This is a genomic window from Lysobacter sp. (genome assembly GCF_035655815.1).
In the GTDB taxonomy this organism is placed as follows: Bacteria; Pseudomonadota; Gammaproteobacteria; order Xanthomonadales; family Xanthomonadaceae; genus Lysobacter_J.
In genome coordinates this window covers 1-109150 of sequence record NZ_DASRTS010000029.1, presented here as the reverse complement: position 1 = coordinate 109150, position 109150 = coordinate 1, and the positions used below count along the sequence as shown (strand labels likewise).

Genomic DNA, 109150 nt, shown 5'->3' with positions numbered 1-109150 from the left:
CTGCTTGAGCCGGGCGACCAGTTGTCCCGCCGTGCGCGCGGATTCGTGGCCGGCGCTCTGCAGCAGCACGCGATCGCCGTCCACCAGCTTGAAGTAGAAACGCCCGTCGCTCTCGCGGTACTGCTTGAACGCCGGAAGCACGCCCTTGGTGGCCTTCTTCGAGGTAGCCGCCGGCACCTTCGACAGATCGCGCAGGCCCACGGCTTCGCGCAGCTTCGCCAGCGTCGGCCGCGCATAACGCTCGCGCAGGCGCCGCGCCCCATCACGCAGCACCGCCTCGATGTGCGAGGGCTGCGCGATCAGGGATTCGTAGCGTTCGCGCAGCGGCGACACTTCGCGGTCGATCCGTTCGAACAGCGCCTGCTTCGCCTCGCCCCACGCGATGCCATCGGCGAAGGCCTTCCGCATCCCAGCTGTTTCCTCGTTGGTGGCGAAGGCCTGGTACAGCTGGAACACGTTGGACGTGTCGGCGTCCTTGGCTTCGCCCGGCGCGCGCGAGTCGGTGACGATGGAATAGATCAGCTTCTTCAGCGCTTCCCGCGGCACGAACAGCGGAATGGTGTTGTCGTAGCTCTTGCTCATCTTGCGGCCGTCGAGGCCGGGCAGCGTGGCCACGTTCTCGTCGATCACCGCCTCTGGCAGCGCGAAGTGCTCGCCATAGAGATGGTTGAAGCGCTGGCCGAAGTCGCGCGCCATCTCGATGTGCTGGATCTGATCGCGACCCACCGGCACCTTGTTCGCGTTGAACAGCAGGATGTCGGCCGCCATCAGCACGGGATACATGAAGAGGCCCGCGCTCACGCCGGCGTCGTCGTCCTCGCCCGCCTCGCGGTTCTTGTCCACCGCGGCCTTGTAGGCATGCGCGCGGTTGAGCAGGCCCTTGCCAGCCACGCAGGTCAGGAACCACGTCAGCTCCTGCACCTCGGGCACGTCGCTCTGGCGGTAGAACCACACCTTGTCCGGCTCCAGGCCACAGGCCAGCCAGGTCGCCGCGATCTCCAGCGTCGAGCGCTGCACGCGCGCCGGATCCTGCACCTTGATCAGCGAGTGGTAGTCGGCCAGGAAATAGAAGCTCTCCACGCCCGGGTCGCGGCTGGCGGCGACGGCGGGGCGGATCGCGCCGACGTAGTTGCCCAGGTGCGGAGTGCCCGAGGTGGTGATGCCGGTGAGTACGCGGGTGAGGCTCATGGAGCGATGACGCCGGGAAAACGGCTCCACAGTGTACCCGCGCGCCCTCAACCCCGCGGCCCTACCCCGTGCGTTCAACCGGACGAGCCCTCCGGAGTTCCGCGCATGTCGCCCGTCCTGCCCCGAATTCTCGCCGTTTCGGCCCTTCTGGCTGCGCTCGGCGCGTCGTCCCCACTGGTGGCCGGAGGACGTCATCACGCCACGCCCCTGGTCGATATCGCCGCAGTCGATCGCGACACCGGCGCCTGGCTGCCGCCCACCCGGCACCGCGGCGACGACTGGATCGAAGGGCGACCGGGCCATCGCTACGGCCTGCGCCTGACCAACGTCACCGGCGGGCGCGTACTGGCGGTCGTGTCGGTGGATGGCATCAACGTGGTCACCGGCCAGACCGCCGCCACGTCGCAGACCGGCTACGTGCTGGAGCCGTGGCAGACGCTGCAGATCGATGGCTGGCGCAAGTCGCTGTCGCAGGTGGCGCAGTTCGTGTTCACCGACATCGGCGACAGCTATGCGGCACGCACGGGTCGCGCGCAGAATGTCGGCGTGATCGGCGTCGCCGTGTTCGAGGAGGCGCGTCCGTGGCGCGAACCTCCCGCGGCGATCGCCGAATCGCAGGCCGGCAAGGAGGCAGCCGTCGACGCAGCGGCACCGTCGCGCAGGGCGGTTGCCCAGGCGCAATCGATGCAATCCTCGGGAACGGGGCATGGTGCGCGCGAACATTCGTTCGCTACGCGCACGACATTCCAGCGCGCCACGACGTTGCCGGCGCAGGTGCTGCGCCTGCGTTACGACGATCGGGATGGGCTGGTGGCGCGAGGTGTGGTGAGGTCGTCGTGCTGCATGCAGGACTTCCCACATGCGTTTCCCGGCGGTTTCGCCCCCGATCCGCCGGGTGATTTCCGAAATTGAACGCTGTCCCTTGGTTGCGCGCGCCGGTAGCGGCCAGGCCGCTCCCTGCCGGCGCGCGCTCCGCTGTTGCTACGTCAGTTCAAGGTCTTCTCGAACTCACGCACTTCCTGCTGGGCGCGCTCGCGTTCCCAGCCATAACGCTCCTGCAGTTTGCCTGCGAGGTATTCGGCATTGCCTTCGGCGACGTCGAAGTCGTCATCAGTCAGGTCACCCCAGCGCGCCTGCGCGCGGCCCTTCAACTGAGTCCACTTGCCGGAAATGATGTCTTTGTTCATCCGTTGATTCCTCGTGTCGGGGAGTCGCGGCACCCGAATCGTTACCGCCGAGCCAGCTTCGCAACTCCGGCATTCGCGCGAAGTGGTCGTTGCGTTAGGCCCGGCTTGATATCGGTGAATGCAGCATTCAGCGTGCTGGCGTGAACTCGAAAAAAAAAGAAGGCCGGATTGCTCCGGCCTTCTTCCCACCACCACCCTCGCAACGCGTATCAGCACTTGCCGTCCTTGCAGTCGGTCGCGGCATCTTCGACCTTCTCGCCCGCGCCCTGCACGTCCTTGCCGGCCCCGGCAATGGTGTTGCAGGCGCTCAGGGTGCCCATCGAAAACAGTGCCAGCAAAAGCAGAGCCATCAGACGCTTCATGGAATTCTCCTCAGCTCGTTGAACCACTCGTGCCACGCTTTGTGCGTGTCGCGAATGCATCTGACGCGAGAGGCCGTGAAAGCGGGGTGGATGCTCCGGTGCGGGTTCAGCGGTGCGTCACGGTCGACGCACGGGCATTCATCGGGCGGTCAATCCAGCTGCAGCGTCGCGTCGCCGGAGAAGCTCTGGATGGTCACGTCGCCGTCACCGCGGCCGTACGTGTGGTCGAAGCTGGAACCGGGGCCGTGCTTGGGACGGATGATCTCCGCGCCGGGTGCGCGCAGGTCGCCGCTGAAACTCTCGCCGCGCACCTTGGCGGAAAGATCGCGCGGCAATGCCAGAACGAGATCGCCGCTGACGGTTTCCAGCGAGATGTTGCCGTTGTTGGCCAGTGCGGTCTGCACCCGGATGTCGCCGGAGACGGAAGATCCGGTCAGCCGGTGCAGGCGACTCTGCAGCACGCCCACGTCGATGCGTCCCGACACGGTTTCCACGTCGACCTCGCCGTCCATGCGACCACGCAGCGTGAGGTCGCCGCTGACGGTTTCCGCGCTCACGCGATTGCTGTTGATGGTGAGATGCAGGTCGCCGCTGACGCTGTCGAAGTCGGCCTCGCGCGGCGCCGCCGCGACGACGACGTCGCCGCTGACGCTCTCCACCGAAAGTTCACCCGATGCGACGCCCTCGACGTTGACGTCGGCGGACACCACGTCGATGTCGAGGTCCGCACGGATCGGCACCATCAGGCGCAGGTCGGTCGGCTCGCTCTTGTCGCTGCTGCCGAACAGGCCGATGCCGTTGCGGTTGGGATACTTCACGCGGACGTTGAGGTGTTCGCGATCGCCTTCGACTTCCAGGCGCTCCACGCCCTGGCCGAGGGTGCCTTCGATGCGGACCTCGGGACGGTCCCAGGCTTTGACCTCGACGCTGCCCTTGACGTTCTCGATCTCGATGCGCCCCCGCGGATCCAGCGGGCGCGTCTCGTTGATCGGCGTGGCGGCCAGGGCGGCGTGCATCGCCATGGTCAGGGCCAGGCCGAGTGCGAGGCGTTGGATGTGGACGCGGGTCATGGAAGTTCTCCGGAAAGCAGTCATGTCGATCGTGCGGGGCAAGCGGTTACGGATGGCAGTGGCTTCAGGCATAGGCCAGACGTTGGGCCAGGGCCAGCCGGCGAGCGTAGGTGCGGCGCAGCTGCTCCAGCAGCAGGCGCGAATTCGGGTCGTGGGCAAGCGCATCGAGGATCAGCGCGGCATTGCGGTCCAACTCATCGAACGCGGGCTGCAGTTCCGCCGGCGGCTGTGTCGCGCCGACTTCGAGCATCGCGGCCTGGTATTCGCGGGTCATGCCCTGCACTTCCAGCTGCACCAGGGTGGCGCGCGGTGTCGCGGTCGAGGAGCCGTTCACCGGCAGGTCCGCACCGCGCCAGAAACCGACCGCGCCGACCGCCAGTACCAGCGTCGCGGCCAGCGCCACCGGAGTGACCCAGCGCGCGCGTGGCGCGGTGTTGCGCGGCTGCTCCTGCAGGCGCTGCGCGATGGCCGGCCACAGGTCCTGCTGCGGCGGAACGTCGCGTCGCAACGCGCGCAACTGCCAGCGCAGGGCGTCGGGCATCTCGTCCCGGGAAATGTCGTCGTGATCGTGCGTTTTCATGCGTGTGCTCCCAACCGTTCGCGCAGCAGGTTGCGCGCGCGGTGCAATTGCGCTTTCGAACTGCCGACCGCCATGCCGAGTTCGGTGGCGATCTCCTCGTGCTTCCAGCCTTCCACGTCGTACAGCACCAGCACGGCGCGTGCGCGCGGCGGCAGGCTGGCGACGGCCCGTTCCAGGTCCATCGACAGGGCGGTGGTGTGCCCGGCGGAATCGGCACTGCCGAGCAGGTCGAACACCTCCTCGTCGCTGTCGCCGTCGTCCTGCGGCCGGCTGCGGCGGCTGCGCAGGTCCATCAGTGCGGTGTTGACCGCCAGGCGGTGCAGCCAGGTCGAGAAGGCCGATTCGAAGCGGAACGCCGGCAACGCCTGCCACGCCCGGACGAATGCCTCCTGGGTCAGGTCCTCCGCCCGTGCGCCCTGCCCGCCCACCAGCCGCGCGATGACGCCGTGGACCCGGCCGGCATGCCGGCGATACAGGGTCTCGAAGGCCCTCGTCTCGCCGCGTGCGGCCGCGGTGACCAGCGCGCGGTCGTCGCCACCGGCTTCGTCCGCGGCAGGGGCATCGGTCAGAAATTCGGTCACGGCGGTCAGCATAGTCGTTGAGATGCAGCCGGACCGTCCGCGGTTTAACGGGGCGGCGGCTGCACGCTCTCAGGCCAAAAAACAGAAAAGCCGGCGAATGCCGGCCTTTCGTGTGGTCGATGGGCGGGGCGCCTCAGTCCGCGGCCTTGTCCTCGACCTTCTGGCCGAGCTTCTGCACGTCCTTGCCCAGACCTTCCATCGTGTTGCAGGCGGTCAGGGTGGCGATCGAGAAGGCGGCAAGCAGCAGCAGTGCGATGAAGCGCTTCATGGTCTCTCCGGAGACGGTAGTCAACGATGGCGCGAAGCATCGCACGGCCGGGCGCGGGTCGCATCTGGCCAAGTTCGCGGTTCGGAGGGGTGTCAGGCGGAATTCAGCCGTCGCGGCCTGGACCCGGCTCAGTCGCGCATCAGGGTGGACTTGCCGAACAGGCTTTCGACCAGGTCCACCGCCAGGCGCGCGGTCCGATTGCGCTTGTCGATGATCGGATTGAGCTCGACGATGTCCAGCGATGCCATGCGCCCGGTGTCGGCAATCATCTCCATTACCAGCTGCGCCTCGCGGTAGCTCGGCCCGCCCGGCACGGTGGTGCCGACGCCCGGCGCGATGCTCGGGTCGAGGAAGTCCACGTCGAAGCTGACATGCAGGTGCGTGTTCTCGTCCACGCCTTCCAGCGCTTCCTCCATCACGCGCTTCATGCCGATCTCGTCGATGTAGCGCATGTCGTACACGTCCAGCCCGTACTCCTTGACCAGGCGCTTCTCGCCCTCGTCGACGGAACGGATGCCGATCTGGCGGATCTCGTCCGGCTGCAGGGCCGGCGCCTCGCCGCCCAGCCGCGTCAGCGCATCGGGGCCCAGCCCGCACAGGCAGGCCACCGGCATGCCGTGGATGTTGCCCGACGGCGTCACCTGGCTGGTGTTGAAGTCCGCGTGCGCGTCCAGCCACAGCACGCGCAACTGCCGGCCGGTCTTGCGGCAGTGGCGCGCGACAGCGGTGATCGAACCCAGGCCCAGGCAGTGGTCGCCGCCGAGCAGGATGGGCACGCGCCCCTCATCCAGTTCCGCGCCGACCGCGTCCATCACCGCGCGGTTCCATGCCACCACTTCGGCCAGATGGCGATAGCCTTCGACGGGCTTCTGCCACGGATTGCGCGGACCGTCGAGGTTGCCGCGATCGATCACGTCCACGCCACGCTTGGCCAGCGCCTCGCCGAGGCCGGCGATGCGCAGGGCCTCGGGCCCAAGCCGGGCGCCACGGTGCCCCGCACCGACGTCGGTCGGTGCGCCGATCAGCGACACCGCGGGATAACTGCGACTCATCGAATGACGTTCCTCGCCCTGGTGCGGCAGTCGGCACCGCAAAGCCGAGCCAACACTATGAATTTATTGGTATTAAAATACGCAACACGGATGTTATACCCCCAGAAATACCCCCGCATTGCGGTCGCTAGTGGCACCTGGGAACAGCAGCTCTAGTGTAGCTTCGCGCAGGTCACGCTTCGTCGCAGCGAGCCACGCGGCGCAGCCACGGAATGCTAATGACCCTCTCTAAGAACACATCGAAGCCGAAGGCGCCTCGCAGCGGCAGCGCGAAGCGCGAGCCCGCGGCGCTGCGGTCGACGAGCGGCGCCGGGTTCGAGTTCGAGGACCTAATCAGCGCCTGGCAGTTGGTGAAGGCCCTCTCGGGTGAGCAGGCTCCGGGTATCGGCCGCGTCGCCACCCAACTCCAAGCCCAAGTCTCGACCTTGGGCTGGCGAATCGACGATCTGCTGTTGACGGCGCAAGCGGCCGGCGCGCCGGAGCGGTTAGCCATCTCTGCGAAAGGGAACTTCCAGGTAAGCGCGGCCGGGCTCCCCGCTGATTTCGTCACGCGCGCCTGGGAGCAGTGGCGTGACCCACACGGGCCGTTTAACCGCGCGACAGACAGACTGGCCTTGGTGACGATCGGGACCGACAAGGCGTTCGACCCGTCGTGGCGCGAGGTGAAAAACGCATGCAGCGGTACGGACACGGCGCTCGCGTTGAGCCGCATCCGCAGCAATAGGAGGCAGTCGCGCGTCTTCGACAGCGTCCAGAAACCCGGTAGCGCGTCCGACGAAGAGACCATCGAGCTCATTCGCCGCCTGCATGTGCTGCCCACCGACTTTCAGTTCGCGCACTCCGACACCGAGTCCCAGGCTATCGCGCAATGCCGCCGCTTGCTCGCGTTTAGCCGTGAGGACGAAGCGCAGTCGCTCTGGAAGGAGCTCATCAACGTCGCGAAGGAGGTGCGCCTTCGCAGTGGGACCATCACCGTCCCGGACCTGTTGTCCTTGCTCCGGCGCCAGTTCGGCCTTCGCCATCACCCGGACTTTGAGGGTGATTGGGAGACGCTCTCCAAGATCACTACGGACCACAAGGCGCGGATAGAAACCGAGCTGCCTTCAGGCTATGCCGTGCCCCGTACGGCGGAGAAGGCGTCGCTCCAGACGGCGGTCGCCGACAACCCGGTCACGGTGGTCTTCGGGGAGTCGGGCTCGGGCAAGTCGGCACTGGTCAAGTCGGTGTTGAACGACACGTACCCATCTTGGAGCCAGGTGTGGTTCGGTCCGGAAGAGCTGAAGAGTGCGCTCAGCGCGGCGCGGCGCAGCGCCCTTCCCCTGACGCACGAACTTTCGCTTGTGCTGAACGCCACGGTGAAACCGCAGAACGTGCTGGTCATCGACTCTGCGGAACGCATCGAGGCCGGCGAGTTCGTCGTCATCCGCCAGCTGCTTCAAGCCATCCTGCCGAATGACGGCGAAGAGACCGAGGGTGCGTGGCGGGTCGTCATCGTCACGCAGACGCAGGGTTGGGTCGAAGGCGAAGAAACGATACTCGGCGGGCGGAAAGCGCATCTGGTCGAGGTCGAGGCACTCAAGAGCGATGCTGTGAAGTTGGCGCTTCTGCCGTCGCCCACCTTGGGCTGGTTGGGCGCCCATGACGACACCATCGCCGCGCTAACGAACCTGCGGACACTGGCGTGGGTCATTAAGGCTGGCGCGGCGCTGGGGTCGAACGCCGGTGGACTGGCGTCTCACACCGCTATCGCCGACCGCCTGTGGAAGTACTGGACGAAGGACCGCGCTGACGTGCAGGCGCTGATGATGCGCCTCGCCCAGCGAGAAGCATCGTTCGAGCGCAGCTTCGCGCTGACCGACATGGAGGCGGCGGACACAGCGACGTTCACGCGACGGCCCGAGGAGCTTCCGTTGCGCGTGAACGAGAGGACCAACCGCATCGAGTTCGAGCACGATCTCGCGGCGGATTGGGCGCGCTTCCAGTTCCTAAAACAGATTTGGACGGACACACCGCGGTGGGCCGCTCTGGCGGGCAATCCGCTCTGGACGAACGCGCTCCGGATGCTGGGCCAGTTTCTGCTACGACAGCCGGCCGAGACCGGCACGGCCTGGGACGTCGCCTTCAGGGCCGCGGAGGCCGCGAAGAACGAGCTGGCGGGCGATATCCTCCTTGATGCGCTTTGCTTGGACCCCGACGCCGAACGCTTCCTGACCGAGCGCGTCGACCTCCTGCTCGACAACGGCGCGAAACACTTCACGCGGCTGCTGCTGCGCTTCCACCACATCGCGACGGTGCCGACCGGCGGCGGAATGGGACTGAGCGCGGCGGTCGGCTTGTACGTGGAGGCGCAGTACCGCTCGATTGTCTTTGGCCGGTGGCCGCCCGTTCTCCGCTTCCTTATCGCACAGCGGGAGCGACTAGCTGGGCTGGTTTCGTCCGCTCTAGCGAAGGTCATCGAGACTTGGCTGGCGAAGACACCGCGCGCGCTGAGCAGCGGCAATCTGATGCCTTTCCGCCTTGAGATGGCGGAGATGGCACTCGCCATGGCTCGGACCGTGCAGGTCGAGAAGGGCCACGGCGTGATGTACCTGACGCGCGAGCCGTTGCTGTACACCGCACCACTGGCTGGCGCGGCCGACCTGCCGACCGAGGTCGGGAACTGGGCACTCGAACTCGCGGGACGCCGAGAGATTGACGCTGACGTCAAACGGCGCATCGCCGAGGTTCAACTACAGAAGGCGAACGCGCACACCGAGCTTCTGAAGACCAATGCCGAATACAAGGCACGGCACGAACGGAAGCAGATGGCTCGCTCCCTCGGGTCGTTCCGCGAGCGCTTGCCGCCTTGGCCGCTGGGGGCAAGCGACAAGGTCGACATGGATTTTCGGATCGCCTGCATCAAAGAAAACGGCATCCATTCTCTGATGGGTGCGCAGCCTGAGCTGGCCGCCGAAGTCTTGCTCGCGCTCATCATCGAAGACCAGCCAGAACGGGAGTATGGGTCCGACCGGTTCGAAATGGACCTCGGCCTTGAATACCCCGAGGATGCGTACCCGACGGCCTTCTGGAAGAGCCCGTTCTTCCTCTTCTTCCAGCTGGCCCCGGAAACGGCGCTCACCTCGCTCATCGCGCTGGTGAACTTCTGCACGGAGCGCTGGGTCGCCGAGGTCATGAAACGTGGCACCGGTGAGGCTCCCGCGGTGACACTCCAATTCGCGGACGGGTCGCATAAGACCTTCCCCGGTTGGTGGCAGGTTTTTGGCTGGCCGCAGTGCAATGACTTGCGCAACGGAAACCTGTTCTGCGCGCTCGATGCGCTGGAGCGCTGGCTAACGCTGCGACTCGACGCGGATGAGGACATAGCCGCTGATATCGCGAGGATACTCCGGGACGGGAACTCCGCGGCGCTCGTCAGCGTGCTCCTGAACGTCGCCAAGTACCGACCGTCGTTGTTGACGGGGCCCCTCGCTTCTCTGCTGACGTTCCCGAACCTGTTCTATTGGGACAGCGTGCGCGTGAAGCAGGTTGGCAATAACTTCATCGGTTGGAGCTGGCTGCAGGGTGGCCAGGCGATGTTTGACTTCGCCCGTGATTGGACCCTAGCGCCCCATCGCCAGCAGAAGTTCCTCGATGTCGTTGTCGAACTCCTGTTGGCCGACGACGACGTTGCGCGGCGTCTTCAAGCGCTGCTGCCGACATGGGCGCTGCCTGAAGATCCGAAGGAGGCGCTGGAGTTCAAGCTGCTCTTCGCCGCGCTCGACGAAGCCAACTATCCAACCGTCACCGACCCGGCGACGGGCGCGGAAACCAGGGGTTTCGTCTGTCCTGACGAGCTGAGCCTCGAGGTGCAGTCGTGGCAAGCCAATAGCGCGCCCACCCTCACATACCTTCTCGTGCCGGACCGATGCGAGCAGCGGCTTCAGGGTGGTCAACCGCTTGCCGACGATGAGGCCGCGTATCTCTTCAATCTACTCCAGGAGTGTGAGGCCGGAGCGGAAGGCGAAGATGAGGACACGAAATCGAAATGCCGTTTCGCTGCGGCGGGCACGCTCGTCGCATTGGGAGGCGCTTGGCTCGCTCAGAACCCCGAAGCGCAGAAGCACGCGCTCGAAGTGGTGCGCGCCGGTGTGGCAGCGGTCACGTCGACAGGAGAAGAAATTCGCGGACGGCACATGGGGAGCCTCCGCGACGAGCTGAAGTTCGTCGCCTACGCGGTCATGCACCTGTGGCTCGCCGATGGAGATGGCGTTCAGGAATGGGAGACCGCCGTCCTGCGTCTTCTGACGAGCGGCGACACGCGAGCAACCGCCGTTGTGGTCGGCGTCGCCTACGCCAATCGAGAGGAGCTTGGCACCGCGTGGTGGCGGCTGCTCCGGGCCGGGCTGTTCTGGTCGGGCCTCATCCTGCTCGCTCCGCACCACGGCGATGGCGACGACGCAGAGCGCGCCTGGAAGGCGTGGCTCGCACGGCTGCGGCGCTTCCCGCTCCGTGGACCGAATGCGACGCCGGATGACCTCGACTTCAAGCGTGTCGTCGCGGGCCGAAAACGATTGGACTTCCAGCGCCGGATGCGGCTCTACAATGCAGGCGACCAGCTTTGGCGCGGAAAGCCAGAGCGCGAACGGGCCGGTTCGCTAGACGGTCACTTCCTCGAAGTCCTGTTCAACTGGCTCATCCATGGCGATGGCACCGGCGACCGCGACCTCGACACGCGCTTGGCGCTGCGCATCTGGGACTACGACGCCACGCGCGCCAAGGCGCGCGAGAAGAATGACTACGGCGAGTACGGCTTGCCGAGCCAGAGCCTCGGCTACGACATCCTCCTGAAGCTCGGAGCCTTGGTGATCACGGCGCGCAAAGGGGAAGAGCGAGCGGTTTGGGAACCTGTTCTCTCCCACGGACCGGCCGCGCACTACGCGCTGCAACACTTCATTCGCGGATTGTTCCTGCGTCTCGGGAAAGGTGACGACCCGGTTGCATTCGAGCGCGTCTGGCGGGCAGTGGCGGAGTACGGCCTCGCCGCCGATTGGTCTCAACCCGGCCTCTGGTTCTACGGCGAGCGCTTGATTTGCGACTTGCTTGGCTTCGGCAACGAGGATGCATTGACCCGGCTGAACGAGGGTGCGGCTCTGCGGATGAAAGATGTCTACGAACGCTGGGCCTCCACGCACTTGGGTCACGACGAAGAATGCATCACACGCTTCTGTCATTTCCTGGCGACGAACTTCGGAGCCCCGCTTCGCCTTGACGGCCTTCGCTGGCTCGCCGCCATGTTGAGGGGAAGTGAGACGCCCAACCGCTGGTACCGCGAGAGTACGGGCGATGCATTGGTGGAGCTGGTGGCCACGGTGTTGAGTTTCGACACGCAAGCCCTGTCGCACGATGCTCAGGCGCGGCAGGCGCTTATCGAGATAGCCGCTGCCCTCGCAGCCAAGAACCTCCCGACCGCCCTGGCTCTCCAAGAGCGCATTAAGCGGCTGCGATGAGGGGTCGAGAGCAGACGTCAATCGGTCGGCGTAGCGAAATTTCGTTTGCCACCCCAATCCCGATTGCTGCGATTGGCCGGTAGTGGTCGTGACCACAACGATGGAGTGGCGCCAAAGTCTGCTCCTCTGTGGACGTCGCACGCCCATGCCTTAGGTGACGCCTACTGCCTTGATGGTCACGCGCCAGGGGGTAATTCGAGAATTAGCGCACTTTGCTGCGCCGAGGTCACGTCGATCGCCGCCGCTTCCTCGAAGGTAAACAAGGAAAGATGGAGCGGCAACGAGAGCGAGTCAGGATCAATCGCTTGTCGAATTATGTCGGCCTGAAAATCAGTCTCGCAGAAGATCATCAGATCGATGTCCGACGCATTAGGCTCGTCCCGGTTGACTGAGCCGAACAGATGCCATTCCGTGCCACTGACAATCGGGCCAAGCGATACGGCAAGTTCCGTCAGACTTGCAATGACACGAGAACGAATCACTTCCCGAGACGCTGCATCAGCTCGCCAAACGTCAGCGCCTCAGCGCCCATCGATTCCGCAGCTGCCGCCGCCTGATGGGTTATCGCCCCATGACTGGAGGACTTTACCACCACATCAAAGTGGCCGACGCGAGCTCGGGCATTGCGCACATCTTCAGCGCTCAGGTTGTACGCGCCGACCACAGCGACGGTGACACTGGGTCCAATCCGACGGTCCGCTCGAAAGACGGAGTCGTAGACGTACGAAACGGCTGATACGTTCTTGTGTTGCTCCATGGCGTTTATGAAAAAACCCATGTTCTTGTCGCGGAAGGACTCAGCAGCCTTCGTGTATGCCGCGCGGTCTATGTCACCCATGGTGCCAAACGCTGCAGGCACGGAATGGAGAAAGTCAATTGCAGCCCCACTCCACAACGTCTTCGAAGGAACGTTAATCACTAGTTGAGGCTTGTTGGCGCCGCCAAATAGAGGCTGCACTTGCGAAACTTGAACAATGTCTTGGACGCCCAATACTGCGACCGAGAAGGTGTAATCGTCCGTCCCGACAACCAATAGGCCCTCTGGAGTGCGCCCTACAACCTTCACTCCATGCCGGTCTGCTGCAAGCCTGTCAGCCACCCAAGTAGTCACATTGCCCATGTATCAAACGTCCAAAATGTTAGATAGCTCGCCGGGGAAGCGGGAAGCATCCTGCCTACTCCCCTCGATGTGGAATGCCTCAAGGTCGTCAATGTGTTGGCGGAATCGCTCAACAGTTGCCCATTCGCCATCGCGAAGTAGATGACGGTTGGCGTCGAGAACTGCAAGTACTCGACGATTGGCGGGCAAGATGCGCGTGAGCATCTTCCGCTTCCACTGTTCTGCAGCACCGCTCTCAGGATTGAGAGCGGCTTCTATGTGAGGCCCATACTGTTGGAAAATTGCGAAGTTCTGCGCGAGGAGGGGCTCAATAACCTGGCGGGCAGCCGCGCGGTCGTCGAACCGAACCGCACCGAAGAGCCCCCGGAGCTTATTCGCGTGCTCGCGCTTCCATCCGAGCATCATCGAGTCGGGGAAGGCATCTGGTGCCTTGTCCACCTTGGTGTGACAGTTTGCACAGAGAACGACCAAGTTCTCGAACGCACCGCGCTCGGCTTTGCTCAGCTGAGGATTGGATCTCGGGCCGCCGTCGTTCGCGGCAAAAACATGTGCCATCTCGGCGATGTGAAATGACTCGCCTCCCGCGTCGACGAAGAGCTCATTTGCACAGCCAGGATTCTGACAATACCCGGCAGAAGCGGCGAACAGTCGGCGCTGGGTGTGTGCATCAGGCGACGCGGCGCCCCTGGAGCAGGCCATCGTGCATCCTATTTGGTCATGTCCTTGGCATTCTAGCGTCCCAAGGCTCCGACCTCCTCCCCCTCGGATTGCTCACCGCACGCAGCGGGCCGTCGCGCTCCGCTTGGTAGATTCTTAGAAGGAGCCCGATGGTCGGGGCGCAAGAACAGATGAAAGTGCCAGTTTAGGACCGATGGCCGGGGTACTCCGCCCCGATAGGCGGGGCGATATCATGTTTCCTTGACCCGATGGTCGGGGCAGTGCGGCCCGATGGTTGGGGTGGGCCTCGCGTTTTCCGCCGGCATGCGGAAGCCTCGGCCCGACCCCAACCTAGTGAGATAGCCTTGGGCTGCTTCCGGCTTGAAGGTCGCAGTCCGGAGCGGCTGCCGGGTTGTCATGTCCGGTTCCGATCAAAGCAGACGCTCGCGAAGTTCAGCACGGGCTTTACTGGGTGGTGACAGCGCGCGACCCTAGCGCCCGAAGAGCCCGCGCAACCAGTTCTTAAACGAACGGCCCCGCTGCCAGCGCATAAGAGCGCGGAAGTGCACTTCGCGGGACGAACTTGCCGGCGGTACGTAGCCGGCCGCCTGCAATCGCCGCGCGTCCTTCTTGATCCGCTGCCACTCGCCTTTCGATTTCAGGCCACCCACTCCGTTCATCCGTTCTGCCACTCCCGCGTAGGTACTCGCGAGGACCGTGTCGAGATCGCCACAGTCAAGGTGAGCACTACTGTTAATGGGAGCGAGATCGTCAGACTCATTCATCCAAGAGCCATGATCCTCATGCCTTCTGCGGAGATGCCAAGCGAGCATGTCGGCAGCCTGAAGTGGAGCAAATGTTTTGTCGTCCTCATATCTTGGCTTGCGCGCGATGAGTGCGCGTGCTTCTTCGGGGACGCTTTCCGCCATGGTCCCCAAGAACAGATCAACCTCATCCTCGATTTCTGCCTGAGTGTCGAAGATGAACTCAATCTTGTTTGGATACTTCTGGCTGGCGACGAATCGACTAACGGAGGAAACTATGCCGAACGTGCAGGAAAGATGTGCATTCCCCAGACCCCGTGGAGCGATCGCCCTGAACCCCTCCCAATCAGCGGAGCGGCTCATGGAGTTATGAAACGACATTGGCTCGAAGTAATCGATGACCGCCTTCAGACGAGCTAGCTTTTCCCTGACCTCCGCTTGTGTCCAGCCATCGAATTCCCCATCCCGGCTGTTTGCCTCGCGCATTTTGAGGTAGCTGATGGGTTTTTCGGCCCTCAACTCAGCCGCCCAAGCGTCGGAGAACAACGCCCAGTTATCGGCGGTAGATATAAAGCCGGCCATGAACAACCTTCGGTCGCCCTTGTCGCTACCCGAGTCATCGGTAACTGCCTGGAGGAATGTAGACGGCTTCTGTTCTCGCATCCCTAAAGGGTAGCCGTTGACCGGGTGAAATGGGGCGTAGCGACGATTTCGCGGCGAGGCAACAGGTGAAGGTCCGCTTCTGGCCCCGGGTGATGACACCTTTCCGCGAGCCGGAACGACCACTCGCGTGCGACTGAGGGCAGAAAAGTAACCTGCAGGCGTCTTGATTGCAGGGTTGTTGATGGGAAACTCGGTTCCGCACGCTGACCAATGGGAGAGGCAGATGAGTGTCGACGAAGCACCGACCATCTCTGCCCTTAGCTACGAAGGGTTGACCGCCGTCACCGCCGATGGAAGGCCAGCAACATTTGCGCTTCTGGACGAGCACGGACACGTCATTGCCGCAGGCATGCATGTTGCCGAAGCCGCGTGGACGACCTCGATCCAAGCTTACCGCGAGTTCTTGATGGGTCGCGGTCACCTGCGAGTCTTCACGAAGGCCGAAGTGCTTCGAGGGATGGGTGACCTCGAATCGGATTAGGATCGTGTTTTCCCGGCGGCGAGGCGAATCACCATCCTCGCCTTTGAGCTGGCAGTGTCCATCCTCGTGTCAGCGCCGGGTGCGCTTCAACCGGCTTCGCAGGGGTGTGGCTCGCCACGCGCAGCACACAGCCGCGCTCCGCTTGGTAGATTCTTAGAAGGAGCCCGATGGTCGGGGCACAAGATCAGCCGAAAGTGCTGTTCTAGGGCCGATAGTCGGGGCACTTCACCCCGATGGACGGGGCGACATTCCGATTCCTTGACCCGCTGGTTGGGGCAGTGCGCCCCGATGATCGGGGTGGCTTCGTGTTTTAGGCCGCCGTTTGCAGCGCGGCACGACGCCAAAGGTTCGACGGCACCGGGTTAGCCCGCACCTCGAGTTTCCCGCCGCACTCATCGATGCCCAGCCACGTGAACGCGTACAGCGTCGCGCAGTGCAAGCCGCCTTGGCGTGTCTGCTCGATGAGTCCTGCTTCCAGCAACTCACGCAACGCGCGCTGCAGTGTGTCCTTCGATTTCCACCCACGCCCTTTCATCCACGACCAGGGCGCCGCGAGGTCGCCATTGTTGTTGCCCCGGTACTGCGCGCCCAGGTCGAACAGCAAGGCCCGCGACTTGAAGGACAGCCCGCAGTAAGCGGGGCTGTCCAGGACGGCGACGTCGATACGGAAGAACCACCCGGTATTGCGCCGGGATTTGAAGCGCTCCCGCGAGCGGCGGCTGGGGGCAGACATTAGCCACCCCCTTCCACTGCGACAGAGAACGCCATCAGCCGCTGCTCCGCGGCATCCAGAAGGTCCGCGGCTTCGACGATGCTATGCAGAGGGGCATCCGTTGCCAAGGCGTAAACGCCCAACTGCGATTGCGCCGCGTTGATTGCCACGCGGGCCAGGAACAGCGCCGACAGCTGCATGTGGCGATGCTCTGCGCCGCTGTCGCCCACGGTGTCAACACACTCATAAGCCCAGCGCCCGCCAGCGTTGGTGCTCTCTTCGGCGCCGTTCATGCCGCGGCCTTTGCGTCGCGTGCCGCGATGCGCGAGGTAATCCAGCGGTCAATCTCCCGGCTGTCCCAGGCGCTCGCCCGCTCGCCGAGCTTCACCGGCTGAGGGAAGTCACCAGCGGCGATACGCCGGTAGATTTCGGAACGGGAGAAGCCGGTGCGAGCGCGGACGCGCGGCAGGCGTTCGAGGATCAATGCGCCCGTTTCGGGCGCGGTGGTGTCGCAGGTCATTCATTGAAGGTCCGTCCCGGCTCAGGATGTCCAGGCGGACGCCATTACGTGGCAGAAGCCATTTTCTAGTAATGGCACCTAAGTCTGCTGCTGGGGAGTTTCACTCCACTGAAGATTCTCGCCCCATTCCCCATTTTGATTCAGCTTCGCGGTGGGCGCGCAACCGATCCAAGTACGTGGGGTCGCCCTTCTGTTCGTAATACTGAACCATAAAGTCGATCTCCTCCTGCGACATCGGGATCGGCTCCGGCTTGTAGAAGGGGGCTAACTTACTCAGCGCAGCCTCATCTAGATCGCTTACGTCGAAGTACTCCGATGTGAGCGCCAGCACAGCGGCACGACAGGGAGATCGGAACTCAACGCAGAATTTCCGGTTCAATGATCGAATGAAGTACAAACGATCTGCGTTCTTGTCATTGGGCTTCTTCAGCAATGTATCGGACTCAGCAAACCGCTCCGCCCCAGAAATCAGGGCTTCAAAGACCATGTCTAGCTTATGCATTAGCAGGTGATACACCGCGAAACGACACCGATGAGCCGTGTCCTCGTCCATGGGAACTCCAGCTTCAGACAAGTTTTCTTCTTCGCTGAGCTGCACCTCTAACGCCAAGCGATCAAGAAAGGGCTGGAATGGCCATCGCATTCCGCCTTTGTGCTGAAAGACCCCCAGTGAGGCTGAAAGCTTGCTCGCGCTGTCAACGATATCCTTTGCGATGCGTCGCCTCTCGCTGTTCGTCATTGTTTCTGCGATATCGGGCTCAGCCAAAGACGAGGCAACTGCGCCGATGATCCAGCTATCTAGCGGCAGTCGCTCTATCTCAAACGGCTTAACCCTTCTCTTGTCTTGCAGCATTGCAACCACAGCGGCGAGCGCGCCCGATGCAGCTAGCTTCGCAAGTTGTGGGTCACCCAAGCGCATCTCCAGATCCCGCTCGTACCGTTGCTCGTCCGATTCCATGTCCGTTGCTCGCTGAAGAATTTTCGCTGGCCGGGTTTTTCACTAAAACCCACCCTGTCCGGATCCACGCAGGTTGTCCGGTAAGTGACAGTAGTGTCTCGTGCTAACCATTCCCGCTAACGGGAAGGTTTCTGGGTTCCCGCCGCCGCTCGATTGATCGGAATCACTTTCGCACCGACCCGCAGCAGGTCCAAGTAGTCGGCCCACGCCTGCATCATCTTCACGCGCTCGGCCATGTATTGGGCTCGGTTGTAGGCGGCGCGGACCTTGTTTCGCTCTGCATGGGCTAACTGGCGCTCGATCACGTCCGGCAGCCAGCCAAGCTCGTTTAAGCGCGTGCTAGCCATCGCGCGGAAACCGTGGCCAGTCATGGTGACTTTGTCATACCCCAGGGACCGCAGCGCGGCATTGACCGTGTTTTCGCTCATTGGAGCCGCCGCGGTGCGCAGACTGGGGAACACGTAGCGCCCCCGTCCGGTCAAGGGTTTCAGCTCCTGCAGGATTGCCAGGGCCTGCGATGAAAGCGGGACCACGTGCTCCTCCCTCATCTTCATCCGTTGCGCAGGGATTCGCCATTGCGCGGCGTCCAGGTCCAACTCGGCCCACTCCATCGCCCGCAGCTCGCCAGGGCGCACGAATAGTAGAGGCGCAATCCGTAGTGCACAGCGAGTGACAAGCTGGCCGCCGTAGCCGTCCAACGCCCGCAGGAGGGCGCCGACTTTGCTCGGGTCCGTAATCGCAGCGCGCGATGTGCGCACAATGGGGGCCAGCGCCCCGCGTAGATCGGCGGAGGGGTCACGCTTAGCCAACCCATGGGCGATGGCGTAACGGAACACCTGCCCGCATTTCTCCTTAGTCCGATGCGCGGTTTCGTGCGCGCCTCGGGCTTCGATGCGCTTGAGCGCGGTCAACAGCTCGGGGGGCTCAATCTCAGCAACGGGCCGCGATCCCAGCCACGGCAGCACTTGATCGAGTAGCCATTGCGACTTGGCGAACGTGGCGGGAGCAAGTTTCCTCTTCTGAGTCGCCATCCATGCGTCCGCGACTGCCAGAAAGCTGTTGGCGGCGGCGACGCGAGCCGCAACCTTGTTCGCCCGCTTCAGGGCACCCGGATCTTTGCCGTCACGGATCGCCTCGCGCGCTGCATCGCGCTTCCGCCGCGCCTCGGCCAGCGATACCTCAGGGTAAACACCGAATGACAGCAGCCTCTCCTTGCCGCCGTAGCGGTATTTCATTTGCCAGTAGCGCGCGCCGCTTTCCTTGGTCAGCAGGAACAAGCCGCCGCCGTCAAACAACTTCCCAGGTTTGCTTGCCTTGATCGCCGCAGCGGTCAGCGTTCCCGTGTTCGCCGCCACGTCCGTTATCCCGCCCCTTTTTACCCCCAGAGGGGCCTGTTACCCCCAACGTTACCCCCGCGCCTCACAGGCTGCAACGGGACCACACGGGACGTTAGGCAACAAAAAACCCCGCAAATTGCGGGGCTTTGTGATGATTCCGAGCTGTCTTGAGATCGCCTGAAACCATCCTTTGGTGCCGGCAGTCAGAATCGAACTGACGACCTACCGCTTACAAGGCGGTTGCTCTACCAACTGAGCTATGCCGGCGGGAGGGACATTCTAGCCTGCGCGGCGGATCGCGCCATGTCAGCGGATGCGGGCGCAGTCCAGCGGCCGGGCCGGCGCGAGCACCGCGGCCTGCGCGCGTGCCGGATCGAAGTTGTCGTTGGCGACCAGATCCAGCCAGACCGTGGTGCGGCCGTCGCCCAGTGGTTCGGCACGCGCGGCGAAGCCGGCGGCGGTGAGGGTCTGCGCGCGACGCCGTGCCGAGTCCTCGTTACGGTAGCGGCCCAGCGCGATGGAGTTGGCTTCGCCACCCTGGCGCACCACGAAGAAATCGTTGAAGCCGGCCGCGGCGATGCGCTGCGCCGTGGCCTGCGCTTCCTCGAGCGTGGCGGCCGCGGGCAGGTATACGCGCCAGCCGCGCGCCGAGCCGGTGGACTGCTCGCGCGGCACCACCTTGGTGGACACGGCCAGCAGCAGGTCGCGCGCGTTCGCGGCTGCCGACGCATCGTTGAACGGCCCCACGCTGAAGCACCGGGCCGCGACGGTAGGCGGCGCGGCCCGTTGTGTCGGTGCGGGTGCAGCCGGAGCGGTGGGAGTGCTGGTGCTGGCCACCGCCGGCTTGGGTGGTGGCACAGAGGCTGGCGCGGTGGTGGATGCAGCGGGCTTCGCCACTGGACGCGCCTCGCTCACCAGCTGCAGCTTCGCGACGCCGAGTGGCGGCTCGTAGCCCGCGTTGGGCGCAGCGGGCGTGCGCAGCGCCCACCACGTGGCGACGCCGACATTGAGCACCAGCAGCAGGACGACCAGGGCGCGTACGAGCATGGGGCGATTCTAAGCGGCCGTTTCCACGCGGGCCCACTGCGCCAGTCCTTCCAGCACCAGCGTTGGGACCTGCGTCGCGTTGCGCAGGCCGCGCGCCAGGTCTTCCGATCCTCCGCCATGCAGGAACAGCGCAGGCTCGACGCCCAGCTTCTCGCGGGCGGCATGCAGGCTCTGTTCGATCAGCGCCACGCCCGCGCCCTCACAGCCGGAAGCGAGCGCATCCTCGGTGTCGGCGGCGAAGTCTGCATAGGCGCCGCCCTGCTCCGGCAGCTGCGGCGCACGCGCGTGCAGAGCCTCGCGCATCAACGTGGGCGACGGCGCGATGCGGCCACCCAGATGGCGACCGTCGCCGTCGATCAGGTCGACTGTCAGCGCGGTGCCCACGCCGCAGACCAGGCTCGGCCCGCGATGGCGCGCGTGTATGCCGAGAAGTGCGAGGAAGCGATCGACGCCCAGCTTGCGCGGATCGGCATAGGCAATACGCACCTCGCCGAAGCGTGGCTGCGTACGCGCCACCGACACGCGGCCGCAACGCGCGGACAGCGCGTCGAGCACGGCGACGCGCAGCTCCGGGTTGGCGACGCTCGCCAGATAGGCGACCTCGATCCGCGGCGGCAGGTGTTGCGCCATCGCGGCGGCGATATCCTCCTGCCGGTGCGGCAGCGCGATCGCCTCGCCGATGCCACCATCGGCGAGCAGCGGCGCACACTTCAGGCGCGTGTTGCCGAGATCGAACAACCAGGCACTCATGCCGCCGCTTCCCGTCGCACGCTCACTTCTCCGGAATGGAATACGCGTTCGTCGCCGCTATCGAGCAACACGCGCAATGCACCGTCGTCGGCCAATCCCTGCGCGACGCCGCGAAGAGGACCATCGGCCACGGCGACCGCGACGCTCTGCCCACTCAAGGCGTCCAGCGCGGCGTAGCGTTCGAGGAACGGCGCCAGACCGGTGGCGTCGAACTCCTCCAGTGCAGGCAGCATCCGCGCCAGCACGGCCGCGGCGAGGCGGTTCCGCCGCGGAGCCGCACCGGGCTTCGACAGGTCTGCCAGGTCGCACCATGGCTGGTCGATGTTGGCCGCCACCGACGCAGGCATGCGCACGTTGATTCCCAGCCCGATCACCGCCCGCGCTGGGCCGGCGTGCTCGCCGCCGCCTTCGACCAGGATGCCGCCGAGCTTGCGCAGACCGGCTGCACCCGGCACGACCAGGTCGTTGGGCCACTTGAGCGCCACGTCCGCGTACCCGAGCTCGCGCAGCGCTTCGGCCGCGGCCACTCCCGCCACCAGGCTCAGGCCGCCCAGCCGGGCCAGGCCGGCGCCGAACTGGCGCGATACGGACACGTAGAGATGCGCCGCCAGCGGCGAGGACCATTCGCGCCCCCGTCGGCCCCGCCCGCTGGTCTGGCGTTCGGCCAGCAGCACCAGGGCGCCACGCTCAGGCGCCGGCCGGCACAGCAGCTGGGTGTTGGTGGAATCGACCGACCAGGCGACTTCCAAGCCGTCCAGCAGCCCGGCAATCTCGGCGGGCAATGCGTCGTGGATGATCGCGGCGTCGAGGAGCTCCACCGGAGCCGCCAGCACGTAGCCGCGGCCGGCCTGGGCCTCGATCGGCACGCCGGCCTCGCGCAGCGCGCCGATCCGTTTCCAGATGGCAGCGCGGGTCTGGCCGCCGGCACGCGCCAGGACATCGCCCGACACCGGCCCCTCGGTCAGCCGGCGCAGCAGTTCGCGCTCGTCCATCAGCCGGCCCGCGGACGCGGATGGGAAGGGCGCTGGACGCCCCCGATGGGCCGGAATGCGGAATTCATGGCGCGGATTATGCGGGAGCGGCGTCCCCCGTCGAACGGCACCGCCGTTCATGAGGCCGCGGCGATAGCCTTTGGCGGAGGTCCTGAGGAGGATTTCGGCGGGACGACGGCCGCGCGCGCCGAAGCGTTGCAACGATCCGCCCCGGCGGTGCATCGATAGAGGATGATGCGTCTGCAAGGCGCCGTCCGGAGGGCAGACGACCGCCGGCCGGCCCGGCCGATGGCCCGCCCTACACGGAGAGTTGCTGCAATGCACGAGCCCGCCACCGCCCGGTCGACGCCTTGTTTTCGCGGTATAGTCCAGTCTTGCCCGGGGTCCGTCCCCGGTCCGTCCGAGGATTCCGCCATGTTCCGGATCTGCCTGTGCGTGCTGATCGTGGTCGCCAGTTCGACCGTGGCCGCGCGCGAGATCAAGCTCAGCTCCGCCAATAGCGGCAGCTGCCCGGAAGCGACCTCTCTGGCACGCCAGGCGCCGCGCGCCACGCCGCGCGCGATCGCACCCGCCCGCGAAGCCAGGGCCAAGCCGACCGTCCACAGCGACGCCAGCAGCGGCCGCATGCAGTCGCCGCGCTGGCATAGCTTCCTGCCGGGCATGTTCCGCTAAGCGTCACAGGGCGGTACCGGTTTGCTAGGACTGTTCCGGCGCCTGCGCCGTCCACCCGCTTCGATTCCCGACTCTGTCTGGCAGGCCACGCGCACGTTCGTGCCCTGGCTTGCGGCACTGGATGCAGAGCGCGACGCGCGACTGCGCGATCTCAGTACGCGGTTCCTGCACGAAAAGACCATCACCCCGCTTGGCGACCTTACGCTCGACGACGTGCAACGTTGCACGCTGGCGTCGCTGTGCTGCCTGCCGTTGCTGGAATTCGGCGCCGAGGGCCTTCGTGGCTGGTCGCAGCTCATCGTCTATCCGGATGCATTCCGCGTGAATCGCACGCATGTCGACGCGGCCGGCGTGCTGCACGAATGGCAGGACGAACTGATCGGCGAAGCCTGGGACCAGGGGCCGCTGATCCTGTCCTGGGCCGACGTCGTCGCCGACTGCGAGGATCCGCACGCCGGCTTCTGTGTGGCCGTGCACGAGATGGCGCACAAGATCGATGTGCTCGACGGCGTGCTCGACGGCACTCCACCTCTGCCGCGTCCCTGGCAGCGCGAGTGGGCACGCGATTTCCAGGCCGCTTACGACGCGCTGGCCGAACAGGTCGATGCCGGCAGTGAAACCATCATCGACGGTTACGCCGCGGAAGCCCCCGAGGAGTTCTTCGCCGTCGTCAGCGAATACCACTTCAGCGATCCGCAGCTGCTGCGCGAGACGATGCCGGCGATCGCCGCACACCTGCAACGGATGTACGGCCCGTCTCCTTTCGATTCCGTCGGGTGACCATCGCTGACGCAGCGACGCGTCACAGGCCCGGCGGCAACACCACCTCGAAGCGCGCGCCGCCCAGTTCCTTCGAACGGCTGACGTCCAGCGTGCCGCGATAGCTGCGCACCACGTCCTGCACGGTGGCTAGCCCGATGCCGTGGCCCTGCACGCGCTCGTCGCCGCGCACGCCACGCTGCAGGACCAGATCGATCTTGTCCTCGGGCACGCCCGGGCCGTCGTCATCGACCGCAAGCAGCAGGCCCGGACGCCGGTTCGGCGCGATCTCTCCCTCCTTCACCGTCAGCAGCACGCGCGAGCGCGCCCACTTGAAGGCGTTCTCAAGCAGGTTGCCCAGTACTTCCTGCAGGTCGCCCGGCTCGCCGTAGAACTTCACGCCATCGTCGATATCGAACTCGCACAGCACGCCCTTGGCGGCGTAGATCTTCTCCAGACTGCGTACGATCTGGTCGGCGTACGGCTCGATCTCCAGCGGCGCGGCGAACAGCACGTGGCCCGAGCGCGCTGCGCGTGCCAGCTGGTACGACACCAGGTCGCTCATGCGCCGCACCTGTGCCTCGACCTCCTCGCGCAACTCCTGGGCCGGCACGTCCTCGCCGATGCGCGCACGCAGCACGGCCAAAGGCGTCTTCAGGCTGTGCGCGAGATCGGCGAGCGTGTTGCGCTGCCGATCCAGGTTTTCGCGCTCGCTCTCGATGAAGGCGTTGATGCTCTCGGTAAGCGGCTCGAGTTCGCGCGGATGGCGGCCACTCATGCGCGAGGCAAGGCCGCGCTGCACGCGTTTGAGTTCGTCGATCACGCGCCGCAACGGGCGCAGGCTCCAGCGCAGGATCACCGCCTGCAGCAGCATCAGGATCAGGCCCGCGCCGCCGAGGTAGCGCCACAGTGCCTGCCGGAACACGCTGACCTGCCGGCTCAGCGCGGTCGTGTCTTCGAGGATGTAGATGGTGTACGGAAACTCCGAGCGCGCATCGTCGCCACCGGCGCTCCAGATCAACCCGCGGCCATAGCGATAGGCCTGACCCGGCTGGCCGCTGATCTCGGTGATCGGCAACGGGCCTTCGAAACTTTCCTGGTTCGCGTCGAGCATCTCGCCGGCCGGCAGCGTCGGCCCTTGCGCGGACATCGAATCCCAGTGCCCGTTGGGCAACACCACTTCGGCGTACAGGCCGCTGCCCGGGCGCTCCAGGCGCGGGTCGACTGTCTCGTAGGGCGGAATGAACTCGCCGTTGCGCGCGAACTCGCCACCGGCGACATAGGCCAGCGCGAGGCTGCGCAGGCGCTGGCGCATGTTGCTTTCGGCCGTTTCCAGAAACGCACGGTCCAGCGCATAGCCGGCCAGTGCGAGGAAGGCCACCAGGCCCAGGCTCGCGGCCAGCAACTGGCGGGCCTGCAGCGAACGCGGCTGGCCCCAGCTCATGTGCGGTCTACGGTGCAAGGTAACGGAGCCTGCGACGACATCGTCCGCGAAGGGTAACCAGCGCGCCGCGCGTTGACGATTGCCCGTCGACGGCGACGACGCGTCGGCCGTCGGTTTCGTGCGCGGAGTCCTACTCTCCGGTGCGCGCGATGGCGAAACGATAGCCGCGGCCGCGGACCGTCTCGATCGGCTTCAACGAGCCGTCGGGATCGAGCTTCTTGCGCAGGCGGCCGATGAAGACCTCCAGCACGTTGGAGTCGCGATCGAAATCCTGCTGGTAGATGTGCTCGGTGAGGTCGGCCTTAGACACCAGTTCGCCGGCATGCATCATCAGGTACTCGAGCACCTTGTACTCGTAGCTGGTCAGGTCGACGTTGCTGCCGTTGACGCTGACGGTCTGCGCCGCCAGGTCCAGCACGACCGGTCCGCATTCCAGCGTCGGCTTGCTCCAGCCGGCGGCGCGGCGCACCAGCGCGTTGAGGCGGGCCAGCAGCTCCTCGATGTGGAACGGCTTGACCAGGTAGTCGTCGGCGCCCTGCTTGAGGCCTTCGACCTTGTCCTGCCAGCTCGAGCGCGCCGTCAGGATCAGCACCGGGAACTTCTTGCCTTCGTCGCGCAGGGCCTTGATCAGCTCCATGCCCGACATCTTGGGCAGGCCCAGGTCGATGATGCCCAGATCGAACGGAACTTCCCGGCCCATGTAGAGGCCTTCCTCGCCGTCCTGCGCGGCGTCGACCGCGAAGCCTTCGCGCTTCAGTCGGGCAGCCAGGGTTTCGCGGAGGGGAGCTTCGTCTTCGACCAGCAGAATTCGCATGTGGACTCCAATGTCTGTCGTTCCGTCTGGCCTGTTCAGAGGCCGGGGCGGACCCGGGAAGCGTGGCGGGTCAGTCGTCGTTACGGCGTGTACGGTCTTCTTCCTGTTCGCGTCCACGCGACTGCGGGTCGTCCATGTAGATACGGACCCGACCGCTGGAATCGACCACCTTCACGCGGTTGACGTCGCGGCCATCGTAGGGGACGCGTTCGGCGCTCAGCACCTGTCCGCCGGTCCGGCGCTCGACACGGCGAACCGAATCGGACAGCGCCTGTCGGTCCGGCCCACGGTTGTGGCCCCGGTCGTCCCGGTTCGGGTTGCCGCCATTACCCCGCCCCTGTGCCCACGCAGTGCTTCCCGTCGCGACCAGGGCGGCGAGAAGCAGCAGGAACAGGGGGCGAACTGGCAGCATCTTCATGGTCTGAGTAGCGAACCGTAGCAATATCGCACGATCGTGCGACAGGTGTGCATTCTCGGAACGATGCAGTGAATCCGGTCTGAACTTTTCCGTCTGCCGGGGGCCGGGGTTCAGCCCCGCTGCCGTGGCGGGAGGCTTCAGAAAATCTCGGCGACGCAGCAGCGCAATGAGCCGCCGCCGGCCTCGATGCCGTCGAGTTCCACCGCCCGGACCTGGAAGCCGGCCGCGGCGATGGCTTCGCGGGTGCCGGGCGCCAGCGCACCGGCCGCCCGCGCGCTCATCCAGACCACGTCGTCCGACAGCGCGATCGCGTTGCCGGCGAACGCGGCGTGCTCGCCCGGCGACAACATGATCCCGTGCGGGGCATACAGGTCGGCGATCGCCTGCGGCACCCGGGGATCGGCGAAGCCGCCGGGCGACACCAGCGCCGCCCGTCCGGCGAGCACGGCCAGCACCACGTTGGTGTGGTACTCGCCCGGGGCCAGGTCGAACAGCAACGTCGCACGCAGGCCGAAGGCCTCGTGCATCAGCCGCGCACCTTCCTCGTCGCAGCGCTCCGACAGTCCGCAGAAGCCAAGGCCCCGCGCCCGATCTATGACCAGCGACCCGGTCAGCTCGCAGGCATGCTGCTGCGTTGACAGGTCGATCTCGGCGTAATCCAGCACGCCGCCCAGGAAGCCTCGGATGTCCACACGCTCCGCTTCGCGCTGGCGAACGGGATGGCGCATGCGGCCCACCACGTAACGGCCGGCCGCGGTGGCGAAGACGTTGTTCGGGAACACGGCGTCGGGAGTCTCCGCATCGCCGGCGAAGCAGACTGTCGGCAACACCTGCGACAGTGCACGCTGGAGTTCGTGATGCTGGCGGGCCGCATGCACGGCATCGAAATCGACTGCCGTCGCCATGTAGCGGTTGTCCGCGGCGGATTGCTCTGCCAGGCGGAAGCCGTCCGGCGCGACGAGGAAGGCCGCGCGCGCCGTGGCCGGCCCGAAATCCGGCGCCACGTTGCGCGCGAATTCGACGAACGCCGCGAGCTCGCGCGTGATCATGCCGCGTCGGCGCGCTCGGCGAAGGATTCGGTGAGCGAGAGCGCCTGTTCGATCAGCGACCAGTCGGCACCCGCCTTGTGAGCGCCCTCGCTGAGCACCTGGCGATACGCGCGGCCGCCGCGCTCGCCGGCGAACAGCCCCAGCAGATGCCGCGTGATGTGCTTGAGGTACACACCGCGCGCGAGCTGCGATTCCACGTACGGCCGCAGCGCGCGCAGCAGTTCGCCGCGGCTGCGCAGCTCACCACCGAACCACGCCACATCGAGCCGGTGCAGCAGGTAGGGATCGTGATACGCCGCGCGTCCAAGCATCGCGCCGTCGACGTGATCCAGGTGCGCGGTCGCTTCGCCCTGCGTCGCGATGCCGCCGTTGACGATGACCTGCAGCGCGGGGCGTTCCTGCTTGAGGCGGTAGGCCCAGTCGTAGCGCAGCGGCGGAACCTCGCGGTTCTCCTTCGGCGACAGGCCCTGCAGCCAGGCATTGCGTGCGTGCACGACGAACATGCGGCAACCGGCCGCGGCCACGGTGTCGATGAAGGCGCGGAAGCGATTCCAGTCGTGATCGTCGTCCACGCCCAGGCGGCACTTCACCGTCACAGGCACCGAGGCTGGCACGGCCCCGATCATCGCCGCGACGCTGTCGGCCACCAGGTTCGGCTCGCGCATCAGGCAGGCGCCGAAACGGCCGGCCTGCACGCGATCGGACGGGCAGCCGCAGTTGAGGTTGATCTCGTCGAAGCCCTGCTCCGCACCGATGCGTGCGGCCTGCGCCAGCAGGTCCGGCTCACTGCCGCCCAGCTGCAAGGCAACCGGATGTTCGACCGGATCCATCGCCAGCAGTCGCGCGCGATCGCCGTGGATCACCGCGTTGGCATGCACCATCTCGGTGTAAAGCCGCGCATGCGGAGCGAGCAGCCGGTGGAAAACCCGACAGTGGGTGTCGGTCCAGTCCATCATGGGGGCGACGGACAGGCGCAGTTGCGACGCGGGAATGGCGGAAGCCTGGATCATCGGTGTGGATTGTACGGCGCGCGCACCATAGGACCGGTCACGCCTGCGGTTCCCACACCATGTAGATGTCGGCGCGAGCGTAGTGCGAGCCGGGACGAGGCGCCGGGTAATGGCGGAAGCCCACGCTTTCGTACAGCGCCAGCGCGGGGCCGAGCTTGCTGCTGGATTCGAGGAAGAGTTCCCGGCCGGAACGCCGGCGGAACACATCGATCGCGCCTTCCATCAGCAGGCGTCCGACGCCCGACCCGCGCGTCTCCGGCGCAACGGCCATCTTGGTGAGTTCGAAAACGCCCGCGGATTCCTGCTTGAGGGCCACCGTGCCGACGGCACGATCCTGCTCGTCGATCGCAAACAGGATGTGGCCGCCCGACGAAAGAATGTGGCGTTCGGGATCGCCCAGCACTTCACGGTCGATGGGCTCCACCGTGAACCAGCGCTCCAGCCACTCGAGGTTGAGACGGGCGAAATCCTCGCGCCAGCGGGGCGCGTAATCGACGATGCGGACGCGGGTACTCATCCCGCAATGATAAGGGCGCGCAAACAGGACGGCGGCCGAAGCCGCCGTTCCTAAACATCACTTGCCGTTACCGTTGCCCTTGTCCTTACCCTTGCCACCTTGGCCTTGACCCTGGCTTTGTCCCTTGCCCTGGCCCTGCCCCTTCGACGAGGCGCCCTGCGCCTTGCCCTGGGCCGACGCGGCCTTCGGTTTCACATTGCCGGCGCCCTGCGCCTTGTCGGGGCCGCCGCCTTTCGATGTGGCCTTGCCCTGCGGACCCTTGCCACGTCCCGGGAAGTCGCGCTGCAGATCCGCGTCGAGTGTGATGTTGCGCCCCCAGCGGTCGTAGCTGGGCACCAAGCCCTTCTTCAGGCGGTGGAACTCCGGCGAACCCGGCTTGATGCCCAGGTTCTTGGCGACTGCGCCCCAGCCCTGCGCATGGTCGCGTTCCCACACGTCCACCACGTAGCGGCAGGGGCGACCCAGAACCGAGGCCAGCGCGCAGGCAAAGTACACATCGCCCGGCGCCCAGCGGCGGTTGACCAGCAGATCGGTGACCAGGTCGCGCGGAGCCCCGTGATAGCGAACCATCTCGTCCACGAACGGGTCGCGGTAGCGTGAGCCGTAACGGTTCATGTCGCCCAGCCAGGTGTCCACCCAGACGTCGCCCGACCGCGGGTTCCATCCGAAGGTATAGTCCTGCGCAACCGCGCTTCCGAATCCGAACAGGCCCACCACCGACACCAGCAGGGCCGCAACCTTCGATTGCCACGTATTACGCATGAGGCTCTCCTTGATGGGTGCGCGGCGGCGCGGGCGGGCCGAATGCTGCTGGCCCTCCGGTGAAGCCGCTATGAAGGCCGTCCGGCGCATCAGTCGCGGTCGCGCCAGCGGCGATCGTAGTAGCGGTCGTCCCGATCGTAACGATCGCGGTGATGCCGGTCGTAGTAGTAGCGGCGATCGTAACGATGGTCGTATCGCGCGTCGTAGTAATGCGTGGTGCATCGGCCGTGCTTGTTGCACTTGCCGCGCGAGGGGCCGTTCCAGTAGCCGTAGGCATTCCCGTACGGCGGACCCGCGCGATACACGCGGCGGTAGTAGCTGGGACGGCCGCGGTAGTCATGCACGACGATCAGGCGATCGCGGTAGCCGCGGTCATGCCGGTAATACGGATAACCGCCGTGGTAGATCACGTCGGCGACGTCCACGATTACCTGCGCCCAGTCGTCGTCCGCGCGCGCCGGAGTTGGCGCCATCGCGGCGATGCCGAGGCCTGCAGCCAGTACCGCCGGGGCGAACCATCGGCTAAGGACGGTGGCCATGTTTCCTGCTCCCTGTATGCCCGCACCTTGCGGACCTGGAAGCACGATGCGGTGGCAGGCGTGAACCATTTTTTAATCCAGCCGGGCCACGCCGGTGTCGCTCAGGCGCCGTTGAGCATCGCCCCGACCATCAACCCGCAGCGGCGGCCAGTTCGCGCACGGCCGCCGGCAGCTCATGCGCTGTGCCAACCCGCCGCAGGCGCGGCGCATCGTCGGCCACGTCCGCCTCGTTCTCGTGCACCCAGTTGGTGTGATAAGGCACGTGGATGCCCCACCCGCCCAGTTCCAGCACCGGTGCGATGTCGGAACGCAGTGAATTGCCGACCATCACGAAGCGGTCGGCCGACAGGTCGAATTCCTCCAGCAACCGGGCGTAGGTCGCCGCGTCCTTCTCGCTGACGATCTCGATGCGGCGGAACAGGTCGGCGAATCCGCATTGCCGGACCTTGGCTTCCTGGTGGAACAGGTCACCCTTGGTGATCAGCACCACGTCGAATTCGGCGGCGATGCTCTCGACCGCATCGCGGATGCCCGGAAGCAGTTCCACCGGATGCTGCAGCAGCGATTTGCCCAGGTGGACGATGCGGTGCAGGTCATGCGCGCTGATCCGTTCGCCGGTGATGTCCACCGCCGCTTCGATCATAGACAGCACCATGCCTTTCACGCCGTAGCCGAACAGCGCGATGTTGCGCTTCTCGACTTCGTACAGGCGCTCGTGCACGCGGGCATCGTGCAGGTCGACGTAGGCGCCCACGATGCGTTCGAACTCGAGCTGCGCTTCGTCGAAATAGTCCTGGCTACGCCAGAGGGTGTCGTCGGCGTCGAAGCCGATCAGTCGGATCTTGCTCATCGGCATAGTGTATCGGCGCCGTGCCTGGACGACGCCAGGAAAGAACAAGGGCGGCCTGAGCCGCCCCGTTCCATGCGCATTGGAGATGACCGGCTGGGCGCTATCAGCGCTTGCCGCCGCCGTTCGAACCGGCCGCGCCACCCTGGGCCTTGGCCACATAGGCCTTGTACTCGTCGGCGGTCAGGGCGCCGTCGGCATCCGAGTCGGCCTGGTCGAAGACCTGGCCCAACGCCGGCACGGCGAGCGCTTCGGACTTGCTCAGCGAGCCGTTCTTGTCGGTGTCCACGTCGGACCAGCTCTTCTTCTGCGGCGCGGCAGCAGCGCCGGCCGGAGCAGCCGCGGCATCCTGCGTCGCAGCAGCATCGCTCGACTGCGTGGACGTCGGCGACGTGGTCTGAGCGAAAGCGACTGGCGCGGCCAGGACGGCGGCGAGGGCAGCGGCGATCAGCGTGCGGTTCTGGATGCTCATGCGGTGTCTCCTGGAGTCGATCAAGGAATGGCAAATGGTTCTGCGCTGAACCCGTCCGTCAATGCTGACGGGCCGCACGCCTGCACCATGCCGCGCCCCGCATGAACGCTCCGCGCGCGCAAAGCGTTAAGGCAACGTTGCGTTAACCAATGGCCTTGCGAATGCCGCTAGCAAACACGGGCGAAAGTGACGGCGATCGTCTGCTCGCGTGACTGCGCGCAAGAATTTGGTGGTCTGACTGGTCGCGCGCCGACTGAACGGAACACAACCTTCACCGCTAAGGCGTCAACCCGGGTGTCCATGGTGCGTTAGCCGCCCTCACGCTCGACCTGCACCGAAGCACTTCCGTCCTCATCGACCTCCACGGCCACCACCATCGGCTGGCAGCAGACCTGGCAATCCTCGATGTAGCGCTGCGACCCCGCGGACTCGTCCACCACGAGCGATATCCACTCGCCGCAATACGGACACCGCACATCCACGTTCGAAAGCATGGCTACCGCTTCGCAGGCGCTTTTGGCAACGGTTCGGAAGGCGCGTGGACGAGCGACAGGTCGACCGGTTCTCCCGGATTGTGGCTGCGCAAGCGCATCGCGCTCCCGTCAAGCGCGAGGATGTCGACGGGATACGGAACGCCTTCCTCGATCATCGTCAGCGCGCCGTTCTCGAAGCTCCAACGGCCATGGGCTGGCGTGCCGTTCGGCGCATCGATGACCAGCGTTCCGTCGGACAGGAAGGCATACAAGGTGCCCGGCTCGGCGGCGCTGGAAGATTCGACCTTCCACACACGATCCACGAATGCATCCGGCGACACGGTTTTGGCCGGGACGGGCTCATCCGGTGCCGGTACGTCCGTGGAGCGCGCGGGCTGCTCGGAGGTGTCGGCGGTGACCGGCGGGGGTGCGACCGCTTCAGGCATCGGGGCTGGATCAGGTGCGCGGCATCCGGCGATCGAAGCAACAAGTACTGCATGCAGAACGAACACGACACTGAGTTTCATCGTTCACCTCTACATTGGCCTGTGGAGCGGACGTTAGCACCCTGCGTGGCGCAAGCCCCCCCGTCACGTCGCGGTCACCGCTGCGAGGCAAAGCTGGGACCATCGTCGCCGGCGATGCAGCCCGGCGCAGCGTCCAACGAACACGGAGGAGCCATGAAGATCCGTCATGTGTTCAGCACCCCGGACCTGGATACGGCGCAGGCGGTCATGAACGTCGCGCGCAACGCCGGCGTGCACGACAACGACATCCTGCTGGTTGCGCGTTCCGACATCGAACTGGAAGACATTCCGAACGACCGCAAGGAAGCCGACACCGACCTGCTGCCGGCCGCCGTGCGCGGAGCCGGCTATGGCGGCGCCGCAGGCCTGCTGGCCGGTCTTGCCGCGGTGGTGGTCACGCCGATCGGCCTGACGCTGGCCGGCGCAGCCGCCGCAGCGGTCGCAGGTGCGCTGGTGGGCAGCTGGGCGTCGGCGCTGGTCGGCTCGTCGCTGCCGGATCCGATCCGGCGCAAGTTCGACGCCGAGATCCAGGCCGGTCGCATCCTGGTGGTACTCGATGGCGACAAGCCGTCGCTCGACCGCATCGAGCCGCTGCTCGTCAACGCCGGTGCGACACCGTTGCCGTACGAGTCGACCAAGGCGATGGCCTGATCCCTACGGGGAACTCGCCCGCGCACGCGACGCCGTCGTGCCGGAAGCATCCAGCGCATCGCGGTATCGCGCGTACAGCACTTGCACCTTCGCGACATAGGCCTGCGTCTCCGCATACGGAGGAACGCCTCCGTAACGCGAGACTGCGCCTGTTCCCGCGTTGTAGGCCGCTGCGACCAGTACCCGATCGTTGCCGTAGCGCCGCATCAACGCGCGCAGATGGCGGGCGCCGGCCATGATCGATTCGCGATCCGAGAAGGGATCGACGACGCCGTACTCGCGGCTGGTCTGCGGCATCAGTTGCATCACGCCCTGCGCTCCCTTGGGCGATACCGCCAACGCGTCATAGCCGCTCTCCGCATGCGCGATCGCGCGCAGCCAGGCTTCATCGACGCCGGTGGCACGAGCGGCCGTGCGGAACTGTTTCGGATAGCGGTCCAGGCGCGGTGCGCCGACCGTGCCGAGTCCGATGTGCGCAGGCTCCCCCGGTGGAGCGGGGATAGTGAACGAAAGTACCTTCACCGCGCCCGGCAGCTTGCGCGTGCCGTACACGACCTTGCCGTCCTGCACGCGCTCGTAAAGCACGCCGCTGACTGCTTCGCCGGTGCCGAGCAGGTTCGGTACCGAGGCGGCGTTGTCGTCGATCTCGCGGGCCTTGCAACGCGAGCCCGGCTCCGGCGCGGTCGATACGCTGACGGTCCCGTCGCGTACGCACCGGTAGACGGTGCGTGCCTCCGCCGGCGCCAGGCATGAGAGCGCCAGCGCCAGGAGCCCCCACCCGATGAAACGGGACCGGTTCATCCGCAGGATTCTAGCCGCGCCTCCGGAACGGCCGTGCAACGACGCGGCGTGTTGCGGTTGATCGCCTCAATGCCAAGTTGCCGCCCGTCGCTAGCCTGCCCGACATGCCTTCCGTCCCGCCCCTTCCCACCGAACTGCTGCGCCGCCACGACCGGCGGGACCGCGTCACAGCTCCTATCCGGCCACTCCCCCCAGTTCAGCCAGGACTTCGGGCCGGCGAACTGGCGGATGTCATTCGGCTGGGCAAGGGCGATCCGATTCCCAGCCGGCTGTCGCTGTACGTGCATGTGCCGTTCCGCAATGGCGGCCGCAACCACGCCATCGCGCGCAACCACCCACTGCCGAGCCTTACAGGCATCGGCTGGGCCGCGAGACAGGCATGGTGTCCGGCCTGTTCGATCCGGATCGCGAAGTGGTGCAACTGCACTTGCGCTCGGACGTGATCGAACGACTCATGTGCCAGAGCGAGATCCCCATCGGCGCCGTCCAGCGCGCGCATGGCATCGAGTTCACCCAGTACTTCGCCGATGTCCTGCGCCGGCTGGAATCGCTGCAGGACGACGACCTGGTGTGGATCGAACCAGAGCGGATCGTCGTCACTCCGCATGGGCGGCGGCTGTTGCGTGTCATTGCCATGTGCTTCGACGCCTACCTGCAGCCACACGCTGCGCCGAACGGTCTGAGCCTCGCCGGCCAGCGCCTTGTGCGCCGGCGGGCCCAGTACCTGCAATGCGTGTTCGATGCGCTGGTCGATAGCGGCCAGCAGTCGAACCTCGGGCTCGGCAAGACCGGAAGTCAGGTCGCCCAAGGTGCTGCGGGATCCAGCGCCGCCGAACCGATCCAGCGGAACAGGTTCGGACTCGCCGCCGCCGGGCAGGTCGCCTCGATTCTGGTTACCGGCGCCGGCGCCGGCGGAGGCGGCACATCCAGCCCCACCGCATCGGCGCCTGAGCGTGTCCGGGCACGCCCTTCGCGCGCGCCGCCCGCCTCCACGCGCCGGATCGACTTGATCCAGATCAAGCGCATCGGAAAGCCCGATTTCTAGTATTCGCCGACCCGGCCGTGGCGCAGGGGGTGCCCACTTATGCAAACCAACGTAGAAACCTATAACGACAAGATCGTGCGCCAGTTCACCGCGATGACGGTGGTCTGGGGCATCGTCGGCATGGCGGTCGGCGTACTCATCGCCGCCCAGCTGTACTGGCCGGCGCTCAACTTCGACATCCCGTGGCTCAGCTACGGCCGACTCCGGCCACTGCACACCAACGCGGTGATCTTCGCCTTCGGCGGCTGCGCACTGTTCGGCACCAGCTATTACGTCGTACAGCGCACCTGCCACGTGCGGCTGGCCTTCAGCAGGCTGGCCGCTTTCACGTTCTGGGGCTGGCAGGCGGTGATCGTGGCCGCGGCCGTAACCCTGCCGCTGGGCATGACCCAGGGCAAGGAGTACGCCGAACTCGAATGGCCGATCGACCTGCTGATCACCGCCGTCTGGGTCGCCTACGCCGTGGTGTTCTTCGGCACCATCGCCAAGCGGCGCGTGAAGCACATCTACGTGGCCAACTGGTTCTACGGTGCGTTCATCCTCACCGTGGCGCTGCTGCACATCGTCAACAACCTGTCGATGCCGGTGGGCTTCACCAAGTCCTACTCGCTCTACACCGGCGCCGTCGATGCGATGGCGCAGTGGTGGTACGGCCACAACGCGGTGGGCTTCTTCCTGACCGCCGGCTTCCTCGGAATGATGTACTACTTCGTTCCGAAGCAGGCCGGCCGGCCGGTGTACTCCTACCGGCTGTCGATCGTGCACTTCTGGGCCCTGATCGCCATCTACATGTGGGCGGGTCCGCACCACCTGCAATACACGGCGCTGCCCGACTGGGCGCAGTCGCTGGGCATGGTGTTCTCGCTGGTGCTGCTGGCACCGAGCTGGGGCGGCGCGATCAACGGCATCATGACCCTCTCGGGTGCCTGGGACAAACTGCGTACCGACCCGATCCTCAAGTTCCTGATCGTCGCCGTCTCGTTCTACATGATCGCCACCTTCGAGGGGCCGATGATGTCGATCAAGACCGTCAACTCCCTTTCCCACTACACCGACTGGACAGTCGGCCACGTGCACGCTGGTGCGCTCGGCTGGGTGGCGATGATCACCATCGGCGCCGTGTACGCCCTGCTGCCGCGCCTGCTGGGTCAGAAGCAGATGTTCTCGGTGAAGGCCATCGACCTGCACTTCTGGCTGCACACGGTTGGCGTGGTGTTCTACATCGCCTCGATGTGGATCGCCGGTGTCATGCAGGGCCTGATGTGGCGCGCTACGAACTCCGACGGAACGCTGACCTACAGCTTCGTCGAAGCGCTCAACGCCACGTATCCGTACTACCTCGGCCGCCTGGCCGGCGGCGGCATCGTGCTGGCCGGCATGCTGGTGATGGCGTGGAACGTGATCCGCACGTGGCAGCAGGCGCGCGAGATCGTCCCGACCCCGGTGCTGCCGCCGCAAGCCGCGACCGCTCACGCCTGAGGTCATAGCCATGAGTCACTCACACGAGAAAGTCGAAACCAATGTCGGCCTGATGGCCGTACTCATCGCGGTGGCCGTCTCCTTCGGCGGCCTGGCCGAGATCGTTCCGCTGATGCGTCAGGCGGAAGCCATCGAGCCGTTGCCGGGCGTGAAGCCCTACCCCGCGCTCGAACTGGCCGGACGCGACGTCTACGTCCGCGAGGGCTGCTACAACTGCCACTCGCAGATGGTCCGCACGCTGCGCTTCGAAACCGAACGCTACGGCCACTATTCGCTCGCCGGCGAATCGGTCTACGACCGACCCTTCCAGTGGGGCAGCAAGCGGACCGGTCCGGATCTCGCGCGCGTCGGCGGCCGCTATTCCGACGACTGGCATCGCGTGCACCTGATCAATCCGCGCGACGTGGTGCCCGAATCCAACATGCCCGGCTTCCCCTGGCTGGCGCAGAACAAGGTCGACGGACAGCAGGTACAGGACCGCATGCGCGCACTCAAACGCATCGGCGATCCCTACACCGCTGCCGATGTCGATGGCGCGCAGGAAGCCGTCCAGGACAAGACCGAACTCGATGCCGTCGTCGCCTACCTGCAGGGACTCGGCCGCCATGCCCCGAGGGGAGGCTGACATGTTGTCCGGAATCGTGACGACGCTGCTGCTGGTGCTGTTCGTCGGCGGCTGGGTCTGGGCGTGGAGCCCGAAGCGCAAGAAAGAGTTCGACTCGGCGGCCCGGCTGCCGCTCGATGAGGAATACAAGGAGACGCAGCGATGAGCCCGGGTTGGTCGTGGTACGTGATCGCACTGGTGGCGATCAACATCTTGGGTTGCGTCTGGCTGATCTGGTGGACGGGCAAGCGTCGCCCCGGCGATCCGGCTCCTACCGACACTAGTCATGTCTGGGACGAGGATCTGACGGAATACAACAAGCCGATGCCGCGGTGGTGGATCAACCTGTTCTACATCACCATCATCTTCGCTATCGGCTACCTGGTGTACTACCCCGGCCTCGGCGCCATTGCGGGCGTCGGCAAGTGGACGTCCGCCAACGAACATGCCGTCGAGAAAGCGCGCGAGGACAAGAAGCTCGAGCAGACTTTCGCGCCCTACGCGGGCAAGTCGATCGACGTGATCGCGCAGGATCCCAAGGCCCTTGCCCTGGGACGCTCCATCTTCAACAACACCTGCGCGACCTGCCACGGTTCGTCCGCCCAGGGCGCCATCGGCTATCCCAATCTCACCGACGACATCTGGCATTGGGGCGGCTCGCCCGAGCGCGTGCTGCAGACGGTGCTCGACGGTCGCGAGGGTGTGATGCCGGAGTGGGGCAAGGTCCTGACCGGCATGGGTGGCGACAACGCCGTCGACTATGTCGTCGCCTACGTCCGCACGCTCTCCGATCCCGCCTCGATGCAGAACAACTACATGGCCGCCCAGGGCAAGCCGCTCTATGAGGGCGTGTGCGTGGCCTGCCATGGCATCGACGGCAAGGGCACCCAAGACCTGGGCGCGCCTGACCTGACCGACAACTACTGGCTGTACGGCAACAGCAGCGACAGCCTGCACCAGACCATCACCAGCGGCCGCCACGGTTCCATGCCGGCACACCGCGAGATCCTCGGTGAAACGCGTGCCCGCCTTGCGGCCGCCTACGTCTGGTCGCTCTCGCACCCCGGCAAGAACAAGCCTCCCACCTCCGCCTCGCGATGAACCAGCCACTCTCCTCGCGTTTCGACCACCCGCCCCGACCGCTCTCGCAGCGGCTCGGGGCGATCCTTTGGCCGAGCTTCTTCTCGGCGTGCGTCTCGACGATGGTCTTCTTCGCCTTCGTCGATCCCCTGATGCTTCGGGACACGACGTTCCCGCACCTACCGATTACCCGCACAGTCGGCTACAGCCTGGGGTTCTTCATGTTCTGGCTAGCCACCGCGGCCTCCAGTCTGTTCACCTGGGTGCTGCTGCGTCCCGCCAGCCGATTCAACCGGCCACTGGGCCGGGGCAAGTCCGAGTAGTCCGCAATGAGCAAGAAGATCGGTATCGAGCTGCTCGACGAAGGTGGCAGCGCGCTGTACGTCAGCGAGCGCAAGGTCTATCCCCGCGGTGTGCAGGGGACCTTCCAGACGCTGCGCAAGCTTTCCGTGTTCGTACTGCTTGGCATGTTTTACCTGTTCCCCTGGCTGCGCTGGGACGGACGCCAGGCGGTGCTCTTCGACCTGCCGGCGCGCAAGTTCTACGTCTTCGGGCTCAACTTCTGGCCGCAGGACTTCGTGTTCCTGGCGATGCTGCTGATCATCGCGGGCCTGAGCCTGTTCTTCTTCACGGCGCTGGCCGGGCGCCTGTGGTGCGGCTACGCCTGTCCACAGACCGTCTGGACCGAGGTGTTCCTTTGGATGGAACGCTGGACAGAAGGCGATCGCAACGCACGCATGAAACTCGACGCGGCGCCTTGGACGCGCGAGAAGATCCTGCGCAAGGGCGCCAAGCACACGCTCTGGCTGGTCTTCGCGCTGTGGACCGGACTCACGTTCGTCGGCTTTTTCACGCCGGTGACGGACCTGGTCGCGCGGGTCCCGTTCTTCGGCCGCGAGCCCGGCTGGGGCGGCTGGGAGACCTTTTGGGTGTTCTTCTACGCCCTGGCGACCTGGGGCAATGCCGGCTTCCTGCGCGAGCAGGTGTGTAAGTACATGTGTCCGTATGCGCGCTTCCAGAGCGCGATGTTCGACCGCAATACACTCATCATCGCGTACGAACCTATGCGAGGCGAGCCGCGCGGGCCGCGCAAGCGAGGCCTGCAGAGTGTGCTGGAGCGCGCTCGCGGCCTGCTCGACGTCGAGACCGCGTACAACTACGTTTTCCGTGCGGCGCATCATGCCAACGCCACCGCCGCGCAGGCGGCCGGCACCACGGCGGTCACCGATGCGGGCCTCAAGGCCGAGCCGCTACCCAAGTTCGCGCCGGAAGAACTGGGCGACTGCATCGACTGCACGATCTGCGTGCAGGTCTGCCCGACGGGCATCGACATCCGCAATGGCCTGCAGTACGAGTGCATCGCCTGTGGCGCCTGCATCGACGCCTGCGATCAGGTGATGGACAAGATGGGCTACCCGCGCGGTCTCGTACGCTACTCCACGCAGAACGCGATCGACGGCCGCGATACCCGCGTCCTGCGTCCGCGCGTGTTCGTATACGGCGCCCTGCTGCTGGCACTGTGCATTGCCTGGGCCTGGGGCGTGGGCCATCGCAGCCCTCTGATCGCGGAGATCCTGCGCGACCGCAACGCGCTGTACCGCGAAACCGGGGATGGGCGCGTGGAGAACAGCTATACGCTCAAGCTGGTAAACAAGGACGTGGAGCCGCAGCGCTTCCGGGTAAGCGTCGACGGAGGTTCCGATGTTTCGCTGGTCGGCGGTGCGCAGGTCGTGAACGCCTCGGCCGAGCAAGTGATCAACCTGCCGCTGGTGCTGTCGTCTCCGGACGGCGTGAAGGGCAAGCGCGAGGTGACCTTCCGCGTCGAGCGCCTGGACGGCAAGGCGCAAACCGACGTCCCTTCCACCTTCTTCGGACCGATGTGATGCACGGCTTCAGACGAAATCCCGCAGCCTGGCTGGTCATCGCGCTGCCGATCGCGTCCGTGGTCGCCGGCGTGGCGCTGGTGGTGATCGCCGTGCGCAGTGGCGGCAACGACGCCGTGATCGACACGGTGCAGCGCACCGCGCAGATCCAGGTCAGCGAGCTCGGATCGGACGAACGCGCAGCGGCAATGAAGCTCTCTGCCGTGCTGCGCGTGGAGTCGAACATGGTCGAGCTACTGCCGGTCGGTCGCGGATTTGCCGATGGCCAGGTGCGTCGCGACGAACCGCTCACGTTGCGCCTTTCGCATCCGTCAGAGGCCACGCTCGACCGCTCGCTTGAGCTCAAGCCCACTGAGCTGGGCTGGCGCGCGCCCGTCGAACTGCCGCTCGACCACGACTGGCTGCTGCAGCTAGGCCCGGCCGAGAAGGCGTGGCGGTTGAAGGGACGCCTGCATGGCGGCCAGCGCGCCGCGCACCTTGGGCCATCGCTCGAACGGCCCTAGCCATGGATCTTGCCGCGTCCCAGCCCGTCGCTCATGCCGCTTCGCGCGAGAACTGCCATCACTGCGGCGAGGCGATCGCGTCGGACGGATTGCGGGCCAACGGGGAGCTGTACTGCTGCAGCGGTTGCGCCGCGGCCGCCAACTGGATCCACGAGGCGGCGCTGGACGATTACTACCAACTGCGCACCGTCGCTGCCGGCCGCGTCCATCGCGACGCGGCCGACTTCGCCGCATGGGATCGCGACGTCGTCCTGTCCGAGCATGCCCGCATGGTTCCAGGCGGCCGCGAGATCACCGTCCTTACCGATGCGATGCGTTGTGCCGCCTGCGCGTGGCTGATCGATCGCGCGCTGCGCAGCCACGCCGGCGTGCTCGACGCAGGCGCCAACGCGGTCACCGGCCGCATCGTGATTTCGTGGGATCCGCAGCGGGTCCGACTGTCCACGCTGATGGCACGCCTGGCTTCACTCGGCTATCGCCCATGGCTCGCCACCGGTGAGGCTCGCGAGCAGGCGCAGCGACGCGAGCGCCAACGCTGGTTGCTGCGCCTGGGCGTAGCCGGGCTCGGTGCCATCCAGGCCATGATGTTCGCCGAAGCGCTGTATCTGGACACCGCGCAGCAGATGCCTGTGGCCACGCGCGATTTCTTCCGGTGGATCACCTTCCTGGTGTCGACTCCAGTGGTGTTCTACTCCGGCTGGCCATTCCTGGAGGGCATGACACGCGAACTGCGTGGGCGCCGGCTGGGCATGGATACGCTGATCGCCAGTTCCACCCTGCTCGCCTACTTCGCCAGCGTGGCCGAAATGCTGCGCGGTGGCATGCACGTCTGGTACGACGCGGCGGTGATGTTCGTGCTGCTGTTGCTGGTGGCGCGCATGCTCGAGCAGCGCGCGCGCGGCATCGCGAGCGCACAGGTGGACGCGCTGGCGCGTGCAAGGCCCGCGCTTGCGACCCGCGAACACGCGGATGGCACGCCTGAACAGGTGCCGGTGGCCGAACTGGAGGTCGGCGACATGGTGCGCGTGGCCGCGGGCGAGGCAGTGCCGGCCGATGGCGTGCTCGTCGGGCACGGTTCGGCGTTCGATGAGGCTCTGATCACCGGCGAGTCCAGCCCGGTGCGTCGCGAAGCCGGCGACACCGCACTGGCTGGCAGCCTCTGTCGCGAGCAGCCCGCACGAGTGCGCATCACGCGTACCGGCGCGGATACGCGCCTGTCGCAGCTGACGCGGCTGGTCGAGCAGGCACAGTCCGCGCGTCCTGCTCTCGCGCGCATCGCCGACCGGATCTCCGGCGCCTTCGTTGCAGGGCTGGTGATATGCGCAGCGGTGACGTTCGGGTGGTGGCACCTGCATGCGCCCGAACGCGCCATCGAGGTCACCCTTGCGCTGCTGGTGGTGAGCTGTCCCTGTGCGCTGTCGCTGGCGATTCCGACCGCGCTGACCACGGCCCACGGCGCTCTCGCCCGGATGGGCGTGCTGGGGTTGCGCGGAGACGCGCTGGCGTTCCTGGCACGCGTCGACCGGATCGTCCTGGACAAGACCGGGACGCTCAGCAATGGCACGCCGCAGCTCGATGCGGTGGAAACATTCGGCGGTTTCGATCGGGACTCCGCGCTGGCCATCGCCGCCGCACTGGAGCGTGAAAGCAACCATCCGCTGGCGCAGGCCTTTGCCCATGTTGATACACCTCATGTCGCGCATAACGTCTCCAGCGTTCCCGGCCAAGGCATCGAAGGCGCGATCGGTGGTCAGGCCTGGCGCCTCGGTCGCGCCGGCTTCGCGTCGAGCCGCCAGGAAGACGACGGGGCGCTGTGGCTTGCGCACCAGGGAGCGCTGGCGGCGCGTTTCGCGGTCCGCGAATCCGTGCGCGACGGCGCCCGCGAGGCCGTGGCCGAACTGCGCGCGCAGGGGCTGGAGGTCGAACTGTGTAGCGGCGATGCACCGATCGCCGTGGAGCATTTCGCCAGACAGGTCGGCATCAGCCGCACGCATGCGCGGCAGACGCCCGAGCAGAAGCTCGCGCTGGTTCGCCGCCATCAGCAGGATGGTGAAGTCGTTGCGATGGTCGGCGATGGCTTGAACGACGCGCCCGTCCTCGCCGGCGCGGACGTGTCGCTAGCGATGGCGGAAGGTGCGGCGCTGGCGCAGCGCGCGGCCGACTTCGTGATCACCAGCCCGTCCCTGATGCGCGTGCCGCAGGCGATCGCGCTGGCCCGGCGCACGCAGCGCATCGTGCGCCAGAACCTGGCGTGGGCGCTGGGCTACAACCTGCTGGCGATTCCACTGGCGGCAACCGGACACGTGACCCCGTGGATCGCCGCGGTGGGCATGGCCGCGTCGTCGCTGCTGGTCACGCTCAATGCGCTGCGCCTGAGCCGGCGAGCGCCTCCGGGGACACCATGAACATCCTTTTGCTGCTCGTCCCGATCAGCCTGGCGCTGCTCGGAATCGCCATCTGGGCCTTCGTTTGGGCCGTGCGTCGCGGCCAGTTCGACGACCTGGACACTCCGGCCATCGATATCCTGCGCGACGATCCGCTTCCAGTAGTCTTGCCGTCAGCAGACTCGCCGAACTCCGGACGCCATGCCGATTGACTGGCTGACGCTGGGCGCGGCCGCGATGGCCGGGCTGCTCGGCGGGGTGCACTGCGCCGCGATGTGCGGCGGCATCGCGACCGGATTCTCGGTGAGCGCGCGTGGCTCCGTTGCGCCCGCGATCGAGGCAAACCTCGGTCGCATCGGCGGCTACGTGATCGCCGGCGCCATTGCCGGTGGAATCGGACACGGCATCGTCGGCGCGGCGCGCGTCGAGGGCCTGGCCACCGCACTGCGCATGCTGGTGGGCCTGGTGCTCGTAGTCGTGGCGCTGCGCCTGCTGGACCGGCAAGGTCGGCTTGGATTCCTTGGAAAGCCGGGCAATCGGATGTGGCAGTTCCTGCGGCCGCTGCAGCAGCGCCTGCTGCCCGCCGACACACGCGCCAAGCGATTGGGCCTGGCGGTGCTGTGGGGATGGCTGCCATGCGGCCTGAGCACCACCCTGCTGGCCGCCGCCTGGCTGCAGGCGAGCGCGCTCAACGGCGCACTGACGATGGCCGCATTCGGACTGGGCACGTTGCCGGTCATGCTGCCGCTGACCTGGAGCGGCGCGCGACTGGGTCGTTGGTTGCAGACACGCTGGCGCAATGCCGGTGCTGCGCTGGTGATGGCAGCCGGCGTGGTTACGCTGGCCGCCCCTTGGCTGCTGCAGGTTCCTGCGCTGCATGGAGTGCTGAGCGCACTGGGTTGCGTCACGCCGGCGGCGTGAGCCAGCAGCGCGCGCTTAGCGACGACGCTGGCGGGGCGCGACGACTTCGGTGTCGTTGCCGTGCGCCAGGCGATTGAGTTCTTCCAGATCAAGGACTTCGACGCGACGCCCATGCACGTCGATCACGCCGTCCTCCTGCAGGCGGGTGAAGCCGCGGCTGACGGTCTCGAGCGCCAGCCCCAGATAGCGCGCGATGTCCTCGCGGCTCATCGGCAGTTTGAACGACACGGGCGACTGCCCGATCTGGCGGAAACGCTCGCCCAGACCGTGCAGGAACAGCGCGATGCGCTCGTTGGCCTGCTTGCGCACCAGCATTTCCATATGGTCGTGATCGCGGTTGACGCTGTGACCAATCACGCGAAGCAGCTGGTGTTGCAGGCTGGGCAATTGCGCGGCCACCACGGTGAGCTGGTCGAACGGCACGTCGCACACGTTGGCATCGGACAGGGCGATCGCCTCGCAGCGGTGCGACCCTTCGCCCAGCGCATCCAGGCCGATCAGCTCGCCGGGCAGGTGGAAGCCGACCACTTGTTCCTCGCCGTCCTCGCTGATGCTGACGGTCTTGAACGCGCCGTCGCGCGCCACATACACCGCCGACAGCAGATCGCCGATGCGGAACAGGCGCTCTCCGCGACCGATGGGACGGCGACGGCGGACGATCTCGTCAAGGCGTTCCAGCTCCGGTGCGGTAATGCCAGCGGGCAGGCAGAGTTGCTGGAGGGAACATTGCGCACAGCTGCGCCGCAGCCGGGCGAGATCGATGGGGGCGGTGGCGTTCATCTGTGGATATTGTCGCACGCGACCCTGCCGCTCGCGACGATGCAGGGCCTTCCCGCCGCGACGAAAAAAGCGAAGGGCGGCCGGAGCCGCCCTTCGCGCCACACACCCGAAACAACCCTCTCGCGGGGCCTGAACGACGCGACCGTGCGGTCAACGTCGCGCACCCACTGTGCGGGGGAAGTTCTGAACCTCAACTACGCCGCGGACCGCGTCTCCACGCGGGCTTAACCTGCGTTGAGAATCTTTCTGCTTGACGTGTCGAACTACTGACCGCGGCTGCGCTGCATCGGATCGTTCGCCATGTTGCCCTCGCGCACGGCGGCGTCCTGCTCCTGTCGCCATTGACTGGCGGTCTTGCAGATGCGCTCGGCGCGGTTGCTGCCGATCGGCCTGATGCGACGGCAGACCAGACGATCTTCGGCGCTCTTCGCCGGTGCGGTGGCGGCAACGGCTGAATCGGCCGGTTGCGCGTCCTGCACAGGCTGTTGTGCCATCGCGGCGCTGGTGAAGAACAAGGCCGCCAACGCGGCGGCATGAAAGCGCTTTTGCATGATTCCCTTCTCTCGTGATGGTCAATTCGCGACCTGCCGCGGGGATGCGAAGGTCGCCCGTGCGCCCCTGTCGATGTGCCCATGGACGCATGGATTGCGATGCTAGGTGGGCGGATGCCCTTCAACGGATGACGGATACGCTCCCACCAGATTCGGAAAAGTAGACGGATTAGACACCCTGCCCGTTCCACACACGGGATAGAGCATCCCCGACTTCCGGGCTTTGTTCCGCCGATGGCGCGCCCACTTCTCCCGTGCAGCGATGGCTGTCCAGGCAGTCCGCCAGGGCCCGTCGCACGGACGTCCGCCCCTCCCCCGATGACCGCGGCGTCCGATGCAGGAGTCAAAGCACAATGAGCAAGAACAAGATGCTGTCCACCGCCCTTCTCGCCGTGCTGGCCGGCGCCTCCGCGTTTGGAGCACAGGCCGCGGACAAGGGCTTCTACGCCGGTGCGGGCGTGGGCCAGTCCTACGTCGACGAGCGTGACTACGATGACGAAGACACCGCGTTCTCCGTGTTCGGTGGCTATCAGTTCAACCGCTACTTCGGCCTGGAAGCGGGCTATGCCGACTTCGGCAAGCTGGAACCGCGCGGCAACGGCGACGAACTCGAAGCCAGCTCGGTATACCTGACGGCCGTCGGCACCGTGCCTTTCACCGACAACTTCTCCGCGTACGCGAAGGCCGGCTTCCAGCGCTGGGATCTGGATACCGCGATTCCGTCCATCGTCGGCAACGACGACGACAGCGGCACGGATCCCACCTACGGCGTCGGCCTGCAGTATCGCTTCACCGATCACCTCGCGCTGCGTGGCGAGTACAGCCGCTTCGAAGTCGAGGACACCGATCTGGACCTGGCGCAACTGCAGGTCCGCTACGACTTCTGATCGCAGCACCGTCTCGCCGCACCCTGGAAAGCCGCCGGCCAATGTCCGGCGGCTTTTCCTTTTGCGGCTGACGGAGGCTGTGGCCTAGCGACCCGGAACCGGAACTGCGTCGTGGTGTTGCGACGCCGGTTCGGGCAATCTCGGCCGAAGCCCGCGTGCGGAGCATCGTCTGGATACTCGCCCGTTGCAGTCCCCGTCACCGACCACGCTGCGCGCCGTGAGCCGCTGGCAGATCGTCGGCCTCTCCATCAACGACGTCATTGGCAGTGGCGTATACCTGCTGCCCGCGGCCGCCGCGGCGCTGCTCGGACCGGCGAGCCTATGGGCCGTGCTGCTGGCCGGACTGGCCGTGAGTCTGCTGGTGCTGTGCTATGCGCAGGCCGCCAGTTATTTCGACACGCCGGGCGCCGGCTATCTGTATGCACGCGAGGCGTTCGGCTCGCTGGCGGGGTTCGAGGTCGGCTGGATGCTGCTGCTCACGCGCGTTGCGACGGCCGCTGCACTGGCGAACGGCCTGGCCGAGGCGGTCACGCACTTCTGGCCGGCAGCCGATGCAGGCTGGCCGCGCATCGCGATCGTCGCCGGATCGCTCGGGCTGCTCTGTGCGATCAACATCGTCGGCGTACGCGCCGCCGCGCATACCGGCGTATTGCTTGCAGTAGGCAAGCTGCTGCCGCTGGCGCTGTTCGTTGCGATCGGCGCGTTCCACGTCGACGCCTCACTGGCCTCGCCGGCCGGTGCGCCGATGTCGATGCGTACGCTGGGCGAAGCGGCATTGCTGCTGCTGTTTGCGTATGCAGGGTTCGAGAATCTCCCCGCCGCCGCGGGCGAGTACCGCAACCCGCGCCGCGACGTGCCCTTCGCGCTGCTGACGATGATCGCGACCGTCACGCTGATCTACGTGAGCGTGCAATGGGTGGCACTGGGCACGTTGCCCGGACTGGCGCAGTCCGCCACGCCGCTGGCCGAAGCGGCCGCACGCTTCAGCGGCGAGACGCTCGCGCTTCTGATGACCGTCGGCGCGGCCATCTCCATCCTCGGTACCAGCAGCAACACGGTGATGATGGCGCCGCGTTATCTGCTCGCGCTGGCGGAAGACGGCTTCGGGCCGCGCGCGCTGGCGAGGATCCATCCGCGGCTGCGCACGCCGGTGGTCGCCATCGTCGTCATCGGCGCGATCTCGCTGGCGCTGGCATTGTCCGGCACGTTCGTGCAGCTGGCGCTGCTGTCGGTGGTGTCGCGGCTTTGCACCTACGTCGGCACCGCCGCGTCGGTGCTGGTGCTTCGCCATCGGCATGGCGATCGGGAGGATGCGCTGCGGCTGCCCGGTGGGCCCGCGATTCCGATTGCCGCGATCGTGCTGAGCCTGGGATTGCTGGCCAGCGCAAGCGCGGCGAACCTGGCGGCGGCGGGCGTTGCGCTGGTACTCGGCGCCCTGATCCATCGCTTCAGGCGCAAGTAAAGGATGCGTCGATGCCGGTCACGAGCCTGCCGGCGCGCCCATCTCCATCAGTTGCTGCTGCAAGTCGTACAGAATCTCCGCATCACCGGGCTGCCAACCGTCGAGTTCGTGCCCGCGGTAGTGACGATGGAACGCGCGCAGCGCGGCCTCGCGGTCGCGCAGGTCGTAGCCGACCAGGCGCATCGCCGCCCAGGGATCGAAGCCGGCGGGCGGTGGCGTGAGCGTCGTACGCGGCCACAGGCCATAGCCGGCCTCGGCCAGGCGTTGCCAGGGAAACAGCGCACTCGGATCGCTCTTGCGGGTCGGTGCGATGTCGCCGTGGCCGATGACCAGGTGGCGCGGAATGTCGAGGCGCGCGGTGATGTCGTCGAGCAGCTTCAGCAGCGTCGCGATCTGCGCCGCGCTGAATGGCTCGGTGCCGTCGTTGTCCAGCTCGATGCCGATGGACGCGGAGTTGAGGTCGGCGATTCCGCTCCAGCGCGAGGCGCCGGCGTGCCAGGCACGCTCGCGCTCGTCGACCAGCTGGTACAGCCGGCCATCGTCTCCGATCAGGTAATGCGCACTGACGCGTCCGGTGGAATTGCGCGTCTGCAGCGTCAGCAACGCGGCCTGCGCGCTTTCCATCTCGGTCTGGTGCAGCACGATGATCTGCGCGCTGCGCGGATTGTGATTAAGCGATGGATGCCACTCCGCCAGCGGGTTGCGCTCCGGCCGTGTCGTGGCGCAACCGGCGAGCAACGTGAGGCAGGCGATGGCAGCGAGGCGATACGGCAGTCGGCGATCCATGCGGTCATGGTATTCACGGTCGGAATGGCCGATTCTTCCACAACCGCAGGGTCGCCTGCGTTCACGTCATTGCGCGAACAGGAAATCCTTCTTGCCCAGCGGCACGCCTTCCTTGCGCAGGATCGCGTAGCAGGTGGTGCAGTGGAAGAAGAAGTTGGGAAGCATGAAGTCGCTGAGGTAATCCGGACCGTCGAACCGGAGGTCGCCCCAGGAGCGCGTGGCCAGCGTGACCGTGCGCGTTTCGCTTCCCTGCAGCTGCTCCTGCGTGAAGCTGCCGATGTACTCGATGGCGCGATCGATGCGCGCGTACAGCTGCGCGAACGTGGTCTCGTCGTCCTCGAACTTCAACGCCTCCACCGCCGCCAGCCGCGCCAGTCCGTTTTTCGCCGTATCGGTGGCGATCTGCACGTTGCGCACCAGCGGCAGCATGTCCTCGATCAACCGCGCCTGCAGCAGGTTCTCCGGCGACGTGCCGGCCTCGCGCGCGTGGTGTTCGCCCACCTGCAGCACATGACGCAGGTTGCGCAGCGCGCGCTGCACGGTGGGGACGATGATGCGGTGAGTCGAGAGTGTCATGGTGCTGTCCGGCCGAAAGGTGCGACCAGCGTAACGGCGACGCGGCGATCCGATTAGCCGGGGCGCGAGGGAATCGGCGTCCCATCCGCGGGCCAATGCAGCGGGCCGCGCTCTTGCGAAGCCACGCGCGCGTTCGTGCGTGGGCGTGGCTGTGCTTCTGCCGTGTTGGTCAGTGGAGGCGAGCGGTGCGAGCCGACTCCGCTTCGAGCGCAGTGAGGAAAGGCGTGCCAACCTTCCGCCGGCACGCCATGTCAAACGCGAATCGCAATCCGGCTTCGCGCAGCGGGTCCGTCAACCCAGCCAGCCGCGCGCGGCCGCGCGTCGCGAGTACGACAGCAGGAACAGCGCGATCACCAGCAGCAGCGCCGGCATCGCGAGGCCGGCCGGCCCAAGCACCTGCCAAGCGGGTGTCACGGCGAAAGTCCCGGCGATCTGCACGATCAGGCCCAGCAGCGACAGCAGGAAGAACGTGATCGCCCAGCGCCGCTTCATCAACAGACCGATGGCACCGAGCACGCCACCGAACACGGCGACGGCATAGGCGATCTGCAGCCACGGCGGCGTGGCCTGAAGGATCTGCCGCTGCTCCGGCGGCATGGCGGCGATCTGCTCGGGCGTAACGGCGATCTGCATGCAGAACATCGCCACGCCCAGCAGGTTCCACAGCAGTGCCAGCACGGCGACGATCCAGTAGCTGGCGGGACGCGACGATACGACGGCGGTAGTCATCTCGCTCTCTCCGTCCGGGCGGGAGTGCCCGCGCCAGCCTACGCCGATGCCGCGCTGCGGCACGCGCTCCGCCGACCGGCGGCATGCGCTCAGGCCTTGCGGATCGCGTGGCCGCCGAACTCGCCGCGCATGGCCGCCAACAGCTTGTCGGCGAAGGAATCGTCCTCGCGCGAGCGCAGCCGCTCCAGCAGCGACAGCGTGATCACCGGCGCGGACACGTCCAGCTCGATGGCTTCCGCCACGGTCCAGCGTCCTTCACCCGAATCGGCAACGTACGGCGCGATGCCCTCCAGCGTGGGATTGCGCTGCAGCGCGTTGGCGCTGAGGTCGAGCAGCCACGAACGCACCACGCTGCCGTGCCGCCAGATCTGCGCGATCTGCGCGACGTCCAAGGCGAACTCGTCCTTGCGCTGCATGATCGCGAAGCCTTCGGCATAGGCCTGCATCATTCCGTACTCGATGCCGTTGTGGACCATCTTGGTGAAGTGGCCCGCGCCGACCGGACCGACGTGGCCCCAGCCGCGGTCCGGCGCGGGCGCCAATGTTGCGAAGATCGGGCGCAGGCGTTCCACCACCGTCGGCTCGCCGCCGACCATCAGGCTGTAGCCTTCGGCCAGGCCCCACACACCGCCGCTGGTGCCGCTGTCGACATAGCCGATGCCGTGCCCGTACAGCATCGCGCCGCGACGCACAGTGTCCTTGTAGAACGAGTTGCCGCCGTCGATCAGCGCATCGCCCGCATGCAGGTGCGGCAGCAGTTCGGAGATGGTGCGATCCACTACTTCGCCGGCCGGCACCATCATCCACAGCACGCGCGGCGTAGGCAGGCGCTCGATCAGCTCCTGCAACGACGCGACCGCTTCGATGCCGCCCTGCGCCGCCTGTTCGCGTGCCTGCACGCCCGGGTCGAAGCCCACCACGCGGTGGCCGCCCTGCACCAGCCGCTGCGCCATGTTCGCGCCCATGCGGCCCAACCCGATCATGCCCAGCTCCATGTCGACTCCGTGATGTGGCGACGCGCGGTCGCGAAGCCGACAGCATGGCGCATGCGCGCGTGCACTTCACGCATGTACGTGCGAAGAACGCGTTAAACCGCGACGAGGGCTCAGGTGATTGCGACGGAACCGGACGACTCCGGCAGGGCAGTGTCGTCAGTGCGTGACCGGAGGCGCTTCCGCGGCCTGCGGTTCGCGCTCGCGACGTTCGCGCTCGAGTTCGGCGAGGTACTCCTCGAGCGTGTGGCCCAGCGCGGCGGCCTCGCGACCGGCGGCGTGCAGCAACGCAGGCGAGGCTTCCAGCCGCAGCGTGCGGTCGGCCTGCGACTGCACGGCCATCACGTGGCGCAGCATCGCCAGCGCCATCGCCGCACTTTCGCTGCGCGCCACGACGCGACCGCCCAGCACCAGCAGCCACTCGTTGTCGCGCCAGCCGACGCCACCGACGGAGGCATCGTCCTGGTCGAGCAGTTGCGCATGCGGCTGCAGGGAGGCACCCAGGCGGCGGATCGGCCCGGTCGGCTGCTTCTTCTTGCGCAGGTCACGCCGGGCCTTGGAATTGCGGGACATGGCGGCTTCACCTGCGTTCGTCGGGGCGGGCATTCTAGGCGCTGACGGCGGGCTGCGCGATCACGGCCGCAGCGGCGCCATCACTTTGAGGTCGCGCAGCGTGTAGCCCTTCGCCGCCGCGTTGGCCTTCAGCCGCTGGAACAACGCCCGGTTCATCTCCGGCGTGCGCGAGAGGATCCACAAATGGTCGCGGTCCGGGCCACCGACCACGGCCCAGCGGTATTCGGGGTCCACCTCGATCACCCAGTAGTCCGCCCACACCCACGGCAGCCAGGAGAGCCACTCGGGTGCGAAGCGCACCTGCAGCGCGCCGGGTTCGTCCGGCACGCGGCGCGCCACACCTTCGGACACGTCGGTCTTGCCGTCTTCCGTGCGGCACGCGTTGCGCACGCCGATCGTGCCGTCCGGGCGCGGCGTATACGTCGCGGTGATGTCGCCCACGCACTGGCGCTGCCAGAACATCGGCAGGTGCGCGATCTCGTGCCACCGGCCGCTGTAGCGCTGAAGATCCAGCACCGGCACGGGCGCATTGCGCGAACCCTGCGCCATGCGGGCAGCGCGCAGGCCAGCAGCACCAATCCCGTTGCCAAGCGCCGCATCGCCGCCTCCGTTCGTTGCCTGCGCTGAGCGTGGCGATCACGGCGTCGTGGTCGCGTGAGCGCTCAGGGTGCGTGGCGCAGGGCGCCCGCATAGCGCAACGCCATGCCCAGCCATGGCAGGCTCACTTCCACGCTGAAGGCGTACGCACCGTTGGCATCGATGCGCTTGCCCGCGTCGACCCGCGGCATGCACGCCAGCGGCACGCGCACACGGTGCAACCATGCTGCGCGCGGGCGCCATCGCCAGCTACCGTCTTCCACCGCGACGTCGAGTGCGAGCCGCACCGGTCCGGTGTCTTCCACCCAGTAGCCGTGCGGCCATGCACCGACGGGCTCGAAGCGCGAGTGCATCGCGTGCGCGTCGCCGAAGGTGCGCGACCAGTGCAGTGCGCGCTGGTCGCTGTGGATGTCCACGCGCAGCGACGTGGTGCCTGCCGACGTCGGCAGGCCCATGCGCCGCGCCAGGCGCCGTCCAACGCGACCGGCCAGACCGTTGCCGAACTCCACCGTCACCGGCCCTTCGAGCACGCCACCGTGGCGATGCAGCTCACGCAAGCGCGGATGCAGGTACTGGAAACCTTCGCCGAACCAGCGCTCGGTGGCATGCATGCGGGCGTTCCCCTGGGACCGTCCACAGTGTGGCAGAAGCGATCAGCGGAACGGCGACAGCGCCGTCGTGCAGCAGACGTACGACACCGCGTGGCTGCGGAACCATGCGCGGCGCCGCGCTTGGCGGGGGGCTGGCTCGGGGCCGCGTTCGGGTTCGTTCGAACGAACGGGTTCGGGCGACTCCTGCGCCAGCGATACCGCAAGCTGCGGATCCTGTATGTAGCCTTGCTGGAACAGCAGTCCGGTGTAGAGGTTCATGGCGTACTCCCTGTGCCTTCAGCGAACGGGAGTCACACCATATTGCGCAATCTGGCGGCAAAGAAGCGAGGGTTTGGCAAGACACGCTTGAACCAGGTTCAAGGCTCGTGCGGTGCCTTCAACGGGCCAGCGCACGCAGCGTTTCCAGGCGGTCGGCCTCGCTCGCGGGCTTGTCGTGCCGCCAGCGCAGGATGCGCGGAAAGCGCACCGCGATCCCCGACTTGTGCCGCGTACTGCGGTTGACCGCCTCGAAGCCGAGTTCGAACACGTGTTGCGCCGGCAGCACGCGCACCGGGCCGAAACGCTCGCGCGTGTTGGCGCGGATCCAGCGGTCCAGCGCGAGGATTTCCTGGTCGTCCAGCCCCGAGTACGCCTTCGCCACGGGCACCAGCGTGTCGCCGTCCCACAGGCCGAAGGTGTAGTCGGTGTGCAGCGTGCTGCGCCGTCCCGAGCCCGGCTGCGCGTAGAGCAGCACGGCGTCGATGGTGAGCGGATCGATCTTCCACTTCCACCAGTCGCCGCGACGCCGACCGGTGCGATACGGCGAATCGCGGCGCTTGAGCATCAGGCCCTCCACGCCACGCTCCCGCGCCTGGCTGCGCAGCACCGCAGCGGCGTCCCAGCTTTCGGCCACGACCAGCGGCGAGGCGATGATCGCCGTCTGCGCGGACGACGCCAGCAACTGTTCGAGCCGTGCGCGGCGTTCGTGCAGGGGGAGTTCTCGCAGGTCTTCGCCGTGCAGCTCCAGCAGGTCGTAGGCGAGCACGCGCGCGGGCGTGGCGGCGAGGACCTTCGCACCCGGCTTGCGGCGCTGGATGCGCGTCTGCAGCGCGGTGAAGGGCAACGGCAGGTCGCCTTCGCGCCAGCCCAGCAGTTCACCGTCGATCACCGCATCGTGCGGAAGATGCGCGGCAGCGGCTTCGATCTCGGGAAAGCGTCCATCCAGCCGTTCCTCGCCGCGCGACCACAGCGCGATCTCGCCATCGCGGCGGATCAGCTGCAGGCGGATGCCGTCCCACTTCCACTCCAGCATCCAGTCGTCCACCTGACCCAGCGAAGCGGGTTCGGCTTCCAGCGGCGAGGCCAGGAAGAACGGATATGGCTGCTGCCGGTCGCTGGCGAGCGGCAGTGGCGACAGCAGATCGCGCAGGAACTGCGGCGACGGCGTCCACGCACCCAGCATGCGCTGCGCGATCAATGCGATGCCCAGCCCCGACAGATCGGCCAGCGCCTGCTGCACCAGCCGCTGCGAAACGCCCACGCGCAAGGCGCCGGTCAGCAGCTTGTTGAACAGCAGGCGCTGCTCGCCCGGCAGCGTGCGCCAGCCCTCGACGACGGCTGCGTGGCGTTCTTCCGGCGTGCGGTTGGCGACGGGCAGCAGGTGGCGCTCGATCCACTCGCTCAATGCGCGTTCGGGCGCATCGTCGGGCGGATCGTCCAGCAGCAGCGCGAGCGTTTCCGCGAGGTCGCCGACATGGGCCTGGCTCTCGTCCACCAGCCATTCCGGCAGTCCGCTCTCGACGGCGATCCAGTCGCGCAGTTCGCGCGTGTTGGCGATGCGCGACAGCTTTCCACCCGACAGCAGCCACAGCCCCCACGCGGCATCCGCCGCCGGCGCATCGCGGAAGTACGCGGCCAGCGCCGCGCGCTTGTCCAGCGTGGCCGTGCTGCGGTCCAGCTCGCGGAACAGCTCGGCGAAACGCTTCATGGCGTGGCGCCAGCGACGGTCGGGAACGCCTCCGCCTCGAAGCCGCGCTCGCGCAGCACACCCACCAGCGCGTCGCTGTTGCCGTGCGTGGCGATGATGCGGCGCGCGCCGGTTTCTTCGATGGTCCTCAACAGGCCGGGCCAGTCCGCGTGATCGGAGAGCACGAACCCGCGGTCGAAATTGCGTCTTCGGCGATTGCCGCGGATGCGCATCCATCCCGATGCGAAACCACGCTGCGCGCGCCGGAACCGCCGCAGCCACGGACTGCCCGCGGCCGAGGGCGGCGCCAGCACCAGTTGCCCGGCGAAGTCGAAGCGCGGCGGCGCATCGGACACCAGCTGCGTGTCGAGCATCGCCACGCCCGCGTTGCGGTAGACCTCCACCGGTCCGGCCATCGCGCCGTGGAGCCACGCCGGAGGTTCGCCGAGGCGATTCAGTTCGGCCAGCACGCGTTGCGCCTTGCCCAGCGCATAGCAGAACAACACCGCCGCTTCGCCGCGCTCGCCGCAGTGCTGGCGCCACTGCGCGATCTCGCGTGCCACGTCGGCCGGTTCCGGCCAGCGGTACACCGGCAGCGCGAACGTGGTTTCGGTAATGAACACGTCGCAGGCCAGCGGCTCGAACGCCTCGCAGGTGGGATCGTGCTGGCGCTTGTAGTCGCCGGACACCACCCACACGCGGCCATCGGCTTCGATGCGCACCTGTGCGGAGCCGAGCACGTGCCCGGCCGGATGCAGCGATACGCGCGCATCGCCCAGGCCGAACGGTGCGCCGTACCCGTGCGCGATGTGGCGTTGCGGGCCCAGGCGCCATTCCAGGATCGGCAGCGAAGACGATGCGCAGTGGTATTCGCCCATGCCCTCGCGCGCGTGGTCGCCGTGCCCGTGGGTGATGACGGCGCGCGGCACCGGCAGCCACGGATCGATGTGGAAGTCCCCCGCCGGGCAGTACAGGCCTTCGGGTCGCAGCACCACCAGGTCGCCGGGCGAACTCATGTGCGCCGCCGGATCACCCGCCCCACAGGTGCCCGTGTTCGGGCAGGCCGGGTCGTTGCTGGCGCAGCACGCAGAAGCGGTGCCCGCTGGGCGCTTCCATCACCCACCAGGTGCGCACCTGCGCGATGCGCCGCGCGCCGAGTGCTTCCAGGCGACGCACTTCCGCTTCCACGTCGGTGGCTTCCAGGTCCAGGTGCACGCGACTGGGGTGATCGACCGACTGCAGCAGGATGCACGGCTGCCCTTCCTCGGTCTGCAGTTGGCGATAGTGCGCGTCGGCCGGATCCTTCAACCGCCGGCTGGAATGCCCCAGCGCCGCGGCCCAGAACGCGGCCGCATCGTCGAGATCGACGCCACCGCAGTCGATGACGATCTGGGCAAGACGGCTGCGATGCATGGCCGCTCCATCCGCTTCGGTGTTGCGTGGAGCCTAGCCACGACGCAATCACAGAGCGGTGAACGCTCACGTGATGCTGATGTTGTCCGGCGTGACGCGGTCCGGATCCCAGCGCAGGCGGCGCTGTGCCCAGGTTTCCGCCGTCTGCGGCTTGACGAACAGCGCAGTGACATCGGGATGCTTGCGCTGCACCGCGCGCTCGATGCGCATCACGCAGGCCTCGATCTGGGGCGTGGTCAGCACATCATGGAAGTCGGCGCTGAGCGCGGCGATGATGCTCTCCGGCCCCATCTGCTGCGTCAGCACGCCGTTGGCGCAGCGCACGTCCGGGTCGTCGCCGGCGATGCGCAGGATGTCGTCCACCACCTGGCGCTGCGCGGCCTCGCCCATCAGCAGTCCCTTGGTCTCGCGCGCCAGCAGCGCGGCCGTGATGGCCAGTACCGCACCGATGCCGAGCGATGCGTAGCCGTCGTAGCGCGGATCGCCGGTGACCTGCGCGGCGATGATGCCCGCCAGCGCGATCAGCAGGCCCAGCATGGCGGCGGTGTCCTCGAACAGCACGGTGAACGTGCTCGCGTCCTTGCTGTCGCGGAAGGCCTGGAACCAGCCGCGCTCGCCCTTGGCCGCGCGGAACGCCTTGAACGCCACCCACCACGTGATGCCCTCGAACACCAGCGAGGCCCCCAGCACGATGTAGTTGACCAGCGGGTTCTCGATGTGCCGCGGATGGCGCAGGTGTGCGATGCCTTCGTAGAACGAGATGCCGGCGCCCACCGCGAACACCATCAGCGCGACGATGAACGCCCAGAAGTACAGCTCGCGGCCATAGCCGAACGGATGCGCCGCATCCGGCGGACGGGATGCCCGGCGGATGCCGTGCAGCATCAGCACCTGGTTGCTGGTGTCGACCAGCGAATGCACGCCCTCGCTGAGCATCGCCGAGCTGCCGGTGATGGCGGCGGCGGCGAACTTGGTGACGGCCACCGCCCCGTTGCCCAGCAGCGCTGCGACCACGACCTTGCGGCCGGATGCGGCCATCCCTCACTCCCGGTGTTGCGTCGATCCGGCGATGGTCCTTGGCGACGGGTAAATCCTTCGTGCAGATGGCGTGGTCAACGCATCCAAAGCCATTGCGCCAGCCAGGCCACCGTCAGCGCGATCAGCGTGGTCAACGGGATGCCGACGCGAAGGAAGTCGGCGAATCGGTATTGCCCGGGGTTGAGGATCAGCAGGTTGCCGTGATGGCCGATGGGCGTGAGGAACGAAGCCACCGCACCCATCGCGATGCAGATCACCAGCGGCAGGGGCGGCAATCCCAGGCTGTCGGCCAGCGACAGCGCGATGGGCACCAGCAGCACGGTGGTCGCCGCGTCCGACAGGATCTGCGTGAGCAACGCGGCCGCGGCGAACAGCAGCAGCAACAACGTCAGTTGCGGAAGCCCCTGTGCGTGGTCGGCCAGCAGTCCGGCCAGCAGGTCCGCGGTGCCGGTGCGGTCCATCGCCATGCCCAGCGGAATCACGCCGGCGATCATCACGTAGATGCGCACGTCGATCTCGCGATACGCGCGCGCCAGCGTGGTGCAGCCGGCCAGCACCATCAGCGCCGCGCCGGTGAGGAACGCGACCTGCGGCGCAACGATCTCGCTGGCGGCCGCGGCGATGGTCGCCAACAGGATCGCCAGCGCCACCGGCGCGCGTCGCGGCGTACGCGCCTCGGCCTGGAACGGGATCAGCAGCAGGAAGTTGCGATTGCCGCCGAGCGTGGCGAAGGCGTCGGGATGACCCGAGAGCACCATCAGGTCGCCTTCGCGCAGCACCAGTTCCGACAGCTCGCCGTGCAGCCAGCCGTCGCGCCGCCACAGGCCCACCACCACCACGTCGAAACTGCGCACGAAGTCGATGGCAGCCACGGTGCGGCCGATGAACTCCGAACGCGGCGCCACCACGGCCTGCACCAGCGTCTCGTGCCCCGGTGTCTTCTCGCCGTCGCCGTCGCCGTACTTGGCCACGGCGTGCAGCGACAGGCCGGGCTCGTCGTCGCGCAGCGCGGCGATCTGCTCCGGCGTGGCGCGCACCAGCAGTACGTCGCCGCCCTGCAGTTCGCAGTCCTCCGGCTGGTTGGCCAGGCGCTCGCCATGGCGCAGCCAGTCCACGGTCTCCAGCCGTCCCTTGAAGTGCTTGCGGAATTCGCCCAGCGAACGGCCGATCCACGACGAGTCGTCGTCCACCAGCAGTTCGGTGTAGTAGCGGTCCAGCTTGAGGTAATCGTCGGCGCTTTCGCCCTGCCGGCGCGGCAGCAGGCCCTTGCCGAGCAGCATGAACAGCGATCCGATCAACACCAGCGCCGCGCCGATCGGCGTGAAGGTGAACAGGTCCATCGGCGGCTGCCCATGCTGGCGCAACTGGTTGCTGGCCAGTAGGAAGGCGGGCGCACTGATCAGCGTGAGCGTGGTGCCCAGCGATGCGGCCAGCGACATCGGCATCAGCAGTCGCGAGGCCGCAATGCCGCTGTCGCGCGCGATGCGCAGCACCACCGGCAGCATCATCGCCGTGACCATGAGGTGATGCGAGAACGCAGCCATCATCGCGGTGGCCGGCATCAGCACCGCGATGGCCCGCCACTCGTTGCGCCCCGCCGCGCGCCCGATGGCCGCACCGATGCGCTCGGTGATGCCGGTGGACGACAGGCCCGCCGACAGCACGAACACGCTGGCCACGATGATCGCCGGCTCGCTGGAGAAACCCGACAGCGCCTCCCGAGGCTCCAGCAGGCCCGTCAGCGTGAGCGCGAGCGCGGTCAGCATGGCCACCAGGTCCACGCGCAGTTTCTCGCTGATGAACAGGGCCAGCGCGGCGGCGAGGATGACCAGGAACAGCGCCTGTTCCAGCGTCACCGGCATGCGTCACTCCACGGCGACGTCGATTGGATGTTCAGAACCATTTCTTGTACTTGCCCACGATGGCGGCGATCACGGTGACCGCCAGCATGCCACCGATCGCGATCCAGAAGCCCAGCGCCGCGGTATTGAAGAACGGTGCGTCGAAATTCATGCCCAGCACGCCGGCGATCACGGTCTGGCAACCGATGACCACCGTGGCGAAGGTCAGCAGCTGCATCGAGCGGTTGGTGCGCAGCGCGATCTGGTTGGAGAACAGCTCGAAACTGCCGATGACCAGCTCGCGGGCATTTTCCACGACGTCCATCGCGCGTTCGAAGTTCTCGTTGAGCTGCTGGAACTGGCGCGTGACCTGGTCGTCGTGGTCCGGGTGGAAGTCGGGCCGGGCCAGGCTGGCGTACAGGCGCCGGTGCGGTGCGAGCATGCGGCGCAGGCGCGAGGCACCCTTGCGCATGCGGCTGAGCTCGTTGGTGCTCTGGTCGTAGCGGTTGCGCAGCACATCTTGTTCCAAGCGCTCGACCTCGCGCTCGAAGTCGGACACCGCGGCGAAATAACTGCCCAGCTGCCAGTCCAGCAGCGACACCACGAAGCTGGCCTCGTTGAGCATGCCCAGGCGTGTGTCGCCATGCTCGCGCTTGCGGATCGCGGGAATGAATTCGATGGGCCGATGGTGCAGCGTCAGCACGAACTCCGGACCTGCCGCGACCGTCAGCACCACGCCGTCGAAGCGCAGTTCTCCAGCGTGGTGTGCAACCACCGCCTGGATCACCAGGTAATCGCCGTAGCTGCGCAGCAACGGCGCCTGGCCGAACTGGGTGAGATGCGGCAATGCTTCCTCGGGAATGCCCAGCTTCTCCGCGACGCGCTCGACCAGCTCGGGCGCCTCGCAGTCTATGTCCACCCACAACAGGTCGTTCTTGTCATCGGGTGGACGGATTTCGTCGATGGCCAGATCTTGATCGGACCCGTCACTGCGGTAGAGCACGATGTGTGCGCATGCCGATCCGCCCCGGCCGGGCTGCCTGTCCGCTGCTGTGCTGCTCGCTTGCATGCCTTCTCGCTGCCTGGTGTCCACGGACGTCCCCGTCCCGTCCGACGACGGGACGTTTTCACAGGCGCCTGCATGGACGGGTGAAGGCGGGGCGTCTCAGCTGCGGTCGACGATGCGGCAGATGCGGCCATCGCGGAAGCCGAACTCCGTGCGTCCGGCAAGCTCCAGCACCGAGCCGGCGCCGGGCCCGCCCGGCACGTCGGCAGCCAGCGTGCCGCGATAGTCGATCCGGGCCACGGCGCCATCGCCGTCCACACGCAGCGAGGTGACGCGCTGCTCACGGTCGGCGAACAGCACGGCCGCCGCTTCGGCCAGTGCACGGAACGCGTCCACGCCGTCGGCCGATGCGGTGAGCTGGCCGTTCGCATGATTCTCGAAGCGCACGTCGGGCGTGAGCAGCGACAGCATCGTTTCGACGTCGAACGCGTTGTAGGCCGCGACGTAGCGCGCGACCAAAGCTTCCCTTTCGTCCTGCATCGCCTCGTTCATTCCTCGAGCGTGAAGCCGACCTTGACCGTCACCTGCCAGTGCGCCACCTGTCCGTCCTCGACGTGCCCGCGCACGTCCTGCACCTGGAACCACTTGATGTTGCGGACCGTCGTGGACGCGCGCTCGATGGCGCGGCGGACCGCATCGTCGGTGCTGGTCTTCGAAGACCCGGTGAGTTCGACGGACTTGTAGACGTGCTCGCTCATGGTCGTGCTCCGGCGGTGGAAGTCGTGCGGCCCTGCGCAGGCGGTCGATGGTAAACCCCGCGCATAAGCGCTCCGTGATGCCGTCCGTCGCCGCCGCGCACTCGGTCATCGAGCGGCTGTTCCGCGCGATGCGCACACGGGTAATCTGCGCGAAGGGGAAACGTGCCGGGGGCACGCAATGTGGACCGGGATCGGAATGGCGGTCGCCTTCACGGCGGCCCTGGCATCGTCGGTGGCGCCGTCCAGCGCGTGGAAGACGACCGCGCCGCCGGGCAATGACGCGCAGTGGCGATGCGCCAACCACGCCCGCAACGAATGGCGCGTGCAGACCGACGCGCGCGGTGGCCTTCTGTTTGCCGCGCCGCCCGCACGGCGTCCGGAGTTCTCGCTGCGCCTGCCCGGCGGTGGCCGGCTGGTCGGCATCGACAAGGGCGAGTTCGGCGGTTCGGTGGACTGGGTGTCCGATTCGGGCAGGGAGCGGCTGCAGTTGCTGCAGACCAACCCGGTCGCGTTCACCCAGTACCAGGGCGATGTGTACATCGCCTCAGGCCTGTCCCACCTAGGCGACGAGTACGGCGAGGTGTACCGCATGCACCGGCTCGCGCCGACGCGCTGGCAGATCGACAAGGTGCTCGACATCGACGAGGCGCCCACCGCGGCGCTGGCCGAATCGGAGGTGTGGACGCTGGTGACCACGCACGGCGTGATGCGCGTGGACCTGCGTTCGTTCACCGCCACGCGCATGCACGTCAACGCGCGCTGGGGCAGCGTGTATCCGAATTCCGTCGTGCACCGCCAGGGCCGCTGGTACATCGGCGCGCGCGGCGCGGTGATGCGGCTTTCGCCAAGCGGCGACGCCTATCGAGAGGAATGGATGGTCCCGCCGGACTGCGCCGCGGCGACGGCCGACTTCTGCCGCTGCCGGGAGTAAGGCGCGTCAGCCCTGCGCCGGCTCGTCCGCGTTCGCGGCCCCGGCGATGCGCACCGGTTCCACCGGCGGCGAACCGGGTGCCGGCGCGCGCGGGCTCGGCAGGGTGTCGACCGGCGTCTCCTCGTTTTCCGCATTGAGCACCACGATGCTGATGCGGCGGTTGATCGCCGCGCGCGGATCCTGCTTGTCGAAGGGCACCGACGCGGCCAGTCCCACCACGCGCGAGATCTGTTCCTCCGCGAGCCCGCCCTCGACCAGTGCGCGCCGCGCCGCGTTGGCGCGTTCGGCCGACAGTTCCCAGTTACCGTAGCCGCCGGCGGAGTGGTACGGGATCTCGTCGGTGTGCCCGCTCAGCGCGACGCGATGGTGGCCGTCGTTGAGCAGCCCGCCCAGCTCGCCCAGGATCGCGTGCGCATAGTCCTTCAGGCGCGCACTGGCCAGGTCGAACATCGGCCGGTTCTGGCGGTCGACGATCTGGATGCGCAGGCCTTCGCGGGTGAGGTCGATCAGCAGCTGATCCTTGAATGGCGCCAGCGCCTGGCTGCGCTCCATGGCTTCCTCCAGCGCGCGCTTGAGCGCGTCAAGCCGGCGCTTCTCCTCCGCCTGCGCGGCCGCCTTGGCGGCCTCCTTCGAGATCCGCATCGGCTCGCGCGCGCCGAACTCGGCGCCATGCCCGCCCGCCACCGCGACGGCGCTGGTGGTGGGGATCAACCGATCCGCGGCGCCACCGGGTCCGTTCGCGCCCGGCGCTGGCTTGAGCGACTGGCCCACCACTGCGCTGGGGTTCTTGAAGTACTCGGAGATCGCGGCACGCTGCTGCTTGTCGGTGATGCCGACCAGCCACATCACCAGGAAGAACGCCATCATCGCGGTGACGAAGTCCGCATACGCGACCTTCCACGCGCCACCATGATGCCCGCCCGCGACACGGCGGATCGGTCGCAGGATGATGACCGGACGGTCGCCGTCGGCGGCCATCAGCGCTTGCTCCGCAGGTGCGCGTCCAGGTCGGCGAACGCCGGGCGCATGTCGGAGAACAGCAGCTTGCGGGCGAACTCCACCGCCACGCTCGGCGCATAGCCGCGCACGCTGGACACCAGCGCCATCTTGATCACTTCGAATGCCTTGGCTTCTTCCTGCGCATGGTGGTGCATGGCTGAGGCCAGCGGGCCGATGAAACCGTAGCCCAGCAGGATGCCCAGGAAGGTGCCGACCAGCGCCGCGGCGACGTGGTGGCCGATTTCCGCCGCCTCACCGCCGATCGAGGCCATGGTGATGACGATGCCCAGCACCGCCGCGACGATGCCGAAGCCCGGCAGCGAGTCGGCGAGCACCTGCAGCGCGTGCGCGGGTTCGGCGGCTTCCTTGCTGTGCGTTTCCAGCTCGATGTCGAGCACCTGTTCCAGCTCGTGCGGCGCGAAGTTGCCGCTGACCATCAGGCGCAGGCAGTCGGTGGTGAACTCCAGCAGTCGCTTGTCGGCCATCAGCTTGGGATAGCGCGAGAACAGCTCGCTGGACGCCGGATCGTCGACGTCGCGCTCGATGCCCATCAGCCCCTCGCGACGCGCCTTCTGCAGCACGTCGTAGAGCATGGCGAGGATGTCGACGTAATCGCTCTTCTTGTAGTGCGAGCCCTTGAGCAGGCGCGGAATGCCCGAGGCGACCGCCATCACCACCTTCTTCGGATTGGCCGCTAGGAACGCGCCCACGGCGGCGCCGCCGATGATGAGCAGCTCATAGGGCTGCCACAGCGCGCCCAGCTTGCCGTGCGACAGCACGAAACCGCCCAGCACGCTGCCGAGCACGACGATGAAACCGATGATGATGAACATGAAGAGGCCCCGAATTGCATCCGGGTTAACGGCGTGCGAGGGTCAACATTGAGGTGGCAATGGCAGCGATGCGATGGCGTTCACACCGCGCGTGAAGACGCCATGCCGCGACGCTGCGCAGCGCGACTCAACCCTCGATCGCGTCGCCGAAGGCCAGTGCGCTGGCCTTGCTGTCGCCCACCAGCGCACCGCGCATGCGCTCTTCGGTAAGCGGACGCACGGCCCAGTTCACCACGACGCCCTGCGCGCCCGGATGGATCATCGCGATGGCGAGGAAATACGAGCGGTCCTCGCTCACGCAGTACCAGAACGCGTCGGCCGGTTCGTCCTCGACGCCATCGTCCGCCAGCATGGGCGAGCGGCAGATCTTCACCACGCGCAGCTGCGCGCCGCTGACGGTGCCGTGCGGGGTGTCGAACTCGAGCGCGCGGAAGCTCGCCTGCAAGGCCTGTTCCAGCCGCTGCCGGCTGCGACGCTGCGCGACGATGCCGACGACGATCACCACCAGGAAGACCCCGAGCATCAGCTGATCCATGCCAATCCTCCCCTCACCTGCCAACCTCCATCACGTTTTCGGCACCCACCCGCCGTCCTGAACCTGCCGCTCACTGCCCGGCGGGCGCAGGCAGCAGAGGCTGCAGCAGTTCCATCGTGCGCGCCAGCGCACCACGTCCGGTTTCCACGAGCGCGCGGCCAGCGGTGGTCATGCGTTCACGTGCCTGCGCGTCGGCCAGCAGTTCGGCTAGCGCCCCGCGCACGCCGTCGGCATCGGGCACCACGCGCAGCGCGCCCGCATCTTCCAGGCGCTGTGCGATCTCGACGAAATTGTGCAGGTGCGGCCCGGTGACGATGGCCGTGCCGGTGGCCGCGGGTTCCAGCAGGTTGTGCCCACCGATGGCCTGCAGGCTGCCTCCGACGAAGGCCACGTCCGCGCAGGCGTAGAAGCTCATCAGCTCGCCCAGCGTGTCGACCACGAACACCGCATCGCCCGCGCCGGGCCACTGCTGGCGCGAACGCGTCGAGACGCTCCACCCGGCCGCGCGCGCGGCGTCGGCGACGATGCGGAAGCGCTCGGGGTGGCGCGGCGCCCACAGCAGCAGCAGGTCCGGAAACTGCGCGCGCAGGCGACGGTGGATGGCGATCACCGCCGGCTCCTCGTCCTCATGCGTGCTCGCGGCGATCCACACCGGCCTCGCCCCCGCACAGCGGCGGCACTGCGCGGCGAATTCGGCCAGGTGATCGGGCACGGCGACGTCGAACTTCAGGTTGCCCACTTCCAGCACCTGCTCCGGCCGCGCGCCCAGGCGGATGAAGCGCTCGCCATCGGCATGCGACTGCGCGGCGACCGTGCGCACGGTGCGCAGCGCGCGGGCGACCAACGGCGCCAGCACGCGGTAGCCGCGCAGCGAGCGCTCCGACAGGCGTGCGTTGAGGATCACCGCCGGGATGCCGTGGTCGCGGCAGCCGAACAACAGGCTGGGCCACAGCTCGGTTTCCATGATCAGCGCGGCGTGCGGACGGAAGTGCGCGAGGAAACGCGCGACCGCACCGGGCAGGTCGTAGGGTACGTACACATGCTCGACCGCATCGCCCCATGCCGCGTGCACGCGTTCGGAGCCAGTGGGGGTGATGGTGGTGACCAGCAGGCGCAGGTCCGGCCGCGCGCGGCGCAATGCGTTGACCAGCGGCACCGCGGCATTGACCTCGCCCACCGACACCGCGTGCACCCACAGCGTGCGCATCGGCGGACGATCGCCGTACAGCGCGTAGCGTTCCTGCCAGCGCTGGAAATACGCGGGCTGGCGCAGCCCGCGCCAGATGAGGTGGTAGACCGTGATGGGCGCCAACAGATAGAGGGCGACCGAATACAGGCCGCGCAGGAGGCGCTCGATGGGGTCTGTCGGCATCGCGCCTAGGATAACGAAGCGTGTGTGCGTGAGGCGAAGGCAAATACGTCACGGCCGCTTGCGGTCTACTGCCCCGCAACGCGCAGGCCCTAGAATCGCGCCATGTCCAAGGCTGTCGAATCCCCCACTTCCCCGCCCCCACCGCCGCTTGGACCGCGCCACTGGCCGATGTGGCTGGCGCTCGGTGTCATGTGCCTGGGCGCGCGCCTGCCGTGGTCGTTGCAGCGCGGCCTGGGTCGCGCCATCGGCGCGGTGGCGCTGCGCATCGCCGGTACGCGCCGCCGCGCCGCGGAGATCAACCTGGCGCTGTGCTTCCCCGAGAAGACGCCGGCGGAGCGTGAGCAATTGCTGCGCGAGAGCTTCCACGACCTGGGCGTGGGCTTCTTCGAATTCGCGCGGGCCTGGTGGGGCTCGGCCGAGCCGATGCGGCGCACCGTGCGCATCGAAGGCCTGGAACTGCTGGACGAAGTCCGCGCGCGGGGCCGTGGCGTGCTGATGGTCTCCGGTCACTTCATGACCCTGGAAATGTGCGGCCGGCTGATGTGCGATCACCTGCCGCTGGCCGGCATGTACCGCCGCCATCGCAGCCCGGTGATGGAGTGGGCCGTCAAGCGCGGCCGGTTGCGCTATGCGAAGGCGATGTTCACCAACGACGAGGTCCGTCCGGCGATCCGCCACCTCAAGCAGGGCGGGTTCCTCTGGTATGCGCCGGACCAGGACATGCGCGGCAAGGACACGGTGTTCGTGCCGTTCTTCGGCGTGCCCGCGGCGACGATCACGGCCACGCACCAGTTATCGCGCCTGAGCGGCAGTGCGGTGGTGCCGTTCTTCCATCGTCGCGAGGGCGCGGACTACGTGCTGCGCATCGGCGCACCGCTGGAGGAGTTCCCCTCGGCGGATGCGGCGGTGGACAGCGCGCGCGTCAACGCGTCCATCGAAGCGATGGTGCGCGAGGCTCCGACGCAGTACCTGTGGATCCACCGGCGCTTCAAGCGGCGCCCGCCCGGAATGACCTCGCCTTACCGCTGAGTCAGTCGCGCGCGAGCAGGCTGCCCGCGTACAGCGCGGCCAGCAGCAGCGTCAGGCCGCCCCAGAAGGTCGAATAGAACGCCAGGTGCGTGTTGAGCGGGAACACCGTCACCACCAGCGCCCACATCGCGGGGCGCGCGCGTTCGCGGGCGCTTGCATCCGCGAAGCGCCATGCCCGCCACGCCAGCGCCACGCCGGCCAGCCACATCAGCAGACCGAACGCGCCGGTCTCGCTCAACACTTCCAGCACCAGCTGGTGCGCATGCAGGGCCGGACCACCGCCCCACGCAGCGATCTGCCCCGGTGACGGATCGCAGGCCGGGAAGGCCTCGCGGAAGCCACGCGCGCCCACGCCGTTGAGCGGGTGCTCGCGCACCATGCACAGCGCGGCACTCCAGATGCGTGCACGCCCGGAGAGCGCGCTGTCCACGCCTTCGACGTCGGCATTGAGTGCATGCGCGGTGCGGGCGATGCGCTCGCGCACCTGCGGCACGCCGGCGGTCAGCGCGCCCACCGTGATCGCACCGATGGCGAACACCAGCAACAGCTTCTTCCAGCCGAGCAGGCGCCAGCCCGACATCGCCAGCGCCAGCGCGTAGGTGATCCACGATGCGCGCGACCCCGCCAGCACCAGCACCACGCCCACGCCGGCCGCCGCGAGCAGCCAGCCGACCATGCCCAGGCGCCGGCCGCCGGCGAACAGCAGGAACGGCGACAGGCTGGCCAGCACCTGGCCGAGCTTGAGGTTGCACGGCCCCAGTACGCCGCTCAGGCGGTCCACGTACAGCATCTCTTCCGGCGAACACATGCCGTGGCCGCTGATCGCATGCTTGATGCCATCGATGGCCGAGAAGAGTGGGCTGTTGCCGCTGGCGGCCTGCGCCAGCGCGTCGACCGTCCAGATGCCGATGATCACGGCCAAGCCGGTGAACGTGGTGCGGCGACCGCGCGTGTCGGCCACCGCGGCGGCGACCAGCCACAGGAACGGCAGGTAGCGCAGGTCCACCGCCGCTTCGCGCAGCGCGCGCGCCGGATCGATGGCATCGATGGCCGAGACAAGCTCCGGCGTCCAGTACGCGAAGAACAGCACGCTGGTCAGTGCCCACGCCGGGTTGCTCAGTAACTGCGTGCCGTTGCGGAAGCGCGACAGGCCCAGCATCACGATGGCGGCCAGCGCACCCAGCACCAGCACGGCTTCGGCATAGCCCGGCGCGGGCCACAACGCGACGTAGGTCAGCACCCAGGCCGGCGCCCAGCGCCAGCCATGCACGCGCGGGCGCGCGGACACGGGCTCAGCGGCGGCGTTCATCGACGAGCTCGGCGTAGACGGCAAGCGTGTGCTCCTGCATGGCACGCAACGAATTGGGCATCGTAGCCGGTGGCACCGGCGGGTGCGTAAGAAGTTCGTGGCCGGCGCGATGCAGCGCGTCGATGTCGAACGCGGCGACCGCACCGTCCGGTTGCCATCGCGCCAGCAGTTCGCCGACGCCGCCATGGTTCCAGCCCAGCAGCGGCCGGCCCACCGACAGCGCCTCCAGCACGGTGCGGCCGAACGCCTCCGGCTTGCGCGAGAGTTGCAGCACCAGGTCGCTGGCGGCGTACGCACGTGCGATCGCGTCCGTCGGCACTGTGAAGGCGACCACTTCCGCCACGCCGAGCGTCGCCGCCTCGCGTTCCAGTTCGCCGATGTAAGCCTCACGTCCGCCTTCGCGCGCGCCGGGCAACCACAGGCGCGCGTCGAACCCGTCGGCACGCAGCCGCGCCAGCAGCACCAGCGCGTCGGCATGGCCCTTCAGCCGCGTGCCGCGACCGGGCAGCAGGAGCAGCGGACCGGCGCCGCCCAGTTGCGGATGCAGGCCCGCCGCCCATGCGCGCGCATCCGGATCGTGCGGCGGCACGCGCGGGAAGCGCGCCGGGTCGATGCCGCGTTCGATCACGCGCAGGCGTCGCGGATCGGTCTGCGGGTAATGGCGCAGCACGTACTCGCGCACGGTCTGGGAAACACAGATCACGCGTTCGCCGCGCGTCATCACCGCGCTGTAGCGCGACGGCGAATTGAGCCCGTGCACCGTGGTCACCCAATGTGGGCGCCGGGAGGGCGACAGGCTGTGCAAGGCCAGCGCACCCACCCACGCCGGCAGGCGCGAGCGCGCATGCACCACGTCCACGCGTTCGCGCAGCAACAAGCGACGCAGCGCGAGCGCGTGGCGGAAGGTCAGCGGCGACTTGCGGCCGATGTCGAGCGGGAAGTGCTCGCCGCCCAGTTCGCGCAGCCGTGGGACCAGGCGGCCGCCGCGCGAGACGACGATGGCGCGGTGGCCGGCTTCGACCAGCGCCTGGACGATTTCGAGCGTGGAGCGTTCGACGCCACCGGACTCCAGCGCCGGCAGCAGCTGGACGACGGTCAGGGGCGAAGCGGGCGGTTCCGGCGCGGCCATGGGCGCGGTCGGGGTTCCGCCGGAGCGTGGATCAGTCCGCAAGCACGAAGTGCGCGCCGCAGTACGGGCACTGCACTTCGCCTTCGGCCTCGATCGGCAGGTACACGCGCGGATGCGAGTTCCACAGCGCCATCGACGGCAGCGGGCAGCTCAGCGGCAGGTCGGCGCGGTGCACCACGTAGCGCTGCTCGGCATTGGCCTGGGTCGGATGGGCGTTGGCTGCGGTCATGGCACGGGCGGTTGGCGACGCGGGGCGGCAAGTTTACCAGCCCCGGCGCGAAGACCGGCCGTGCACGGCCGGCTCATTCGGGCAGGTCGAACAGCAGCGCCAGCGCGGGCTCGTCGCTGCCGCCCTGCAACGTCAGGGTGCCGTCCTCGTCCTGCCAGCCCAGCGCATCGCCGGCCTCCAGCACGTGCTCGCCATTGGCGGTGGCGCGCCCGCTGACCAGATGCAGCCAGTACAGGCGCGAGGCGTCGAGCGCGTACTCGGCGCGCGCGCCGCGCGCCAGCCGGACCTGCGACACGCGTGCGTCCTGCCGGATCGGCAGGCTGCCCGCGCGCCCGTCGCCGGCCGCACGCACTACCCAGCCGCGCGTATCCGGGTCCGCGGCCGGGTGCTTGGCATATGCGGGCTCGTGGTTCAGCCGCGAGGGCTGGATCCAGACGCGCAGCACGTGCGCGGGCGCGGTGTCGGACGCGTTGGATTCGGTGTGCTCCACCCCGTGGCCGGCGCTGAGCCATTGCAGCTCGCCCGCGCGCACGGAACCTTCGCCGCCCAGGCTGTCGCGGTGGACGAGTTCGCCGTCCACGACATAGGTCAGCAGTTCCATGTTGGCGCGGCGCTGCGCATCGAACGCGGCGCCGGGGGCCAGGTGTTCCTCGTTGAGCACGCGCAACGGGCCGAAACCCATCCACGCCGGGTCGTAGTAGCCGCCGAAGGAAAAGCCATGCCGGCTGTCGAGCCGGTCGGTCTTCGTCTGGCCGCGGGACGAGGAAGGGCGCTGGATGATCATCGGAATGCGGCAACTCGAAGGGGGGGCGAGACGGTCGAAGATCGTGTTTCGACCGTCAAGCCCTTGGCAACGGCATGGCGACCAGCCGGCCGCCATGCCGTCGTTGCGCGGCGCTTACTTCGCGTCCGGCTTCGGCACCACCGCTTCGGTGGTGATGCGCAGGGTGACCGTGTCGCTGACGTTGGGTGCGTACTTGTCCACGCCGAAGTCGCTGCGCTTGATGGTGGTGACGGCATCGAAGCCGGCCGCCGCGCGCTTGGCCATCGGCTGCTCGCCGATCTTGTTGATCGTGGTATCCAGCACGACCTGCCTGGTCACGCCCTTGATGGTCAGGTCGCCGAACACGCGCAGCTTCTTGTCGCCAGCGGCCTCCACCTTGGTGCTCTTGAAGGTGATGTTGGGGAACTTCTCGGCGTCGAAGAAATCCGCGCTGCGCAGGTGCTCGTCGAACTTCTCCATGCGCGAGTCCAGGCCGGACAGCGGGATGGTCACTTCCACCTTCGAAGTACCGACGTTGGCCGGATCGTAGGTGATGGTGCCTTCCGCGCCGCCGAAGGTGGCGACCGGGTTGGAGAAGCCGAAGTGGCTCCAGCTGGCGACCACGCTGGTGTGGCCAGGGTCGATCTTGTACGTGGTGGGCGCGGCAAGGGCGGCGGTGCTGGCGACGACCAGGGCCGCGGCAAGGGCAAGGCGCTTGAACATGGGGATTCTCCGTTGCGGGGTGGGCTTACAAGATCTGCGCGGCTTCGTCGAAGGACAGCCGCGGCGAACGCGGAAACAGCCGGGCCGTGTCGCCATGGCCCAGGTTGATCAGGAAGTTGGACTTGATGCGCGTGCCGGCGAAGAACGTCTCGTCGACCAGAGCATTGTTGAAGCCGGACATCGGCCCGCAATCCAGGCCCAGCGCGCGCGCGGCCATCAGCACGTAGGCGCCTTGCAGGCTGCCGTTGCGCAGCGCGATGGTGGTGAGCGCGTCCTCCGGCTTGCCGTCGAACCAGCCGCGCGCGTCGGTGTGCGGGAACAGGTACGGCAGCTTCTCGTAGAAGGCCAGGTCGAAGGCGACGATGGCCGTCACCGGCGCGGCCATGGTCTTGGCGTAATTGCCCTCGTCCAGGGCCGGACCCAGCTTGGCCTTGGCCTGCGCGGACTTCACGAACACCAGGCGCAGCGGCGACATATTCGCGCTGGTCGGGCCCCACTTGGCCAGGTCGTACAGCTGCCGCAGCGTCTCGTCGCTCACCTCGCCGCCCAGCTCGTTGTGGGTGCGCGCGGTGCGGAACAGCTGGTCCAGGGCCGCATCGGACAGCGATGCGGAGGCGTGGGACGGGGCTTGCGACATCGAAGGCTCCAGTGGTTCGCCGCGCGGCTGACGCGGCCGAGGGTCGAGAGTGTAGAGTCTTGCACGATCGCAACAGCCGACTGTTCCGGAACGGATTACTCACAAACGTGCAACGAATGCACCCGCCCGGCACCGCCAATCCGCCCTCTGCGACGACGCCTTCGACATGGACCCTGACCGACGGCCACGCCGGCAACGTGCGCCAGGCCGAGGCGCTGGCAACCGCGCTCGCCCTGCCGCACCAGCCTTGGACGCTGGAGGCGCGCGCGCCGTGGCGATGGATCGCGCCACGCCGGCTTCCCGGTGCCGACAACGCATTCGGCGAAGCCTTCGCAGCCACCGTCGCGCCGTCGCTGGCGATCGGCTGCGGCCGTCAGGCGGCGCTGGCGACGCGCCTGCTGCGCGCACGCGGCGCCCGGGCCGTGCAGATCCTCGACCCGCGCCTCGCCCCGCGGCACTGGGACCTGGTCATCGCGCCCGAGCACGATCAGCTGCGCGGCGCCAACGTGATCCCGACGATTGGCAGCCTGCACCCCGTCGACGACCTGTGGCTGGCGGCCGCCCGCCAGGCCTTCGCGTCCTTCGGCGCCCTGCCCGCACCGCGGACCGCCTTGCTGCTGGGCGGCGCCAGCGCGCACGCGCGGTTCGACGACGCGCTGTACGACGCGGTCCTGCGGGACGTGTCCCGACACGTGACGGAGGAAGGCGGCTGCGTGCTGGCCACCGCGTCGCGCCGCACTCCAGCGGCCGTGCGCGCACGCATGCGGGAGCGGTTCCGCGGCGTACCCGGCGTGATCTGGACGGAGCCGGCGGACGGCGCCAATCCATATGCGGGTCTGCTGGCCTGGGCCGACCGGATCGTCTGCACGGCGGACTCGGTGAACATGCTCTCCGAAGCGTCGGCCACGCTGGTGCCGGTGTACGTGGCCGGCTACGCGCACGTGGGCGGGAGGCCGCGACATTTTCTCGACACGCTGCTGCGCATGGGACGGGTACGGCCGTTCGAGCCGGAACTGTTGGAGGCCTTCGCGGTCACACCGCTGCGCGAAACCACACGCGTGGCCGCCGAGGTGCGGCAGCGGCTGTCGCTCTGAGAGAATCGCTCTACAAGGACGCCAAGGGGGAAGGCGATGGAACGGGAATTCTCGCGAAGGGCGCTGCATACGGCACTCGCACTGTCGCTGGCGTGCATCGTGAGTAGCGCGGCGCATGCGGCACCCGCCTGCGGCGAGCGCTACCCGACGCCGCAGGCCACGCAGTCCATGTTCGACATGGCGATCCGCGTCGAGCGCGCACTGGATGCACTCGACGGTCACGACGTCGCCTTGCTCGCACGCGGCGGCCAGGACCTCTCGCGCTACGGACTCACCCACAGCCATCTCGCACTGGCCCTGCGCGAACCGGACGGCCACTGGCGCGTGGTGCACCTGCTCAATCGCTGCCGCACCGACCGTTCGACGCTGTACGAGGAAGGGCTCGCCAATTTCGTCGGCGAGAGCGCGCTGCGCAGCGATGTGCGCGTGGGTGTGTTCGAACCGGCGCTTTCGCGGCGCCTGCATGATTCGCTGTTGCCGCCGGCGACGCGTGCGCGCGCCCTGCACGAGCCGCGCTACAGCATGGTCGCGTATCCGTTCGCCACGGAGTTCCAGAACTCCAACCAGTGGATCCTGGAAGTCATTGCAGCCACGGTGATGGACCCTGCTGTCGACGCAGGCATCCCGATCGACCGCCGCGCCGTGCAGCAATGGTTGCGCGCGAACGACTACAAGCCCTCACGCCTGCACCTGGACCTGCACGAACGCCTGGGCGCACGCCTGTTCGTCAAGAACGTCGCGGTGACCGATCATCCCGCGGGCGAGCGCATCGGTGGCGATTATTCGGTCGTCACGGTCGAGTCGGTGTTCGATTTCCTCCAGTCGCGTGCGTTGCTGCAGCGCGACTTCCGGGTTCCCAATCCGCCGGCCGCACCGGCATCGCAGGAGAACGCTCCATGAAGTCCTACGTTTCCCTCGCACTCGTGTGCTCGCTGGGGGTCGCGCTGTCGCTGCCGCGCGCGCATGCAGGCGAGCCGATGGATCCGTCGGAGAGGTCGGTGCTGTACCTGTCGGTCGGACTGGCGACGCCGCTGATGCTCTCGATGTCGGCCGGCACCGCGTTGTCGTACACCAGCGCACAGGCCGGTCGCCCGCCGCGCGCCGCCACGCTGCCGCCGATGCAGGTGACCGCGGTGCGCACGACCGCCGCGGGCGAACGCGAGGTCGAACTGGCCGCGCATCGCGACGGCAAGGACGAGACGTCCGTGCTGCGCTGGCCGCAGCGCAAGGACGACCCGGCAGCGGCGTTCCGCGTGGGGCAGACGGTGACGTTCAAGCCGAGCACCGAAGGCGGCGGCTGGATGGCGCAGGACGAGGCCGGCACGCAACTCGCCTTCGTCCCGACCGTCGAGGCCGCCGGGCAGGCCAGCAGCAAGACCTGGTAGTCCTCAGCCCGCGATCTCCGTATCGAACATCAGCCCGTGCCGCTGCGCGGCGTGGGTGATGGCGCGACGTGCCTCGGCAATCGTGTCGTCCGCCGGTACGCGGCGCGGGCGGCGATCCAGCGTGCAAGCGAGGCCCGCATCGACCATCACGGCGTGCGCCTCGCGAAGCGCCTCTGCCTCGTCTTTGTCGAGCCAACCGCTCGCGGCAGTCGCGTCGATCAACTCGGGCGTACTGTGGGGACGCAACCACGTCGGCCGTCCCGCCGAATGGGCGAGCACGGCGTACTGCAGCAGGAACTCGAGGTCCACCAGTCCGCCCTCGCCCTGCTTCAGGTCGAACGCCGCCGCGTCGCTGCGGTCCAGTTCGGCACGCATGCGCCGGCGCATCGCCACCACGTCCGCGCACACGGCCTGTGCATTGCGGGCGCGCGAAAGCGTCTGCGCGCGCACGTCCTCGAAATCCGCGCCCAGCGATTCGTCGCCCGCGATGAACCGCGCGCGCACCAGCGCCTGGTGTTCCCAGGTCCACGCGCGTTCGCGCTGGTAGTCGCGGTAGCTGGCCAGGCTCGACACGAGCAGGCCTTTCGCGCCGTCCGGGCGCAAGCGCACGTCGACGTCGTACAGCCGGCCCGCACCGGTGACCGCACCAAGCAGCGCCACCACCTTCTGCGCAACACGCGCGAACCAGCGCATGGCCTCGACCGGACGCGCGCCGTCGGAATGCGCATGCTCGCCGCCGGGTGCGTCGTACAGGAACACCAGGTCGAGGTCCGAACCGAAACCGAGTTCCTCGCCCCCCAGGCTGCCGTAGCCGATCACGGCGAAGCGCGCGCCAGGTACGCGGCCATGCACGGACGCGACCTCATGTTCGGCCAGGCGCAGCACGCGCATGACCACGCCATCGGCCAACCACGCGAGCTGGCGCGCGCATTCGGTCGCGGACTGGCGCCCGTCCCGCAATGCCATCGCGATGCGGAAGCTCAGCGCCTGGCGCACTTCGTTCAGCGCCTGCAGCACCGCTTCGGCATCGTCGTCCTGGCCCTCGGCCACGGCAGCGCATGCCGCGTGCAACTCCTCGCGGCCGGGCAACGGTCCGGCGATGCGCGCGTCCAGCAGTTCGTCGAGCAGCAGCGGATACGCGGCCAGTCGTTCGGCCAGCAGCGCGCTGCGCGTGACCACTTCCACCAGCCGCGCCAGCGCTGCCGGCTGCTCGTCCAGCAGGGCGAGGTACGCGCTGCGGCGGAGCACGTTCTGCAGCAGCGCGAGCAGACGGCGCAACGCGAGCATCGGTTCGCTCGACGCAGCCGCCGCCTGCAGCAGCGACGGCATCACCCGGTCCAGCCGCGCACGCGCGCTGTCGGACAGTCCACGCACGCCCGGGCTGCGGCCGAAGTCGCGCAGGGCACCGTCCGCGTTCCCGGCCTCGATGAATCCGGCCTGCTCCAGCACCCGCATATCCCCGTCGTCGGGCAGCGCACGCCAGTAGCTGGTCAGTGCATCGGGCGCGCTGCGTCGGCGGCGCGGCGCGAGCAGCGCTTCGAACTCACCGGTGACCAGGGCGCGCTGTTGATCCAGCGCCGCACGCAAGGCGCTCCAGTCCGCGTAGCCCAATGCCGCCGCGATGCGGTCACGGTCCGCGTCGGCCTGCGGCAGCGCATGTGTCTGCGCATCGCGCAGCATCTGCAGGCGGTTCTCCAGCCGGCGCAGGAAGCAGTACGCCTGGGCCAGCGCGACCCCCGCCTCATCGCCCATCTGGCGCGCCTGCACGAGCGCCTGCAGCGCCGGCAGCAGGCGGCGTTCGCGCAGCTCCGGCTCGCGGCCGCCGTAGATCAACTGCAGCGCCTGCACCAGGAATTCGATCTCACGGATGCCGCCAGGCCCGCGCTTGATGTCGTCGGCCAGTTCCTTGCGCGCGACCTCGGCACTGATGGCGGCCTTCATCGCGCGCAGGCCATCGAGCGCGCCGAAGTCCAGGTAGCGTCGATACACGAACGGGCGCAGCCCATCGAGGAAGCGCTCGCCGGCTTCGATGTCGCCGGCCACCGGACGCGCCTTCTGCCATGCGTAGCGCTCCCAGTCGCGGCCTTCGCGCTGGAAGTACTGCTCCATCGCACCGAACGACCACGCGACGCGGCCGGCGTTGCCGTACGGACGCAGGCGCAGGTCGACGCGATGGCTGAAACCGTCCGCGGTGTTCTCGTCCAGCAGCTTCGCCAGTTGCTGGCCCAGTCGTGCGAAGTAGTGTTCGGCGTCCAGCGCGCGCCCGCCGTCGGACTCGCCGTCGTGTTCGTAGGCGTAGACCAGGTCGACGTCGGAGCTGAAGTTCAGCTCGCCGCCGCCCATCTTGCCCAGCGCGAACACCACCAGCCGCTGCACGCGGCCGTCGCGATCGCGCACGACGCCATGCCGCCGCGCGAACTCCGCTTCCAGCGCCTGCAGCGCGGTGTCCAGGCATTCCTCCGCCAGCCGCGTACTGCCGGCCAGCGTCGCCTCCACATCGTCCAGCCCGAGCACGTCGCGCCAGACCAGCCGCGCGGAGCCCGCGGCGCGATGGCGGCGCAGCAGCGCCGGCCACTGGTCGCGGTTGTCCTCGCCCAGCGTGGGCGGCGCTTCGGCCGGCGCATCCGGATCGGCCGCCAGGCGCGCGAGCAACGCCGGCTGGCGCACGAAGGTCTCGATGACGAAGTCGCTCGCTAGCGCGATGCGGCCGATCCGTTCGCGCAACACGATGTCGTCGTCGCGACAGACCGCGGGCGCAGCCGCCTGGAGGCGCGACCACGCGCGCCCGATGAGGGAATCGAAAGCTTCGTGCATCGCGCGATGATCGCATGCGGGTTCAGCGGGCTTGCGTCGCGTTGCGTTCGATGCGCGCCGGTATCGGCAGGCACCCGCAGCTCGTCGAGGTTCGACGGTGTTGCGGGAGCGTCCCTCCTGCTTCCGTCGTGAGCGCTTGACGAGTGCCCTGCCGCGCATGCGCGTTGCAACGAACGGGCAAATAAAAAGCCCGCCCCGGTCGAACCGGTTGCGGGCCTGCTCCCTCCCCCACGTCGGGATGCGCGTTGATCGTGAAGGAACCGTTAGGGGCTTTGCACGCTGCACCGCAAAATAGAACTCAGCGGTTCAAATACCGTGCCAAATGACCATTTGGACCGCTCCCTATTCAGGTTGGTGGTTACTACGCCCGCGCGAAGAACATCAGGTAGACGAGCCGGCCGTTCTCCATGCCGTCGCCGAACGCCGGCCCCGCGGTATGCCAAAGCCAGGGCCGCAGCAGCACCAGCCGGTTGAAGCGCATCGGCGCCTGCATGGTCAGCTCCCACTTCGAGTCGTCGACGCTGTCCTTCTCGATGACCTCGCGGTGCATCTGCTCCATCGAGGTGTAGCCCATCGCCTCCAGTTCGGCGCGGTCGATGGGCGCGCGGTCGGTGTTGGTCGGGCGATGGCGGAAGAACTCCGTGCCGCCGCGGCAGTCCTCCGGCCGGCTCAGATAGAGGATCCCCGACCAGTACGCGTCATCGACGTGCACCTTGGCGCGGCCGCGATCGGCTGCCAGGGTCATGCGGAACTTCGCGTGGGACTGCAGCGGAGAAATCGGGCGTAGCCGCTCGCCGGTCAAACGGGACACGCTTTCGTCCAGGCCTTCGATCTCGATGCGCTCGAGCGAGTTGCGGCCCGGGAACGCGCCCTGCTGTTCCGGATAAGTGAGCTGCAATCCGACGTTGCGCAGCTGCTGCGCGTCGCGTGGATTGAGGAAGTCGTCGACGATGATGAGGGAGGTAGGCATGCCGGAACCGAGCATAGCCGCCTGCCTGCACCGCTTCCATGGGCCGTGCGCGACCGTCCATTCGCGCAAAAAAAAGAACCCCGCATCGCTGCGGGGTTCTCGTGTCGCGGATGACGCGGGAAGCGGACTTAGAAGTCCATGCCGCCCATGCCGCCCATGCCGCCGCCCGGCATTGCCGGCTCTTCCTTCTTCGGCAGCTCGGCGACCATCGCTTCGGTCGTGATCATCAGACCGGCGATCGACGCGGCGTTCTGCAGCGCGGTGCGGGTGACCTTGGTCGGGTCCAGGATGCCGAACTCGAGCATGTCGCCGAACTCGCCGTTGGCCGCGTTGTAGCCGAACGCGCCCTTGCCTTCGATGACCTTGTTGAGGATGACCGACGGCTCTTCGCCGGCGTTGGTCACGATCTCGCGCAGCGGCGCTTCCATCGCGCGCAGGGCGATCTGGATGCCGTGGTTCTGGTCTTCGTTGGCACCCTTCAGGCCGGCGATGGCCGCCTTCGCGCGCAGCAGCGCGACGCCGCCGCCCGGAACGATGCCTTCTTCAACGGCAGCGCGGGTGGCGTGCAGCGCGTCTTCGACGCGGGCCTTCTTTTCCTTCATCTCGACTTCGGTGGCGGCACCGACCTTGATGACGGCCACGCCGCCGGCCAGCTTGGCCACGCGCTCCTGCAGCTTCTCGCGGTCGTAGTCGGAGGAGGTCTCCTCGATCTGCGCCTTGATCTGCTTGATGCGGCCTTCGATGCCCGAGGCTTCGCCGGCGCCGTCGATGATGGTGGTGTTCTCCTTGGAGACCTGCACCTTCTTCGCGCGGCCGAGATCCTTGATGGTGGCCTTGTCGAGCTGCAGGCCGACTTCTTCGGAGATCACGGTGCCGCCGGTCAGGATGGCCATGTCTTCCAGCATCGCCTTGCGACGGTCGCCGAAGCCCGGGGCCTTCACGGCGCAGACCTTCACGATGCCGCGGATGGTGTTGACCACCAGGGTCGCCAGGGCTTCACCCTCGACTTCCTCGGCGATGATCAGCAGCGGCTTGCCAGCCTTCGCGACGCCTTCCAGCACCGGCAGCAGGTCACGCACGTTGGAGATCTTCTTGTCGTGCAGCAGGATGAACGGATCGTCCAGTTCGGCCTGCATCGACTGCTGGTTGTTGATGAAGTACGGCGACAGGTAGCCGCGGTCGAACTGCATGCCCTCGACGACGTCGAGCTCGTTCTCCAGGCCCGAACCGTCCTCGACGGTGATCACGCCTTCCTTGCCGACCTTGTCCATCGCCTGCGCGATGAGGTCGCCGATGTTGGTGTCGCTGTTGGCCGAGATCGCGCCGACCTGGGCGATTTCCTTCGAGGTCGACGACGGCTTGCTGATCTTCTTCAGCTCGCCCACGGCCTCGGTCACGGCCTTGTCGATGCCGCGCTTGAGGTCCATCGGGTTCATGCCGGCGGCGACCGCCTTCATGCCCTCGCGGATCAGCGCCTGCGCCAGCACGGTAGCGGTGGTGGTGCCGTCACCGGCGTTGTCGGAGGTCTTGGAAGCGACTTCCTTCACCATCTGCGCGCCCATGTTCTCGAACTTGTCCTGCAGTTCGATTTCCTTGGCGACGGACACGCCGTCCTTGGTGATGGTGGGAGCGCCGAAGCTCTTCTCGAGCACGACGTTGCGGCCCTTCGGGCCGAGCGTGGCCTTGACGGCATTGGCGAGGATGTTGACGCCGCGCACCATCTTGACGCGCGCGTCCTCACCGAAACGGATTTCCTTGGCTGCCATGTTCTGAAACTCCGGGAATGGGGAATTGGGAATGGGGAATGGTTGAAAGCAGGAGAGGGAGCGGGATGGGATAAGGGATGTCGGCGCGCGGCGCCTTTACGATTCCCGATTTCCCATTCCCGGTTCCCCGTGCTGGCGTTACGCCAGCACCGCGAAGATGTCGTCTTCCTTCACCACCAGGTATTCGGTGCCGTCGAGCTTGACCTCGGTGCCGCTGTACTTGCCGAAGAGCACCTTGTCGCCGACCTTGACCTTGGGAGCGCGCACGTTGCCGTTGTCGAACACCTTGCCTTCGCCCACTGCGACGACTTCGCCCTTGATCGGCTTCTCGGTCGCCGAGTCGGGGATCACGATGCCGCCGGCGGACATCTTTTCTTCTTCCATGCGCTTGATGACCACGCGGTCGTAGAGCGGCTTGATATTCATGGCGGACAAACCTCCGAGGAGTGATGTAAGTTGTTGAAACGGAACAAAAACTTTCGAAATTTTAGCACTCGCCACCGATGAGTGCCAAGTTCGGTGGCGAAGAAAACCCCGGGGAACCGGGATTGCCGGGAGATTGGGGGGTGGCGAAAAGCTTTCAAGGGGCTGAACGCAAATCCGTCCGGATTGCGGCAACACGCGCGCGGGAAGCGGAAAAAGAAAGAGCGCGTCCCGTGGAACGCGCTCTTTGGTGCGGAGTGGCTTGTCCTGTGCTTGGTGCGTCCCTGCACCCGTCCCCGAACCGACGCCTTGTCGCGCTTCGCGTCCCTGCTGGCGCCAGCGAATCTTGTGCACTCCGTGGCAGAACGGCCAGTACCCAGGTAGAGTCCGACCGTTGAGCATCGGTAGCCCAATCGTGTCGGAAAAACATGAAAGCGCCGGGTGTGCCTCGAAAATCGCGTGAAGGAGGCTACCGCTGGCGCACAGGCTTTGATGTATTTTGTTCGCCAGGTGACTACAGGTAGCAGCCATGACACCGCAGCAGCGCATCCGCCTCGCCCGCCGTCATGCAGGCCTTTCGCAGGCTGCACTCGGAGCTGCCGTCGGAGTGCAGCGCAGCGCGGTGGGCCACTGGGAATCGGCACGCGGCAAGTTCCCCAGCGTGGCGCACCTGCGCGAGATCGCGATGGTGACCGGCGTGCAGTTCGAATGGCTGGCGACCGGGCGCGGCTCGATGGGGCTGTCGGCCGAAACCGCACTGGATTCGGTGGCGGCGGCCGACGCCATCCTGGTCGAGGACCCGCTGGAACTGCGGCTGCTCGCCGCCTTCCGCGATGCGCCAATGCGCTCGAAGGCGCCACTGGTGGAAGTAGTCGAGCAGCTGGCCGAGCAGCGCATCGGCCGCCTGCGCGGCGCAAGCCAGCGCGGGCGCTGAGCCTCAGCCGCCGGAGAGGCGCTTCACCGCCGCGGCCGGCAGGGCCGTGCAATCGGCGGCAGGTTCGAATGCCGCAGTGGCCGTTTCGTCGCCCTGCACCAGTTGCAGGCGAATGGGCTTCGCCGCGGCCGACAGGCCCAGTGTCCAGACCGCGCGGATCGTTCCCTGCATCGGCGGTTCGGGCAGCAGGCGGCCGGTCGCGTCCACATAGACCAGGTCCTTGACGCCCTCGCCCACGCGCTTGCCGGTCTCCGCGTCGAGGACGTCCATCGAGGCAGGATCGCGCCAGCAGTCCATGGCGCTCTCGCAGCTCAGGTCGGCCAGCACGCGCGGGGACGGCGCGGCCAGCAGGCAGGCCGCGCGCACGCGGATGCCGTGCGCATCGCCAGGCTGCGCCACGGCCTGCAGGCCCGGGACCAGCAGCAGGACGGCGGAGAGCAGCCAGCGTTGGGGGGACATCGAGCCTCCTCGGCCATCGGTCGCAGCCTACGCCAATCGCCGCCGCGGTGCCGGGACGCGACACGCCATTCCATGACCGGCCCGCGCGCGGCTCCGGGGCAGGCCCTAAACTGGCGCCCCGATGTCCGCCTCCTCCCACAACGTGCGGCTGGTGCTGAGCACCTGCCCCGATCCGCAGACCGCCGACGCCCTGGCCAGTTCGCTGGTCGGCGAGCGCCTGGCGGCCTGCGTCAACGTCCTGCCCGGCGTGAAATCCACCTATCGCTGGAAAGGCGAGGTGGCGCGCGACGAGGAAGTGCTGCTGCTGATCAAGACCACTGCCGACCGTCAGGAGGCGCTGGTCGAGCGCCTGCGTGCGCTGCATCCGTACGAACTGCCGGAGGCCGTCGCGGTCGAAGCGGTCGGCGGCCTCGCCGCGTACCTGGCCTGGGTGGCCGAACAGACCCGAGACGATGACTGACGCTATCCGTTCCTTCGGCGCCCTGCGGCCGTTCGTTGCGCGCTTCACCCTTGCCGCGCTTGCCCTGCTGGCGGCGGCGCCTGCCAGCGCCGCGATCGACCCGGACGACCTGCTGCCGGTCGACGAGGCCTTCGTGCTGCGCGCCGAAGCGGCCAGCGCCGACCGGATCGAGATCCGCTGGCGCATCGCCGACGGCTATTACCTGTACCGCCACCGCATCGGCGTGCAGGCCGACGCCGGCTTCGACGCGCAGCCGCTGCAGCTGCCCAAGGGCAAGGCCTACGAGGACGAGTTCTTCGGCAAGGTCGAAACCTATCGCGAGAACCTGACGGCCGTGCTGCCGGGCCAGGCGCAGGCGCGTCAGGTCACGCTGAAGATCAAGTACCAGGGCTGCGCCGACGCCGGCATCTGCTATCCGCCGCAGACGCGGAGCCTGACGGTGGCGCTGCCCGCCACGGCCGATGCGGGCGCGGGCGCCCAGCCGATCGTCGCGTTCGGCGCTGCGCGCAACGGCGCACCGCTGGGCGGCGGGCTGCTCGGCCGTGGCGCATCCGCGACCGCGGACGCGCTGCCGCTTCCGCCGGAGCAGGCCTTCGGCTTCGAGGCCATCGCCGGCGATGGCAACACCCTGCTGCTGCGCTTCACCCCGGCCAAGGGCTATTACCTGTATCGCGACAAGACCACGCTGCGGCTGGACGACGCGGCCCGGCAGGCGGGCATCGCGCTGGGCGCGCCGCGCTGGCCGAAGGGCGTGGCGCATCGCGACGAGCATTTCGGCGACGTCGTGGTGTTCTTCGACCAGGTCGAGGTACCGGTGCCGCTGCAGCGCCGGCAAGCGGGTGCCGCCACGGTGCCGCTGACGGCAGGCTTTCAGGGATGCCAGACCGACGGCATCTGCTATCCGCCGATGACGCGCACGGTTGACGTGGCGCTGCCGGCGGGAGTTGCGACCGTTGATGGCGCTGTGGGCCAACCCATCCCCACCCCAGCCCTCCCCTTGAAGGGGAGGGAGCAAAACCCCGTTGCGCACGAAGACGCAGCTTCGACGGCGCCGGCTGTTGAGCCCTCCCCTTCAAGTAAAGGGTTGGCTGGGGACGCGGTCGTCTCCCGCGATTCCGGTTCCGCGAACGCAGCTGCCGAGCAGGCCGAGGACAGCCGGCTTGCCGCCGCGCTGTCCGGCCCGAACCGCTGGTGGGCGTTGGCGAGTTTCTTCGGCTTCGGCCTGCTGCTTTCGTTCACGCCCTGCGTGCTGCCGATGATTCCGATCCTGTCCGGGCTGATCGCCGGCCATGGTCCGGGCCTGGGCGCGCGCCGCGCGTTCTGGCTGTCGCTGGTGTACGTGCTGGCCAATGCGCTAGTGTTCACCGCGGCCGGCGTGATCGCCGGCCTGGTTGGCGCCAACCTGCAGGTGGCTTTCCAGACGCCGTGGATCATCGTCGCCTTCGCGCTGCTGTTCGTGGTCCTGGCGCTGTCGAGTTTCGGCCTGTACGAGTTGCAGCTGCCTGCCGGGCTGCGCAGCCGCCTGGGCGCGATGAGCGATCGCCAGCGCGGCGGCTCGATGGCCGGCGTGGCGGCGATGGGCGCGCTTTCGGCGCTGATCGTCGGCCCCTGCGTCGCGCCGCCCCTGGCCGCGGCCGTGCTCTACATCGGCCAGACCCAGGACCCGGCGTTCGGCGGTGCCGCGCTGTTCCTGCTGGCGATGGGCATGGGCGTGCCGCTGCTCGCCTTCGGCGTGGCGGCCGGCAAGGGCCTGCCGACCAGCGGACCGTGGATGGTCGCAATCCAGCGCGTGTTCGGCTTCGTGTTCCTGGGCTTGGCCGTGTGGATGCTCTCGCGCATCCTGCCGGCCGCGGCGACCCTCGCCGCCTGGGGCGTGCTCCTTCTCGCCGCGTCCGCGGCGGTGGCGTTGGCGCTCAAAGCCGCACGCCGCGATGGCGTGCGCGTGGCCGGATGGACCGCGGCGCTGCTGCTGGGCCTGCTCGGCACGGCGCAACTGGTGGGTGCGATGGCCGGCAGCCGCGACCCCCTGCAGCCGCTGGCGGGTCTGCGCGGCAACCAGGCCGCATCGGCCGAACTGCCTTTCCGCAAGATCAAGTCGCTGGCCGACCTGCAGCGCGAAGTCGCCGCCGCCCAGGCCGCCGGCAAGCCGCTCATGCTCGACTTCTATGCGGACTGGTGCGTGGCCTGTAAGGAGATGGAGAAGTACACCTTCCCCGAGCCCCGGGTGCACCGCGCCCTCGCCGGCTTCGTGCTGTTGAAGGCCGACGTGACCGCCAACGACGAACTGGACCAGGAACTGATGAAGCACCTCGGCATCATCGGCCCGCCAGCCACGCTTTATTACGCGGACGGCGAGGAGCACCGCGCGTTGCGGCTGTTCGGCTTCGAAGAAGCCGACAAGTTCGCCGAACGTGCAGGTCGGGTCGCGCGCTGATGGGCTCGACCGGCCGGATCCTGCTGGTGGCGGTCGTGGCCGGGGTACTCGGCGCCGCGGCCGGCCTCTGGCTCAACGGCCCGGGTCCGCTGCTGCGGACCGAGGTCGGGCAGCGTGCGCTGCACTCCGTCCTGCAGTCCACCGCGCCGGCCCCACCGGCCGGCCTGGCGGTGGCCTCGCGCGGCGAGGTGATCCCGTCGCTGCAACTCCCGACGCTGGACGATGACCGGATCACGCTGCCGGCCGCCTATGCGGGGCGGCCGATCCTGATCAACCTGTGGGCCAGCTGGTGCGGGCCCTGCATCGAGGAGATGCCCGAGCTAGACCGCTTCGCCGCCACCCAGGACACGAACGGCACGCAAGTGGTCGGCATCGCGCTGGATGACGAAGCCGCGGTGCGCGAGTTCCTCCGACGCATTCCGGTGCGGTACCCGATCCTGCTGGACCAGGCCGGCCCGCGCGATGCCGGCGTGCAACTGGGCAATCCGAAAGGCGTTCTTCCGTATACGGTGCTCGTATCGGCCGATGGCCGCCTGTTGAAGCAGAAGATCGGCCCGTTCCAGCACGGCGAAATCGACAACTGGGTCGCAGATTAGAGCGACCACTCAAACAACTGATTAATTTCCGGGAACTTCGCCGATACGGTAGCGAACGTCTGGACACCCCGACTGGCATCGCGCACACTGCCGGCCTTCAGACCTGTCCCGGACGATTTCGTGGCGAAGCTGCTGGTCCTGCACGGCCCCAACCTCAACCTGCTCGGCACCCGCGAGCCGGAGGTCTATGGCCGCACCACGCTCGCCGACATCGATGCCGACCTGCGCGCCCGCACCGAGGCCGCCGGGCACGGGTTCGAGAGCCTGCAATCCAACGCCGAGCACGTGCTGGTGGACCGCATCCAGACCGCGCGCGAGGACGGCACCGGCTTCATCGTGATCAACCCGGCCGCCTACACCCACACCAGCGTCGCCGTACGCGACGCGCTGGCCGCGGTGGCCATCCCCTTCATCGAAGTCCACCTGTCCAACCCGCACCGCCGCGAGCCGTTCCGCCACACCAGCTATTTCAGCGACCTGGCGGTGGGCGTGGTCTGCGGCTTCGGCGCGGACAGCTACCGCTACGCGCTCGACGCAGCCCTGGCCCGCCTGGCCAGCCGCGGCGAGCACCACTGATTCCAACTGACCTGCCCGCGTGCCGCGGGCGACGACCTAGAGGGCCCACCATGGACCTGCGCAAAATCAAGAAGCTGATCGACCTGCTCGAGGAATCCAATCTCGCCGAGATCGAGATCAAGGAAGGCGAGGAGTCGGTCCGCCTGGCCCGCACGCCGAAGGGCGTCGCCGTCGCCGCTCCGGTCATGCACGCCGCCCCGGCCGCTCTGGCGCCGGTGATGCCGATGCACGGCCCGACCGAAGCTGCGACCGGCGGCCACGCCAAGGCACAGGCCGACCTGCCCGAGGGCCACATCGTGCGTGCGCCGATGGTCGGCACGTTCTACGCCTCGCCCTCGCCGGACAAGCCGGCGTTCGTCAGCGTCGGCCAGGCCGTCAAGGCCGGCGATACGCTGGGCATCATCGAAGCGATGAAGATGTTCAACCCGATTGAGGCCGACGTCGCCGGCACGGTGCTGAAGGTGATGGTCGAGAACGGCCAGCCGATCGAGTTCGATCAGCCGTTGTTCGTGATTGGGTGAGCGGGGATTTCGAGCGGCGCCAGCCGCGAGCCCGCGAACGCCAGCGGGCATGCAGGCCCGCTGGCCGGGGGCTCAGCCCCCACAACCACTAACGGAAACATCCCAATGCTCGACAAAGTTGTCATTGCCAACCGCGGTGAGATCGCGCTGCGCATCCTGCGCGCGTGCCACGCGCTGGGCATCCGCACGGTCGCGGTGCATTCCACCGTCGACCGCAACCTCAAGCACGTCGCGATGGCCGACGAGTCGGTGTGCATCGGCCCGGCGCCGTCCACCGACAGCTACCTCAACATGGCGCAGATCATCGCCGCCGCCGAGGTGACCGACGCGCAGGCCATCCACCCCGGCTACGGCTTCCTCTCCGAGAACGCCGACTTCGCCGAGCGCGTGGAGCAGTCCGGCTTCATCTTCATCGGGCCCAAGGCCGACACCATCCGGCTGATGGGCGACAAGGTCGAGGCGATCCGCGCGATGAAGTCCGCCGGCGTGCCCTGCGTGCCGGGCAGCGGCGGCCCGCTCGGCGACGACGCGGCCACCAACGTGAAGATCGCCCGTGAGATCGGCTACCCGGTGATCGTCAAGGCCGCCGGCGGCGGTGGCGGTCGCGGCATGCGCGTGGTGCACACCGAGGCGCACCTCACCGCAGCCATCCAGACCACCAAGTCCGAAGCCAAGGCCGCCTTCGGCAACGACATGGTCTACATGGAGAAGTTCCTGGAGAACCCGCGCCATGTGGAGATCCAGGTCCTCGCCGACGGCCAGGGCAACGCGATCCACCTGGGCGAGCGTGACTGCTCGATGCAGCGCCGCCACCAGAAGGTGGTCGAGGAAGCGCCGGCGCCGGGCATCACGCCCGAGCAGCGCGCGGAGATCGGCAAGGTCTGCGTCGAGGCCTGCCTGCGCATCGGCTACCGCGGCGCCGGCACGTTCGAGTTCCTGTACGAGAACGGCCGCTTCTACTTCATCGAAATGAACACCCGCATCCAGGTGGAACACCCGGTCACCGAGATGGTCACCGGCATCGACCTGGTGCGCGAGCAGCTCAACATCGCCGCCGGCCACAAGCTGTCGATCAAGCAGAGCGACATCGTGCTGGAAGGCCATGCCATCGAATGCCGCATCAACGCGGAAGACCCGGACACCTTCATGCCGTTCCCGGGCCTGATCCAGCACTTCCATGCGCCGGGCGGCCCCGGCGTGCGCGTGGACAGCCACATCTACGAGGGCTACCGCGTGCCGCCGAACTACGACTCGATGATCGGCAAGCTGATCGTGCACGGACCGGACCGCGAGACCGCCATCGCGCGCATGCGCGTGGCGCTGAGCGAGATGGTCGTGGACGGCATCAAGACCAATATCCCGCTGCAGCAACGGATCATGTCCGACGCCGGTTTCCAGCAGGGCGGCATGAACATCCACTACCTGGAAAAGCGCCTGAAGGAACAGAAGGAAAAGGCGCTGTCCATCGTCTGACCCTCTCGAAACCGCGGCCCAGCCGCGGTTTCTTCCATTGGAGCCTGCATGAAGTCCCGTCTGTTCGCCGCCGTGCTGCTTGGCCTCGTGTCGGGCCATGCGATTGCCGCCAAGACCCAACCGGCCACGCCGTGGCTGCAGGTCGAGATGGCCGGCGCGAAAGCGGACACGGTGGCGCAGGTGTACCGCGACCAGCTGATGCTCTGGTATCGCGCCAGCGAAGCGATGGACGAGGCCGAACTGGCCGCGCTGCCGCAGGCGGACTACTTCGCGTTCCGGCCGGATCTGACCCGCTTCAACATCGAAGAAGGCGAGCAGTCCGGCGCCTGGACCTTCCTGCCGCCGCAACAGGGCCGCTGGCCGGTCGCCGCTGTGCAGGTGATCGACCGCTCCGACGCGGGCCGTTATCGCATCCTCGCGCGCGTGTACTGCGATGCACCCACGCCCGAGTGCCGCAAGCTGCGCGAGGACACCGCCGCGATGGCGCCGCCGGAACCGTCGCTCGCGAGCGACAGCGCGGCCTATTCGGCGTGGCAGCAACTGGCGATGCACGAGAGCTGCACGCCGGGTCCCAAGCACATGCCCGCCCCGCACTACGCGGCGCCGCTGGTACGCAATGGGCTGGGCGGCACCGTGGCTTTGCGCCTGCTGGTCAATCCGTGCGGCGAGGTGCGGTCGGTGCGGCTCGCGGAATCCTCCGGCCATCCGGCGCTGGACCAGGCGAGCATCGATACCGCGTGGAGCTGGCGCATCTATCCGGAGCGCCAGGAGGAAGGCGCCATCGTGCGGGTGCCGGTGGACTTCGTGCCGCCGCAGCTGGACGCGGCGCCTTCGAACCGGATCGATCGCGCGGATCGCTGATCCGCCCCGCACGTCATTGAGGGCAGCGTCGCGCCGCCCGCGTCTTCAGCGGTCCAGCACCTTCGCCGACGCATCGGCCGCCGCGACGTCGGACGGCTTGCCCGACGCCGGCTGCTGCGAACCCGGGATCGCCTGCACGCCACTGCTGGACGCGGGGCTGACCACCATCACGTACTCGCTCGATCCGTCAGGCCAGACCACCTTGAACGTGCTGCCCGGCGGCAAGGTCGAGAACGGCGCGCCGCTGCTGGCGCGATACACCGCGGCCACCTGCGAGGCGCCCGACATGCGCATCTCGTCGGAGGAGTGCACCGTCGTCACCGCCACCTGCGACAGCTGCCGGTATTCGTCGCCCAGCACATCGATCACCACGCCGGCGGCGGCCACCGAATACGTCGCGAACAGCAGCACCCAGAAGTACCGCTTCATCCTGCCTGCCTGGAGGAGGTTCTTCATTGCCTTGCCCTCTGCTCGCCCATCAGCGAGTCGACCATTTCATTGATGACGTCCGCGCTCTGGCGCGGGATCGCGGCGTCGAAGACGAACCGCTCGAAATCCTGTGACGAGTCCCGCGAGCAGATCCCGCCGTTGGCGCAGTACTGGGTCATCAGCGCGCTCTGCGGACCGCAGTCCAGGCCGAGCCGGCACGCGGCCAGCTGCCAGGCCAGTTCGGAGAACTGCGTGCCGGCCACCTGGTCGGCCAGTGCCGCCTGCCCACTGGCGGCGATGCCCATGCCAGGCGACAGCGCCGAATACGCTTCCGGGTCGGCCGAACGCTGCACACGCTCGACCAGGTCGCGCTTGTACTCGGGCGTGTTCTTGACCGGCTGGCCCGTGGCCATCAGCGCCGCTTCCGCGGCCAGGCTGCCGGCATCGGCAGCCTCGATGCGCTTGAGCAGCACCATGCGCGGCGTCAGCTCGTCCTGCGGCACGAAGCGCGCGCAACGGCGCGCGACGCGCTCGCGCGAGGCGACCATCGCCGCCGAACCGCGCATCGCCATGTCCTGGATCACGCGCGTATCGCGGTCGTATGCGGCCGGCGCCATCGCGAAGCCGGAGCAGTAGTCGTACACGCGGCTGACCATCCAGATGGCATCGGCGTCGCGCTCGCGCACGCGCGTTTCCAGCGACTGCACGTAGGCGTAGAGGTCGTCGGATTCCTCGAACTGCACGCGCATCGGATGGCGTACCACCGTGCGGCGCGGCGTCGCCACGATGTCGCCGGACTGAGGGCGATCGACGGTATCGGCCGTGTCTTGCGACGGGAGTTCGGCCTGCACCACGGTGGCCAGGTTCACCGGCGCGTGCATCGCCGGCAGTCTGCCGTTGCGATACAGCGCCCAGCCGGCGAGCGAGGCCGCACCGAGCACCGCCGCGGCCGCCAACGCCAGTGCGCGCCCGCCCGGCCACGCCGGCGAGCGCCCCCTGATCCCGTTGTGCAGCGTGTTGGCCATATCCGGAGCGGGCACAAGTAGGCGGCCATTCTAGGGCGTTTCGGCCGGCTTCACGCCTGAATGCGCAGGCTTGCCGTGCTTTACGCCGAGGGCCGCGCGGCCCACCATGGCCGCCCCTCCGCCGCTGCGCACCGACCATGCCCTTCCTGGAACTCAGCCTGCCCTGCACGGAAGTCCAGCAGCCGCGCTACGAGCGCGCCCTGGAAAGCGTCGGCGCGCTGGCCGTGACGCTGGCCGACGCGCACGCCGACGCGCCCGACGAGCAGGCCATCTTCGAGCCCGGCGTGGGTGAGACGCCGCTGTGGAACGAACTGGTGCTGACCGCGCTGTTCGAGGCGGGCACGCCGCGCGAGTTGCTGCTGTACGCGCTGGCCGCGGCCGACGAGGATCTGGACTGGTCGCGCGCCACGTTCCGCGACGTCGAGGACCAGGACTGGGAACGCGCCTGGATGGACCAGTACGAGCCGCTGCAGTTCGGCCGCCGCACCTGGATCGTCCCGTGGAACCAGGAGCTGCCACCCGGAGCAGATGCCGACGATGCCGCCGTGGTGCGGCTGGACCCGGGCCTGGCGTTCGGTTCGGGCACGCACCCGACCACGGCGCTGTGCCTGCAGTGGCTGGACGGGCTGGCCGACGAAGGCGTACTGCGCGATGCGCGCGTGCTCGACTTCGGTTGCGGCTCGGGCATCCTCGCACTGGCCGCGCTGAAACTCGGTGCGGCGCAGGCAGTGGGCGTGGACAACGATCCGCAGGCGCTGACCGCCACCCTCGGCAATGCCGAGCGCAACGACGTCGCCGATCGTCTGCAGGCCTACGCGCCGGAAACCGAACCGGCCGACACCTATCCCGTCGTGGTCGCCAACATCCTGGCGTCGGCGCTGGTGTCGCTGGCCGACACGCTGGCCGCGCGCGTCGCGCCGGGCGGGCGCATCGCCATGTCGGGCATCCTGGCCGGCCAGGAGGACGAGGTCATCGCCCGCTATTCGGCCGATTTCGAATCGCTGCAGGCGCATCGCCTGGAGGACTGGATGCGCGTCACAGGCGTGCGTCGCCGCTGAGACCTTCCCCTGCCATGCGCGGCGGCCCTCATGCTTGAATAGCCGCCATGTTCGTTCCCTGCCCGCACTGCGGTTTCCTCGTCGCACTGATCGTCCGCCCGGACGGCGCCCCACAACGCTGCCCGCGCTGCGACGGACTCGTGCAGGCCGATGCAACTGCGCCGGGCGAATCGGCGGCGACGGAGGCGCCTGCGCCGGACGAAGGTTCCGCACAAGTCATCGAAGAAGAACCAGCCGTTTCAGTCGCCGATGCGGCCGAATCGGATGCTCAACCCGACGCAACCGCGCCGCCTGCGTCGTATGAGGAAGCCATCGCCGCAGTCTCGGCGACAGCTGCCGCACCGCGTGCGCGCCGCTCGCCACGCCCGCGACGCAGCGCGCCCAGCTTCGCGCGGCATGCGCCGGTCAGCGCGCCGACCCGCACCTCGTGGCGCTGGTATGCGGGCATTGCCGCGCTCGTATTGCTGCTGGTCTTGCAGCTGCTGCTCGCGCAACGACAGGAACTCGCCGCCGATGCACGCTGGCGACCGCTCGTCGCCGGACTGTGCGGCGTGCTGCGTTGCGAGGTTCCGGCATGGCGTGAGCCAACCGCGTTCACCATGCTCCAGCGCAGCGTGCGGCCCAAGCCGAACGCGAGCGGCGTGCTCGCCGTGGAAGCCAGCTTCCGCAACGATGCACGCTGGGCGCAGTCGTGGCCGCTGCTGGTGCTGAGCCTGTCCGACGTCGATGGCCGCCCGGTGGGACAACGCGCGTTCCGTCCCGAGGAGTATCGCCGCACGCATCGCGCCGGCGACGCGTTGCTGCCCGGCCAGAGCGCCACCGTCGCCTTCGAGGTCATCGAGCCGGCGCCGCGGATCGTGGCGTTTACCTTCGATTTCAGGTGAGCCCCGCATCACATTGTCGCTTGCGACGGGCGCGCGCTAGACTCCGCTTCCCGTCGGCCCGGCGCCCGGACGACGATGCAGAACCTGGGGATCCCGTTGAACGCCGCCGCCGCACCCGACCGAACCGACACCGCACGCACCGCACCCCGCGTGCCGCTGCGTGACCACGTCGCCACGTCGATCCGCCGCTACCTCGGCGACCTGGACGGCTGCGAGACCGAGAACCTCTACGAGATCGCGCTGCGCGAACTCGAAATCCCGCTGTTCGTGGAAGTCCTGCAGCACTGCGACGGCAACCAGAGCCGCGCCGCCGCCATGCTCGGCATCCATCGCGCCACATTGCGCAAGAAGCTGCGCGAGTACGGACTGGACTGAGGCGCTTCGCGCCTCCCTTCTCCCGCCGCTGCGCGGTGACCTCTCCCGCAAGGGGAGAGGTGGAATGAACGTGCAGGCGCAGCAGACGTGCCGGCGAGAGGTAACACCGCTGGCCGGCCGCGCCGACGTTCCGCACCAAGTCCTGTTGCTTTCCCTTCTCCTTGGCGGGGGGGCGAACCCAAACTCACCCACCCCCGCCAAGGCGCACCTCTCCCCTCGCGCGAGAGGTCGACGCGCGCAGCGCGTCGGGAGAGGGGCGGGCCCAGCGCGCCGCTATAATTCCCGGCTCCCCGCCGCTGCCCCTCCCGCCATGACGTCCCAGCTTCTGTCCGCGCCGCCGGTCAAGATCCGCCGCGCGCTGCTCTCCGTTTCCGACAAGACCGGCCTGATCGACCTGGCGCAGGCGCTGCACGCGCAGGGCGTCGAGCTGCTGTCCACCGGCGGCACCGCCCGCGCCATCCGCGACGCCGGCATGCCTGTGAAGGACGTCAGCGACGTCACCGGCTTTCCCGAGATGATGGACGGACGCGTCAAGACGCTGCATCCGATCGTGCACGGCGGTCTGCTCGGCCGCGCCGGCATCGACGACGAGGTGATGGCCCAGCACGGCATCGGTGCCATCGATCTGCTGGTGCTCAACCTGTATCCGTTCGAGAAGGTGTCGGTCGATCCCGCCAGCACGCTCGAGGACATCATCGAGAACATCGACATCGGTGGCCCCGCGATGCTGCGCTCGGCGGCGAAGAACTTCGCGCGTGTCGCGGTGGCGACCGACCCGGCGCAGTACGCCGGCATCGTCGAAGAACTGAAGGCCGGCGACGGCGCGCTCGGCGGCGCCACGCGCTTCGCGCTGTCGGTGGCGGCGTTCAACCGCGTCGCGCAGTACGACGCACGCATCAGCGATTACCTCTCGTCGATCAACGTCGAGGATGGCTCGCTCGCGCCGTTCTCCGCGCAGGCCAATGGCAGCTTCGTGAAGGTGATGGACTTGCGCTATGGCGAGAACCCGCACCAGCAAGCCGCGTTCTACCGCGACCTGTGGCCGGTGCCGGGTACGTTGGCGACGTTCACGCAGTTGCAGGGCAAGGAACTCAGCTACAACAACCTGGCCGATGCCGACGCCGCGTGGGAATGCGTGCGGCAGTTCGAGCGCCCGGCCTGCGTGATCGTCAAGCACGCCAACCCGTGCGGCGTGGCCGAGGGCGTGGCCTGCGGCGACGCGTACGAGCTGGCCTACGCCACCGACCCGACCTCCGCGTTCGGCGGCATCATCGCGTTCAACAGCAAGCTGGATGCGGGCACGGCGAAGGCGATCCTCGACCGCCAGTTCGTCGAGGTGCTGATCGCACCGGATTACGAGGAAGGCGCGCTCGACTACGCGAAGAAGAAGGCCAACGTGCGCGTGCTGCGCATCCCGCACGGCGACGGCCGCAACAACGTCGACGTGAAGCGCGTGGGTTCGGGCCTGCTGATGCAGACCGCCGACATCCGCGAGGTCACGCGCGAGGAGCTGAAGGTCGTCACGAAGATCGCACCGACCAAGGAACAGCTGGACGACCTGCTGTTCGCGTGGCGAGTGGCGAAGTTCGTGAAGTCCAACGCGATCGTCTATGCGAAGGACCACCGCACCATCGGCGTCGGCGCCGGCCAGATGAGCCGCGTGTATTCGGCGCGCATCGCCGGCATCAAGGCGACCGACGCCGGCCTGATCGTGCCGGGCTCGGTGATGGCCTCGGACGCGTTCTTCCCCTTCCGCGACGGCATCGACGCCGCGGCGGAAGCCGGCATCAAGGCCGTGATCCAGCCGGGCGGCTCGATGCGCGACAGCGAGGTGATCGCCGCGGCCGACGAGCACGGCCTGGCGATGGTCTTCACCGGCGTGCGGCATTTCCGGCACTGATCGGGAATCGGGAATCGGGAATCGGGAATCGGGAATCGGGAATCGGGAATCGAACGAGCGTTTCAGCTCCGTCATCCCGGCGAAAGCCGGGATCCAGGCCGCACGGCGCGGGCACGCCCTTACGGCCGACCCACACCATCGTCATTCCCGCGAAGGCGGGAATCCATGCGTGCATGCGTCACGTGTTACGTGTTACGTAGGCACGTAACATCGACCGGAACACGCCGAGGCGAAAGCAGGAACGTGAGCCGAGTGTATGCCACCCGCCTGGGCCGCCATCGAACCGGGCCGTGAGCGTACGGACAAATGGATTCCCGCTTTCGTGGGAATGACGACAGGGGCTCCCGCGCGGCCAGCATGCGGTCCACGTACCGCCCTGACCTCGCCATAACCGCCCTGCCTCCACACTGGCGCACACCACGGAGGCCTTATGTGGATTCGCACCGAAACGCAGGCCGACCACGCGGCCATCGATGAACTCCTCGGCGCCGCATTCGCCGGCATGCCTGGTGGCGGCCAGGTCGAGCGCCGCATCGCGTCCGCGCTGCGCGACGACGATGCGATGGGCCTGTGCCTGGTGGCCGACATCGATGGCCGGATCGCGGGTTGCGCGATGTTCTCGCCGGTGAGCATCGAGGACGGAGCACCGGACTGGTACGGTCTGGGGCCGGTCGCCGTGTCGCCGCAGGACCAGCGCCATGGCGTCGGCAGCGCGCTGATCCGCGCAGGGCTGGCCGAGCTCGCCGACCGCGGCGCTGCCGGCTGCGTGGTGCTGGGCGAACCGGAGTACTACGGCCGTTTCGGCTTCCGCAACGAACCGTCGCTACGGTATTCCGATGCGCCGGCGCAGTACTTCCAGGCGCTCGCGTTCAAGGACGGTCCGGCGAACGGCGAGGTGCGCTATCACGCTTCGTTCTCGCGGGCTGAGTAGCTGCCCCCAGTCGCGTGCCGTGAGCCGCTAAACTCGGCACTCCACCAGGGGGATCGACATGTTGCGAACTATGAAAGCCGCGGCACTCGCCGCGCTGCTGATGCTGTGCTGCGGTCAGGCTGTTGCGGCCGAGGGGCTCAAGGACGAGGAACAGGTCCTGGCCCTGACCAGGCGCATGATGGAAACCGCGATGACGCGCGAGCCGGACGCGGTCTTCGCGATGCTCAAGCCGCACTACCCAGTCGATCCGGCGGAGATTGACGCGCTGTCGAGCAACGCCCGCATGTACTGGGCCGCCATTACGACCCGCTTCGGCAAGCCACTCGCTTACGAACTGGTGCAGACCGAGCGTATCGGCAAGTCGTTCGTCCGCTACACGTTCCTGCAGAAGTTCGAGAAGCACGCCCTGCGCTGGACGTTCTCGTTCTACCGGCCGAAGGACAGCTGGCTGGCGAATACCTTCAAGTTCGACGACACCATCGAGCCGCTCTACCAGGCCGATTGACCGCAGACCGCCCGGCCTCCGCGCTCATCCGCGCGGTGGCTGCTCCTTCCAGATCTCATGATCCACGCCGTCGCCGAGTTCCGGGTATTGCGCGATGTGGAACGTCGGCGACCTGCCCTCGCCCAGCTGGCGGTCGTAGTCGCGCGTGAGCTTGATCACCACGCCTGACAGCATCACCAGCGCGACCAGGTTGATCGAGGCCATCAGCGCCATCGCCGCATCGGCCGCGTCCCACACCAGCTGCACCTTCGAGTAGACGCCCCAAACGATCACCAGCAGCGCGGCGATGCGCAGCACGAACAGGCTGCCACGGCCGCCGCCCAGGTAGATCAGGTTGCTCTCGGCGTACGAATAGTTGCCGATGATCGTGGTGAACGCGAAGAAGAACAGCGCGATGGCCACGAAGTACGTGCCCCAGCCGCCGAAGAACACGGTCATCGCGTTCTGCGTGATCTGCACGCCGTCGCCGCCCTGCCCCAGCACTCCCGACAGCAGGATGACGAAGCCCGTCGCGCTGCAGATCAGCAGCGTGTCGATGAACACGCCCAGCGACTGCACGAAGCCCTGGCTGGACGGATGGTGCGGAATAGGGGTAGCCGCCGCGGCGACGTTGGGCGCGCTGCCCATGCCGGCCTCGTTGGAATACAGGCCGCGCTTCACGCCCTGCAGCATCGCCACCGCGATCGCACCGAAGATGCCGCCGGCCGCCGCATCTAGGCCGAAGGCACTGCGCAGCACCAGCGTCAGCACGTCCGGCACCTGCGGCAGATGGGTCAGCACGACCCAGCCGGCCAGGCCCAGATAGCCCACCGACATGAACGGCACCACCCACTCGGCGAAACGCGCGATGGTGCGCAGCCCGCCGAAGATGATCACCGCCGTCAACAGCACCAGGGCTGTCGCGATCTGCGCCTGGCTGAAGCCGAACGCACTGCGCAACGACTGCGCCATCGCATTGGCGTGCACGCTGCTGAAGACCAGCCCGTAGGTGAGCAGCAGGCACAGCGCGAACGCCACACCCATCCACTTCTTCTTCAACCCGCGCGCCATGTAGTACGACGGGCCGCCGCGGTACTGGCCGTTCTCGTCGCGCACCTTGTACAGCTGCGCCAGCGCGCTCTCCGCGTAAGCCGTGGCCATGCCCAGCACCGCCGTGCACCACATCCAGAACAGCGCACCCGGGCCGCCCACGCTCAGCGCGATCGCGACGCCGGCCAGGTTGCCCGTACCCACGCGCGAGGCCAGTGAGGTGCACAGCGCCTGGAACGGCGAGATGCCCGCGCTGTCGCCATCGGTGCCACGGCTGATGACGTGCAGCATGTGCGGGAAACGCCGCACCTGCACGAAGCGCAGCCGCACCGTGAAGTACAGGCCCACCGCCAGCAGGCCATACACCAGCACGTAGTCCCACAGCACGCGGTTGATCAGGCCGATGACGGGCGACAACAACGTTTCGATCAGATGAAGGGCGGATTCCATCGGTGTTCCGGTGAGCGTGGTGCGGTCATCCCGCGCGGGCGGCATTCCGGCGCGAGGGCGCCGATGGTACCAGCCGGGTCGCGGCGCCCCGCCGGGGCCCGTAAAATCGGCAGCCCACGTGGGTACACAGCAGGAGCGCGCGCATGAAAGTCCTCGTCATCGGTTCCGGCGGTCGCGAGCACGCCCTGGCCTGGAAACTGGCCCAGTCGCCGCGCGTCAGCGAGGTGCTGGTCGCGCCCGGCAACGCCGGCACCGCCACCGAGGCCAAATGCCGCAACGTGGACGTGGCCGCTTCCGACATCGACGGGCTGCTCGCGCTGGTGGACCGCGAGGGCGTCAGCGTGACCGTGGTCGGCCCGGAGGGCCCGCTGGTCAACGGCGTGGTCGACCGCTTCCGCGAGAAGAACCACCGCATCTTCGGCCCCACCGCCGCCGCCGCGCAGCTGGAGGGCAGCAAGGCCTACGCCAAGGACTTCCTGGCGCGCCACGGCATTCCCACCGCGCACTACGCCGTGTTCACCGAGGCCGATGCCGCGCTGGAATACGTGCAGGACAAAGGCGCGCCCATCGTGATCAAGGCCGATGGCCTGGCCGCGGGCAAGGGCGTCATCGTCGCCATGACGCTGGCCGAGGCCGAAGCCGCCATCACCGACATGCTGTCCGACTACGCGTTCGGCGCCGCCGGCGCGCGCGTGGTGATCGAGGAGTTCCTCGAAGGCGAGGAGGCCAGCTTCATCTCGATGGTCGACGGCAGGACCGCGCTGCCCATGGCCACCAGCCAGGACCATAAGCGTGTCGGCGACCGCGACACCGGCCCCAACACCGGCGGCATGGGCGCGTATTCGCCTGCGCCCGTGGTCACGCCCGACGTGCACGCCCGCATCATGCGCGAGGTGGTGGAACCCACCGTGCGCGGCATGGAAGCCGACGGCATTCCGTTCACCGGCTTCCTCTACGCGGGCCTGATGATCGACCGGACCGGTGCGCCGAAGGTCATCGAATACAACGTGCGCTTCGGCGATCCGGAAACGCAGCCGGTGATGCTGCGCCTGCGTTCGGACCTGCTGGAGCTGGTCGAAGCCGCCATCGACGAACGCCTGGACAGGACCACCGCGCAATGGGATGCACGCCCATCGCTCGGCGTGGTGATGGCCGCCGAAGGCTATCCCGGTACGCCGCGCACCGGCGACGTCATCGGCAGCTGGGACGCACCCGAAGTCGACGACGTGAAGGTCTTCCACGCGGGCACGAAAATGGAAGGCGAACACGTCGTCACCGCCGGCGGCCGCGTACTGTGCGTATGCGCGCTGGGCGACAGCGTCGCCGACGCACAGCACAAGGCCTACGAGGCCGTGGCCGGCATCTCGTGGCACGGCGAGTTCCACCGCCACGACATCGGCTGGCGCGCGATCGAGCGCGAACGCGCCGAAGCGGGCGAGCCGGCGTAAGAGCACCTGTCGTTATGCCCCTCTCCCCATGGGAGAGGGGTTGGGGGTGAGGGTCGGAGAAGCGATGGCGCACAACCGCACTCCGACTGCACCACTATTCGGAATATCAACGACAAACTGCCGTCGCGGCGACGACGCCATCCTTCTGCCGATACGATGCTGAGCAGCACCGCATCGTCCGCCTCACTCTTCCTCCGGCGCAGGCGTCAGCTTCACCACCCACTCTTCCAGCTCCGCGATGACCGCCTCCAGCGCGTCGTAAAACTCCGCCTGCCGCGTCATCAGATCCTCGATCTTTCCGGCTTCCTTCAACTTCGCCAGCTCGCCGTCGAACAACAGCCACTGCGCCGTGAGGCGCTCGACATTGTTCTTCGCGTAATGCCGCATCTCCTTGAGCTGCGTGAGCGTGTCGTTGACATGATCCAGTGGCGTCTTGCTGTCCGCGGTCATGAAGCCCTCCAGTTGGACGAACCCGCCCGCAGGGTAGCCACGCCCGGGTGAACCCCTCGAAAAGCCGTGCCGGCAGGCGCTCCAGTGACCATGGACACGGGACGCATGGCCACGCGTGCCACGACACTGGCCGCACGCAGGCCATCCATGGGCACCATGAAGGCGCATCCCGACGTGAACACCGGAACGTTCCACCGCCTGCTGCACCGAATGGCATGCGCCGTGCTGCTCGGGCCGGTCGCGACCGTCGTCATCGCAGCCGAACCCGCCACGCTGCACGGCACGATGGCCAACGAACTGCGCGCGCAATCGCTGCAGGGCGCCGTCTGGTCCACGGTGAGCGACGACATCATCGCCATCGACGCTGCGGGCATCCGCGATGCACGCAGCCGCGCGCCAATGCAACCCGACGACCGCGTGCACGTCGGTTCGGTCGCCAAGACGCTGCTGGCCACCGGCGTGTTGCGTCTGGTCACTCAGGGCAGGCTTTCGCTGGATGCGCCGGTGGCACCGTTGTTGCCGCAGATCGAGTTCGACAACCCGTGGGCATCCACGGACCCGATCCGCCTCCGTCATCTGCTCGATCACACCGCGGGCCTGGACGACGCACGTCTCTCGCAGGTCTTCAGTCTCCAGGCACGCGCCGATGCGCCATTGGCCGATGCCTTCGTCGGTCGCGGCCCCTTGCGCGTGCGCAGCCGTCCGGGCACGCGGCACTCGTATTCCAACACCGGCTACACGCTGCTTGGCATGGTCATCGAGTCCGTGACTGGCACTCGTTACGAGCGCTACCTCGACCGCAACCTCCTGCAGCCGTTGCAGATGCACGACAGCACCTTCGCCTTCACCACGCAGGCCGGACCGTACGCCGACGCGCGGCTGGCGATGGGACATTTCGAGGAGCGTGTCACGCAGGCCGCCGTGCCGTCGTACGTGCGACCGGCGGGTCAGTTCACCACCACCGCCGGCGACATGGGCCGCTTCGTCCGCTTCCTGATGAGCGACGGCCGTATCGGCGGGGCGCCGTTCATCGATGCCGCGTTGCTGCGTGCAATGGGCGAACCCACCGGAACCGAAGCCGCGGCCGCCGGCCTGCGCGTCGGCAACGGCCTGGGCCTGTTCACCCGCGACCGTCATGGCGCGGTGGGCAAATGCCACGGCGGCAGCACCGTCGGTTACCGCGCGATGTTCTGCCTGTTTCCTCAGCAGCGCCGCGCATTCTTCGTCTCGATCAACGCCGATCTTGAAGGCGCCGACTACGGCCGCATCGACCGCCACCTGATCGACGCCTTGCAACTTCCGCCTGCGGTTGAACAACCGCCCACTCCCACCACGGTCGACACTGCGGACTGGGAAGGCATCTATATTCCCGCACCGAACCGCTTCGCCAGTTTCGGCTGGATGGACACCACTCTGAACTTCGTCCGCATGCGCCGCGAGGGCGACGTGCTTCGCTTCACGCCCTTCCAGTCCGACGAGCTCCTGCTGCGGCCCGTGGGTGGCGCCTTGCTGCGCGCACCGGACCGGGTCATCGCATCGCATGCGCTGATCAGCACGAGCGACGGCGAGCGCGTCATCAGCAGCGGCACGCAAAGCTATCAGCGGACGTCGCTTTCGTACCTCGTGATGCTGTGGGCCAGCCTTGCTGCCGGACTGCTCGGCACGTTGTGGTTGTTGGTGTCGGGTGCACTCGCCCTGCTCATGCCGCGACGCACGCCGAACCGGACGGTCCTGATCCCGTTCGCCGGCGTGCTCGCACTGGTGTTGCCCCTTCCATTCTTCCTCCGCCAATCTTTCCTGCAGCTGGGCGACCTCACGATCGCGAGCGGCCTGCTGGCCGCCGTCACCGCACTGCTGCCGCTGACGATGCTCGCCGGTCTGTTCCTGCACCTGCGCCGTCGTCCGTGGCCGCTGCGCAAACGTGTCGATGTCGTCGCGATGCTGGCGGTGTTGCAGTGGACCGTCATGCTCGCAGCGTGTGGGCTGCTGCCGCTTCGGCTGTGGGCGTGAAGGCGACCACTCGACCCACTTGCTCCCAGCCCTAACCATCGCCAGGATCGACGGCATCGACTTCCGTCGTCCTCCAACAACGACGAATGGCGTCAGTTCGCGTTGGTTCGCTCGCCATTCGCTGGCTCAACCAACGATGCATGCAGCATTGCACTTCCGGAGTAACGCGATGAACTGGCTTAACGCAGTTCTCATGGTGATCATGGCGGGTGCCTTGAGTGGCTGTATCACGTCGGGACTGGCACTGAACGCCGCACTCGACTGTGCCCGCGAACCCGAGCCCGTTCCTGTCCAGCGCCGCGTGGAGCTTCCTCTGCGCCTGCGGGTTGACGTCCGGGGCCAGGAACGGTTGATCGAGGACGTGCAGGTGTGCGAGTACGCCAGAAGCGAGTGCGTGGCGGGGGTCAAGCAGCCGGTCTGGAAGGAGTCCTTCGCAAGTGGCAACGCAACCGTCATCGTTGACCGGCTGGATTCCGGTGCGTACTACGAGTTCCAGGTATGCGACTGCAGCCTCCAGGTGGAGGGCATTCAATGCTCGCTGAACTCCGCTGGGGAAAGGCGGATACGCCTCAGGCAAACCAGTCATTCTCTGGAGATGGCCGCGACGGTGTCAGGCGTGCATGGCATCCGGATCCTGGAATTTGACCAACCGCTGCCGGCTCGCGATCAATAAACAAGCCTTCCGGGTCGGTGCGGCACCCGCCCGTGGATACCGACATCACATGACCATCAGCACCAGGCAACTCGTCGCATACGCCCACGTGGCCGATGTGGAACGGAGCATCCGGTTCTACGCCGATCTCGGATTCAGCGTCGCCGACCGTGTGGCCCCGGAAGGCAGCACGACACCCGTCTGGGCATGGCTCGAAAGCGGACAGGCGAACCTGATGGTGGGATTGGCTTCGGAACCGGTGGATCCCACCCGGCAGGCCGTGCTGTTCTACCTGTATTACGACGACATCAGGCAAACCCATGCCGCGCTGAAGGCACTCGGCCACGATCCGGGTGAGATCCGGTTTCCTTTCTACATGCCGGGCGGCGAGTTCCGGGTGCACGATCCCGATGGCTACGTCCTGATGCTGGCGCAGAGCTAGCCCCGCGGATTCCCGCAATTCCTTCAATGCCGCCGACAGGATCGGCGGCTGCCTTCGCGGCTGCCGGCCACCACCCCATTCACAGTCGCGGCGCGCCTGCGCATGGACGCGGGCTTCACGCGCAACAGCGAATCGCAGGAACACACTGGATGTCCTTCGTGGGGGAGAAACCCGATGAACGACAGCGCGCCCGCGTCGGATCATGTCGTGCAGCAGATGCTGTGGATGTTCGCGAGCCGCTCGAACGAGTATGCGGTGCTGCTGATGGATGGCTCGGGCAACATCGCCTGGGCCAACGCGGGAGCCGGGACCATCCTCGGCATCCCCCTCTACGAACTGGCAGGCAACCAGATTGCACGCTTCTTCACCCGTGAGGACGTTCGCAACGGCATCCCGGAACACGAACTGGAAGAGGCGCGCCAGCGGGGCACGTCCGGCAACGATCGCTGGATGGCCCGCGCCGACCGCTCGCGTTTCTGGGCGTCCGGACTGACCATCTGCCTGGACGGCGAGGTGGAAGGCTTCAGCTTCCTCAAGATTTTCCGCGACCTGACCGACGTGAAGATGCAGCTGGAGACCGCCCTGAAGCGGTGCAACTCCGCGACGCAGGCCAACGAGGGATTGACCGCCGCCATAGCGCTGCTCGCCCACGAATTGCGCAATCCGTTGTCGGGCATCGGCCTCGCGGCAAACCTCCTTTCACGGCGAGTGCTGGATCCGGCGCTTGTTCCGCAGATCGAGATGATCTCGCGCAACGTCAACATGGCCGCCCGACTGATCGACGACCTGATGCAGCACAGCAAGGTGACGTCGCGCAGTTTCAGCCTCGACCGCAGCGACTGCAGCCTGCGCGACCTGCTGGAGGCCTCGACGCGCATCGCGCTGCGCCAGATGGACCAGGAATCCCGTGAAGTCCCGGTCCTGGTTCCGTCCGGCGACATCGACATGCACATCGACTGCATGCGCATGCAGCAGGTGTTCGTGAACCTGATCGCCAATGCGCTGCGCTATACGCCGCCGCCCGGCGGAATCTGGGTCACCGGCACGTACATCGGGTCGGACGTCATCGTGCGCGTATCCGACGAAGGCGTCGGCATCGAGGCGGAACAGCTGGAGAAGATCTTCGAGCTGTTCACGCTGCCGCACCTGGAGGGATCGAAGCTTGGCCTCGGCCTCGGTCTGGCGCTGGTGAAGAAAATCGTGGAGTTGCACTCGGGCAGCGTGCAGGCGCGGAGCGAAGGACCGGGCAAAGGCAGCCAGTTCATCGTGCGCTTTCCCGCGCGCGAATAGCGTACGTCGCCCGGCGGGTCTTCCTGACGATCAGTCGCTTTCGGTGAGCTCGCGCAATGTTTCGATTCGCTGTCTCACGCGGCGCTCTTCGGCTTTCCACACTTCGACATTGGGATCGTCGCTGTCGTGCAGCTCCAGCATCATCAGGAGCAGGCGATGCCTTTCGTGCATCGCGCGCAGCGCCGCCCACAGCGCTTCATCCGCATGGCTGGCCTGGCAATGATCCAGCGTGGAGATCGAGTAAGCGTGTCCCGTATGACAACGGAAGCGCCTGGGACGAGTGTCGTCTATCGCCCACAGCACGCCTCCGCACTCGGGGCATGAAAGCTCCGATCTGCTGCCAATCCCGTCGAGCGCCTGCATGGCATCGCGCCCGTCCGTGCCGAGTACCTGCTCCTGCCGGCTGGTCATGGAAACTCCTGCATGCGTAGTGACGGGTTCGCGTACCAGTTCCTGGAGCACCCGCGCCAGATCTTCGCCTTTCGCGACCCGGTCCACGTCCACGAACCTCATCGCGCTCGCCGGCATGCTGGCTTCTCCGGCATCGTCCGGGTCCTGCACGACCGCGAGTCCACCCGCCGCCTTGATGGCCTGCAGGCCCGCCGTCCCGTCATCGAGCCGGCCACTCAGTACGACGCCGATGACACGAGGCCCGTATGCGATGGCGGCCGATCTGAACAACGGGTCGATCGCCGGACGCGCGAAGTTCTCTTTCGGCCCGGTCGTCAGCCGGATCTCGTCATCAACCACCAGCATGTGGTGATCGGGTGGCGCCACCAGAATGGTGCCGCGCTCGATGCGATGCCCGGATCGGGGGTGCAACACCTTGTTCGATCCGACGCGGCCCAGCAGTTCCGGAAGCACGCTGACGTGATGCCCGATGTGCTGCACCACGAGTACAGGAGGAAAGCCTCCGGGCAAGGCCGCGGCAAGCTGCATCAGCACGCGCAGGCTGCCCGCGGACGCTCCCACCACGACCACGTCACGATGAATGCCGGATTGGGTGTCCAAGGCCGTGCCTCAAACGTGGGCCCCGAGTATCCACTCGCGCACGTGAGTGCCCGATAACGGAGACAGCACGGTGACACGCGGAACGTGCGAGCGTTCGTTGAGGCGATCCTGCGCGTCTTCCCGCCTTCGACGCGGCGGATGGCACGTTGCTTGCGCGACGACGCAAGCCTCGCTTCATCGAGGCATGAGATTGCGCATCTCACTCGCAGCGCGGCGGCCAGCCGAGATCGGCGTTCTTCTCCAGGTCGATGACGAACCACTCGCCCGAATGCTTGCCGTTGTCGCCCTGTGCGAACAGCAGGCGGCGCCCGTCGGGCGAGAGCAGCGGCCCCACCTGGAACACGTCCGTCCGCGCCGGCACGCGACCGCGTTCGCGCCATGTCTTGCCGTCGCGCTCGTAGACATACAGATGGGAGGTGGTCCCGCGGTTGGCCACGGTCACCATCACGTTACCGTCGCGCGAGAGTTCCGCTTCGTACTCGTTCGCGCTGGTGCTGATGGGCGCGCCGACGTTCTCCACACGCCAGCGCCCGTCCGCGTCCGGCGTGGCGAGATAGATGTCGCCCTGGCCCATTCCGCCAGGCCGGCTGGAACCGAACAGCAAGCGACCGTCCGGCTGCGGCTGCGGCCGCGGCAACAGCTGCGATTGCTTCGAGTTGACCGGTTCCGGCAGACGCTCGGGCTCGCCCCATGCACCGATACCGTCGCGCTGCACGCGCCAGATGTCGAGGCGTTCCCCCTCGGGATCGGCGCGAGCCGAAACGTAGTACAGCCAACGACCGTCCGCGGACAGTGCCGGATCCGCTTCAGACACACCCGGCTTCGCGAACGACGGCGGTGTCGGCTTCGTCCAGCGCCCCTCGACGCAACGCGATGTCAGCAGGCGATAGCGCCCGAACCCGCGATCGGCGCGGAAGAAGTACACCTCGCTTCCGTCCTGCGAGAACGTCGGGGAAGACTCGTACTCGTCCGTGGAGAACGCTTCGGGCGTCACGCGAACGGCCGCAGGGGTCTCGATCACGTCGGAGCGGCAACCGGCGGCGCATGCGAGCGAGAGCCACGCCGTGGCAACCACTGCGCGAGTGGAAAGCCTGGAGATCATCCTGGACTCCTTCGCCATGGGATGGCTGTTTATATCGACTGCCTGATGCCCGGCAGAAGTGCCAATCGTGCGCCGCGCCGTCGAGCCACTACCGGCTCCGTTGCGGTCCATGGCTCTGCGCAGCGACCGGCTATCAACTTCGCGGCGCACCGAACACGAATCAGCTGGACGACGCGGCACTGAACACGGCCAGCTGCGCGGCAAAGGCGCGCCTGTAGGCGGGACGAGCCTCCGCGCGAGCGACATAGGACGAAAGGCCCGGGAACTCGTCAAGGATGCCCGACGGCCTCAGCCTGAGCAGCACCGACGCCATCATCAGGTCGCCTACGCTGAACGCACCATCCAGCCACTCGGCATCGCCGAGGTGGGCCGAGAGCTGGTCGAGCCGGTCGCGCACCCGATCCTGCACCAGCGGCAGGCGCTCGCTGCTCCATGGTTTGTCGCGCTCCAGGATGCGGGCGGTCACGAGTTCGAGAATGGGTGGCTCGACGGTGTTGAGCGCGGCAAACATCCACGTGATCGCACGTGCACGGGCATCGTCATCGCCCGGCAACAAGGCCTCATGACGCTCGGCGATGTGGAAGACGATCGACCCTGTTTCGAACAGCGTGAGGTCGCCTTCCTCGTACGTCGGGATCTGGCCGAATGGGTGCAGCGCCAGGTGCGCAGGCTCCTTCATCGCCTTGAACGACAGCAGGCGCACGTTGTAAGGCTGGCCCGCCTCTTCCAGCGCCCAGCGCACGCGCATGTCACGCGCCAGGCCCTGCCCCCGGTCGGGCGAGCATTCGAAGGCGGTAATGGTGGGCGTCGCTCGAAAAGTACGGCGGGGCATGCGGTCACTGCGCATGAAGGCTCTCCAGGTCGGATCCGGTCGGTTTGCCATTACGACGAACGACGGGCGCGGGAATCGACAGTCTGCAGACGTGTCTGCGCGCGACAGCCAGCGCCCGCACGACGCCGGAAAACGCAGCCCGACGATGGCCGTCCCGCTTCGCGTGGTGCCCATGCTGACGGGCCCGGCGCTCGGACATTCAGCAGCGCCGAGGACTACCGCACCGGCTGGATGACGGGGGCGTGCTGCGCCATCAGGTCGACGATCCAGTCGATGAACACACGAAGCTTGCGGCTGACGTGGCGACTCGGCGGGAAGGCCACGTACAGCGGCATCGGTTCCAGCTTCCAGTCCTCGAACAGCGGCACCAGTTCGCCGCGCGCAAGCGGTGCACGCGCCATGTAGTGCGGCAACCACAGCACGCCCAATCCGGCGATGCCGGCCCCCAGATACGCGTTGCCGTCATCCACCGACAGCACATGGCGTCCATGCACGCGCAGTGCTTCGTCGCCACGTTTCATCGCCAGCGCCAGCGGCATGCCGGTGCGCGAGCCGCGATAACCGACGATGCGGTGATGGCTGTCTTCCAGTTCCTGAGGATGCGCAGGCGCGCCCGCACGTGCGAGGTACTCCGGCGAGGCGTACACGCCCAGCGGCAAGTCCGCCACATGGCGCGCGCGCAGCGACGATTCGGTGAGCTCACCGCCGCGCACCACGCAGTCCACGTTCTCGTCGATCAGATCCACCTTGCGGTCGCTGGCGCCCAGGTCCAGTTGCAGGTCGGGATAACGCGCATGGAACGCAGGCAGCGCCGGCACCACGATCAGGCTGGCCAACGGTGCGGGCACGTCCACGCGCAGACGTCCACGCGGCGCTTCGGACGCTGCCGACAGGCTGGTCTCGGCATCGTCGAGCTCGGCCAGCAGACGAACGACGCGCTCGTAGTACGCGGCACCATCGGCGGTGACGTTGACCTTGCGCGTGGTGCGGTGGAGCAGCTTCACGCGAAGGTGCGCTTCCAGCTGCTGCACCAGCTGCGTCACCCGTGTCTTGCTGGCCTGCAGCGTCTCGGCCGCCTTGGTGAAACTGCCCGTCTCCACCACGCGGACGAAGGCCTGCATCGCGTCGATACGGTCCACGTGATCTCCAGGGAACGGGATTGTCCGGATTCTACAAACAGTGATCCCGGAATCCGTGTGTTTATCCCCGCCACGACGGCTCCCTAGAGTGACGGTCATGCGCCGCGCGACGCATATCGACACGTCGCACGGCTCCCCTCACACCATGACTGGAGAATCCCATGGCTAAGCGCGACGCCGTATTTCCTGCCAGCCGGCATGAGCTGTACGCCAAGCACAACTATTCCGCGGCAATCCGATCGGGCGATCTGCTGTTCGTCTCCGGCCAGGTCGGAAGCCGCAGCGACGGCTCGCCGGAACCTGACTTCGAGGCCCAGGTCCGTCTCGCCTTCGCCAACCTCCAGGCGACCCTGCAGGCGGGCGGCTGCGGACTGGACGACATCGTCGACGTGACGACCTTCCATACCGATCCCGAGGACCAGTTCGACACGATCATGGCGATCAAGAGCGAAGTCTTCCCGCAGGCGCCCTATCCCAACTGGACCGCCGTCGGCGTGAACTGGCTTGCGGGTTTCGATTTCGAGATCAAGGTGATCGCGCGGATTCCGGGGTGAGCGCGAGTGCTGCCGATGGCAGACACGTACGCTGCGTGCCGGTTGGCGACCACTCGTACGACGCATGGGCTATCTGAACGCGGCTTGTGTTCATCGCGATTCAGCCACGTCACCGCCTGCACACAGCACCGGGCGAACACTCGTGCAACCTTTTCACGGCGCAGGCTGGTCTGCTGGCGGCTGCGCAGCGAGGGAAGCCGTGAGCAACCTGGCGCACTTCCGTTCGAACGTCCATGTGGGACTGCTGACCGCAACCCTGGCCTGGGCCTCAGCATCGCCGGCGCAAACGCCGGCACCGCCGATGAACCGGCTGTCGGTCGAGCCGCGGGTCCCGCGGCTGGGTATCACGCCATGCGTGGTGGAGCTGTTCAAGGACGTGGACACCGGCTGGTACGGCGAGCCGATGTTCGAACCCGAGTTCGAATACGCACCGCCACCCGGTTGTCCAGGACCGTGGGCCAAGGTGATCTTCAGTGTCGAACTCAGTGGGCCCGGTACGACGGGCATCGCCAACGTTACGTTCGCCCTTGGCGACGAGCGCCGCAACGACCAGATCGCCACCACGTTGCTGACGGCCGGCGCGCAATACAACGCCGGACAAGCAACGTGGCGGGTCGAACGCGATATCACCGAGTACTCCGCGCTGCTGAGCCAGGCACGTCCCGGCTTCGCGCGCGACACCGACTACTACCTCCGCGATCCTTACTGGGGCGACAGCCCGCGTGCCAGCGGCCGGATGATCTTCTACCCCGCCACGCCTGCGCTGCCTGCACCCGAAGTGCCCGACGTCATCGTGCCCATCGCGCCGACCTCCCCCAACGTGATTTCGTTGCCGCGGAACATCGAGCGCGCGTACCTGGACGTCTACTCCCAGCTGACCTACTTCTGGTTCAGCTGCGTCCCCGCGGACGCCGTCGCCAGCTGGCCTCTGCTGGGGCAGACGCCGCTCGCCATGGGTGACCGGCGGCCTCAGGCGGGCGATACCGAAGGGCAGGGCTGCACCGGCAGCAACTACCGCGACGTGGTCGTGCGCATCGATGGCACCGCCGTGGGCACTGCACCGCTGTATCCCTGGCTCAACAGCGACCTCAACCTGGACTTCGAGCGCAGCGTCGACGTGCCGGTGCCGACGCCGCAGTCTCTCAACCTGATGCCGTTCCGGATCGACCTCAGTCCATACGCGGCACTGCTCAGCGACGGCCAGGAGCACACGATCCAGATTCTGTACGCGCGTGTCGAAGATGAGCAGCGCTGGTTCTTCGCCAAATCGCAGCTGTTGCTCTACCTGGACAGGGGAACCACGCAGATCACGGGCGGCGTTACGCGCAACACGCTCGACGGCACACCGCTGACAGCGACCATCACGCGCAACGACTGGACGACCGACGGCACCCTCCTGACTGGTGATGTCGATCGGCAGTATCGGCGCCAGTACGAGGTAGCCGGATACGTCAATACCTCGCGCGGCCGCGTCGATACGTCGGTCAGGCAGGAGCACACGTTCGCCAGCACCCAGTGGGTGAGCCTGCTGGGCTACGAGGCGCCCGCGGACCACGACTATGCGCAGGTCGTCGAGATCGCCAGTGTCACCGAGCGCACCACGCTTCGGCAGCGTGGCGCGACCGTACTCGCGTACGACCGCATAAGGCATCACTACCCACTGCGCATCATCTACACGGCAGGAGGCGGAACGATTGCCGGTGTTGCGACGCTTAACCACGCAAGTGCGTACGTCGAACAGGGTCACCACCAGCAGGGGTCGCACACACGCCCCGCAGGATCGTACGCGGACCGCGTCTACGCCAACTTCGTCGGCAGTCGCAGCTTCAATGCCGTGCAGGGAACCTACACCGGCTGGCGAGGCGCGCGCAGTCACTACTTCCACGACAACGCAGGCAGCTGCTTCCGCGAGCGCGTGACCTGGTTGCGCGAGAACGTCACGGAGCACACCCAGGGCGTCGGCTGCCCCAACGGAATCAACCGCGTTCGCGGCTTTGCCCATCCGGACGGTTCTCCCGATAACCTGGGATGGCTGCGCTGACTATCCAGTTGGCGCGCGGTGCCTACGCTGAATGGCCAAAGCGAATCAGATCCGCGGACAACAGCCAGCGTAGGTCCGGGTAAGCGAAGCGTACCCGGGATTCTTTGATTCAGGCACGCTCGCCCAGGCGCGGCCTTCGGCCTTCTCCGTCCGACCACATGATCATGTCGTCGAGCATCCGCGCCTGGCTGGCACGTGGCATCTGCGGGCGAGCGCGCCACGACGGTGCTAATGTCCGCTTCCGACCCATAGCGGACATCAGATTGAGGAGGCACATGGACCTGGGAAGCCGAATCCTCAAGGTCAACCACGCAGGCGAGTTCGGTGCCATCTCGATCTATACAGGCCAGATTGTCGTGGCGAG

The 109150-nt window shown here is 67.4% G+C and carries 119 protein-coding genes, 1 tRNA gene and 1 pseudogene (1 of these 121 cut by a window edge); 46 read left to right on the top strand and 75 right to left on the bottom strand.

What is annotated here, in order from left to right; all coding sequences use genetic code 11:
• Positions 1-1188: pseudogene (locus VFE83_RS08190) on the bottom strand (tryptophan--tRNA ligase); its annotated part reaches 30 nt to the left of the window's first position; the annotation flags it as partial.
• 105 nt (positions 1189-1293) lie between these two features.
• Between VFE83_RS08190 and VFE83_RS08185 the strand changes: the two are divergent.
• Complete coding sequence (locus tag VFE83_RS08185) at positions 1294-2100, top strand: hypothetical protein (protein ID WP_324904919.1); 807 nt, start codon at positions 1294-1296, stop codon at positions 2098-2100.
• Positions 2101-2174: 74 nt separating this feature from the next.
• Here VFE83_RS08185 and VFE83_RS08180 read toward each other — a convergent pair whose 3' ends face one another.
• The 7 genes from VFE83_RS08180 to rocF all read right to left on the bottom strand — a co-directional run bounded on the left by VFE83_RS08180 (position 2175) and on the right by rocF (position 6288).
• Positions 2175-2375: a CsbD family protein gene (locus tag VFE83_RS08180; protein WP_324904917.1), complete on the bottom strand. Its 201-nt coding sequence runs from the start codon at positions 2373-2375 to the stop codon at positions 2175-2177.
• A gap of 209 nt (positions 2376-2584) precedes the next feature.
• Positions 2585-2737, bottom strand: a complete 153-nt coding sequence (locus VFE83_RS08175) for an entericidin A/B family lipoprotein (protein WP_324904915.1) — start codon at positions 2735-2737, stop codon at positions 2585-2587.
• A gap of 149 nt (positions 2738-2886) precedes the next feature.
• Positions 2887-3807, bottom strand: a complete 921-nt coding sequence (locus VFE83_RS08170) for a DUF4097 family beta strand repeat-containing protein (protein ID WP_324904913.1) — start codon at positions 3805-3807, stop codon at positions 2887-2889.
• Positions 3808-3871: 64 nt separating this feature from the next.
• Complete coding sequence (locus VFE83_RS08165; RefSeq protein WP_324904911.1) at positions 3872-4387, bottom strand: hypothetical protein; 516 nt, start codon at positions 4385-4387, stop codon at positions 3872-3874.
• The gene (locus VFE83_RS08160; protein WP_414674704.1) at positions 4384-4980 is read right to left on the bottom strand and encodes an RNA polymerase sigma factor; all 597 of its coding nucleotides are present in this window, start codon (positions 4978-4980) and stop codon (positions 4384-4386) included. The genes VFE83_RS08165 and VFE83_RS08160 overlap by 4 nt, the downstream gene beginning before the upstream one ends.
• 121 nt (positions 4981-5101) lie before the next feature.
• Positions 5102-5236, bottom strand: coding sequence for an entericidin A/B family lipoprotein (locus tag VFE83_RS08155; protein WP_324904907.1), 135 nt, complete (start codon positions 5234-5236; stop codon positions 5102-5104).
• Positions 5237-5364: 128 nt separating this feature from the next.
• Entirely contained in the window at positions 5365-6288 is a 924-nt protein-coding gene (gene rocF / locus VFE83_RS08150) for an arginase (RefSeq protein ID WP_324904905.1), read from the bottom strand.
• 218 nt (positions 6289-6506) lie between these two features.
• Here rocF and VFE83_RS08145 point away from each other — a divergent pair, with 218 nt between their 5' ends.
• Positions 6507-11774, top strand: coding sequence for a hypothetical protein (locus tag VFE83_RS08145; RefSeq protein WP_324904903.1), 5268 nt, complete (start codon positions 6507-6509; stop codon positions 11772-11774).
• 176 nt (positions 11775-11950) lie between these two features.
• Here the strand turns inward: VFE83_RS08145 and VFE83_RS08140 are convergent, their stop codons facing one another.
• The 4 genes from VFE83_RS08140 to VFE83_RS08125 all read right to left on the bottom strand — a co-directional run bounded on the left by VFE83_RS08140 (position 11951) and on the right by VFE83_RS08125 (position 14978).
• On the bottom strand, positions 11951-12256 hold the full coding sequence (locus VFE83_RS08140) for a hypothetical protein (RefSeq protein ID WP_324904901.1): 306 nt from the start codon (positions 12254-12256) through the stop codon (positions 11951-11953).
• Positions 12253-12894 carry a hypothetical protein gene (locus VFE83_RS08135; RefSeq protein ID WP_324904899.1) on the bottom strand — a complete coding sequence of 214 codons (642 nt, stop codon included), beginning with the start codon at positions 12892-12894 and terminating at the stop codon, positions 12253-12255. The genes VFE83_RS08140 and VFE83_RS08135 overlap by 4 nt, the downstream gene beginning before the upstream one ends.
• Before the next feature lie 3 nt (positions 12895-12897).
• Positions 12898-13593, bottom strand: a complete 696-nt coding sequence (locus VFE83_RS08130) for a hypothetical protein (protein WP_324904897.1) — start codon at positions 13591-13593, stop codon at positions 12898-12900.
• 449 nt (positions 13594-14042) lie between these two features.
• Positions 14043-14978, bottom strand: a complete 936-nt coding sequence (locus tag VFE83_RS08125; protein ID WP_324904894.1) for a DUF3800 domain-containing protein — start codon at positions 14976-14978, stop codon at positions 14043-14045.
• Between the two features lie 223 nt (positions 14979-15201).
• Here VFE83_RS08125 and VFE83_RS08120 point away from each other — a divergent pair, with 223 nt between their 5' ends.
• Positions 15202-15459, top strand: coding sequence for a hypothetical protein (locus VFE83_RS08120; RefSeq protein WP_324904892.1), 258 nt, complete (start codon positions 15202-15204; stop codon positions 15457-15459).
• A 310-nt stretch (positions 15460-15769) separates the two neighbouring features.
• On the opposite strand, the gene VFE83_RS08115 is transcribed toward VFE83_RS08120, so the two are convergent.
• From VFE83_RS08115 to birA, 9 genes are all read right to left on the bottom strand, one after another.
• Positions 15770-16192 (bottom strand): hypothetical protein, encoded by a 423-nt coding sequence (locus VFE83_RS08115; protein ID WP_324904890.1) that lies wholly within the window; start codon positions 16190-16192, stop codon positions 15770-15772.
• Positions 16192-16464 carry a hypothetical protein gene (locus VFE83_RS08110; RefSeq protein WP_324904888.1) on the bottom strand — a complete coding sequence of 91 codons (273 nt, stop codon included), beginning with the start codon at positions 16462-16464 and terminating at the stop codon, positions 16192-16194. The genes VFE83_RS08115 and VFE83_RS08110 overlap by 1 nt, the downstream gene beginning before the upstream one ends.
• Entirely contained in the window at positions 16461-16691 is a 231-nt protein-coding gene (locus tag VFE83_RS08105) for an AlpA family transcriptional regulator (RefSeq protein ID WP_324904886.1), read from the bottom strand. Before VFE83_RS08105 ends, VFE83_RS08110 begins: the two co-directional genes overlap by 4 nt.
• Positions 16692-16791: 100 nt before the next feature.
• On the bottom strand, positions 16792-17649 hold the full coding sequence (locus VFE83_RS08100; RefSeq protein WP_324904884.1) for a hypothetical protein: 858 nt from the start codon (positions 17647-17649) through the stop codon (positions 16792-16794).
• 116 nt (positions 17650-17765) lie between these two features.
• On the bottom strand, positions 17766-19004 hold the full coding sequence (locus tag VFE83_RS08095; protein ID WP_324904882.1) for a tyrosine-type recombinase/integrase: 1239 nt from the start codon (positions 19002-19004) through the stop codon (positions 17766-17768).
• A gap of 173 nt (positions 19005-19177) precedes the next feature.
• Positions 19178-19253 (bottom strand) — tRNA-Thr (locus tag VFE83_RS08090).
• A gap of 39 nt (positions 19254-19292) precedes the next feature.
• Positions 19293-20033: an SPOR domain-containing protein gene (locus tag VFE83_RS08085; protein WP_324904880.1), complete on the bottom strand. Its 741-nt coding sequence runs from the start codon at positions 20031-20033 to the stop codon at positions 19293-19295.
• Between the two features lie 9 nt (positions 20034-20042).
• On the bottom strand, positions 20043-20783 hold the full coding sequence (locus tag VFE83_RS08080) for a type III pantothenate kinase (RefSeq protein ID WP_324904878.1): 741 nt from the start codon (positions 20781-20783) through the stop codon (positions 20043-20045).
• Positions 20780-21775, bottom strand: coding sequence for a bifunctional biotin--[acetyl-CoA-carboxylase] ligase/biotin operon repressor BirA (gene birA / locus VFE83_RS08075; protein ID WP_324904938.1), 996 nt, complete (start codon positions 21773-21775; stop codon positions 20780-20782). Before birA ends, VFE83_RS08080 begins: the two co-directional genes overlap by 4 nt.
• Before the next feature lie 414 nt (positions 21776-22189).
• Here birA and VFE83_RS08070 point away from each other — a divergent pair, with 414 nt between their 5' ends.
• Both VFE83_RS08070 and VFE83_RS08065 read left to right on the top strand, forming a co-directional pair.
• Positions 22190-22447: a hypothetical protein gene (locus VFE83_RS08070; RefSeq protein ID WP_324904876.1), complete on the top strand. Its 258-nt coding sequence runs from the start codon at positions 22190-22192 to the stop codon at positions 22445-22447.
• A gap of 30 nt (positions 22448-22477) precedes the next feature.
• Positions 22478-23227: a zinc-dependent peptidase gene (locus VFE83_RS08065; protein ID WP_414674707.1), complete on the top strand. Its 750-nt coding sequence runs from the start codon at positions 22478-22480 to the stop codon at positions 23225-23227.
• Between the two features lie 22 nt (positions 23228-23249).
• Here VFE83_RS08065 and VFE83_RS08060 read toward each other — a convergent pair whose 3' ends face one another.
• From VFE83_RS08060 to VFE83_RS08005, 12 genes are all read right to left on the bottom strand, one after another.
• Complete coding sequence (locus VFE83_RS08060) at positions 23250-24650, bottom strand: ATP-binding protein (RefSeq protein WP_324904872.1); 1401 nt, start codon at positions 24648-24650, stop codon at positions 23250-23252.
• 130 nt (positions 24651-24780) lie between these two features.
• Complete coding sequence (locus tag VFE83_RS08055) at positions 24781-25464, bottom strand: response regulator transcription factor (protein WP_283212106.1); 684 nt, start codon at positions 25462-25464, stop codon at positions 24781-24783.
• A 70-nt stretch (positions 25465-25534) separates the two neighbouring features.
• Positions 25535-25882 carry a hypothetical protein gene (locus VFE83_RS08050; protein ID WP_324904868.1) on the bottom strand — a complete coding sequence of 116 codons (348 nt, stop codon included), beginning with the start codon at positions 25880-25882 and terminating at the stop codon, positions 25535-25537.
• Between the two features lie 137 nt (positions 25883-26019).
• A complete protein-coding gene (locus VFE83_RS08045; protein WP_324904866.1) occupies positions 26020-26931 on the bottom strand; it encodes an arginine deiminase-related protein in 912 nt (303 codons plus the stop codon).
• Positions 26928-27941 (bottom strand): tRNA dihydrouridine(20/20a) synthase DusA, encoded by a 1014-nt coding sequence (gene dusA / locus VFE83_RS08040; RefSeq protein WP_324904863.1) that lies wholly within the window; start codon positions 27939-27941, stop codon positions 26928-26930. The genes VFE83_RS08045 and dusA overlap by 4 nt, the downstream gene beginning before the upstream one ends.
• Positions 27942-27978: 37 nt before the next feature.
• A complete protein-coding gene (locus VFE83_RS08035; protein WP_324904860.1) occupies positions 27979-28458 on the bottom strand; it encodes a GNAT family N-acetyltransferase in 480 nt (159 codons plus the stop codon).
• Between the two features lie 57 nt (positions 28459-28515).
• Positions 28516-29220 (bottom strand): hypothetical protein, encoded by a 705-nt coding sequence (locus VFE83_RS08030; RefSeq protein WP_324904858.1) that lies wholly within the window; start codon positions 29218-29220, stop codon positions 28516-28518.
• Between the two features lie 89 nt (positions 29221-29309).
• On the bottom strand, positions 29310-29759 hold the full coding sequence (locus VFE83_RS08025; RefSeq protein WP_324904856.1) for a hypothetical protein: 450 nt from the start codon (positions 29757-29759) through the stop codon (positions 29310-29312).
• 130 nt (positions 29760-29889) lie between these two features.
• Positions 29890-30615: an HAD family hydrolase gene (locus VFE83_RS08020; protein WP_324904854.1), complete on the bottom strand. Its 726-nt coding sequence runs from the start codon at positions 30613-30615 to the stop codon at positions 29890-29892.
• Between the two features lie 97 nt (positions 30616-30712).
• Complete coding sequence (locus VFE83_RS08015; RefSeq protein ID WP_324904852.1) at positions 30713-31078, bottom strand: EF-hand domain-containing protein; 366 nt, start codon at positions 31076-31078, stop codon at positions 30713-30715.
• Positions 31079-31386: 308 nt separating this feature from the next.
• Positions 31387-31572, bottom strand: coding sequence for a CPXCG motif-containing cysteine-rich protein (locus VFE83_RS08010; RefSeq protein ID WP_324904850.1), 186 nt, complete (start codon positions 31570-31572; stop codon positions 31387-31389).
• A 2-nt stretch (positions 31573-31574) separates the two neighbouring features.
• Positions 31575-31997, bottom strand: coding sequence for a hypothetical protein (locus tag VFE83_RS08005; RefSeq protein WP_324904848.1), 423 nt, complete (start codon positions 31995-31997; stop codon positions 31575-31577).
• 234 nt (positions 31998-32231) lie between these two features.
• On the opposite strand from VFE83_RS08005, the gene VFE83_RS08000 reads away from it, so the two are divergent.
• Complete coding sequence (locus VFE83_RS08000; protein WP_324904846.1) at positions 32232-32729, top strand: hypothetical protein; 498 nt, start codon at positions 32232-32234, stop codon at positions 32727-32729.
• Between the two features lie 3 nt (positions 32730-32732).
• Here VFE83_RS08000 and VFE83_RS07995 read toward each other — a convergent pair whose 3' ends face one another.
• Positions 32733-33530, bottom strand: coding sequence for a lytic transglycosylase domain-containing protein (locus VFE83_RS07995; protein WP_324904844.1), 798 nt, complete (start codon positions 33528-33530; stop codon positions 32733-32735).
• Between the two features lie 379 nt (positions 33531-33909).
• Here VFE83_RS07995 and VFE83_RS07990 point away from each other — a divergent pair, with 379 nt between their 5' ends.
• The 11 genes from VFE83_RS07990 to VFE83_RS07940 are packed head-to-tail and all read left to right on the top strand — an operon-like array spanning position 33910 to position 43429.
• Positions 33910-34575, top strand: coding sequence for a hypothetical protein (locus VFE83_RS07990; protein WP_324904842.1), 666 nt, complete (start codon positions 33910-33912; stop codon positions 34573-34575).
• Positions 34576-34614: 39 nt separating this feature from the next.
• Positions 34615-36054: a cytochrome-c oxidase, cbb3-type subunit I gene (gene ccoN / locus VFE83_RS07985; RefSeq protein ID WP_324904840.1), complete on the top strand. Its 1440-nt coding sequence runs from the start codon at positions 34615-34617 to the stop codon at positions 36052-36054.
• 10 nt (positions 36055-36064) lie between these two features.
• Complete coding sequence (gene ccoO, locus VFE83_RS07980; RefSeq protein ID WP_324904839.1) at positions 36065-36679, top strand: cytochrome-c oxidase, cbb3-type subunit II; 615 nt, start codon at positions 36065-36067, stop codon at positions 36677-36679.
• Between the two features lies 1 nt (position 36680).
• Positions 36681-36824, top strand: coding sequence for a cbb3-type cytochrome c oxidase subunit 3 (locus VFE83_RS07975; RefSeq protein ID WP_324904837.1), 144 nt, complete (start codon positions 36681-36683; stop codon positions 36822-36824).
• Positions 36821-37759 carry a cytochrome-c oxidase, cbb3-type subunit III gene (gene ccoP / locus VFE83_RS07970; RefSeq protein WP_324904835.1) on the top strand — a complete coding sequence of 313 codons (939 nt, stop codon included), beginning with the start codon at positions 36821-36823 and terminating at the stop codon, positions 37757-37759. The genes VFE83_RS07975 and ccoP overlap by 4 nt, the downstream gene beginning before the upstream one ends.
• Positions 37756-38061: a hypothetical protein gene (locus VFE83_RS07965; protein ID WP_324904832.1), complete on the top strand. Its 306-nt coding sequence runs from the start codon at positions 37756-37758 to the stop codon at positions 38059-38061. Before ccoP ends, VFE83_RS07965 begins: the two co-directional genes overlap by 4 nt.
• 6 nt (positions 38062-38067) lie before the next feature.
• Positions 38068-39621, top strand: coding sequence for a 4Fe-4S dicluster domain-containing protein (locus VFE83_RS07960; RefSeq protein ID WP_324904830.1), 1554 nt, complete (start codon positions 38068-38070; stop codon positions 39619-39621).
• Positions 39621-40124 (top strand): FixH family protein, encoded by a 504-nt coding sequence (locus VFE83_RS07955; protein WP_324904828.1) that lies wholly within the window; start codon positions 39621-39623, stop codon positions 40122-40124. The genes VFE83_RS07960 and VFE83_RS07955 overlap by 1 nt, the downstream gene beginning before the upstream one ends.
• 2 nt (positions 40125-40126) lie before the next feature.
• A complete protein-coding gene (locus tag VFE83_RS07950; RefSeq protein ID WP_324904826.1) occupies positions 40127-42529 on the top strand; it encodes a heavy metal translocating P-type ATPase in 2403 nt (800 codons plus the stop codon).
• Complete coding sequence (ccoS, locus tag VFE83_RS07945; protein ID WP_324904824.1) at positions 42526-42720, top strand: cbb3-type cytochrome oxidase assembly protein CcoS; 195 nt, start codon at positions 42526-42528, stop codon at positions 42718-42720. Before VFE83_RS07950 ends, ccoS begins: the two co-directional genes overlap by 4 nt.
• Entirely contained in the window at positions 42710-43429 is a 720-nt protein-coding gene (locus VFE83_RS07940) for a sulfite exporter TauE/SafE family protein (RefSeq protein WP_324904822.1), read from the top strand. Before ccoS ends, VFE83_RS07940 begins: the two co-directional genes overlap by 11 nt.
• 15 nt (positions 43430-43444) lie before the next feature.
• Here the strand turns inward: VFE83_RS07940 and fnr are convergent, their stop codons facing one another.
• Positions 43445-44209 carry a fumarate/nitrate reduction transcriptional regulator Fnr gene (gene fnr / locus VFE83_RS07935; RefSeq protein WP_324904820.1) on the bottom strand — a complete coding sequence of 255 codons (765 nt, stop codon included), beginning with the start codon at positions 44207-44209 and terminating at the stop codon, positions 43445-43447.
• A gap of 263 nt (positions 44210-44472) precedes the next feature.
• Positions 44473-44760: a hypothetical protein gene (locus tag VFE83_RS07930; protein ID WP_324904818.1), complete on the bottom strand. Its 288-nt coding sequence runs from the start codon at positions 44758-44760 to the stop codon at positions 44473-44475.
• Between the two features lie 353 nt (positions 44761-45113).
• On the opposite strand from VFE83_RS07930, the gene VFE83_RS07925 reads away from it, so the two are divergent.
• Together VFE83_RS07925 and VFE83_RS07920 are read left to right on the top strand one after the other, a co-directional pair.
• On the top strand, positions 45114-45647 hold the full coding sequence (locus VFE83_RS07925) for an outer membrane beta-barrel protein (protein WP_324904816.1): 534 nt from the start codon (positions 45114-45116) through the stop codon (positions 45645-45647).
• 169 nt (positions 45648-45816) lie between these two features.
• Positions 45817-47109, top strand: a complete 1293-nt coding sequence (locus VFE83_RS07920; protein ID WP_414674706.1) for an APC family permease — start codon at positions 45817-45819, stop codon at positions 47107-47109.
• A gap of 18 nt (positions 47110-47127) precedes the next feature.
• On the opposite strand, the gene VFE83_RS07915 is transcribed toward VFE83_RS07920, so the two are convergent.
• The 16 genes from VFE83_RS07915 to VFE83_RS07840 all read right to left on the bottom strand — a co-directional run bounded on the left by VFE83_RS07915 (position 47128) and on the right by VFE83_RS07840 (position 59974).
• Positions 47128-47895: an N-acetylmuramoyl-L-alanine amidase gene (locus VFE83_RS07915; RefSeq protein WP_324904814.1), complete on the bottom strand. Its 768-nt coding sequence runs from the start codon at positions 47893-47895 to the stop codon at positions 47128-47130.
• Between the two features lie 66 nt (positions 47896-47961).
• On the bottom strand, positions 47962-48471 hold the full coding sequence (locus tag VFE83_RS07910; RefSeq protein WP_324904812.1) for a DUF1993 domain-containing protein: 510 nt from the start codon (positions 48469-48471) through the stop codon (positions 47962-47964).
• A 291-nt stretch (positions 48472-48762) separates the two neighbouring features.
• Positions 48763-49200, bottom strand: a complete 438-nt coding sequence (locus VFE83_RS07905) for a hypothetical protein (RefSeq protein ID WP_324904810.1) — start codon at positions 49198-49200, stop codon at positions 48763-48765.
• Between the two features lie 89 nt (positions 49201-49289).
• Entirely contained in the window at positions 49290-50195 is a 906-nt protein-coding gene (gene gnd, locus VFE83_RS07900) for a phosphogluconate dehydrogenase (NAD(+)-dependent, decarboxylating) (RefSeq protein ID WP_324904808.1), read from the bottom strand.
• Positions 50196-50351: 156 nt separating this feature from the next.
• Positions 50352-50765 carry a hypothetical protein gene (locus VFE83_RS07895; protein WP_324904806.1) on the bottom strand — a complete coding sequence of 138 codons (414 nt, stop codon included), beginning with the start codon at positions 50763-50765 and terminating at the stop codon, positions 50352-50354.
• A 60-nt stretch (positions 50766-50825) separates the two neighbouring features.
• A complete protein-coding gene (locus VFE83_RS07890; protein ID WP_324904805.1) occupies positions 50826-51314 on the bottom strand; it encodes a lipocalin family protein in 489 nt (162 codons plus the stop codon).
• A 113-nt stretch (positions 51315-51427) separates the two neighbouring features.
• Positions 51428-51973, bottom strand: coding sequence for a DUF4166 domain-containing protein (locus VFE83_RS07885; RefSeq protein WP_324904803.1), 546 nt, complete (start codon positions 51971-51973; stop codon positions 51428-51430).
• Positions 51974-52015: 42 nt separating this feature from the next.
• Complete coding sequence (locus VFE83_RS07880; RefSeq protein WP_324904801.1) at positions 52016-52231, bottom strand: hypothetical protein; 216 nt, start codon at positions 52229-52231, stop codon at positions 52016-52018.
• Positions 52232-52349: 118 nt separating this feature from the next.
• Positions 52350-53939 (bottom strand): ATP-dependent DNA ligase, encoded by a 1590-nt coding sequence (locus VFE83_RS07875; protein WP_324904799.1) that lies wholly within the window; start codon positions 53937-53939, stop codon positions 52350-52352.
• The gene (locus VFE83_RS07870; RefSeq protein ID WP_324904797.1) at positions 53936-54934 is read right to left on the bottom strand and encodes a ligase-associated DNA damage response exonuclease; all 999 of its coding nucleotides are present in this window, start codon (positions 54932-54934) and stop codon (positions 53936-53938) included. Before VFE83_RS07870 ends, VFE83_RS07875 begins: the two co-directional genes overlap by 4 nt.
• 13 nt (positions 54935-54947) lie before the next feature.
• Positions 54948-55331 (bottom strand): VOC family protein, encoded by a 384-nt coding sequence (locus VFE83_RS07865; RefSeq protein WP_324904795.1) that lies wholly within the window; start codon positions 55329-55331, stop codon positions 54948-54950.
• A gap of 66 nt (positions 55332-55397) precedes the next feature.
• Positions 55398-56369 (bottom strand): cation diffusion facilitator family transporter, encoded by a 972-nt coding sequence (locus VFE83_RS07860; RefSeq protein WP_324904793.1) that lies wholly within the window; start codon positions 56367-56369, stop codon positions 55398-55400.
• A 74-nt stretch (positions 56370-56443) separates the two neighbouring features.
• Positions 56444-58231, bottom strand: coding sequence for an SLC13 family permease (locus VFE83_RS07855; RefSeq protein ID WP_324904792.1), 1788 nt, complete (start codon positions 58229-58231; stop codon positions 56444-56446).
• Between the two features lie 31 nt (positions 58232-58262).
• A complete protein-coding gene (locus VFE83_RS07850) occupies positions 58263-59213 on the bottom strand; it encodes a CorA family divalent cation transporter (protein WP_324904790.1) in 951 nt (316 codons plus the stop codon).
• Between the two features lie 162 nt (positions 59214-59375).
• Positions 59376-59768 (bottom strand): nuclear transport factor 2 family protein, encoded by a 393-nt coding sequence (locus VFE83_RS07845; RefSeq protein WP_324904788.1) that lies wholly within the window; start codon positions 59766-59768, stop codon positions 59376-59378.
• Positions 59765-59974 carry a dodecin gene (locus tag VFE83_RS07840; protein WP_324904786.1) on the bottom strand — a complete coding sequence of 70 codons (210 nt, stop codon included), beginning with the start codon at positions 59972-59974 and terminating at the stop codon, positions 59765-59767. The genes VFE83_RS07845 and VFE83_RS07840 overlap by 4 nt, the downstream gene beginning before the upstream one ends.
• A gap of 196 nt (positions 59975-60170) precedes the next feature.
• On the opposite strand from VFE83_RS07840, the gene VFE83_RS07835 reads away from it, so the two are divergent.
• The gene (locus VFE83_RS07835; RefSeq protein WP_324904784.1) at positions 60171-60905 is read left to right on the top strand and encodes a hypothetical protein; all 735 of its coding nucleotides are present in this window, start codon (positions 60171-60173) and stop codon (positions 60903-60905) included.
• 6 nt (positions 60906-60911) lie between these two features.
• Here VFE83_RS07835 and motB read toward each other — a convergent pair whose 3' ends face one another.
• From motB to waaA, 4 genes are all read right to left on the bottom strand, one after another.
• A complete protein-coding gene (motB, locus tag VFE83_RS07830; RefSeq protein ID WP_324904782.1) occupies positions 60912-61883 on the bottom strand; it encodes a flagellar motor protein MotB in 972 nt (323 codons plus the stop codon).
• Complete coding sequence (gene motA, locus VFE83_RS07825) at positions 61883-62737, bottom strand: flagellar motor stator protein MotA (RefSeq protein WP_324904780.1); 855 nt, start codon at positions 62735-62737, stop codon at positions 61883-61885. Before motA ends, motB begins: the two co-directional genes overlap by 1 nt.
• Positions 62738-62864: 127 nt before the next feature.
• Complete coding sequence (locus tag VFE83_RS07820) at positions 62865-63272, bottom strand: hypothetical protein (RefSeq protein WP_324904778.1); 408 nt, start codon at positions 63270-63272, stop codon at positions 62865-62867.
• A gap of 70 nt (positions 63273-63342) precedes the next feature.
• Positions 63343-64644 carry a lipid IV(A) 3-deoxy-D-manno-octulosonic acid transferase gene (waaA, locus tag VFE83_RS07815; RefSeq protein ID WP_324904776.1) on the bottom strand — a complete coding sequence of 434 codons (1302 nt, stop codon included), beginning with the start codon at positions 64642-64644 and terminating at the stop codon, positions 63343-63345.
• A 102-nt stretch (positions 64645-64746) separates the two neighbouring features.
• Here waaA and lpxL point away from each other — a divergent pair, with 102 nt between their 5' ends.
• Positions 64747-65673: an LpxL/LpxP family Kdo(2)-lipid IV(A) lauroyl/palmitoleoyl acyltransferase gene (gene lpxL, locus VFE83_RS07810; protein ID WP_324904774.1), complete on the top strand. Its 927-nt coding sequence runs from the start codon at positions 64747-64749 to the stop codon at positions 65671-65673.
• Between the two features lies 1 nt (position 65674).
• On the opposite strand, the gene VFE83_RS07805 is transcribed toward lpxL, so the two are convergent.
• The 6 genes from VFE83_RS07805 to VFE83_RS07780 all read right to left on the bottom strand — a co-directional run bounded on the left by VFE83_RS07805 (position 65675) and on the right by VFE83_RS07780 (position 70463).
• Entirely contained in the window at positions 65675-66982 is a 1308-nt protein-coding gene (locus VFE83_RS07805; protein ID WP_324904772.1) for an O-antigen ligase, read from the bottom strand.
• The gene (locus VFE83_RS07800) at positions 66966-68111 is read right to left on the bottom strand and encodes a glycosyltransferase (protein WP_324904770.1); all 1146 of its coding nucleotides are present in this window, start codon (positions 68109-68111) and stop codon (positions 66966-66968) included. Before VFE83_RS07800 ends, VFE83_RS07805 begins: the two co-directional genes overlap by 17 nt.
• A gap of 31 nt (positions 68112-68142) precedes the next feature.
• Entirely contained in the window at positions 68143-68340 is a 198-nt protein-coding gene (locus tag VFE83_RS07795) for a zinc-finger domain-containing protein (RefSeq protein WP_324904768.1), read from the bottom strand.
• A gap of 73 nt (positions 68341-68413) precedes the next feature.
• Entirely contained in the window at positions 68414-69124 is a 711-nt protein-coding gene (locus tag VFE83_RS07790; protein ID WP_324904766.1) for a pirin family protein, read from the bottom strand.
• Between the two features lie 114 nt (positions 69125-69238).
• Positions 69239-69826, bottom strand: a complete 588-nt coding sequence (locus VFE83_RS07785; protein ID WP_324904763.1) for a YceI family protein — start codon at positions 69824-69826, stop codon at positions 69239-69241.
• Positions 69827-69851: 25 nt separating this feature from the next.
• Positions 69852-70463, bottom strand: coding sequence for a malonic semialdehyde reductase (locus VFE83_RS07780; protein WP_324904761.1), 612 nt, complete (start codon positions 70461-70463; stop codon positions 69852-69854).
• Between the two features lie 116 nt (positions 70464-70579).
• On the opposite strand from VFE83_RS07780, the gene VFE83_RS07775 reads away from it, so the two are divergent.
• From VFE83_RS07775 to VFE83_RS07765, 3 genes are read left to right on the top strand one after another with little or no spacing between them, the layout of a single operon-like run.
• Positions 70580-71557 (top strand): mitochondrial fission ELM1 family protein, encoded by a 978-nt coding sequence (locus VFE83_RS07775; RefSeq protein WP_324904934.1) that lies wholly within the window; start codon positions 70580-70582, stop codon positions 71555-71557.
• A gap of 36 nt (positions 71558-71593) precedes the next feature.
• Complete coding sequence (locus VFE83_RS07770; RefSeq protein WP_324904759.1) at positions 71594-72457, top strand: DUF2145 domain-containing protein; 864 nt, start codon at positions 71594-71596, stop codon at positions 72455-72457.
• Positions 72454-72942, top strand: a complete 489-nt coding sequence (locus tag VFE83_RS07765) for a hypothetical protein (protein WP_324904757.1) — start codon at positions 72454-72456, stop codon at positions 72940-72942. Before VFE83_RS07770 ends, VFE83_RS07765 begins: the two co-directional genes overlap by 4 nt.
• 3 nt (positions 72943-72945) lie before the next feature.
• Here the strand turns inward: VFE83_RS07765 and glnE are convergent, their stop codons facing one another.
• From glnE to groES, 4 genes are all read right to left on the bottom strand, one after another.
• Positions 72946-75756 (bottom strand): bifunctional [glutamate--ammonia ligase]-adenylyl-L-tyrosine phosphorylase/[glutamate--ammonia-ligase] adenylyltransferase, encoded by a 2811-nt coding sequence (gene glnE, locus VFE83_RS07760; RefSeq protein ID WP_324904755.1) that lies wholly within the window; start codon positions 75754-75756, stop codon positions 72946-72948.
• A 361-nt stretch (positions 75757-76117) separates the two neighbouring features.
• Positions 76118-76726 (bottom strand): DUF6445 family protein, encoded by a 609-nt coding sequence (locus tag VFE83_RS07755; protein ID WP_324904753.1) that lies wholly within the window; start codon positions 76724-76726, stop codon positions 76118-76120.
• A gap of 128 nt (positions 76727-76854) precedes the next feature.
• A complete protein-coding gene (gene groL, locus VFE83_RS07750) occupies positions 76855-78492 on the bottom strand; it encodes a chaperonin GroEL (protein ID WP_324904751.1) in 1638 nt (545 codons plus the stop codon).
• 138 nt (positions 78493-78630) lie between these two features.
• On the bottom strand, positions 78631-78918 hold the full coding sequence (gene groES, locus VFE83_RS07745) for a co-chaperone GroES (RefSeq protein ID WP_324904749.1): 288 nt from the start codon (positions 78916-78918) through the stop codon (positions 78631-78633).
• A gap of 526 nt (positions 78919-79444) precedes the next feature.
• On the opposite strand from groES, the gene VFE83_RS07740 reads away from it, so the two are divergent.
• Positions 79445-79849, top strand: coding sequence for a helix-turn-helix domain-containing protein (locus VFE83_RS07740; protein WP_324904747.1), 405 nt, complete (start codon positions 79445-79447; stop codon positions 79847-79849).
• Between the two features lie 3 nt (positions 79850-79852).
• On the opposite strand, the gene VFE83_RS07735 is transcribed toward VFE83_RS07740, so the two are convergent.
• Positions 79853-80308: a hypothetical protein gene (locus VFE83_RS07735; protein WP_324904745.1), complete on the bottom strand. Its 456-nt coding sequence runs from the start codon at positions 80306-80308 to the stop codon at positions 79853-79855.
• A gap of 121 nt (positions 80309-80429) precedes the next feature.
• Between VFE83_RS07735 and cutA the strand changes: the two genes are divergently transcribed.
• From cutA to VFE83_RS07700, 7 genes are all read left to right on the top strand, one after another.
• The gene (gene cutA / locus VFE83_RS07730; protein ID WP_324904743.1) at positions 80430-80768 is read left to right on the top strand and encodes a divalent-cation tolerance protein CutA; all 339 of its coding nucleotides are present in this window, start codon (positions 80430-80432) and stop codon (positions 80766-80768) included.
• Positions 80761-83202, top strand: coding sequence for a protein-disulfide reductase DsbD (gene dsbD / locus VFE83_RS07725; RefSeq protein WP_324904741.1), 2442 nt, complete (start codon positions 80761-80763; stop codon positions 83200-83202). The genes cutA and dsbD overlap by 8 nt, the downstream gene beginning before the upstream one ends.
• Entirely contained in the window at positions 83202-83798 is a 597-nt protein-coding gene (locus VFE83_RS07720; RefSeq protein WP_324904739.1) for a TlpA disulfide reductase family protein, read from the top strand. The genes dsbD and VFE83_RS07720 overlap by 1 nt, the downstream gene beginning before the upstream one ends.
• Before the next feature lie 120 nt (positions 83799-83918).
• On the top strand, positions 83919-84374 hold the full coding sequence (gene aroQ / locus VFE83_RS07715) for a type II 3-dehydroquinate dehydratase (RefSeq protein WP_324904737.1): 456 nt from the start codon (positions 83919-83921) through the stop codon (positions 84372-84374).
• A 50-nt stretch (positions 84375-84424) separates the two neighbouring features.
• The gene (gene accB / locus VFE83_RS07710; RefSeq protein ID WP_324904736.1) at positions 84425-84895 is read left to right on the top strand and encodes an acetyl-CoA carboxylase biotin carboxyl carrier protein; all 471 of its coding nucleotides are present in this window, start codon (positions 84425-84427) and stop codon (positions 84893-84895) included.
• A 105-nt stretch (positions 84896-85000) separates the two neighbouring features.
• Positions 85001-86368, top strand: coding sequence for an acetyl-CoA carboxylase biotin carboxylase subunit (gene accC / locus VFE83_RS07705; RefSeq protein ID WP_324904734.1), 1368 nt, complete (start codon positions 85001-85003; stop codon positions 86366-86368).
• A gap of 48 nt (positions 86369-86416) precedes the next feature.
• Positions 86417-87229 (top strand): energy transducer TonB, encoded by an 813-nt coding sequence (locus VFE83_RS07700; RefSeq protein ID WP_324904732.1) that lies wholly within the window; start codon positions 86417-86419, stop codon positions 87227-87229.
• A gap of 45 nt (positions 87230-87274) precedes the next feature.
• Here VFE83_RS07700 and VFE83_RS07695 read toward each other — a convergent pair whose 3' ends face one another.
• Positions 87275-87685 (bottom strand): hypothetical protein, encoded by a 411-nt coding sequence (locus tag VFE83_RS07695; RefSeq protein WP_324904729.1) that lies wholly within the window; start codon positions 87683-87685, stop codon positions 87275-87277.
• Complete coding sequence (locus VFE83_RS07690) at positions 87682-88539, bottom strand: hypothetical protein (RefSeq protein ID WP_414674705.1); 858 nt, start codon at positions 88537-88539, stop codon at positions 87682-87684. The genes VFE83_RS07695 and VFE83_RS07690 overlap by 4 nt, the downstream gene beginning before the upstream one ends.
• A gap of 281 nt (positions 88540-88820) precedes the next feature.
• Here VFE83_RS07690 and prmA point away from each other — a divergent pair, with 281 nt between their 5' ends.
• The 6 genes from prmA to VFE83_RS07660 all read left to right on the top strand — a co-directional run bounded on the left by prmA (position 88821) and on the right by VFE83_RS07660 (position 94336).
• Positions 88821-89741, top strand: coding sequence for a 50S ribosomal protein L11 methyltransferase (gene prmA, locus VFE83_RS07685; protein WP_324904726.1), 921 nt, complete (start codon positions 88821-88823; stop codon positions 89739-89741).
• 47 nt (positions 89742-89788) lie between these two features.
• Positions 89789-90625: a DUF3426 domain-containing protein gene (locus VFE83_RS07680; RefSeq protein ID WP_324904724.1), complete on the top strand. Its 837-nt coding sequence runs from the start codon at positions 89789-89791 to the stop codon at positions 90623-90625.
• A gap of 75 nt (positions 90626-90700) precedes the next feature.
• Positions 90701-91000, top strand: coding sequence for a DNA-binding transcriptional regulator Fis (gene fis, locus VFE83_RS07675; protein ID WP_324904722.1), 300 nt, complete (start codon positions 90701-90703; stop codon positions 90998-91000).
• A gap of 310 nt (positions 91001-91310) precedes the next feature.
• On the top strand, positions 91311-92900 hold the full coding sequence (purH, locus tag VFE83_RS07670) for a bifunctional phosphoribosylaminoimidazolecarboxamide formyltransferase/IMP cyclohydrolase (RefSeq protein WP_414674703.1): 1590 nt from the start codon (positions 91311-91313) through the stop codon (positions 92898-92900).
• Positions 92901-93330: 430 nt separating this feature from the next.
• Positions 93331-93831 carry an N-acetyltransferase gene (locus VFE83_RS07665; protein ID WP_324904720.1) on the top strand — a complete coding sequence of 167 codons (501 nt, stop codon included), beginning with the start codon at positions 93331-93333 and terminating at the stop codon, positions 93829-93831.
• A 58-nt stretch (positions 93832-93889) separates the two neighbouring features.
• Positions 93890-94336 (top strand): hypothetical protein, encoded by a 447-nt coding sequence (locus tag VFE83_RS07660; RefSeq protein ID WP_324904718.1) that lies wholly within the window; start codon positions 93890-93892, stop codon positions 94334-94336.
• Between the two features lie 24 nt (positions 94337-94360).
• Here VFE83_RS07660 and VFE83_RS07655 read toward each other — a convergent pair whose 3' ends face one another.
• Positions 94361-95815 (bottom strand): alanine/glycine:cation symporter family protein, encoded by a 1455-nt coding sequence (locus tag VFE83_RS07655; protein ID WP_324904716.1) that lies wholly within the window; start codon positions 95813-95815, stop codon positions 94361-94363.
• A gap of 143 nt (positions 95816-95958) precedes the next feature.
• On the opposite strand from VFE83_RS07655, the gene purD reads away from it, so the two are divergent.
• Complete coding sequence (gene purD, locus VFE83_RS07650) at positions 95959-97263, top strand: phosphoribosylamine--glycine ligase (protein ID WP_324904714.1); 1305 nt, start codon at positions 95959-95961, stop codon at positions 97261-97263.
• Positions 97264-97446: 183 nt separating this feature from the next.
• Here purD and VFE83_RS07645 read toward each other — a convergent pair whose 3' ends face one another.
• Positions 97447-97713 (bottom strand): hypothetical protein, encoded by a 267-nt coding sequence (locus VFE83_RS07645; RefSeq protein WP_324904712.1) that lies wholly within the window; start codon positions 97711-97713, stop codon positions 97447-97449.
• A gap of 105 nt (positions 97714-97818) precedes the next feature.
• Here VFE83_RS07645 and VFE83_RS07640 point away from each other — a divergent pair, with 105 nt between their 5' ends.
• The 4 genes from VFE83_RS07640 to VFE83_RS07625 all read left to right on the top strand — a co-directional run bounded on the left by VFE83_RS07640 (position 97819) and on the right by VFE83_RS07625 (position 102107).
• Positions 97819-99723 carry a serine hydrolase domain-containing protein gene (locus tag VFE83_RS07640; RefSeq protein ID WP_324904710.1) on the top strand — a complete coding sequence of 635 codons (1905 nt, stop codon included), beginning with the start codon at positions 97819-97821 and terminating at the stop codon, positions 99721-99723.
• 169 nt (positions 99724-99892) lie between these two features.
• Positions 99893-100396: a hypothetical protein gene (locus VFE83_RS07635; RefSeq protein WP_324904708.1), complete on the top strand. Its 504-nt coding sequence runs from the start codon at positions 99893-99895 to the stop codon at positions 100394-100396.
• 49 nt (positions 100397-100445) lie between these two features.
• Positions 100446-100817 carry a VOC family protein gene (locus VFE83_RS07630; RefSeq protein ID WP_324904706.1) on the top strand — a complete coding sequence of 124 codons (372 nt, stop codon included), beginning with the start codon at positions 100446-100448 and terminating at the stop codon, positions 100815-100817.
• A 174-nt stretch (positions 100818-100991) separates the two neighbouring features.
• On the top strand, positions 100992-102107 hold the full coding sequence (locus VFE83_RS07625; protein WP_324904704.1) for a PAS domain-containing sensor histidine kinase: 1116 nt from the start codon (positions 100992-100994) through the stop codon (positions 102105-102107).
• A gap of 30 nt (positions 102108-102137) precedes the next feature.
• On the opposite strand, the gene VFE83_RS07620 is transcribed toward VFE83_RS07625, so the two are convergent.
• From VFE83_RS07620 to VFE83_RS07605, 4 genes are all read right to left on the bottom strand, one after another.
• Complete coding sequence (locus VFE83_RS07620) at positions 102138-103118, bottom strand: chemotaxis protein CheB (RefSeq protein WP_324904702.1); 981 nt, start codon at positions 103116-103118, stop codon at positions 102138-102140.
• A 199-nt stretch (positions 103119-103317) separates the two neighbouring features.
• Positions 103318-104220, bottom strand: a complete 903-nt coding sequence (locus VFE83_RS07615) for a hypothetical protein (protein WP_324904700.1) — start codon at positions 104218-104220, stop codon at positions 103318-103320.
• A gap of 160 nt (positions 104221-104380) precedes the next feature.
• The gene (locus VFE83_RS07610) at positions 104381-105067 is read right to left on the bottom strand and encodes a glutathione S-transferase family protein (RefSeq protein WP_324904698.1); all 687 of its coding nucleotides are present in this window, start codon (positions 105065-105067) and stop codon (positions 104381-104383) included.
• Between the two features lie 200 nt (positions 105068-105267).
• Entirely contained in the window at positions 105268-106173 is a 906-nt protein-coding gene (locus VFE83_RS07605; RefSeq protein ID WP_324904929.1) for a LysR substrate-binding domain-containing protein, read from the bottom strand.
• 179 nt (positions 106174-106352) lie between these two features.
• Between VFE83_RS07605 and VFE83_RS07600 the strand changes: the two genes are divergently transcribed.
• From VFE83_RS07600 to VFE83_RS07590, 3 genes are all read left to right on the top strand, one after another.
• On the top strand, positions 106353-106745 hold the full coding sequence (locus VFE83_RS07600) for a RidA family protein (RefSeq protein ID WP_324904696.1): 393 nt from the start codon (positions 106353-106355) through the stop codon (positions 106743-106745).
• A gap of 199 nt (positions 106746-106944) precedes the next feature.
• A complete protein-coding gene (locus VFE83_RS07595) occupies positions 106945-108786 on the top strand; it encodes a peptide-N4-asparagine amidase (protein WP_324904693.1) in 1842 nt (613 codons plus the stop codon).
• A 164-nt stretch (positions 108787-108950) separates the two neighbouring features.
• The coding region (locus VFE83_RS07590) for a demethoxyubiquinone hydroxylase family protein (RefSeq protein WP_324904692.1) at positions 108951-109150 on the top strand (200 nt) is incomplete at its 3' end.

Coding starts and splice junctions, on each gene's coding strand:
- VFE83_RS08045 (WP_324904866.1), bottom strand. CDS start 26,931: ATGATCACGCGCGAGCTCGCGGCGTTCGTCGAATTCGCGCGCAACGTG.
- VFE83_RS07615 (WP_324904700.1), bottom strand. CDS start 104,220: ATGATCTCCAGGCTTTCCACTCGCGCAGTGGTTGCCACGGCGTGGCTC.
- motA (WP_324904780.1), bottom strand. CDS start 62,737: ATGTTCATCATCATCGGTTTCATCGTCGTGCTCGGCAGCGTGCTGGGC.
- prmA (WP_324904726.1), top strand. CDS start 88,821: ATGCCCTTCCTGGAACTCAGCCTGCCCTGCACGGAAGTCCAGCAGCCG.
- motB (WP_324904782.1), bottom strand. CDS start 61,883: ATGGCCGCCGACGGCGACCGTCCGGTCATCATCCTGCGACCGATCCGC.
- dsbD (WP_324904741.1), top strand. CDS start 80,761: ATGACTGACGCTATCCGTTCCTTCGGCGCCCTGCGGCCGTTCGTTGCG.
- VFE83_RS08035 (WP_324904860.1), bottom strand. CDS start 28,458: ATGAGTACCCGCGTCCGCATCGTCGATTACGCGCCCCGCTGGCGCGAG.
- VFE83_RS07800 (WP_324904770.1), bottom strand. CDS start 68,111: ATGGCCGCGCCGGAACCGCCCGCTTCGCCCCTGACCGTCGTCCAGCTG.
- VFE83_RS07890 (WP_324904805.1), bottom strand. CDS start 51,314: ATGGCGCAGGGTTCGCGCAATGCGCCCGTGCCGGTGCTGGATCTTCAG.
- accB (WP_324904736.1), top strand. CDS start 84,425: ATGGACCTGCGCAAAATCAAGAAGCTGATCGACCTGCTCGAGGAATCC.
- VFE83_RS07720 (WP_324904739.1), top strand. CDS start 83,202: ATGGGCTCGACCGGCCGGATCCTGCTGGTGGCGGTCGTGGCCGGGGTA.
- ccoO (WP_324904839.1), top strand. CDS start 36,065: ATGAGTCACTCACACGAGAAAGTCGAAACCAATGTCGGCCTGATGGCC.
- VFE83_RS07820 (WP_324904778.1), bottom strand. CDS start 63,272: ATGGATCAGCTGATGCTCGGGGTCTTCCTGGTGGTGATCGTCGTCGGC.
- VFE83_RS07960 (WP_324904830.1), top strand. CDS start 38,068: ATGAGCAAGAAGATCGGTATCGAGCTGCTCGACGAAGGTGGCAGCGCG.
- VFE83_RS08080 (WP_324904878.1), bottom strand. CDS start 20,783: ATGAGTGCCTGGTTGTTCGATCTCGGCAACACGCGCCTGAAGTGTGCG.
- VFE83_RS07700 (WP_324904732.1), top strand. CDS start 86,417: ATGAAGTCCCGTCTGTTCGCCGCCGTGCTGCTTGGCCTCGTGTCGGGC.
- VFE83_RS08025 (WP_324904856.1), bottom strand. CDS start 29,759: ATGGCCACCGTCCTTAGCCGATGGTTCGCCCCGGCGGTACTGGCTGCA.
- ccoP (WP_324904835.1), top strand. CDS start 36,821: ATGAGCCCGGGTTGGTCGTGGTACGTGATCGCACTGGTGGCGATCAAC.
- VFE83_RS08170 (WP_324904913.1), bottom strand. CDS start 3,807: ATGACCCGCGTCCACATCCAACGCCTCGCACTCGGCCTGGCCCTGACC.
- VFE83_RS08110 (WP_324904888.1), bottom strand. CDS start 16,464: ATGAACGGCGCCGAAGAGAGCACCAACGCTGGCGGGCGCTGGGCTTAT.
- VFE83_RS08010 (WP_324904850.1), bottom strand. CDS start 31,572: ATGCTTTCGAACGTGGATGTGCGGTGTCCGTATTGCGGCGAGTGGATA.
- glnE (WP_324904755.1), bottom strand. CDS start 75,756: ATGCACGAAGCTTTCGATTCCCTCATCGGGCGCGCGTGGTCGCGCCTC.
- VFE83_RS08030 (WP_324904858.1), bottom strand. CDS start 29,220: ATGCGTAATACGTGGCAATCGAAGGTTGCGGCCCTGCTGGTGTCGGTG.
- VFE83_RS07955 (WP_324904828.1), top strand. CDS start 39,621: ATGCACGGCTTCAGACGAAATCCCGCAGCCTGGCTGGTCATCGCGCTG.
- VFE83_RS07915 (WP_324904814.1), bottom strand. CDS start 47,895: ATGGATCGCCGACTGCCGTATCGCCTCGCTGCCATCGCCTGCCTCACG.
- waaA (WP_324904776.1), bottom strand. CDS start 64,644: ATGCCGACAGACCCCATCGAGCGCCTCCTGCGCGGCCTGTATTCGGTC.
- cutA (WP_324904743.1), top strand. CDS start 80,430: ATGTCCGCCTCCTCCCACAACGTGCGGCTGGTGCTGAGCACCTGCCCC.
- VFE83_RS08175 (WP_324904915.1), bottom strand. CDS start 2,737: ATGAAGCGTCTGATGGCTCTGCTTTTGCTGGCACTGTTTTCGATGGGC.
- VFE83_RS07755 (WP_324904753.1), bottom strand. CDS start 76,726: ATGCCTACCTCCCTCATCATCGTCGACGACTTCCTCAATCCACGCGAC.
- VFE83_RS08105 (WP_324904886.1), bottom strand. CDS start 16,691: ATGACCTGCGACACCACCGCGCCCGAAACGGGCGCATTGATCCTCGAA.
- dusA (WP_324904863.1), bottom strand. CDS start 27,941: ATGATCCAGGCTTCCGCCATTCCCGCGTCGCAACTGCGCCTGTCCGTC.
- VFE83_RS07790 (WP_324904766.1), bottom strand. CDS start 69,124: ATGATCATCCAGCGCCCTTCCTCGTCCCGCGGCCAGACGAAGACCGAC.
- VFE83_RS08020 (WP_324904854.1), bottom strand. CDS start 30,615: ATGCCGATGAGCAAGATCCGACTGATCGGCTTCGACGCCGACGACACC.
- VFE83_RS08015 (WP_324904852.1), bottom strand. CDS start 31,078: ATGAGCATCCAGAACCGCACGCTGATCGCCGCTGCCCTCGCCGCCGTC.
- VFE83_RS08120 (WP_324904892.1), top strand. CDS start 15,202: ATGAGTGTCGACGAAGCACCGACCATCTCTGCCCTTAGCTACGAAGGG.
- VFE83_RS07780 (WP_324904761.1), bottom strand. CDS start 70,463: ATGTCGCAAGCCCCGTCCCACGCCTCCGCATCGCTGTCCGATGCGGCC.
- VFE83_RS07885 (WP_324904803.1), bottom strand. CDS start 51,973: ATGCATGCCACCGAGCGCTGGTTCGGCGAAGGTTTCCAGTACCTGCAT.
- VFE83_RS07880 (WP_324904801.1), bottom strand. CDS start 52,231: ATGAACCTCTACACCGGACTGCTGTTCCAGCAAGGCTACATACAGGAT.
- VFE83_RS07840 (WP_324904786.1), bottom strand. CDS start 59,974: ATGAGCGAGCACGTCTACAAGTCCGTCGAACTCACCGGGTCTTCGAAG.
- VFE83_RS07895 (WP_324904806.1), bottom strand. CDS start 50,765: ATGTCCCGCAATTCCAAGGCCCGGCGTGACCTGCGCAAGAAGAAGCAG.
- VFE83_RS08130 (WP_324904897.1), bottom strand. CDS start 13,593: ATGGCCTGCTCCAGGGGCGCCGCGTCGCCTGATGCACACACCCAGCGC.
- lpxL (WP_324904774.1), top strand. CDS start 64,747: ATGTCCAAGGCTGTCGAATCCCCCACTTCCCCGCCCCCACCGCCGCTT.
- VFE83_RS08115 (WP_324904890.1), bottom strand. CDS start 16,192: ATGTCTGCCCCCAGCCGCCGCTCGCGGGAGCGCTTCAAATCCCGGCGC.
- VFE83_RS07940 (WP_324904822.1), top strand. CDS start 42,710: ATGCCGATTGACTGGCTGACGCTGGGCGCGGCCGCGATGGCCGGGCTG.
- VFE83_RS07605 (WP_324904929.1), bottom strand. CDS start 106,173: ATGCAGGCCTTCGTCCGCGTGGTGGAGACGGGCAGTTTCACCAAGGCG.
- VFE83_RS07625 (WP_324904704.1), top strand. CDS start 100,992: ATGAACGACAGCGCGCCCGCGTCGGATCATGTCGTGCAGCAGATGCTG.
- VFE83_RS08125 (WP_324904894.1), bottom strand. CDS start 14,978: ATGCGAGAACAGAAGCCGTCTACATTCCTCCAGGCAGTTACCGATGAC.
- VFE83_RS07930 (WP_324904818.1), bottom strand. CDS start 44,760: ATGCAAAAGCGCTTTCATGCCGCCGCGTTGGCGGCCTTGTTCTTCACC.
- VFE83_RS07610 (WP_324904698.1), bottom strand. CDS start 105,067: ATGCGCAGTGACCGCATGCCCCGCCGTACTTTTCGAGCGACGCCCACC.
- VFE83_RS08160 (WP_414674704.1), bottom strand. CDS start 4,980: ATGCTGACCGCCGTGACCGAATTTCTGACCGATGCCCCTGCCGCGGAC.
- VFE83_RS08070 (WP_324904876.1), top strand. CDS start 22,190: ATGTTCCGGATCTGCCTGTGCGTGCTGATCGTGGTCGCCAGTTCGACC.
- VFE83_RS08145 (WP_324904903.1), top strand. CDS start 6,507: ATGACCCTCTCTAAGAACACATCGAAGCCGAAGGCGCCTCGCAGCGGC.
- VFE83_RS07835 (WP_324904784.1), top strand. CDS start 60,171: ATGGCGGTCGCCTTCACGGCGGCCCTGGCATCGTCGGTGGCGCCGTCC.
- ccoS (WP_324904824.1), top strand. CDS start 42,526: ATGAACATCCTTTTGCTGCTCGTCCCGATCAGCCTGGCGCTGCTCGGA.
- VFE83_RS07735 (WP_324904745.1), bottom strand. CDS start 80,308: ATGTCCCCCCAACGCTGGCTGCTCTCCGCCGTCCTGCTGCTGGTCCCG.
- birA (WP_324904938.1), bottom strand. CDS start 21,775: ATGGACGAGCGCGAACTGCTGCGCCGGCTGACCGAGGGGCCGGTGTCG.
- VFE83_RS07995 (WP_324904844.1), bottom strand. CDS start 33,530: ATGAACCGGTCCCGTTTCATCGGGTGGGGGCTCCTGGCGCTGGCGCTC.
- VFE83_RS07660 (WP_324904718.1), top strand. CDS start 93,890: ATGTTGCGAACTATGAAAGCCGCGGCACTCGCCGCGCTGCTGATGCTG.
- VFE83_RS07630 (WP_324904706.1), top strand. CDS start 100,446: ATGACCATCAGCACCAGGCAACTCGTCGCATACGCCCACGTGGCCGAT.
- fis (WP_324904722.1), top strand. CDS start 90,701: ATGCAGAACCTGGGGATCCCGTTGAACGCCGCCGCCGCACCCGACCGA.
- VFE83_RS07680 (WP_324904724.1), top strand. CDS start 89,789: ATGTTCGTTCCCTGCCCGCACTGCGGTTTCCTCGTCGCACTGATCGTC.
- VFE83_RS08165 (WP_324904911.1), bottom strand. CDS start 4,387: ATGAAAACGCACGATCACGACGACATTTCCCGGGACGAGATGCCCGAC.
- VFE83_RS08050 (WP_324904868.1), bottom strand. CDS start 25,882: ATGAAGATGCTGCCAGTTCGCCCCCTGTTCCTGCTGCTTCTCGCCGCC.
- VFE83_RS07805 (WP_324904772.1), bottom strand. CDS start 66,982: ATGAACGCCGCCGCTGAGCCCGTGTCCGCGCGCCCGCGCGTGCATGGC.
- VFE83_RS08180 (WP_324904917.1), bottom strand. CDS start 2,375: ATGAACAAAGACATCATTTCCGGCAAGTGGACTCAGTTGAAGGGCCGC.
- VFE83_RS07695 (WP_324904729.1), bottom strand. CDS start 87,685: ATGAAGAACCTCCTCCAGGCAGGCAGGATGAAGCGGTACTTCTGGGTG.
- VFE83_RS07870 (WP_324904797.1), bottom strand. CDS start 54,934: ATGAGTTCGCCCGGCGACCTGGTGGTGCTGCGACCCGAAGGCCTGTAC.
- purD (WP_324904714.1), top strand. CDS start 95,959: ATGAAAGTCCTCGTCATCGGTTCCGGCGGTCGCGAGCACGCCCTGGCC.
- VFE83_RS07655 (WP_324904716.1), bottom strand. CDS start 95,815: ATGGAATCCGCCCTTCATCTGATCGAAACGTTGTTGTCGCCCGTCATC.
- VFE83_RS07775 (WP_324904934.1), top strand. CDS start 70,580: ATGCACCCGCCCGGCACCGCCAATCCGCCCTCTGCGACGACGCCTTCG.
- VFE83_RS07785 (WP_324904763.1), bottom strand. CDS start 69,826: ATGTTCAAGCGCCTTGCCCTTGCCGCGGCCCTGGTCGTCGCCAGCACC.
- VFE83_RS07975 (WP_324904837.1), top strand. CDS start 36,681: ATGTTGTCCGGAATCGTGACGACGCTGCTGCTGGTGCTGTTCGTCGGC.
- VFE83_RS07905 (WP_324904810.1), bottom strand. CDS start 49,200: ATGACTACCGCCGTCGTATCGTCGCGTCCCGCCAGCTACTGGATCGTC.
- VFE83_RS07645 (WP_324904712.1), bottom strand. CDS start 97,713: ATGACCGCGGACAGCAAGACGCCACTGGATCATGTCAACGACACGCTC.
- VFE83_RS08055 (WP_283212106.1), bottom strand. CDS start 25,464: ATGCGAATTCTGCTGGTCGAAGACGAAGCTCCCCTCCGCGAAACCCTG.
- VFE83_RS07875 (WP_324904799.1), bottom strand. CDS start 53,939: ATGAAGCGTTTCGCCGAGCTGTTCCGCGAGCTGGACCGCAGCACGGCC.
- purH (WP_414674703.1), top strand. CDS start 91,311: ATGACGTCCCAGCTTCTGTCCGCGCCGCCGGTCAAGATCCGCCGCGCG.
- fnr (WP_324904820.1), bottom strand. CDS start 44,209: ATGAACGCCACCGCCCCCATCGATCTCGCCCGGCTGCGGCGCAGCTGT.
- gnd (WP_324904808.1), bottom strand. CDS start 50,195: ATGGAGCTGGGCATGATCGGGTTGGGCCGCATGGGCGCGAACATGGCG.
- VFE83_RS07950 (WP_324904826.1), top strand. CDS start 40,127: ATGGATCTTGCCGCGTCCCAGCCCGTCGCTCATGCCGCTTCGCGCGAG.
- VFE83_RS07860 (WP_324904793.1), bottom strand. CDS start 56,369: ATGGCCGCATCCGGCCGCAAGGTCGTGGTCGCAGCGCTGCTGGGCAAC.
- groL (WP_324904751.1), bottom strand. CDS start 78,492: ATGGCAGCCAAGGAAATCCGTTTCGGTGAGGACGCGCGCGTCAAGATG.
- VFE83_RS08135 (WP_324904899.1), bottom strand. CDS start 12,894: ATGGGCAATGTGACTACTTGGGTGGCTGACAGGCTTGCAGCAGACCGG.
- VFE83_RS08155 (WP_324904907.1), bottom strand. CDS start 5,236: ATGAAGCGCTTCATCGCACTGCTGCTGCTTGCCGCCTTCTCGATCGCC.
- VFE83_RS07740 (WP_324904747.1), top strand. CDS start 79,445: ATGACACCGCAGCAGCGCATCCGCCTCGCCCGCCGTCATGCAGGCCTT.
- VFE83_RS07600 (WP_324904696.1), top strand. CDS start 106,353: ATGGCTAAGCGCGACGCCGTATTTCCTGCCAGCCGGCATGAGCTGTAC.
- VFE83_RS07910 (WP_324904812.1), bottom strand. CDS start 48,471: ATGACACTCTCGACTCACCGCATCATCGTCCCCACCGTGCAGCGCGCG.
- rocF (WP_324904905.1), bottom strand. CDS start 6,288: ATGAGTCGCAGTTATCCCGCGGTGTCGCTGATCGGCGCACCGACCGAC.
- VFE83_RS08100 (WP_324904884.1), bottom strand. CDS start 17,649: ATGGAATCGGACGAGCAACGGTACGAGCGGGATCTGGAGATGCGCTTG.
- accC (WP_324904734.1), top strand. CDS start 85,001: ATGCTCGACAAAGTTGTCATTGCCAACCGCGGTGAGATCGCGCTGCGC.
- VFE83_RS08005 (WP_324904848.1), bottom strand. CDS start 31,997: ATGCCTGAAGCGGTCGCACCCCCGCCGGTCACCGCCGACACCTCCGAG.
- VFE83_RS07640 (WP_324904710.1), top strand. CDS start 97,819: ATGGCCACGCGTGCCACGACACTGGCCGCACGCAGGCCATCCATGGGC.
- VFE83_RS08000 (WP_324904846.1), top strand. CDS start 32,232: ATGAAGATCCGTCATGTGTTCAGCACCCCGGACCTGGATACGGCGCAG.
- VFE83_RS08085 (WP_324904880.1), bottom strand. CDS start 20,033: ATGCTCGTACGCGCCCTGGTCGTCCTGCTGCTGGTGCTCAATGTCGGC.
- VFE83_RS07865 (WP_324904795.1), bottom strand. CDS start 55,331: ATGCATCGCAGCCGTCTTGCCCAGATCGTCATCGACTGCGGTGGCGTC.
- VFE83_RS07690 (WP_414674705.1), bottom strand. CDS start 88,539: ATGCACGCGCCGGTGAACCTGGCCACCGTGGTGCAGGCCGAACTCCCG.
- VFE83_RS07665 (WP_324904720.1), top strand. CDS start 93,331: ATGTGGATTCGCACCGAAACGCAGGCCGACCACGCGGCCATCGATGAA.
- groES (WP_324904749.1), bottom strand. CDS start 78,918: ATGAATATCAAGCCGCTCTACGACCGCGTGGTCATCAAGCGCATGGAA.
- VFE83_RS08185 (WP_324904919.1), top strand. CDS start 1,294: ATGTCGCCCGTCCTGCCCCGAATTCTCGCCGTTTCGGCCCTTCTGGCT.
- VFE83_RS07765 (WP_324904757.1), top strand. CDS start 72,454: ATGAAGTCCTACGTTTCCCTCGCACTCGTGTGCTCGCTGGGGGTCGCG.
- ccoN (WP_324904840.1), top strand. CDS start 34,615: ATGCAAACCAACGTAGAAACCTATAACGACAAGATCGTGCGCCAGTTC.
- VFE83_RS07925 (WP_324904816.1), top strand. CDS start 45,114: ATGAGCAAGAACAAGATGCTGTCCACCGCCCTTCTCGCCGTGCTGGCC.
- VFE83_RS07770 (WP_324904759.1), top strand. CDS start 71,594: ATGGAACGGGAATTCTCGCGAAGGGCGCTGCATACGGCACTCGCACTG.
- VFE83_RS07845 (WP_324904788.1), bottom strand. CDS start 59,768: ATGAACGAGGCGATGCAGGACGAAAGGGAAGCTTTGGTCGCGCGCTAC.
- VFE83_RS08060 (WP_324904872.1), bottom strand. CDS start 24,650: ATGAGCTGGGGCCAGCCGCGTTCGCTGCAGGCCCGCCAGTTGCTGGCC.
- VFE83_RS07855 (WP_324904792.1), bottom strand. CDS start 58,231: ATGCCGGTGACGCTGGAACAGGCGCTGTTCCTGGTCATCCTCGCCGCC.
- VFE83_RS07635 (WP_324904708.1), top strand. CDS start 99,893: ATGAACTGGCTTAACGCAGTTCTCATGGTGATCATGGCGGGTGCCTTG.
- VFE83_RS07965 (WP_324904832.1), top strand. CDS start 37,756: ATGAACCAGCCACTCTCCTCGCGTTTCGACCACCCGCCCCGACCGCTC.
- VFE83_RS07990 (WP_324904842.1), top strand. CDS start 33,910: ATGGTGTCCGGCCTGTTCGATCCGGATCGCGAAGTGGTGCAACTGCAC.
- VFE83_RS07795 (WP_324904768.1), bottom strand. CDS start 68,340: ATGACCGCAGCCAACGCCCATCCGACCCAGGCCAATGCCGAGCAGCGC.